General features: G+C 59.8%; 91 protein-coding genes (1 of these 91 running past the window's edge). 45 read left to right on the forward strand and 46 right to left on the reverse strand.

Annotated elements, in window-relative coordinates:
* Positions 1–293: 293 nt before the first annotated feature.
* Complete coding sequence (gene pyrF, locus ACN6NG_RS22415) at positions 294–995, reverse strand: orotidine-5'-phosphate decarboxylase (protein WP_059395257.1); 702 nt, start codon at positions 993–995, stop codon at positions 294–296.
* Between the two features lie 182 nt (positions 996–1,177).
* On the opposite strand from pyrF, the gene ACN6NG_RS22420 reads away from it, so the two are divergent.
* A complete protein-coding gene (locus ACN6NG_RS22420; protein WP_016500979.1) occupies positions 1,178–1,345 on the forward strand; it encodes a DUF2897 family protein in 168 nt (55 codons plus the stop codon).
* Positions 1,346–1,397: 52 nt separating this feature from the next.
* Here ACN6NG_RS22420 and ACN6NG_RS22425 read toward each other — a convergent pair whose 3' ends face one another.
* Positions 1,398–1,733 carry a ComEA family DNA-binding protein gene (locus ACN6NG_RS22425; protein WP_059395258.1) on the reverse strand — a complete coding sequence of 112 codons (336 nt, stop codon included), beginning with the start codon at positions 1,731–1,733 and terminating at the stop codon, positions 1,398–1,400.
* A gap of 428 nt (positions 1,734–2,161) precedes the next feature.
* On the opposite strand from ACN6NG_RS22425, the gene wecB reads away from it, so the two are divergent.
* Positions 2,162–3,292: a non-hydrolyzing UDP-N-acetylglucosamine 2-epimerase gene (gene wecB, locus ACN6NG_RS22430; protein WP_197899447.1), complete on the forward strand. Its 1,131-nt coding sequence runs from the start codon at positions 2,162–2,164 to the stop codon at positions 3,290–3,292.
* A gap of 100 nt (positions 3,293–3,392) precedes the next feature.
* On the opposite strand, the gene pgi is transcribed toward wecB, so the two are convergent.
* Positions 3,393–5,057 carry a glucose-6-phosphate isomerase gene (gene pgi / locus ACN6NG_RS22435; protein WP_474316267.1) on the reverse strand — a complete coding sequence of 555 codons (1,665 nt, stop codon included), beginning with the start codon at positions 5,055–5,057 and terminating at the stop codon, positions 3,393–3,395.
* Positions 5,058–5,345: 288 nt separating this feature from the next.
* Here pgi and ACN6NG_RS22440 point away from each other — a divergent pair, with 288 nt between their 5' ends.
* Positions 5,346–6,185, forward strand: a complete 840-nt coding sequence (locus ACN6NG_RS22440) for a lipopolysaccharide kinase InaA family protein (protein ID WP_059395261.1) — start codon at positions 5,346–5,348, stop codon at positions 6,183–6,185.
* Positions 6,186–6,287: 102 nt separating this feature from the next.
* On the opposite strand, the gene ACN6NG_RS22445 is transcribed toward ACN6NG_RS22440, so the two are convergent.
* From ACN6NG_RS22445 to ACN6NG_RS22490, 10 genes are all read right to left on the reverse strand, one after another.
* Positions 6,288–8,306, reverse strand: coding sequence for a polysaccharide biosynthesis protein (locus tag ACN6NG_RS22445; protein WP_353456485.1), 2,019 nt, complete (start codon positions 8,304–8,306; stop codon positions 6,288–6,290).
* A gap of 105 nt (positions 8,307–8,411) precedes the next feature.
* Positions 8,412–9,416 (reverse strand): MraY family glycosyltransferase, encoded by a 1,005-nt coding sequence (locus ACN6NG_RS22450; protein ID WP_474316271.1) that lies wholly within the window; start codon positions 9,414–9,416, stop codon positions 8,412–8,414.
* Positions 9,413–10,384, reverse strand: coding sequence for a UDP-glucose 4-epimerase family protein (locus tag ACN6NG_RS22455; RefSeq protein ID WP_474316273.1), 972 nt, complete (start codon positions 10,382–10,384; stop codon positions 9,413–9,415). Before ACN6NG_RS22455 ends, ACN6NG_RS22450 begins: the two co-directional genes overlap by 4 nt.
* Positions 10,385–10,462: 78 nt before the next feature.
* Positions 10,463–11,572: a glycosyltransferase family 4 protein gene (locus ACN6NG_RS22460; protein WP_197897918.1), complete on the reverse strand. Its 1,110-nt coding sequence runs from the start codon at positions 11,570–11,572 to the stop codon at positions 10,463–10,465.
* Complete coding sequence (locus ACN6NG_RS22465) at positions 11,569–12,711, reverse strand: glycosyltransferase family 4 protein (protein WP_059395266.1); 1,143 nt, start codon at positions 12,709–12,711, stop codon at positions 11,569–11,571. The genes ACN6NG_RS22460 and ACN6NG_RS22465 overlap by 4 nt, the downstream gene beginning before the upstream one ends.
* A complete protein-coding gene (locus ACN6NG_RS22470) occupies positions 12,708–13,604 on the reverse strand; it encodes a GDP-mannose 4,6-dehydratase (RefSeq protein ID WP_059395267.1) in 897 nt (298 codons plus the stop codon). The genes ACN6NG_RS22465 and ACN6NG_RS22470 overlap by 4 nt, the downstream gene beginning before the upstream one ends.
* On the reverse strand, positions 13,604–14,635 hold the full coding sequence (gene gmd, locus ACN6NG_RS22475; RefSeq protein ID WP_197863285.1) for a GDP-mannose 4,6-dehydratase: 1,032 nt from the start codon (positions 14,633–14,635) through the stop codon (positions 13,604–13,606). The genes ACN6NG_RS22470 and gmd overlap by 1 nt, the downstream gene beginning before the upstream one ends.
* A 367-nt stretch (positions 14,636–15,002) precedes the next feature.
* Positions 15,003–16,418: a TolC family outer membrane protein gene (locus tag ACN6NG_RS22480; RefSeq protein WP_474316277.1), complete on the reverse strand. Its 1,416-nt coding sequence runs from the start codon at positions 16,416–16,418 to the stop codon at positions 15,003–15,005.
* Complete coding sequence (locus ACN6NG_RS22485; protein WP_274138748.1) at positions 16,415–17,740, reverse strand: HlyD family type I secretion periplasmic adaptor subunit; 1,326 nt, start codon at positions 17,738–17,740, stop codon at positions 16,415–16,417. Before ACN6NG_RS22485 ends, ACN6NG_RS22480 begins: the two co-directional genes overlap by 4 nt.
* Before the next feature lie 12 nt (positions 17,741–17,752).
* On the reverse strand, positions 17,753–19,552 hold the full coding sequence (locus ACN6NG_RS22490; RefSeq protein WP_474316384.1) for a type I secretion system permease/ATPase: 1,800 nt from the start codon (positions 19,550–19,552) through the stop codon (positions 17,753–17,755).
* A gap of 597 nt (positions 19,553–20,149) precedes the next feature.
* On the opposite strand from ACN6NG_RS22490, the gene ACN6NG_RS22495 reads away from it, so the two are divergent.
* The 7 genes from ACN6NG_RS22495 to galE all read left to right on the forward strand — a co-directional run bounded on the left by ACN6NG_RS22495 (position 20,150) and on the right by galE (position 34,336).
* On the forward strand, positions 20,150–20,968 hold the full coding sequence (locus ACN6NG_RS22495) for a hypothetical protein (protein WP_474316386.1): 819 nt from the start codon (positions 20,150–20,152) through the stop codon (positions 20,966–20,968).
* Positions 20,969–20,985: 17 nt separating this feature from the next.
* Positions 20,986–22,413, forward strand: a complete 1,428-nt coding sequence (locus tag ACN6NG_RS22500) for a DUF4214 domain-containing protein (RefSeq protein ID WP_474316280.1) — start codon at positions 20,986–20,988, stop codon at positions 22,411–22,413.
* 144 nt (positions 22,414–22,557) lie between these two features.
* Positions 22,558–25,089, forward strand: a complete 2,532-nt coding sequence (locus ACN6NG_RS22505; RefSeq protein WP_474316282.1) for a glycosyltransferase family 2 protein — start codon at positions 22,558–22,560, stop codon at positions 25,087–25,089.
* Positions 25,089–27,485: a glycosyltransferase family 2 protein gene (locus tag ACN6NG_RS22510; protein ID WP_474316284.1), complete on the forward strand. Its 2,397-nt coding sequence runs from the start codon at positions 25,089–25,091 to the stop codon at positions 27,483–27,485. The genes ACN6NG_RS22505 and ACN6NG_RS22510 overlap by 1 nt, the downstream gene beginning before the upstream one ends.
* 63 nt (positions 27,486–27,548) lie before the next feature.
* Entirely contained in the window at positions 27,549–28,601 is a 1,053-nt protein-coding gene (locus ACN6NG_RS22515) for a hypothetical protein (RefSeq protein WP_474316287.1), read from the forward strand.
* Between the two features lie 84 nt (positions 28,602–28,685).
* Positions 28,686–33,350, forward strand: coding sequence for a glycosyltransferase (locus ACN6NG_RS22520; protein ID WP_474316289.1), 4,665 nt, complete (start codon positions 28,686–28,688; stop codon positions 33,348–33,350).
* On the forward strand, positions 33,350–34,336 hold the full coding sequence (gene galE, locus ACN6NG_RS22525; RefSeq protein ID WP_474316291.1) for a UDP-glucose 4-epimerase GalE: 987 nt from the start codon (positions 33,350–33,352) through the stop codon (positions 34,334–34,336). The genes ACN6NG_RS22520 and galE overlap by 1 nt, the downstream gene beginning before the upstream one ends.
* A 158-nt stretch (positions 34,337–34,494) precedes the next feature.
* Here the strand turns inward: galE and ACN6NG_RS22530 are convergent, their stop codons facing one another.
* A complete protein-coding gene (locus ACN6NG_RS22530) occupies positions 34,495–35,616 on the reverse strand; it encodes a polysaccharide pyruvyl transferase family protein (RefSeq protein WP_474316294.1) in 1,122 nt (373 codons plus the stop codon).
* Positions 35,617–36,286: 670 nt separating this feature from the next.
* Between ACN6NG_RS22530 and rfbB the strand changes: the two genes are divergently transcribed.
* The 9 genes from rfbB (at position 36,287) to ACN6NG_RS22575 (ending at position 48,683) form a co-directional block, all read left to right on the forward strand.
* Positions 36,287–37,387 (forward strand): dTDP-glucose 4,6-dehydratase, encoded by a 1,101-nt coding sequence (gene rfbB, locus ACN6NG_RS22535; protein WP_274138756.1) that lies wholly within the window; start codon positions 36,287–36,289, stop codon positions 37,385–37,387.
* A complete protein-coding gene (rfbD, locus tag ACN6NG_RS22540) occupies positions 37,384–38,286 on the forward strand; it encodes a dTDP-4-dehydrorhamnose reductase (RefSeq protein ID WP_474316298.1) in 903 nt (300 codons plus the stop codon). Before rfbB ends, rfbD begins: the two co-directional genes overlap by 4 nt.
* A gap of 11 nt (positions 38,287–38,297) precedes the next feature.
* A complete protein-coding gene (gene rfbA, locus ACN6NG_RS22545; RefSeq protein ID WP_474316301.1) occupies positions 38,298–39,179 on the forward strand; it encodes a glucose-1-phosphate thymidylyltransferase RfbA in 882 nt (293 codons plus the stop codon).
* Positions 39,179–39,727 (forward strand): dTDP-4-dehydrorhamnose 3,5-epimerase, encoded by a 549-nt coding sequence (gene rfbC, locus ACN6NG_RS22550; protein ID WP_274138759.1) that lies wholly within the window; start codon positions 39,179–39,181, stop codon positions 39,725–39,727. Before rfbA ends, rfbC begins: the two co-directional genes overlap by 1 nt.
* A 201-nt stretch (positions 39,728–39,928) precedes the next feature.
* A complete protein-coding gene (locus ACN6NG_RS22555; protein ID WP_474316303.1) occupies positions 39,929–41,041 on the forward strand; it encodes an acyltransferase family protein in 1,113 nt (370 codons plus the stop codon).
* Between the two features lie 481 nt (positions 41,042–41,522).
* On the forward strand, positions 41,523–42,317 hold the full coding sequence (locus ACN6NG_RS22560; protein ID WP_177010435.1) for an ABC transporter permease: 795 nt from the start codon (positions 41,523–41,525) through the stop codon (positions 42,315–42,317).
* Entirely contained in the window at positions 42,314–43,531 is a 1,218-nt protein-coding gene (locus ACN6NG_RS22565) for an ABC transporter ATP-binding protein (RefSeq protein WP_197863303.1), read from the forward strand. The genes ACN6NG_RS22560 and ACN6NG_RS22565 overlap by 4 nt, the downstream gene beginning before the upstream one ends.
* Complete coding sequence (locus ACN6NG_RS22570) at positions 43,528–44,961, forward strand: class I SAM-dependent methyltransferase (protein ID WP_197863304.1); 1,434 nt, start codon at positions 43,528–43,530, stop codon at positions 44,959–44,961. The genes ACN6NG_RS22565 and ACN6NG_RS22570 overlap by 4 nt, the downstream gene beginning before the upstream one ends.
* Positions 44,961–48,683 (forward strand): glycosyltransferase, encoded by a 3,723-nt coding sequence (locus tag ACN6NG_RS22575; protein ID WP_474316308.1) that lies wholly within the window; start codon positions 44,961–44,963, stop codon positions 48,681–48,683. The genes ACN6NG_RS22570 and ACN6NG_RS22575 overlap by 1 nt, the downstream gene beginning before the upstream one ends.
* Positions 48,684–48,734: 51 nt before the next feature.
* Here the strand turns inward: ACN6NG_RS22575 and ACN6NG_RS22580 are convergent, their stop codons facing one another.
* The 13 genes from ACN6NG_RS22580 to mtnA form a co-directional block, all read right to left on the reverse strand.
* Positions 48,735–49,781, reverse strand: coding sequence for an acyltransferase family protein (locus tag ACN6NG_RS22580; RefSeq protein WP_274138763.1), 1,047 nt, complete (start codon positions 49,779–49,781; stop codon positions 48,735–48,737).
* A gap of 190 nt (positions 49,782–49,971) precedes the next feature.
* Complete coding sequence (locus ACN6NG_RS22585) at positions 49,972–51,333, reverse strand: phosphohexomutase domain-containing protein (RefSeq protein WP_474316311.1); 1,362 nt, start codon at positions 51,331–51,333, stop codon at positions 49,972–49,974.
* Between the two features lie 130 nt (positions 51,334–51,463).
* Positions 51,464–52,906 carry a mannose-1-phosphate guanylyltransferase/mannose-6-phosphate isomerase gene (locus ACN6NG_RS22590; RefSeq protein WP_197863308.1) on the reverse strand — a complete coding sequence of 481 codons (1,443 nt, stop codon included), beginning with the start codon at positions 52,904–52,906 and terminating at the stop codon, positions 51,464–51,466.
* Positions 52,907–53,233: 327 nt separating this feature from the next.
* Positions 53,234–54,664 (reverse strand): MBL fold metallo-hydrolase RNA specificity domain-containing protein, encoded by a 1,431-nt coding sequence (locus tag ACN6NG_RS22595; RefSeq protein ID WP_474316313.1) that lies wholly within the window; start codon positions 54,662–54,664, stop codon positions 53,234–53,236.
* Between the two features lie 102 nt (positions 54,665–54,766).
* A complete protein-coding gene (locus tag ACN6NG_RS22600; protein WP_353456459.1) occupies positions 54,767–55,030 on the reverse strand; it encodes a lipopolysaccharide assembly protein LapA domain-containing protein in 264 nt (87 codons plus the stop codon).
* Positions 55,031–55,049: 19 nt separating this feature from the next.
* On the reverse strand, positions 55,050–55,346 hold the full coding sequence (gene ihfB, locus ACN6NG_RS22605; RefSeq protein WP_003252675.1) for an integration host factor subunit beta: 297 nt from the start codon (positions 55,344–55,346) through the stop codon (positions 55,050–55,052).
* A gap of 511 nt (positions 55,347–55,857) precedes the next feature.
* Positions 55,858–57,534, reverse strand: coding sequence for a 30S ribosomal protein S1 (rpsA, locus tag ACN6NG_RS22610; protein ID WP_003252673.1), 1,677 nt, complete (start codon positions 57,532–57,534; stop codon positions 55,858–55,860).
* Positions 57,535–57,658: 124 nt separating this feature from the next.
* Positions 57,659–58,345, reverse strand: coding sequence for a (d)CMP kinase (cmk, locus tag ACN6NG_RS22615; RefSeq protein WP_016501010.1), 687 nt, complete (start codon positions 58,343–58,345; stop codon positions 57,659–57,661).
* The gene (locus ACN6NG_RS22620) at positions 58,342–60,594 is read right to left on the reverse strand and encodes a bifunctional prephenate dehydrogenase/3-phosphoshikimate 1-carboxyvinyltransferase (protein WP_474316318.1); all 2,253 of its coding nucleotides are present in this window, start codon (positions 60,592–60,594) and stop codon (positions 58,342–58,344) included. The genes cmk and ACN6NG_RS22620 overlap by 4 nt, the downstream gene beginning before the upstream one ends.
* Positions 60,595–60,769: 175 nt before the next feature.
* Positions 60,770–61,864 carry a prephenate dehydratase gene (pheA, locus tag ACN6NG_RS22625; protein ID WP_353456458.1) on the reverse strand — a complete coding sequence of 365 codons (1,095 nt, stop codon included), beginning with the start codon at positions 61,862–61,864 and terminating at the stop codon, positions 60,770–60,772.
* Positions 61,864–62,949, reverse strand: a complete 1,086-nt coding sequence (gene serC / locus ACN6NG_RS22630; protein ID WP_059395297.1) for a 3-phosphoserine/phosphohydroxythreonine transaminase — start codon at positions 62,947–62,949, stop codon at positions 61,864–61,866. The genes pheA and serC overlap by 1 nt, the downstream gene beginning before the upstream one ends.
* Positions 62,950–63,177: 228 nt before the next feature.
* Positions 63,178–65,943 carry a DNA gyrase subunit A gene (gene gyrA / locus ACN6NG_RS22635; protein WP_059395298.1) on the reverse strand — a complete coding sequence of 922 codons (2,766 nt, stop codon included), beginning with the start codon at positions 65,941–65,943 and terminating at the stop codon, positions 63,178–63,180.
* 362 nt (positions 65,944–66,305) lie between these two features.
* On the reverse strand, positions 66,306–67,382 hold the full coding sequence (mtnA, locus tag ACN6NG_RS22640; RefSeq protein WP_016501015.1) for an S-methyl-5-thioribose-1-phosphate isomerase: 1,077 nt from the start codon (positions 67,380–67,382) through the stop codon (positions 66,306–66,308).
* A 110-nt stretch (positions 67,383–67,492) separates the two neighbouring features.
* On the opposite strand from mtnA, the gene ubiG reads away from it, so the two are divergent.
* The 3 genes from ubiG to ACN6NG_RS22655 are packed head-to-tail and all read left to right on the forward strand — an operon-like array spanning position 67,493 to position 69,627.
* Positions 67,493–68,191, forward strand: coding sequence for a bifunctional 2-polyprenyl-6-hydroxyphenol methylase/3-demethylubiquinol 3-O-methyltransferase UbiG (gene ubiG / locus ACN6NG_RS22645; RefSeq protein WP_016501016.1), 699 nt, complete (start codon positions 67,493–67,495; stop codon positions 68,189–68,191).
* 2 nt (positions 68,192–68,193) lie between these two features.
* On the forward strand, positions 68,194–68,865 hold the full coding sequence (gene mupP, locus ACN6NG_RS22650) for an N-acetylmuramic acid 6-phosphate phosphatase MupP (protein WP_016501017.1): 672 nt from the start codon (positions 68,194–68,196) through the stop codon (positions 68,863–68,865).
* A gap of 21 nt (positions 68,866–68,886) precedes the next feature.
* Positions 68,887–69,627, forward strand: a complete 741-nt coding sequence (locus ACN6NG_RS22655) for a YciK family oxidoreductase (RefSeq protein ID WP_059395299.1) — start codon at positions 68,887–68,889, stop codon at positions 69,625–69,627.
* Positions 69,628–69,751: 124 nt separating this feature from the next.
* On the opposite strand, the gene ACN6NG_RS22660 is transcribed toward ACN6NG_RS22655, so the two are convergent.
* The 7 genes from ACN6NG_RS22660 to ACN6NG_RS22690 all read right to left on the reverse strand — a co-directional run bounded on the left by ACN6NG_RS22660 (position 69,752) and on the right by ACN6NG_RS22690 (position 77,731).
* Entirely contained in the window at positions 69,752–70,537 is a 786-nt protein-coding gene (locus ACN6NG_RS22660; RefSeq protein ID WP_474316325.1) for a TenA family transcriptional regulator, read from the reverse strand.
* A 30-nt stretch (positions 70,538–70,567) separates the two neighbouring features.
* A complete protein-coding gene (locus ACN6NG_RS22665; RefSeq protein WP_474316327.1) occupies positions 70,568–73,024 on the reverse strand; it encodes an EAL domain-containing protein in 2,457 nt (818 codons plus the stop codon).
* A gap of 261 nt (positions 73,025–73,285) precedes the next feature.
* On the reverse strand, positions 73,286–75,118 hold the full coding sequence (locus tag ACN6NG_RS22670) for an ABC transporter ATP-binding protein (RefSeq protein WP_474316328.1): 1,833 nt from the start codon (positions 75,116–75,118) through the stop codon (positions 73,286–73,288).
* Positions 75,111–75,743, reverse strand: a complete 633-nt coding sequence (locus tag ACN6NG_RS22675) for a DsbA family protein (RefSeq protein ID WP_474316331.1) — start codon at positions 75,741–75,743, stop codon at positions 75,111–75,113. Before ACN6NG_RS22675 ends, ACN6NG_RS22670 begins: the two co-directional genes overlap by 8 nt.
* A gap of 3 nt (positions 75,744–75,746) precedes the next feature.
* A complete protein-coding gene (gene trhO, locus ACN6NG_RS22680; protein ID WP_474316334.1) occupies positions 75,747–76,679 on the reverse strand; it encodes an oxygen-dependent tRNA uridine(34) hydroxylase TrhO in 933 nt (310 codons plus the stop codon).
* Positions 76,680–76,899: 220 nt separating this feature from the next.
* Complete coding sequence (locus ACN6NG_RS22685; protein ID WP_132844560.1) at positions 76,900–77,196, reverse strand: BolA family protein; 297 nt, start codon at positions 77,194–77,196, stop codon at positions 76,900–76,902.
* A gap of 10 nt (positions 77,197–77,206) precedes the next feature.
* Positions 77,207–77,731, reverse strand: coding sequence for a DUF2059 domain-containing protein (locus tag ACN6NG_RS22690; protein WP_019473006.1), 525 nt, complete (start codon positions 77,729–77,731; stop codon positions 77,207–77,209).
* A 154-nt stretch (positions 77,732–77,885) separates the two neighbouring features.
* Between ACN6NG_RS22690 and ACN6NG_RS22695 the strand changes: the two genes are divergently transcribed.
* Entirely contained in the window at positions 77,886–79,280 is a 1,395-nt protein-coding gene (locus ACN6NG_RS22695; protein WP_059395304.1) for a class II fumarate hydratase, read from the forward strand.
* Between the two features lie 501 nt (positions 79,281–79,781).
* Here the strand turns inward: ACN6NG_RS22695 and ACN6NG_RS22700 are convergent.
* Both ACN6NG_RS22700 and pap read right to left on the reverse strand, forming a co-directional pair.
* Positions 79,782–80,744, reverse strand: a complete 963-nt coding sequence (locus ACN6NG_RS22700; RefSeq protein WP_474316338.1) for a DMT family transporter — start codon at positions 80,742–80,744, stop codon at positions 79,782–79,784.
* Positions 80,745–80,998: 254 nt separating this feature from the next.
* On the reverse strand, positions 80,999–82,492 hold the full coding sequence (gene pap / locus ACN6NG_RS22705; protein WP_474316340.1) for a polyphosphate:AMP phosphotransferase: 1,494 nt from the start codon (positions 82,490–82,492) through the stop codon (positions 80,999–81,001).
* A 136-nt stretch (positions 82,493–82,628) separates the two neighbouring features.
* Between pap and mnmC the strand changes: the two genes are divergently transcribed.
* The 5 genes from mnmC (at position 82,629) to ACN6NG_RS22730 (ending at position 89,979) form a co-directional block, all read left to right on the forward strand.
* Positions 82,629–84,593 (forward strand): bifunctional tRNA (5-methylaminomethyl-2-thiouridine)(34)-methyltransferase MnmC2/FAD-dependent 5-carboxymethylaminomethyl-2-thiouridine(34) oxidoreductase MnmC1, encoded by a 1,965-nt coding sequence (mnmC, locus tag ACN6NG_RS22710; protein ID WP_474316342.1) that lies wholly within the window; start codon positions 82,629–82,631, stop codon positions 84,591–84,593.
* A 229-nt stretch (positions 84,594–84,822) separates the two neighbouring features.
* Positions 84,823–86,610 (forward strand): N-acetylglutaminylglutamine amidotransferase, encoded by a 1,788-nt coding sequence (locus tag ACN6NG_RS22715; protein WP_474316344.1) that lies wholly within the window; start codon positions 84,823–84,825, stop codon positions 86,608–86,610.
* Between the two features lie 3 nt (positions 86,611–86,613).
* Positions 86,614–88,359 carry an N-acetylglutaminylglutamine synthetase gene (gene ngg, locus ACN6NG_RS22720; protein WP_353456450.1) on the forward strand — a complete coding sequence of 582 codons (1,746 nt, stop codon included), beginning with the start codon at positions 86,614–86,616 and terminating at the stop codon, positions 88,357–88,359.
* Between the two features lie 124 nt (positions 88,360–88,483).
* Positions 88,484–89,668, forward strand: a complete 1,185-nt coding sequence (locus ACN6NG_RS22725) for an osmoprotectant NAGGN system M42 family peptidase (RefSeq protein WP_003252630.1) — start codon at positions 88,484–88,486, stop codon at positions 89,666–89,668.
* 83 nt (positions 89,669–89,751) lie between these two features.
* The gene (locus ACN6NG_RS22730) at positions 89,752–89,979 is read left to right on the forward strand and encodes a YheU family protein (protein ID WP_059395309.1); all 228 of its coding nucleotides are present in this window, start codon (positions 89,752–89,754) and stop codon (positions 89,977–89,979) included.
* A 52-nt stretch (positions 89,980–90,031) separates the two neighbouring features.
* On the opposite strand, the gene csrA is transcribed toward ACN6NG_RS22730, so the two are convergent.
* On the reverse strand, positions 90,032–90,211 hold the full coding sequence (csrA, locus tag ACN6NG_RS22735) for a carbon storage regulator CsrA (protein ID WP_353456449.1): 180 nt from the start codon (positions 90,209–90,211) through the stop codon (positions 90,032–90,034).
* Positions 90,212–90,502: 291 nt separating this feature from the next.
* On the opposite strand from csrA, the gene ACN6NG_RS22740 reads away from it, so the two are divergent.
* Positions 90,503–90,655 (forward strand): DUF3309 family protein, encoded by a 153-nt coding sequence (locus tag ACN6NG_RS22740; protein WP_003252624.1) that lies wholly within the window; start codon positions 90,503–90,505, stop codon positions 90,653–90,655.
* Between the two features lie 158 nt (positions 90,656–90,813).
* On the opposite strand, the gene ACN6NG_RS22745 is transcribed toward ACN6NG_RS22740, so the two are convergent.
* The 5 genes from ACN6NG_RS22745 to ACN6NG_RS22765 all read right to left on the reverse strand — a co-directional run bounded on the left by ACN6NG_RS22745 (position 90,814) and on the right by ACN6NG_RS22765 (position 95,127).
* Positions 90,814–91,623 carry an SDR family oxidoreductase gene (locus ACN6NG_RS22745; protein ID WP_474316349.1) on the reverse strand — a complete coding sequence of 270 codons (810 nt, stop codon included), beginning with the start codon at positions 91,621–91,623 and terminating at the stop codon, positions 90,814–90,816.
* Between the two features lie 69 nt (positions 91,624–91,692).
* Complete coding sequence (locus ACN6NG_RS22750) at positions 91,693–91,830, reverse strand: hypothetical protein (RefSeq protein WP_474316351.1); 138 nt, start codon at positions 91,828–91,830, stop codon at positions 91,693–91,695.
* Positions 91,831–92,051: 221 nt separating this feature from the next.
* On the reverse strand, positions 92,052–93,716 hold the full coding sequence (locus ACN6NG_RS22755; protein ID WP_016485333.1) for a cation acetate symporter: 1,665 nt from the start codon (positions 93,714–93,716) through the stop codon (positions 92,052–92,054).
* Positions 93,713–94,024, reverse strand: a complete 312-nt coding sequence (locus ACN6NG_RS22760) for a DUF485 domain-containing protein (RefSeq protein ID WP_019473848.1) — start codon at positions 94,022–94,024, stop codon at positions 93,713–93,715. The genes ACN6NG_RS22755 and ACN6NG_RS22760 overlap by 4 nt, the downstream gene beginning before the upstream one ends.
* A gap of 242 nt (positions 94,025–94,266) precedes the next feature.
* On the reverse strand, positions 94,267–95,127 hold the full coding sequence (locus tag ACN6NG_RS22765; RefSeq protein WP_474316355.1) for a glycine betaine ABC transporter substrate-binding protein: 861 nt from the start codon (positions 95,125–95,127) through the stop codon (positions 94,267–94,269).
* 197 nt (positions 95,128–95,324) lie between these two features.
* Here ACN6NG_RS22765 and ACN6NG_RS22770 point away from each other — a divergent pair, with 197 nt between their 5' ends.
* A complete protein-coding gene (locus ACN6NG_RS22770) occupies positions 95,325–96,890 on the forward strand; it encodes a glycoside hydrolase family 17 protein (protein ID WP_474316357.1) in 1,566 nt (521 codons plus the stop codon).
* Between the two features lie 176 nt (positions 96,891–97,066).
* Here ACN6NG_RS22770 and ACN6NG_RS22775 read toward each other — a convergent pair whose 3' ends face one another.
* Positions 97,067–97,435, reverse strand: coding sequence for a hypothetical protein (locus ACN6NG_RS22775; RefSeq protein WP_474316360.1), 369 nt, complete (start codon positions 97,433–97,435; stop codon positions 97,067–97,069).
* Between the two features lie 190 nt (positions 97,436–97,625).
* On the opposite strand from ACN6NG_RS22775, the gene ACN6NG_RS22780 reads away from it, so the two are divergent.
* Both ACN6NG_RS22780 and ACN6NG_RS22785 read left to right on the forward strand, forming a co-directional pair.
* Positions 97,626–98,924 (forward strand): serine/threonine protein kinase, encoded by a 1,299-nt coding sequence (locus tag ACN6NG_RS22780; RefSeq protein ID WP_156859084.1) that lies wholly within the window; start codon positions 97,626–97,628, stop codon positions 98,922–98,924.
* A 73-nt stretch (positions 98,925–98,997) separates the two neighbouring features.
* Positions 98,998–99,744 carry an MlaA family lipoprotein gene (locus ACN6NG_RS22785; protein ID WP_434555311.1) on the forward strand — a complete coding sequence of 249 codons (747 nt, stop codon included), beginning with the start codon at positions 98,998–99,000 and terminating at the stop codon, positions 99,742–99,744.
* A 114-nt stretch (positions 99,745–99,858) separates the two neighbouring features.
* Here the strand turns inward: ACN6NG_RS22785 and ACN6NG_RS22790 are convergent, their stop codons facing one another.
* Together ACN6NG_RS22790 and ACN6NG_RS22795 are read right to left on the reverse strand one after the other, a co-directional pair.
* Positions 99,859–101,007 carry a patatin-like phospholipase family protein gene (locus ACN6NG_RS22790; RefSeq protein ID WP_353456444.1) on the reverse strand — a complete coding sequence of 383 codons (1,149 nt, stop codon included), beginning with the start codon at positions 101,005–101,007 and terminating at the stop codon, positions 99,859–99,861.
* Between the two features lie 143 nt (positions 101,008–101,150).
* A complete protein-coding gene (locus tag ACN6NG_RS22795; protein ID WP_353456443.1) occupies positions 101,151–102,086 on the reverse strand; it encodes a lipid A biosynthesis lauroyl acyltransferase in 936 nt (311 codons plus the stop codon).
* Positions 102,087–102,197: 111 nt separating this feature from the next.
* On the opposite strand from ACN6NG_RS22795, the gene minC reads away from it, so the two are divergent.
* From minC to ACN6NG_RS22830, 7 genes are all read left to right on the forward strand, one after another.
* A complete protein-coding gene (gene minC, locus ACN6NG_RS22800) occupies positions 102,198–102,959 on the forward strand; it encodes a septum site-determining protein MinC (protein ID WP_016501048.1) in 762 nt (253 codons plus the stop codon).
* A gap of 101 nt (positions 102,960–103,060) precedes the next feature.
* The gene (minD, locus tag ACN6NG_RS22805; protein WP_016501049.1) at positions 103,061–103,873 is read left to right on the forward strand and encodes a septum site-determining protein MinD; all 813 of its coding nucleotides are present in this window, start codon (positions 103,061–103,063) and stop codon (positions 103,871–103,873) included.
* Positions 103,874–103,876: 3 nt separating this feature from the next.
* A complete protein-coding gene (gene minE, locus ACN6NG_RS22810; RefSeq protein ID WP_003252572.1) occupies positions 103,877–104,131 on the forward strand; it encodes a cell division topological specificity factor MinE in 255 nt (84 codons plus the stop codon).
* Between the two features lie 151 nt (positions 104,132–104,282).
* Entirely contained in the window at positions 104,283–104,918 is a 636-nt protein-coding gene (locus ACN6NG_RS22815) for an RluA family pseudouridine synthase (protein ID WP_019472567.1), read from the forward strand.
* A 182-nt stretch (positions 104,919–105,100) separates the two neighbouring features.
* A complete protein-coding gene (locus ACN6NG_RS22820) occupies positions 105,101–106,390 on the forward strand; it encodes a M18 family aminopeptidase (RefSeq protein ID WP_353456442.1) in 1,290 nt (429 codons plus the stop codon).
* Positions 106,391–106,606: 216 nt separating this feature from the next.
* On the forward strand, positions 106,607–106,774 hold the full coding sequence (locus tag ACN6NG_RS22825) for a hypothetical protein (protein ID WP_016501052.1): 168 nt from the start codon (positions 106,607–106,609) through the stop codon (positions 106,772–106,774).
* Between the two features lie 44 nt (positions 106,775–106,818).
* The gene (locus tag ACN6NG_RS22830) at positions 106,819–108,972 is read left to right on the forward strand and encodes a mechanosensitive ion channel family protein (RefSeq protein ID WP_353456441.1); all 2,154 of its coding nucleotides are present in this window, start codon (positions 106,819–106,821) and stop codon (positions 108,970–108,972) included.
* A 117-nt stretch (positions 108,973–109,089) separates the two neighbouring features.
* Here the strand turns inward: ACN6NG_RS22830 and ACN6NG_RS22835 are convergent, their stop codons facing one another.
* A complete protein-coding gene (locus ACN6NG_RS22835; RefSeq protein ID WP_474316365.1) occupies positions 109,090–109,803 on the reverse strand; it encodes a UTRA domain-containing protein in 714 nt (237 codons plus the stop codon).
* Positions 109,804–110,131: 328 nt separating this feature from the next.
* Here ACN6NG_RS22835 and ACN6NG_RS22840 point away from each other — a divergent pair, with 328 nt between their 5' ends.
* The 6 genes from ACN6NG_RS22840 to ACN6NG_RS22865 all read left to right on the forward strand — a co-directional run.
* Positions 110,132–111,190 carry an ABC transporter substrate-binding protein gene (locus ACN6NG_RS22840; RefSeq protein ID WP_341797830.1) on the forward strand — a complete coding sequence of 353 codons (1,059 nt, stop codon included), beginning with the start codon at positions 110,132–110,134 and terminating at the stop codon, positions 111,188–111,190.
* Positions 111,191–111,347: 157 nt separating this feature from the next.
* Positions 111,348–112,154 carry an alkaline phosphatase family protein gene (locus ACN6NG_RS22845; RefSeq protein WP_353456439.1) on the forward strand — a complete coding sequence of 269 codons (807 nt, stop codon included), beginning with the start codon at positions 111,348–111,350 and terminating at the stop codon, positions 112,152–112,154.
* Positions 112,151–113,002, forward strand: a complete 852-nt coding sequence (locus ACN6NG_RS22850) for an ABC transporter permease (RefSeq protein ID WP_061203664.1) — start codon at positions 112,151–112,153, stop codon at positions 113,000–113,002. The genes ACN6NG_RS22845 and ACN6NG_RS22850 overlap by 4 nt, the downstream gene beginning before the upstream one ends.
* Positions 112,992–113,786 carry an ABC transporter permease gene (locus tag ACN6NG_RS22855; protein WP_474316370.1) on the forward strand — a complete coding sequence of 265 codons (795 nt, stop codon included), beginning with the start codon at positions 112,992–112,994 and terminating at the stop codon, positions 113,784–113,786. The genes ACN6NG_RS22850 and ACN6NG_RS22855 overlap by 11 nt, the downstream gene beginning before the upstream one ends.
* A gap of 1 nt (position 113,787) precedes the next feature.
* Entirely contained in the window at positions 113,788–114,777 is a 990-nt protein-coding gene (locus ACN6NG_RS22860; RefSeq protein WP_061203662.1) for an ABC transporter ATP-binding protein, read from the forward strand.
* Positions 114,778–114,791: 14 nt separating this feature from the next.
* On the forward strand, positions 114,792–115,343 hold the 5' portion of the coding sequence (locus tag ACN6NG_RS22865; RefSeq protein WP_258655596.1) for an HAD family hydrolase. 102 nt of this gene lie beyond the right edge of the window; 552 of the gene's 654 nt are visible here — the first part of the coding sequence; its start codon is at positions 114,792–114,794; its stop codon lies off the right edge, out of view.

The raw sequence follows: 115,343 nt of genomic DNA on the forward strand, positions 1-115,343 counted from the left end.
CGCTCCTACGTTTGTTTCGGGCCAGTAACGCCTGTGACAGGCGCGCGCGACCGCCTTGTCTGTACGACGCGACATTGAGCCAGGCGCCAAGGCATTCGCGCGAAAATCGCACAGGAATCATTGGCCCGAAACAAACGTAGGAGCGAGCGCAGCTCGCGATGCGCCGCGCGGGCGGCGCTCGATCTCAAAGGCAAAGAAAATGCCCTGCCGGACCCTTTCAGCCATCAAACCTCATCCAGCCCAAAAAAAAGGCCAGCACACGCGTGCTGGCCTTTTTCATTAACGCGGGCTATTTACCCACGAATTTCCGCAACCACAGCAGCCAGCGCCTGCGCCGGGTCTGCGGCCTGGCTGATCGGCCGGCCGATCACCAGGTAATCCGAACCCGCATCCAGCGCCTGGCGCGGGGTAAGGATACGGCGCTGGTCATCCTGCGCGCTGCCCGCAGGGCGAATGCCCGGGGTTACCAGCTGCAGCGACGGGTGCGCCGCCTTCAGCGCCGGGGCCTCCAGCGCCGAGCACACCAAACCGTCCATGCCCGCTTTCTGTGCCAGTGCCGCCAGGCGCAGCACCTGCTCTTGCGGGTCGACGTCCAGGCCAATGCCGGCCAGGTCTTCACGCTCCATGCTGGTCAGCACGGTCACGCCAATCAGCAATGGCTGCGGGCCGCTGCGCTTGTCCAGCACTTCACGGCAGGCGGCCATCATGCGCAGGCCACCGGAGCAGTGCACGTTCACCATCCACACACCCATCTCGGCGGCAGCCTTTACCGCCATGGCCGTGGTGTTGGGGATGTCGTGGAACTTGAGGTCCAGGAACACTTCGAAGCCCTTGGCACAAAGGGTTTCGACAATGCCCGAAGCGCTGCTGGTGAACAGCTCCTTGCCAACCTTCACCCGGCACAGCGCGGGGTCTAGCTGGTCAGCCAGCTTCAGGGCGGCCTCACGGGTAGGGAAATCCAGGGCGACGATCAGGGGCGTCTGGCAGGCGGACATGGGCAGGGTCTCTTGGCAAGTCGAAAACGGCGCGCATTGTAAACGAAGTGACGCAGGCTTTGGGGCCCACGGCTCACGGAATTGGCCCGGCGGCACCTGGCTTCTATAATTGAACCAACGGAACGGGTTGCTGCTCAAATTTCGTACAAGCACTGCCCACCACCTGTTTAAGGAGAACGACAATGCCCTGGTATGCCTGGCTGATCCTCATCATAGCCCTCGGCTCCATCGTCGGTGGGCTGATGATGCTGCGCGATACGGCAAAAAAATTGCCACTGACCGACGAGCAGTTGCGCAAAGTGCATGAGCGCAATGCCGAAGCAGATGCCAAGGATGCGCAAGACCGCTGACGCACCCGACGTTCAGTTGAGGGCCAGGGCGAAAAGCCCTAGCCCTCCCCTGCTACTCCACCATCAGCTTGTCCCGGTTCCGCTCCAGCAAGGCGTTCCCGATCCCCTTGATCTCCAGCAATTCATCCACCGAAGCAAACGGCCCATTGGCCTCACGGTAGGCCACGATCGCCTCGGCCTTGGCCTTCCCTATCCCGTTCAACTCCTTCTGCAACGTCAGCGCATCGGCGTTGTTCAGGTCTAGCCGCGGCGCCTGCTGGGCCTGGGCTTGAGCCACTATCGGCACCGGCTCGGCCACCGCCGTGGCGCTGGCCGGGGCAGCGCTGAGGGAAAAAGACAAACTGGCGAACAGCGGCAGCAGCAGGTACGACAGAACGTTATTGCGCATGGACAACACTCCTTGGGATAGTCATTTTCCAGCAGCCGATTTCCTTCAGCTGCGCAACAAACCCTAGTGCTAAACCCCGCAGCAAAATAGCCACCATCAGTGGCCAATGGTTACAAAAATCGTCTGGAACCGGCACAACGTCGCCTACCCACAAAAAGCAGCTTTGGCCTCCAAGGCTGGCTTCGTCCACGTTAAACAGGCAATCGCGCCAAAGCTGGTAGCAAGATCCTCTTGGTCAAAGACGCGGTGCCGATCAGTATCTGGCCATTTTCCTACAGCACCCGCAGTCCACGTCGCGCCGTGCAACCGCCCCGTCGCCGGCCCGCAAATCTCCTGTGTAAAGCTGGCACCCTGCCGACCTCCTGCTAGATTTGTTCAACAAAGGACAACCGGTTTGCTTAAAGGACCCGAGCAAGAGGACCACCGCCGTGCCTCTAAAGACCCTTACCGTATTCGGCACACGCCCAGAGGCCATCAAAATGGCCCCCTTGGCCCTTCAGCTTGCCCAGGATCCCCGCTTCGAGTCCCGCGTGTGCGTAACCGGCCAGCATCGGCAAATGCTTGACCAAGTGCTTGAGCTGTTCGGCATCAACCCCGACTACGACTTGAACATCATGAAACCCGGTCAGGACCTGACGGGCGTAACCACCGCAATCTTGCAGGGCATCAAACCCATACTGGCGGAGTTAAAACCCGACGTAGTGCTGGTGCACGGCGACACCGCCACCACCTTTGCCACAAGCCTGGCGGCGTACTATCAGCAAACCCCGATCGCCCACGTCGAGGCCGGCCTGCGCACCCATAACCTGTATTCACCGTGGCCTGAAGAAGGCAACCGGCGCCTGACCGGTGCGCTGGCCGCACTCCACTTCGCCCCTACCGCCACCGCGCACAAAAATTTGCTGCGCGAAGGCGTCGACCCGGCCAGCATTTTCATTACCGGCAATACAGTGATCGATGCCCTGCTGGAAGTAGTACGCAAGCTTGAGGAGCCAACACTGAGGGCCGAATTCGAGCACAGGTTTCAATACCTTGCGGCTGATCGGCGCACGGTATTGATAACCGGCCACCGGCGAGAGAACTTTGGTGATGGCTTTGATCGTATCTGCCAAGCCTTGGTGCAGACCGCGCGGCAGTTCCCTGAGGTGGACATGGTGTACCCGGTGCACCTTAACCCTAACGTACGTGAGCCGGTAAAACGGTTGCTCGCGGACGTGGGCAATATCCACCTGATCGAGCCCCTGGACTACCTGCCGTTCGTGTACCTGATGACCCGTGCGTACGTGATAGTCACCGACTCAGGCGGTATTCAGGAGGAAGCACCAGCGCTGGGCAAACCCGTGTTGGTAATGCGCGATACCACAGAGCGGCCAGAGGCGGTCGCGGCTGGCACCGTGAAACTGGTCGGCACGCAGGTTGACGCTATTGTCGGGGAGCTGGTCAAGTTGCTGACAGATGAGCGGGCCTACCGTCAAATGAGCGTGGCGCAGAACCCCTATGGCGATGGCAAGGCTTGCGACCGCATAGTTCAGGCGCTGGCCAGTTTTTGTAAGGCTTGACAGGCTCATAGAAAACCAACCGCGGTGGGCCGCAGTTAGCCCTTTCAGGCAGCAATGGGGACTACTGCGTAGCCCCATGCCGAGCGAGCTGCCTGACAGATCAGCCGCGATGCCTACCACGGAAGTAATCGATCAGGCCTTGCGTAGAGCCGTCTTCGGCGCTGTCTTCCAAGGTGCCGACCAAGCGCTGGTAAACGCCCTTGCCCAGCTCCTTGCCCAGCTCCACGCCCCACTGGTCGAAGGCGTTGATGCCCCAAACCACACTCTGTACGAACACCTTGTGTTCGTACATCGCTACCAGCGCGCCAAGGCGGCGCGGGCTGATGCGCTCCACCACCAAGGTGTTGCTCGGGCGGTTGCCCGGGATCACCTTGTGCGGGGCCAGTTTCTCGATGTCCGCTTCGCTCAGGCCTTTATCACGTAATTCGGCTTCGGCATCCTCACGGGTTTTACCCAACATCAGCGCCTGGCTTTGCGACAGGCAGTTGGCGTACAGCCACTGGTGGTGGTCGGCCACCGGGTTGAAGCTTACCACCGGTACGATGAAGTCGGCCGGAATCAGCTGGGTACCTTGGTGCAACAGCTGGTGGTAGGCGTGCTGACCGTTACAGCCGACGCCACCCCAGATCACTGGGCCAGTGCCTGTCTTCACCGGGGTGCCGTCCTGTAGCACGCTCTTGCCGTTGGACTCCATGTCCAGCTGCTGCAGGTGCTTGGTGATGTTGCGCAGATAGTGGTCGTACGGCAGGATCGCGTGGCTGCTCGCGCCCCAGAAGTTGCCATACCACACGCCCAGCAGGGCCAGCAGCACCGGCATGTTCTTGTCGAACGGCGCGGTCTGGAAGTGCTGGTCCATGGCGTAGGCGCCCGACAGCAGTTCCTTGAAATTGGCTGTGCCGATGGCCAGGGCGATTGGCAGGCCGATGGCCGACCACAGCGAATAGCGCCCACCCACCCAGTCCCACATCGGGAAGATGTTCTCTTCGCGAATACCAAAGGCCACGGCGGCGGCCTTGTTGCTGGAAACCGCGATGAAGTGGCGGTACAGCTCGGCTTCCGAGCCGCCCTGGGCCAGGTACCAGGTGCGCGCGGCCATGGCGTTTTTCAGGGTCTCGAGTGTGTTGAACGACTTCGACGAGACGATGAACAGGGTGGTTTCGGCGCGCAGGTTGGCCGACAGCTCGTGGAACTCGCTGCCGTCGATGTTGGCCAGGTAGTGGCAGCGTACGCCGCGCTGGGCATAGGGCAGCAGCGCTTCGGAAACCAGCTCGGGGCCAAGGAACGAGCCACCGATGCCGATGTTGACCACGTCGGTGATCGGCTTTTCGCTGTAACCGCGCCACTGGCCACCATGGATACGCCCGACCAGTTCTGTGATCTGGTTCAGCACCAAGTGCACCTGCGGCATGACGTCTACGCCATTGACGCTGAGCTTGTCGCCCACCGGCCGGCGCAGCGCGGTGTGCAGCACCGGGCGGCCTTCGGAGGCGTTGATGACTTCGCCGGCGAACATCGACTTGATGGCGTGCTGCAGGCCCACTTCGTTGGCCAGGTTCACCAGCAGATTGCGGCTTTGTTCGGTAATCAGGTTTTTCGAGTAGTCGAGGAACAGGCCGCAGCAGCTCAGGGAGAACTGGTCGAAGCGCTGGGCATCGGCGGCGAACGCTTCGCGCATGCTGAAGCCTTGCATGGCTTCACGATGCTCTTTCAGCGCCTGCCAAGCTGGTAAGCGCGTTACATCATGGGGGTTACGATAATACGACATTGCCACTCGTTTCCTTCAGGTACTTCATTCCTTGAATAGCCCCACTGCGGAGCCTAGGTAGCAGCAACCGTCGCGCCCAATCTGAAAGGCTGCTTGATTCCTGCGTGCCCATGTAAAGCAACCTCGCATTGTATGTGCCACTGATAGCCTGCACCAGCCACGGGAGAGCCTTCGTTGCAGCTATCTTTCGCCCGTCGTCCAAATTGTAAAAAAGTGTACGAAAAAGCACAGAGAACTGTATCATTGGATCCATTAAATAGTGGCACTTTGATTTCATAAGGACATGGCGTGGTTGGTGATCCCCAGATTTGGCAAAACGAATATCCCCATGTTGTGCGTTATCGCGATGCCACCCTGCATTTTCAAACCGCCCTTCCCCACCATACCCAACAAGCCATCGAGCAGCTGGTAGCGCTTACGCCAACCGCAAAACGCGTGAGTGCGCCGCTGCCGTGTAGCGCCAGCAAGCTTTTCGCCAAACGCGAAAAGCTCGACTCACTGAAAAAAAAGTGGCGTATGAAGCGCGGTAACCCGAAGCGCAACGGGATGTACGACTGGCCCATCGAAGAGCTGATCAATACGCGTGAAGCGGCCAAGCGAGGCGCCCGCGTTCCGGGGCTGATCGGTTATGGATACACAAGCTCCAAGCTTGGGCTGATGCAGGATTTTTTCCTCATTACCGAGTTGCTGCACGATCACGTCGACGGATTAAGCAGAACCCGCGCGGCACCCGAAACAGTGAGCGCCGTACTGGAGGCAACCTTCGAGCTGTTGCATGCCTTGCAACGCCGAGGCGTTACGCATATGGACCTGTGGGTTGCCAATGTCATGCTGCCCGAGCAGGGCAAAGCTCGCGCCATCGACCTGGAAAACTGCTTCTTCGGCCACACGGACTACCCGGATGAAACCTTGGGCTTCCAGTTTGGGTTTATCTACTTCCGGGAGATTTATCGGTACATCACCGAAGCGGACTATGACAGCGTGGTGGAGCAGGCGCTGGCCAGGTACTTCCCGAACGTGGGTCGCGCGGGTTTTGACCGCATTTATGCATTGGCCAAGCACCAGGAGGTGGGGCGCGTGGCGCGGCGTGACATCTTCAGCAACGGCGTGCTGGAAAGCCGATGGTAAAGCCTGGAGCCAGTTTGAGGTATGGCAGCTGGCTTGCTCTGGAGCCCTTCGGCTAATGGATCAGGGCCGTTATGCGGCCCATCGCCGGCAAGCCAGGCTGCGTTATCGCTCCAACGGGCCCTGGCGCCGCTGCAGATACACCCAATCCACGATTTCACCCTGGGGCGAGTAACCGCTGACCAGTTCTCGCAACAACTGACGCACTCGGGTGAAGTCATCCTCGGCAACCGCAGCCAGCAACTGGGTCAGCCGCTCACGCAGCAACTCCCACGCCAGGAAGTCTTCGTTAGCGACCATGATCATCGGGTGGGCTGTAGGTGATACGTCATCGCCGATAAGCAACTCTTCGTAAAGCTTCTCGCCGGGGCGCAGCCCGGTGAAGTCGATGGCAATGTCGCCCTGCGGGTTGCCCTGGCTGCGCACACTCAGCCCCGAGAGGTGGATCATTTTCTCGGCCAACTCGACAATACGTACCGGCTCACCCATATCCAGCACGAAGACATCGCCGCCCTGCCCCATGGCACCGGCCTGCACCACCAGTTGGGCGGCTTCGGGGATGGTCATGAAGTAACGGGTGATTTTCGGGTGAGTGACCGTCAACGGCCCACCGGCCTTGATCTGCTCATGAAACAGCGGAATCACCGATCCGGACGAGCCCAGAACGTTGCCGAAGCGCACCATGGTGAAGCGGGTCTTGTTCACCCGGGCAATCTTGCTGTCGTCGCCATACATCACCGGTGCCGCCTCGCGGCTCAGCGCCTGCAAGATAAGCTCGGACAAGCGCTTGGTGCTGCCCATGACATTGGTTGGCCGCACGGCCTTGTCGGTGGAAATGAGCACGAAGTTGGCCACGCCGGTCTGCAACGCTGCCTGGGCGGTGCACAGCGTGCCGTACACATTGTTGAGGATACCTTCGGCGATGTTGTGCTCGACCATGGGCACATGCTTGTAAGCTGCAGCGTGGTAGACCGTGTCGACGCGCCAGGTGGCCATCACATCAACCAGGTGCTGCTGATTGCGTACAGAACCCAGAATCGGCAACAGCCGCACCGACAGCGACTCCCGCGCCATGCGCTGTTCCAGCTCGCTCAAGATGCTGTAGAGGTTGAATTCACTGTGATCGTACAACAGTAAGGTGGTTGGCCCCAGGCCGATGATCTGGCGGCACAGTTCAGAGCCTATGGAACCTCCAGCCCCGGTAACCAGCACGGTTTGCTTGTAGATGCAGCGCTCGAGCAGCCCTTCCTGGGCGGGTACCGGGTCCCGCCCCAACAGGTCGGCGATGTCCACATCCTGAATGTCATCCACCTTCACCCGACCACTGGCCAGGTCGGCGAAGGCGGGCACGCTGCGGACGTGCAGGGGGTAGGGTTCGAGCAAGGCGAGGATGTCCCTGCGCCGGGCTCGCGAAGCTGATGGTAGCGCCAAGAGAATTTCCTGGGCGCCGGTTTCTTTGATCAGCTGGTCGAGGTGCTTGGGTTTGTACACCTGCAAGCCTGAAATCACACGGCTGGCAAGATCACTGTCATCGTCGATGAAGGCCACGGGGCGCATGACCCGGCCCATACGCAGGGCTGCCAACAGCTGGTTGCCCGCGGTACCTGCACCATAAATGGCGACCTTGATCAGGCCGTCGTCGCGGTTGGCGAACGGCATCTGATGAGACCCGGTAAACCAGTCCCCCAGGAAGTACTGGCGCATGATCAGGCGCAGGCCCCCGATGATGACCATGCTCAACCACCAGTAGTTGAAAATGATCGACCGCGGCACGACAACTTGATGGTTGCTGTACCAGTACACCACCACCGCCAGAATCAGTGACGACAGTGTCACAGCCTTGATGATGGTCACCAGCGCATCATTGCCGAAATAGCGCATGACCGCCCGGTACATGCCAAAGCGGATAAACAACGGAATGGCAACCACCGGGGCGGCGAGGAACAGCCAGCCATGCTCGACAATAGGGTTGTACATTTCATCGATGCCCAGGCGCACGATAAAAGACAGCCACAACGCAAACCAGATGAGCACAATGTCGGTGCACACTTGTACCAGGCGTTTTTCCCGCCGGGACAAGTTGACAAGGTACTCACGCACTTTTTGATTTTTAGCGTCGCTCATCCAGCTATCCTCTGCGCATCGGGGCTTCGATTGACTGACCAGAGCGCTTCTGAGCAGAACCGAAGGTTCAGCAGCGCGATACGACGCCTTCCTTGTTCGACCATCCTATTCCTTTTTCCCTGCCTGGTAGATCAGCGCCAACACTACAAGAGGCGCGTACGCCACCATCGTTCCCAGCGCACCATCGAGTTTCAACAGCACCACCGCGCTGGCCACAGGCAACAGCCAGCCAAGGTTGAGGGCCGCCACTGCCAGGCTGACCGGGCGGTGGCCGGCGTAGCGACGCGAGGCATACTGGTAGGCATGGCTGCGGTGCGCCTGGTAAACCTTGTCGCCCCGCAGCAGGCGGCGTGCGAGGGTGAACGTGGCGTCCACCACGAACACCCCCAAAAGTATTAACCACCCCCAGAATAATAGCGGGTTTATCCAGCCTGCCATTAATGCCAGCAGGCCCAGGACAATACCCAGGAAACCACTGCCGGCATCGCCCATGAAGATGCGTGCAGGAGGAAAGTTCCAAACCAGGAAGCCGGCCACCGTGGCCGCCAGCAACATTGGCAACACGGCCTCTTGGGCATGACCGGTCAGCCAGTACAGCAGGCTGCCCCCAAGGCATACGCAAATAGCCTCGATGCTGGCGATACCATCGATGCCGTCCATGAAATTGTACAGATTGAGCAACCACACCAAGTACAGCAGCCCGATGATGATACTGAGCCAGGCTGCAGACAACGGCACGCCAAAAATCGTAATCGGTGGCAAGCCGCCGATCCAGAAAAGCCCCCAGCCAGCCGCAATGAAATGCCCCAGCAAGCGCCAGCGCGCGGCGATGTGGCCATGGTCGTCCATGAAGCCGACCAGCGCTACCAGCCCCCCCGCACCCAGCAGACTGACGAGCACCGATGGCGTAACGTAACCCCACCCACCCAGAACTGACAGCGCTACGAGAAAGGTGATCACGAACGACAAGCCGCCACCACGAGGTGTCGCCAGGGTATGCGAGCTACGTTCATTGGGGATGTCCAACAAACTGCGGGACAATGCATAGCGCCGCAACATCGCTGTCATCAGCCACGCCAAAACGCCTGCAACCATTATCAACCCAATCATCGGCGATGGGCCCGGAGGAAAGATTGAGCGGTCATGTTGAGCCCTTGTTCCAAGGTATGAGGAGGTCGCCAGCCGAGCAACCGCCGGTTTTTTTCAATGTCCACTTGCAGCGAGCCGAGCAGACGCTGGGCGAGATCGCGCCGACCAAGCAGCAGCGCAGCGCCACGCAGCACACCCGATGGCACCGGTAGCAGCCGCGCCGGCCGACCCAGCGCGCGGCCCAGCGCACCCAAAAGCCGGGCCAGCGAAACGTCGTCGCCATCACTGGCCAGAAACGTCTGGTTGGCAGCCGCCGGATGGTCGAGGCAGGTCACCACAAGGTCGACAAGATTGGCCAGCGACACCAGGCTACGGCGGTTATCCACTGCGCCGAATGGCAAGGGCACCCCGAGCTGCACCCAGCGCATCATGCTCTGGAAGTTAGCTTTGACCCCAGGGCCATAGACCAGTACGGGGCGTATTATCACAACCTCCATGGCCGTGTTCGCAGCCAATTGGCGCAACCCTTGCTCTGCTTCGTACTTGGACAAGCCGTAAGCGTCCTTAGGTGCAGGCACATCATCGGCGCGTAGCGGCACGCCGGGCTGGCTTGCTTCGCCGTTGACCTTGATAGAGCTGATGAAGATAAACCGACGCACACCTGCTGCAGCGGCCTGCCGCGCCAGATTAAGGGTGCCATCGACGTTTACCCGGCGGAACTCGGCCAAGCTATCAGCGGCGTCTTCCTTCATGACGTGCACGCGGGCTGCGGCATGCACCACCAAATCGACACCGGCCAGCGCTGGCCCCCAAGGGGTGGTCGCATCCAGGTCCGCAACCGTAACGGCCTGCACACCGGCTACAGGCGCATGGCCAGTACCGCGCAAAGCCGCCCGGGTGGCAAAGTTGGCCATGGTAGCCAATCGGCTGCACAGTGCGCTGCCGACGAACCCATTGGCGCCTGTGACAAGTATTGTGCGTCTTTCCATGAAGTTCGATCTCGGTTCAAACAGGTGTTACCTGTATCGGGGCCGCTCAGGCTCCCTTTCGCGGCGCAACAGCCGTTGCTATAACAGGCTACGGTAGAGATCGGCATAAGCACCGGCCATGGCAGATGCGGTAAATACTTCCTCGTAACGTCGCAATGCATTAGCACCCATTGCCTGTGCCATGGCGGGGTCGTCCCACAGACGCTGCATGGCTTGCGACAGTGCACGGGCATCACGCGGCGGCACCACCAACCCGGTCTGGTCCGCCAGGTTGATGAACGTGGTACCCGAACCCATTTCACAGGAAATCAGCGGCTTGCCATACATTGCCGCTTCCAGTAGCGAAATACCGAACGATTCGGAGCGCAGGTGAGAGGGGAAGGCAAATGCGTAACACAACTCCAGCAACGCCGCTTTATCGTCATCTGCCAAGCCGCCCAGAAAATGTACATTGGCAAGCCCAAGCTCCGCTGCCTGCTGCTTGAGCTGCCCCTCAAGGAAGCCCCCGCCCAGGATCACCACCGGTAAGCGGTTTATGGCTGCAGCCTGCAGCAGGTAATCCAGCCCCTTGTAATAGCGCAGTGCACCTACAAACAGGAAGAACCGTTCGCCCAGACGCGCACGCCAGTAAGCCAGCTTTTCTGCGGTTGCCCGGGGATAGGTGGCGCGGTCAAGGCCGAAGGGGATGACTGCAAGCTTGTCCTTGAAGTGTGTCAGCACTGGGCTGTGCGCAGCATAGTTGGGCGAGGAAACGACAATACGGTCAACACTGGAAAGAAAACGGTTCATCAACGGCTGATACAGCTTGAGCAGCCATTTTTGCTTGATGATATCGGAGTGGTAACTGACGACCGTGGGCTTGTTCAGCCGCGCCAGAAAATGCACCAGGTCCATGTAGGGCCAAGGGAAGTGGTAGTGCACGATGTCAGCCTGGCCGGCCAGTTCGGCAAAGTCCTTCATTGCCGACAGCGAGAACCCCGTTGAGGCCACATGCAAGTCCAGCTTGGAGCGGTGCGTCAGGTGGCTGCCTACAGGCTCATTGCGTGCCGCACCTCGCGGGCTGAGGTAAAGCACCTCTGACTGAACACCAAGAGCCCGAGTGCCTTCCGCGATCTGGAAAATGACCTGCTCGATGCCCCCCATGGAGTCGGGGTAATACGTTTTGAAAAAATGCAGAACCTTGATCATCGCGCCCTGACCGACTTATAAACCTCGACGGTGGCCTGTGCGCAGCGTTCCCACGAAAAGCCACTGGCATGCAACAGCCCTTGCTGCACTGCAGCAGACCGCCACGCTTCATCCTCGAGGCCCTGGTGCAGCAACCCGGTCAGGCCTTCTACATCATCAGGCGCACACATCAACGCCGCCGAACCCGCTACCTCTGGCAGCGACGAGCTGTTGGAACATACCACCGGTACCCCCGAGCTCATGGCCTCGAGCACTGGCAGACCGAACCCTTCATAGTGCGACGGGAAGGTGAACAGCCGAGCGCCGGCAAACAGCAGCGGCAAGTCTTCACTGGCAACGAAACCGAGGTAGCGCGCCCAGCCTTCCTGCTGCGCCTGGGCAATACGGCTGTGGATCGCCTCGCTGCGCCAGCCATGGTAACCGCTGAGGATCAAGGGCCAACGCTGGCGCAACGCAAGCGGCAATCGGCCGTAGGCATTGAGCAGGTTCTCGATGTTCTTGCGCGGCTCGATGGTACCGACGAACAGGCTATAACCGCCTGGCTCCAGGCCATGGCGTGCAAGGGTTTCGCGTAATGCCTGGGGTGTGCGAGGGTGGAACTGCGCAGAGCTGGCCAACGGTACCGCATGAATGCGCTCCAGTGGCCAGCCGAAGTACTCCGCCAGCTCCTTGCGAGTATGGTGCGAAACCGTAATCAGGGCATCAGCACGCTCGAGGGTTAGCGTCAGCTCTTTTTGCAGGTAACGGGCCAGCTGTGGCGTATGGCAATGGGCCCAGGTAAAGGGTGACAGATCGTGGAAGGTCGCCACCCTGGGCCCTGCGAACGGCGGCAGGTAGAAATTGGTGCTGTGGTAGATGAAATCTTCGTGGCCGCGCAACGCGCGCTTGCGCAGCAACGGCATCAAGCGCCGGTAAGCTTCCACCGCCAGGGCGTTTTTCTGCACAAAACGCTTAAGGCCATGCACAGCGTCGGACTGGTCCGAAGGCTTGAGCAATTCGGGTACGAACCTGCGCCCGGCGAATAGCCGCAAGTCGCTGATTTCGTCGGCATGCTGCAGCCGTGACGCCAGTTCATAGGTATAGCGCCCGATACCGGTCAACGGGAAGCGAACCGATTCGACTGAAAGGATGAGCTTCATTGATCAGCAAGCATCCAACCCAGGGTTTCGTCCAGCGAAGGCGTTTGCCAACCCGGCACAAGCTCACGCAGCTTGCCATTGTTGCCACACAAGGTTTTCACCTCGTTGGCGCGGACAAAGGCCGGGTTAACTTGCACGTCCAGCTGATGCCCGGTAATGGCCGAACACTTGGCGATGACCTCGCGCAACGAATGCGTTTGCCCGGAGCTGACGTTGACTGTCTGCCCCAGCGGCCGTGCCTCTATCAAGCCGCGATAGGCCTGAACGACCGCGCGTACGTCGCTGAAATCGCGCCATACGTCCAGGTTGCCCAGTTCGATGGTGTCAGCCTTGCGACGGAAATGCGAAACGATTTTCGGCAGCAGGAAGTTGTCTGCCTGCCCAACACCGGTGTAATTGAAAGGACGCGTGATGACGATCGGCAACCGGTCAGCCCACAGCCGGGCCATGTATTCCATGGCGAGCTTGCTGACCGCGTAATCATTGGCCGGCGCAGGCAAGGCCTGCTCGTCCAGCATCCCTTCGGAAATGTTGCCATACACGTTGGCACTGCTGGCAATCAACACGCACTCAGGCGTTTTGCCACAGGCCGCGATGGCTTCGAGCAGGTTGCGAGTGCCTATCAGGTTGACCTGGTAGAACGCGTCGGCGGCACCATGCCCGACAAAAGCAATGGCAGCCAGATGCACAACTACATCCGGCTGCAGTTCGGCCAGCAACGCGCGCAGACCCGGCCCATCGGTCAGATCGGCCTGACGATAGTCGGGGGCCTGCAAAGGCTGGCTCCCAGTCCCGAAAACTTCATAGCCACTGGCCCGTAATTCGGCCGCCATATAGCGGCCGGTGAACCCGTGAATACCTGTAATCAGCGCGCGTTTACTGGCCATTTGCATCAGAACGAGAACCCTTTTTCGTTACGACGCAGGTCGGCTTCGACCATCATGCGGCACAGTTCTTCCAGGCTGGTTTTCGGCTCCCAGCCCAGAACGTCCTTGGCTTTGGCCGGGTTGCCGATCAGCAACTCCACTTCGGCCGGGCGGTAGAATTTCGGGTTGATGGAAACCAGTACCTTGCCGCTGGCTGCGCAGGTACCCTGCTCTGCCTCGTCCTTGCCGCTCCACTTGATTTCAATGCCGACAGCCTTGAACGCCATGGACACGAAGTCACGTACGGTTTCGGTGCGGTTGGTGGCCAGTACGAAGGTATCAGGCTCTTCAGCTTGCAGCATGCGCCACATGCCTTCGACGTACTCTTTGGCAAAGCCCCAATCGCGCTTGGCGTCGAGGTTGCCCAGCTCCAGCTTGTCCAGCAGGCCCAGTTTGATCTTGGCCACGGAGTCAGTGATCTTGCGGGTCACGAACTCACGGCCGCGCAGTGGCGACTCATGGTTGAACAGGATGCCGCTGGTGGCAAAAATGTTGTACGACTCACGGTAGTTGATGGTCATCCAGTGAGCGTACAGTTTGGCCACGCCGTAAGGGCTACGCGGGTAGAACGGGGTGGTCTCTACCTGCGGAATTTCCTGGACCTTGCCGAACATTTCCGAAGTGGACGCCTGATAGAAACGTGCCTTCGGGTTGACGATACGGATGGCCTCAAGCAGGTTCACAGCACCCAGGCCGGTGATTTCGGCGGTGGTCAGTGGCTGTTCGAACGATACGCCAACGAAGCTTTGCGCAGCGAGGTTGTATACCTCGGTGGCTTCGGTGGTTTGCAGCAGGCGAATGCTGGCCGACAGGTCGGTGAGGTCGTACTCGACCAGGTGCAGGTTAGGGTTGGTGTGAATCCCCAACTCCTCGATGCGCCAGAAGTTAACCGAGCTGGTACGACGATAGGTGCCATAGACTGTATAGCCCTTTTCCAGCAGCAGTTCCGCCAGGTAGGCGCCGTCTTGACCAGTGATCCCAGTAACGATTGCTTTCATGCGACTTAACCAACTCCGATAGTGCCGTGCGGGCATGTGTTAATAGGTTGTGATGCGGGCAGTTCCAGCCACGCATTTTCGGTTCCATGCCGAAGTATACATAGGTCGTACGCACTACTCGACTTACAAAGTACTGGCGCGACGCAAGCTGGCAGCTGCTGGGGCGCCTGGAACCGGCCAAAGCATGGCAGGCGCCACCGAACGGTTTGGCGCCAAGGAGGGAGAATAAGTGCCACGGCCCGAAGCCGCCACTACAAAGCGTGTAGGAAGATTCCGAACCGGACGGTTGTTGGGGTCCGCCTTGAGGGGCAGGCGGCGCTTGATATTTGCCCCACCCTCATACCCAAGACAAACACCCGCAGCCCGATCAGCTACGCGCATCCACCCGCGCAACCTCGCCACCCGGCAAGCTGGTTTCCGGCACGGGGCTTAGCCACACATTGACGTTATCCACACTTTCCTGCGTCAACTCCCCCGCCCAACGGTTGAGCAGGAACAGGTTGGTGATGAAGTCGTACTGTGTCTTCAGCAGGTCGCGCCGCGCCTTGAATTCATTCTGTACGGCAGTGAGCACGTCCACGGCATTGACCACACCGAAGGTGAACGCCTTCTGCGCTGCAATGCTGGACTGCTGCGCCGATGACAGTGCGTTGCGGTTAGCACGAATCTTCTCGACCGCAGCCTGTGCAGTCAGATAGGCGGTAGTGGTTTCCTTGACCACCTGACGCCGCACACCTTCCAGTTGCTCCTCGGCTGCCAGTTGATCATCGTAAAGCCCACGCACCCGAGCGGAGGTAGAGCCACCGCTGTAGATCGGGATTTTCACCCCCAGCGAAGCCACATAGCTATTACTGCGAGGCGTCTGGGTATTGTCATAACCTTGGTCGTTCTGCTGCGCACTGACACTCAATCCCACTTGCGGATAGTGCTCGCCCTTGCCTTCGCGCACCGCCGCATTGGCCGCCTCTGCCCCGCTCTGATACGACTTCAGCAAAGGGTTGGTTTCGATAGCCTGGGTTACCCAGCTCTGCAAAGGCCGGGTGGGCGCCTGCAACGTGACATCATTGCGCACCCGACTGAGCGGCTCGGTAACCGGTCGCCCAACAATCTCGGCCAAGGCCTCGCGACTCACTTGCACCTGATTACGTGCCTCCACTTCTTGCGCAAGCAAGAAGTCCACTCGCGCCTGCATGTCGAGCTTGTCGGTGATCTTGGCCATTTGCCGATCGAACATACTGCTGACGCGGTCGAGGTTTTTCTGGGTCGCCCGGCGCTCAGCTTGCACCAGCGTCAGCTCGTCGTCTGCGGCCAGCGCCACGAAGTAGCGCTTGGCGAGGTCAACCGTGGCCTCTGCCAAGGTATCTTCGGCTTCATGACCCTTCTGGTCTTTCACGCTCTTGGATTTCTGGTACCGCTCCCAGGCCGGCTTGTTATACAAGTACTGGGTGAGGCTAAGCGAGTAGGTTTCGGTGTTGTAGAGGTCACGGGTAGCCTCGTTCTTGCGCAGGATGCGGCTAGAGTTGGCATTGGCCGACACCTGGGGCAGCAAGCCGCCGAGTGCCGCCCGCTGCTGCTCGCCGGCAGAGCGCGCACGTGCGTAAGCGCCGAGGACCCGCGGGTCCTCCAGGCGCGCCTCACGGTACAGCCCCGACAGGTCCAACGCATAGGTGGACGCCGAAACACCTTTCGGCTGCTCACCTACAGCCGCCTTCCCTTCCACGGCCACCGCCTGCCAGGCGACCATGCACATCATTACTCCTGGTAGCAAACGCAGCACAATCATTCCTCGATCAGCGATTCAGCGAACATGTTGCGCGCCGGTTTCAACAGGTACTGCAGCATGGTGCGGTCGCCTGCATTGATGAGGACCTCGGCTGGCATGCCGGGTTGCAGCTTGCGGTTGCCGAGCTTTTTCATGCCGTCTTCAGTGACTTTGACGCGGACCAGATAGTACTGGTCGCCGGTGCGCTCTTCGACCAGACTATCCGCTGAAATGCGAGTGAGCTTGCCCTCGATGACCGGGGTAGTTGCCTGATTGAATGCAGAGAAGCGAACATCGGCAGTCTTGCCCAGCTCCAGACGGTCGATGTCCCGCGTGGCCACTTTGGCCTCAACCACAAGCTCGGACTGAGCCGGCACGATGTCCAGCAAGGGCGTGGCAGCGCTGACCACGCCACCAATAGTGTGCACTTTCATGTCTAGAACCATGCCACTTTCCGGCGCTCGGATTACCACCCGGGAAAGCCGGTCGCGCAGCGCTGCTTCCTTTTCTTGTAAATCGAACACCTGAGCCTGGACGTCGGACAACTCCTTGGCCACATCGGCATCAAACTTCTTCTTCAACTGCACTATTTGCAGTTCGGTCTCACCTATCTGCAGCTTGGTTTTAGTTATATTGGATTGATGGTCAGATACATCTGTCTTGAGCATGTCCAGCTTGCGCTCCTGCTCCAGCAAGCGCTGATTGTCGACAAAACCCTCAGCTAACAACTCTTTCAACTGCTTGATTTCACCAGAGTAGGATTTCTCGAGCCCTGACTTTGTGCGAATCATGTCATTCAAACCAGCAATCTGCTGCTGCATCTGCTGGATCCGCTCACGGTTGACCGAGATTTCGCCCTGCAACGAATCGTGGCGTGCCCTGAATACCTGCTGCTCACCTGCCAGCGCTTCTTGCGCTCGATCAGAATCGGTACCTTCCATCGTCACCGACGGGATCAACTCCAGGCCATCGCGCTCGGCGCGCAACCGCGCCTCCTTATAGCGCGCAACGATCAGTTGATTGCGGGTGGATTCATACTCGGCACTGAGCTGCGACTCATCCAGCACAATCAGCGGGTCACCCTTCTGCACCAGGTCACCATCGCGGGCATGCAGCTCTTTGACGATGCCGCCTTCAAGGTGCTGTACGGTTTTGCGGTAGTTCTGCACCGTTACCACGCCGCTGCCATGCACGGCGTTGCTCAAAGGCGCGAAAGCTGCCCAGGTACCGAAAATGCCAAAGGTGACAAAGACGATGGTCAACCCAATGCGGCGGATGCCGCGATCCGAGGTGGGCATGTCATCGAAATTGTGGTCGAAGGCTGTGATCGCTTTACTGCTCATCTAGAAATCCTTTCAAGCGCCAGTGCTGGTGGTGGCGGCAGGTACAACGGCCGTGGGCGCAGCCGGGGCGGTTGGCGTGTTTGCAGGCGGCTGAGCCGCAGCCGCCTGCGCGCCGCGCTGCTGAAGCTTGGCTTGCTGGGCTGCCAACTCAGCGATGACGCGGTCGCGCTCGCCATACAGCGAAATGGTGCCCCCGGCCATGACCAGAATGCGGTCCAGACGCGTAAGGATGTTGGGGCGGTGAGAAACGATGAACACGGTCGCGCCAGTCTCCTTGAGTTTTTGCAAGGCCACACCCAATGCACGCTCGCCCACATCGTCAAGGTTCGAGTTCGGCTCGTCGAGCACAATCAGGCGGGGATTGCCATAGACGGCACGCGCCAGGCCAATACGCTGGCGCTGGCCACCCGACAGGTTTACCCCGTCGCTGCCGATGACCGTGTCGTAGCCGTCCGGCAGCATGAGGATCATCTCATGCACACCCGCCATCTGGGCGGCATGGACGACTTTGCCGGCATCGACCTTGTCAAAACGTGCGATGTTTTCACTGATGCTGCCCTCGAACAGTTCGATGTCCTGCGGCAGGTAACCCACATACGGGCCAAGCGCCTGTTTGTCCCAGCTGGCGATATCAGCACCATCAAGGCGCACCACGCCATGCTGAGGCGGCCAGATGCCCATCAAAGCACGCACAAGCGTGGATTTGCCGGCTGCGCTTGGGCCGACGATACCAACGATGGAGCCTGCTGGAACTACAAAGCTTATATTCCGCAATACAGGGGATTTGGCGCCAGGCGGGGCGACAATCAGGTTTTCGACTTGGATATGACCTTCCGGGGCTGGCAGAGGCATACGTTCTGGCTCTTTATTAAGCTCGTCCATGACCTTATTAAGGCGGTCATATTGAACCTTGGCCGCGACAAACCCTTTCCAGCTACCGATCATCTGATCAATTGGAGCGAGTGCACGCCCCAATAGCAGCGAACCCGCCATCAGCAGGCCCGGATTGATTTCATGAGTGATGACCAAATACGCACCTATCGCAAGCATGATGGACTGCGACCAAGTACGAAACATTTTGGATATAGAACTAACGACCCCCCCCTTATCACTGGCCTGCGACTGCAACATCATCACTTTACGCTGGCGTTTGGCCCAGCGATTCATGAGCGTTTCCAGCATACCCATGGATTCGATGACTTCAGCATTGCGCAACGTCTTGGTGGTGATGACGTTAGAAGCTACGTTCTCTTTGTTCGCTGAAGCCAAAGCTTGACCCGTCACGCGATGGTTAACCACCGCCAAGCTGGCCAATACTGCACCGCATGCTAATGTCATCCACCCGAACCATGGGTGAAATAAGAACATGATGACGGTATAAACGGGAAACCATGGAGCATCAAAGAACGCAAATACGCCCGCACCGGTAAAAAACTGACGCAAGGAGGTAAGGTCGTTCAAAGACTGAGCAGTAGCATCCGTGCCGCCACTCTGCAGCGACCGTTTGAAGCTTGCACGGTACACATCCCTGCTTAACAGCACATCTAGTCGATTGCTGATACGCACCATGATCCGAGACCGAACCCATTCGAGAGAGCCCAGAGTCAGCAACAAAATTGTCAGAATCAGAGTCAGCATCAGCAACGTAGATGTGCTGCTAGACGGTACGACCCGCCCCGAAACCTGAATCATGTAAAAAGTAGGCACCAGCATCAGCGTGTTGACGAAGAAGCTGAAGAAACCGACCGAAAGGAAACTGCTTTTACAAGCCTTGAGAGCAGCTTGCAGATTATTTTCGGATTGTGTACTCATGGTATCCATACTGAGATAGGCGAAAACGGCGGGCAGTGTAACACCCGCATCGGGGCAACTGCGTGTCAGATTGTCCGGAAGCCTGCTCGTTCCCAGGCGAATGCCCTGAATCATGAATTTTTTTTGTGATCGGCCGCGCTTGAAATCGCCAGCATTCGGGCGTTCAGCCGCAAGTCGACAAACGGCATTAGCAAGAAAACAGCCTCCGAACCAACGTCAAAAAAAATCACAAGATGCAAGCATATCGCGTGCCAGATGGCGCAGATCACTGATTTTCCGGCATTTTTAAGTGAGCATTAGTCACCCTAGCGTTGTGATCAAGTACGTAAAACACTCGTGGCGGATCGCCATCAATGGCGCTAAGTTCCCATCCGATATGAATTTTTTTTTAGAATTCTTTGTTGACAACATTTCCCTCTGACGGCATCTTCGCCACTCGCAGGGAGCCACCACTGGCCGTTTTGTGCACGCACGGGGTTGAGCAAGTTAGCTACCGGTGTTTTTGTTTAAAAGGAGCTTAACTACACCATGTCTACGCCTTCGCAGACCCTCGACGGCCTGAAGATCAGTTCACGGGTAACGCTGCTCGAGCCGGGCATGTATATCTTCCGGTACGCCTCCCAGCCCCCCGCTGAAAAGCCGGTGTGCATTGCATTGCAGCAAGCACCACTGGGCAAAGGCTCCATCGACTTCTTCCCTGCCGAGGGCGTCAGCAAAAACATGCTGACCAAGCTGGGCGACACTATTGTCGCGCGGGTCAAAGGCGGCGTGACCACCGTGCTGATCACCGAATATCACATGTTCGACGACGTGATCGAGCCCGTCGACCTGCGCATCGACCGCATCGACACTTCACCTGCCATCATGCGTACGTACGCCGTGGTTGCCACTGCCGAACCTGCCCAGTCCATTGCTTCCAGCACCAAACCGCTGCCCATCACGCTTACAGCCCACTTGCAGAACGTGGGCGAGGTGGTATCCGGCGAGGGCTGGGTTGGCGCACCGGGCACTGACGACTTCATCGAATCCTTTGCCGTCGACTGGGCAGAAAAACCCGTCGGCGTCGACTTACTCTATACCTGCACGGTGGCCGGTTCCGGCCCCTGCCGCAATGTCTCCACTGGCACCTTTGTCGGTGCCCGCGCCCAGGGCCTCCCGCTACTGTGCGTAGGCTTCAGCCTGGTAGGCCCGCTGCGCAAACACTACGAATTGACAGGCCTTGTTGTGTTCGGCAATGCCGAGCCACAACGCCTGATCGCCAATCAGATGATGCATGGCCCCACCGGCAACGAGCCGTTGGTGGCGCTGCATATCGCCTTGACCCCCGTTACGAAGATGAACGCTGCCCGCCTTAAGTCTCCGTGGGAAAACTCTGCAACTCAGCAGAATACTATTGCAGCAGGCCAGATGGCCTGAAGTAACAGGAATACACAATGCAATACGATAATCCCGTATCGAGCAGCGACGTACAGGCTACCCTGACCGCCGAAAGCGCCAACCTCTCCGACTCCACTATCGCAGCCATCAACAGCCTGCTGAACCTGGATAACGTAGAGACCGTGGAAGTTGCTGGCATCACTGGCAGCACCGTTCAGCTGCCAGAGTCCGGCGCTGCAAGCATCGTTCAAGGCACCGTAGAAGGCGTTAAAGGCGACACCGTCGTTGTTGACCTGGCCGCTGCCGAAGCCGCTGGCGCCAGCGTTTACCACCTGCAGAGCGATGCCAACCTGGTCGTGAACCTGGCTGGTCAAGCTGCCGCAGGCGCCGCCGACGCACAACTGTTCGCTGCCCTGGCTGTAGACACCTCGGCCATCGACCTGGTTGTTACCACCGGCAACGGTGACGACGTAATCACCGTCCAAGGCGACCAGAACACCCTGATCGACGCTGGCGACGGCAACGACACCATCGTTACTGGCAACGGCAACAACACCGTTATCGCTGGCGCTGGCAACAACAACGTGACCACCGGTTCGGGCAATGACACCGTCATCCTGAGCGGCAGCAACCACGCTGATATCGTCAACACTGGCGAAGGCTACGACGTTGTCCAGCTGGACGGCTCGGCTGCTGACTACAACATCGCAGTCGGCAACAACTTCACCGTCAACCTGACCGGCAACCAGACTGCTGCCATCAGCAACGCTGAATTCCTGTCGTTCACCAACGGCGACACTGTGGCACTGGCTCACAGCGACGACGAAGCTGCTGCCCTGCGCCTGTTCCAAGGTATCCTGGGCCGCGATGCTGACCAGGACGGCGCCAAGTTCTTCGTTGACCAAGTCAACCAAGGCACCTCGCTGACCGACATCGCTAACCAGTTCCTGACCTCCGGCGAATTCGGTGGCGCAGCGAACGAAGCCAGCATCAACGAGCTGTACGCTTCCCTGCTGGGTCGTGCTGCTGACGAAGACGGCGCTGCACTGTTCCAGGAATTCCTGGCTAACGGTGGTTCGCTGGCCGACGCTGCTGCTCTGATCTCGGTTTCCGAAGAAGCGCAGAACCGCGACCAGTCGAACGGTGACTTCGTCCGCGACCTGTACACCAACGTATTGGGTCGTGCTGCTGATGAAGACGGCCTGAACACTTACGTGTCCGCGCTGTTCAACGGCACCAGCCGCGCCGATGTTGCCAAGTTCATCGTTGGCTCGGATGAGGCTGCTCAGAAGTCCACCAGCGAGTTCATCGACGCGCTGTATGGCTCGGCTCTGGGTCGCACTGCTGACGACGCTGGTAAAGCCTTCTGGACTGCCCAGCTGGATAGCGGCCTCACTCAAGCCGATGTTGCCCTGAGCATCATTGGTTCGCCTGAAGCTGCTGACCATATCGACAACGTCGTTGTACTGCACGGCCAAGTGTAACTAGCCCTGCTATAGCGCAGCATATGTCCGGTCTTAGGGCTGGGCGTATGCCAAAGGGGCGACTTTCGGGTCGCCCCTCTTTTTATTTTTTGTAGCCAAGCCAAGCTTATGTCCAGAATCCTTGACCATGGGCGAGAGACGCTCATGGACGTCTTCCATCGCCACCGTCAGGCCAACGAGCCCATGCTGGCGGCCGCCGCGCTCGACCGTGCGCTGCAAACCGCTGAATATCGGCCGGAGGCACTGGTATGGAAAGGCATCGCGGCCCTGCCGCAGAGGCCAGATCTGGCGTTTTTATTTTTTGCCAATGCCGCCAAGGCACTGCCAGAGCGAGCGGATATCCACGCCCTCGTCGGTCGCAGCCTGCTAGCGCAAAACCAGTTCGAATTCGCCACCCGCTACCTGACTAATGCCTGGAAAGCCCAGCCCAATGATCTCGGCTTGCGCTTGATGTTGTGGGAAGCACGTGGCCGGACGATAGCTCCAGCTGAATTGAAGCGCATGATCTTCGCCTACTTACCAGAGATCCAAAGTGGCAAAGAACTGGCGCAAGTACTGAAGTTACTTGCCGATCAAACCGATGCTCCGCGCTCCGTCGGCGTAGTGCGCTACCTGCCTGAGCTAAAGGAAATCCAGGGCTGGGCTGTCGACATGACCAACCTTGAGGCCCCCGCAGCGCTGGTAATTGAAGTCAACGGGATAAAGCTCAATGCAGTTGCTGGTGCTGCACACCCCCTGCTCCGCGCCGCTGGCCTACCTGACACTCACGGCGGCCTGCGGGTGAGCGTGCCAAACCCTACACCTATGGTGCATCTGCATTTCAGTAATGGCACCGCTCTGGTGGGGAGCCCGGTATATGCGATGCCGCTTTTCCAACCACCTGCCAGTATGAAGGTAAGCGGCGAAAAACAGCCAGTGGACGTGCTGATCCCCGTTTATGACGGTCTCAACGAAACCCTTGAATGCATCAACAGCGCGCTTGAGGCACGCAAATTTAACCGCACTGCACACCGCCTGGTAGTAATCGAAGACCGGACCCCTATTCCTGCGCTGGCCAAGGCCTTAAAGGTTTTAGCGGGTAAGGGGAAGATTACCCTGGTAAACAATGCCGTAAACCTTGGCTTCATCCGCACCATGAACCGCGCCATGGCCCTGAGCCCGACCAAGGACGTGGTCTGGTTGAACGCTGATACTCGTGTTCACGGGACCTGGCTTGACCGCCTCCGCCAAGTGGCCTACAGCGAAGCACGCATCGCTTCGGTAACCCCGTTTACCAACAACGGCGAACTGATGAGCTTCCCACAGAGCCAGATCAGCCATGCCATGCCCAGCGCGAAGGCCCAGGCCGAGCTAGATGAATTGGCCCGGCAAATCAATAGCCCGCCAATGGAGATCGAAACCGGCTGCGGCTTCTGCATGTACATCAAACGTGCCGCGCTGGACGAGGTAGGCTACCTGGACGAAGTTCGCTTAGCGCGTGGCTATGGCGAAGAAACCGATTGGTGCCTACGTGCCCGAGCACTAGACTGGCGCCACATGGGTGCGCCAAACGTATTCGTTGCACACCAAGGTGGCATTTCATTCGGTGCGGAGAAAAGTATGCGCGTTGCTCATAACAACGCCATTTTGCGCAAGCGTTACCCGGACGCATCTGTGCGTTACAAATCCTTCATCCTTCGCGACCCTATCAAGCCAGCCCGCGATGCGCTGCAACGCGCCCGCTTGGCTCAATTGGCCAGCCTGCCCAGTACTAGTCAGCAAGCGTACTGGCCGGCCTCGGCTGACACAGAGTCAGGACAGTCCAGCCTCCCATCAGCCCAACCCACAACGCTTACGCCGGACTCCAACACCCTGCATGTACACAGTGGTTCGCACTGCGAGACATCATTCAATCTCGCCTGGAGCCATGACCCCCACCGCACCAGAGTGACTCTCCAAGCACCTCTAGAGCCATTGCCTTTGCGCCTGGACTTTGAGATCCCACGCGAATTTGGCCAACTGATAGACACATTGCGACTACTGCCTATCAACAACGTCGTTTACGAGCATCTAGACCGCTGCCCGGTTGAACTGTGTGACCTGCCCCGCCAGCTAGACAAGCCATATCACATTATCTGCCGTGACAACCGTTTGCTAAGTGAGGCTGGCGATCGGGACTGGCAAAGATTCGCTTACCAAGCTGCTAGCGTCCAGCTCCCATGGCAAGCCCTGAAAGATGCCCACGTTAATAGCTATCCGAAAGCCAACTGGCTGTCGCCTGGGGTTAACAAGCATCCGCGCATGACAACCGACGCACCGCGTATTTTGATAATCGGCGACATGCTCGATAGCCCGACCATAGCGAGTCGCTGGATGGCGTTGGCCAGACAAATGATCCGCCAACAGATACCGGTTGTATTGCTGGCTACAGCGGATACACCCTCGCTCAAACACTTAAAATCAACCGGCGCAGTGTACCGACTGCCAGAGCTGCCAGGTTTCAGCGTCGCCGAGCGTGCGCATGCAGCGGGTTGCAGTGGCGTACTCAGTTTGGACGACACTCCTTGCGCCAGTTGGCAGGCGCCATTACTGGCAATCGACCTGAATGTCCCACTGTTCGCCGGCCCGAACCCAATAGCAGAAGAGGCCGGGGCTCATCCGCTGTCCTCACTTCCCTTCCCACTGAGCCAAGCCTGATGAACGATGATTTGCTAGGAAAGCCCCAGGCGGGCCCCCGCCCGGTCACCCGGCATGCCTACAAGGGCGCCATTCTGGGACTGCAAGGAGATGTCTTGCACGGCTGGGTAATCAATACCGCAGACCCTGAGCAGCGTCCCGTAGTAGAAGTATTCATCGACTTCGCCAGCGTAGCCTTGGCACGCGCCGATCAGTACGAACCGCTAGCTCCTGAGGGCGACCAGTTCCACGGTTTCAGCGTACAGCTGCGGCACAACTGGCTAAGCGAGGCTCGTACGATCTCGGTGCGCCTGGCCAACCAAGATTTTGCACTGGACGGCGACATCATGGTTCCGGTAGCACCCACCGATGAGGCTGCCTCCATAGCCTCCCAGGTATGGCATACCGGCGGCCTACGCGTTGCCGGATGGTCATGGGACCCGCAGGCTCCAAACCGCCACGTGGAAGTCATCGTGCGAGAAGGCAATCAGATCATCTGCTCTGCCACCAGTAACGTACACCACCAAGCGCTTGCCTACCGCGACACAAGCGACCATGGCTTCGCCATTGACCTGCCCTGGGAGCTTGCAGACGGCCGCCTGCACGTGCTGGATGTCCTCAACGACCTGGGTCAGCCGTTGGCTGGCAGCCCAATCCGGGTATGCTGTTGGCCTGAAGGCGTAGAAGGTTTACTGCGGGAACTAGACCCAACGCATGACGCCCCAACCATTGCGCTACTCACCGAAGTTGCCAAAGAACAGACTCGGCGCTTGCCGAAAAGCGCGAGTTGGGCACATTACCCCCAATGGTTTGAAACCTTCCATCGCCTTGAGGGCCGCGAGGGCGCTACACCAAACGGGAAGCCCGGGTTGTTGCTGATCACCGAAGGTGATGTGGCACTGGAACAAGTCAGCCTGGCCAGCTTGGGTGATGATTGTTCACTCCTGCATCATTTGGTTTCGGCAAACCCAGCTGATACCTATCAAGCACTGCGACAACTCATAGCTTCGGGCTGCGACAGCATCCTTCCGCTAAAGGCTGGCGATCGGCTAGCACCGGGGGCACTTCCACACTTCTGCGCTCTGTTGGGCAATGGAAGCGCTTGGGGCTTCTCCGACTGCGACCGTGATGATGAAGGTGGTGCGCGCAGCTTTCCTTGGTTGAAACCAGTGTGGGACATCGACTTGTTCATTGGTGCGGATATCTACACTCCGGGCGCGGTTTTTGGCGTAGACATCGTGGCTGAAGCACTCACCCTACTAGGGGCCACTGATGACAAGTCTGTTGTAACTTGGTACGACCTATCTGCAGGCATAGCACTGGCCACGCAAAATAGTGAAGCGATCGTCACGCATTTGCCTCGCATGTTATACCACCGTGCATCTAATGAGCCTGCAAGCCCAGAATTAGCTCCAGCTTGCCAGCAGCGTCATCAGGCAATAACTTGGCTGTGTGGGCAGTTGGCCACCGGCACATCAGTGAGCACCTTGGATGATTATCCCGCGTTGCTGCGTGCACACTGGCCGCTTCCTACAAAGCTCCCACTTGTCAGTTTGATCGTTCCAACACGTGATCAGTACGCATTACTCGCTACTTGCATTGAAGGGCTAATTAACCAGACTGATTATCCAGCGCTGGAAATAATCGTAGTGGATAACCAGTCCTCTGATCCAGCCACGCTAGACTACCTGGAAACCCTTGAAAGCCGCGGTATCACGGTGCTCCGGCACCCCTATCCTTTCAATTACTCAACGATCAATAACCGCGCAGCTCAGATAGCCCGTGGTGAGCTGATCGGGTTAGTCAACAACGACATCGAGATAATTGATAGCAACTGGCTGAAAGAAATGGTTTCACAACTGATGCGCCCGCGCGTGGGAGCCGTCGGTGCAAAACTGCTGTGGCCCAACCGTATGGTTCAGCACGGCGGCGTGGTGGTGGGTATCAATGGTTTAGCTGCGCACGCAGGAAACGCTTTACATGATACGGATGCTGGCTACCTTGCTCTCAACCAGATCAGTCGCAAGCAAAGCGCAGTAACTGCCGCATGTCTGCTGTTGAGGAAAAGCACATTTTCCGAGGTCGGAGGACTGGATGAGGAGAAATTCCCGGTCGCGTTCAATGACGTAGATATGTGTTTGAAAATCAGGTCATTGGGCTTATCCCTGCTCTGGACTCCTTTTGCAAAATTAATTCACGCAGAATCCGCCAGCCGCGGCAAAGATGTGAGCCCAGACAAACAAGCGCGAGCGATCAGGGAACAAGAATACTTCAAGCTCAAATGGTGCTCGAGTGGTCAAGTCGATCCTCATTACCATCCCGCCCTGAGCAGTGATTACCTCAGCGGGCCTTACGGTGGCTTGTCGATACCCTCGCGCAATTATCATCCGCGATGGCTTATAGATAAAATCACTTGATGAATACTCGTCATTGAATCACTTTATAGATTTCAAGTTTTTTTCAATTACAGAGCCGGAAAAATGACAGATAATTCCCAAGCTATTCTCGCGCAGCTTCATGGTTGCCAAGAGGAACTGGAAAAACTCATCACAGAAAGTTCTAAGATTTCAAGCACAAATTCCAGCCTGGAGAAAGCTATTAGCGTTCTAGCTGCTCGAGATCCTGGGTATTGGTATTTTGAGCGATGCCAAGTAGTTTCTGCGCCCGAGGATAATTCCTCAGATACGCAGTGGCTTATTGAGAACGTGATCATTGAAGGAAATTTTATTTCCCAAATTCGTTTCCATACCTGCACGGTGGACAACAAATTCGGCATCATGATCCATCATCCGTTCGATGATTTTTTGAAAAACCCCAAAGATAGAAATCCAGAGAATACGCTTGTCTGCATTCCCGAGCCGGGCAATATTTTCAGCGGCAACAATCGGATACTAACAAACCTTTCCTCTTCGTCGTGGAAGCTGTTGACGGGATTATTGGCCTGTATATCTCGAGAACTTGATGAAAGCGCGAAAATCATACTCGACCCCCAGATCGAGATAAGATCACTGAAAGCAAAAATTGTACAACTTAGCAAAACACTTCTCGCGTGGCCAGATTTTTTACGTTTCGACTCCGCAAAGCTTGGCAGTATTGTTCAGACCAACATTAAAAATCGCGTCGAGATACATCTGACCAACGCATCATACAACAAGATGATATGGAAACATGTTAATTACGGAATCGGCAGCATTGATCCAAGCGGTACCACGCTAGGCGAAAACCTTAGAATTGAATTCCCGGAGTCTTCAGTTCAATCACTGGAAAACTGGCACCCGGAGACTGTTGATAGCCGAGGCAAGCGCCTTGAGTTAAGATTTGCCCAACCTTTTGACATGGATACAAAGGTCTGGTCGTCTCTCTCCACTAATGACCATATACTTATCGTCGCACTTATTGCTTCATTCAGCAACCAACTTGAAGGACTGGTTGGCTCTGACGGGCTAACGTTAGAAGATACCGAAAAATGGGACCAACTAGGAAAGCACATCAAACGGATTCTTGGAAAACATCTCACTATGCAGAAGCCCTGAAAGCGATGTTCTCTAACTGAACGCTCGGCGCAGCCAATTTACGGCAGCTATTTCGTAAACCCAGCACTTACACGATGCATAAAAATGAATGACACAGCAAAAACTTCAGCACTCGCTTTAGGTAACAACGCACTCCGCGATGGTGACTTTTGCACAGCCTTGGCTTATTACCGAAAAGCGCTTTCCGAACTACCCCAAATGAAAGAAGCCATTGCGTTTAACATCGCACTGGCTGAAAAAGGGTCGCTGGGAGAAAGCCAGACCAACACGAAACAGCCTGAGCGAATTTCCCGCCCCCTAGCCAGGCCAACTGCTCAAGACTCTTGGAGCAAGATCCAAGGCCTGTTACGAGCTGCCAACCCTATCGATGAGCATTATCAAACCATCCTCAAAAGTGGCGCGTTTGACCATCAATATTACTTATCTCGATACCCAGATGTAGCCACGAGCAATATTGACCCTATAGCTCACTACTGTGCCTACGGCTGGCAAGAGTATCGTAATCCCAGCGAAAATTTCAACACTCATTACTATCTTGCAAAAAACCCAGACGTGGCAAATGCGGGCGTGAACCCATTTGTGCACTGGATTAAATACGGCAAACTGGAAGGAAGAAAGTCCAGAGTCATTGAGGTCAGTTCGAGTCTTTCCCTCGACCGGCACTCTCCGACAATGCTATTCGTAAGCCACGAAGCATCACAAACTGGTGCACCCGCTGTTCTGTTGTCTTTGATGCGCTGGGTAAAAGCTAACACGTCGATTAAATTTTCTATTTTGGTTGGTGCCAGCGGCCCTTGGGATCAGCGCTTCAAGGATATTGGCCCTTGTTTCTTCTTCGATGCAGAGCATCCTCTTGGCTTTGAAGAGGAACTTAAGGCATTCTGCGGCAGCGAAGTTTCCAGCATTTATGCTAACACCATTGCAGCAGGCACTTATGTAAAGCACCTCGACTTCCTGCATGCCGAACTTATCACACATGTGCATGAGATGGAGAATGTATTCGACGTCTTTGCTGATAGCTTCAAATACCTGAAAGAAAAGACGAACCAATTTATTGCTGTTTCTCAAGGATCCATAGACGCACTCAATAAGCGCCTTAGTCCGAATTCCAAGATACATTTCCTGAAGCCGTTTATTGAGAAGCGCACACAGTTCACAACCAGCTATCAACGCCCTTCCGACAAAATCGTCATATTTGGATGTGGGGCAGTTGAAAAGCGCAAAGGCTTTGATTTGTTCTGCGCCGTCGCAGCAGAGTTGCTCGCCAAAGGATTTTATAATTTTAAAATGCTTTGGGTCGGCTCTGCGGAAGGCAAAGATCTTTCGCCGAAAGATGAGATCCAAAAATATAATGTGGACGGCTACGTTGAGTGGCTGGGCTCGCTTGACAACGTACGGGACCACTTTGCAGGAGGACATATCTTCCTGTTGCCCTCGAGGGAGGATCCTTACCCATTAGTCTGTATGGAAGCAGCGGAATGCGGCATGCCCGTTGTATGCTTCGATTCAACAGCAGGCGGGATGCATTCATTTGTGGAAACTGATGCCGGGATTGTAGTGGACTACCTCGATGTCATCGCAATGGCAGATGCCGTTATACGCCTCGCTTCCGATGAACCGCTCCGCGAGAATATGGGGAATGCGGCGGCGAAAAAAGTGGCTGAGCGTCATTATGTAAGTGTAATTGCGCCGCAGATCATGAAGCTGGTCACCCACACCAGTGATACCGCGGATCGCCTTAGCAAACTAAAAAAATTTATTGATAACGCGAAAGTCGTATCTTTTGATATTTTCGATACCTTGGTAACGCGTAGAATCGGCAACCCAGCTGTAGCATTCGATCTAATGGAGCACCGACACACTGCAGCGGAACCAGCGTTACTCTCACTATTTTCGGAGCGGATGAATACCGCTGGAAAGGTTCTTGCATCCCGGCAGGGCAAAGTAGACGACATTACCGTCGATGAAATTTACAACTCCATGTCGTTCTTTACGGCTTCAGATATTGAGAAAGATACTGAAATATCCCTTTGTATCCCTCATCCGCTAGGCATTCAACTCTACAACTATGCCAGAAAGAAAAACAAGACGATTTTCATTGCTAGCGATATGTATCTCGACCAGCAGACCATTGAGAAAATCTTACGTAACTGCGGCATAAACAAATGGGATGAGTTCTTCCTCTCATCTTCGCTGGGCAAAAAGAAAGATACAGGCAAGCTATTTACTCACCTGCTAGTAAAAGCCGAAGCCCTCGGATATAAACCCAAGGATATCTGCCACATCGGAGACAACTGGGTTGGGGATGTACTGAAGCCGCGAGAACAGCATATTATTGCCAAGAGGTTCGCTCCCTTAAATGAGGTTGTGCTTCCGCTTGTACCTCTACCAAAAAATATTAGCGAAGGATTGTCACAGGCCGGTCGTATCTGGGAAAGTTTTTGCACCCAATCGAGCCGCATATGGCATAAAAAGAGCGTAAGAAGCACGGTTGATTTCTATACTAAGTTAGGCTTTGAACTGACAGGGCCTTTAGCGGCGATGATGGCCATGCATACGGCAGGCATTGCGCGCAATAATGATGTGAAGAAAATCGTATTTATGGCGCGCGATGGACGCATCATTAAAAAAGCTTTTGACACGCTCTATGCCGACGAGATCGCCAATAGCACTTTTGAGTCATTGTATTTACATCTTTCGCGCGCAACTGTTGTACCGGCGACATTTTCGCACCCCTTGACTTCCAACGATATCGCCTTCTTGACAGAAGGGTTACATCTGGGTCAAAAACCGGTTCAATACTTTATTGAAAAAGCAGGATTAGATCCGGCCGAGAGCATTGTTTGCAAGAAAGTATTCAGCCGCTTTGACTCGATGGACTTCATTCCGACGTGGAATGATCTCAGTGACCTCAGCGCACTTTTCAAGTCCCTTTCCGCTGAAATTCATGAGGCCACAAAACCACTGCGGGACAGCCTGCTTCAATACCTTAATCAGAATGGGCTGCTCGATGATGAGCATTTCATTGTTGTAGATGTCGGCTGGCTACTTAACATCCACTCACGGCTGGCAAAGTTCATCAGTGCGCAAAATAGCGCAACAAAAATCACAGGCTGTTACGTGGGATCGCGTGATCGCGCGGACAAGAGCCTTACCACCCACTCGCTTCTATTCCACGGTGGAGAACCGCGCAACTATGCACGCCTGATTGAAGACAACACCACATTATTTGAAGTTCTATTTTCAGCGCCTGAAGCTTCGGCGAAGGGACTAACACTGGATCCCGAAACAGGCAAGGTGCTTGCAGACTTCAAGCCTTTAGGCAATCCAGTACCGCCTGAAATACCCGTCGCCCAGAAACTCCATATGGGAGCGGAATCATTCTTCGAAATGCTGGCTGATGCACGCCGTGATTTCTTCCCTGAAGTGATCTCGAGAGACTATTTCTTCCATGTTTTCGAAGCGCTTGTCAGTACACATGATACGGTAGCCAAGGCCCATCTTGGCTCATTTGAGGTCCGTCTGGGTGGGCATCACGAGTTCATCGCGCACGAAAACCTCATCAAACATTCAAGTATGGACACGAATGTAGACTTTAAGGTCAATAACTATCCAGATGAATTTATACCGCTTCATTTCAATGCTCAAAAGCCCAAAAACTCTGCGCTTATCGTGACCTCTGCTGGGCTGTTCAATGGCTCAACACGTTATCGCGGAATGCATCTAGCTGAATCACTTAAACACATTAACATTTCTTCCACACTCGTCTATGCATCACTAAGTATCGACGCATTTAAAAGCCTTGCATCTAATGCGAAGTTCATTATTTTCCAGCGTTGTCTTGAGGACCAAGGAAATGTTGCAGCGTTCCTGGCAATGGCAAAAAGCCTAAACAAAATCTGTATTGGCGAAATGGATGATTTGGTATTCCCCGAGCATCTAGAGACGATTGGCTCCGTCAAAGGTGGCGAGTGGAATATCCAAGAAGCGCAATATGTTGCCGAAGGTTATGAGAAATTAATCAAGAAAATGGACTGCTGCATTGCGTCCACCCCAGCCCTCAAGACCTATATTGAGGAAAGCTATTCGAAGCCAACACTGCTGCTGCGCAATGCCATTACACCAGAGATGGTGAGACCACCCAAGTCTAAAGACTTCAAGCGCCTGAATCTTCTTTACGCATCTGGAACCTATTCGCATAAAGCTGACTTCATGATGGTGGAAGAATTACTTTTCCAGACATTACGTAGCCATCCGGAAGTTAAGCTATCAATCCTCGGCGCGGCCCAAGCTTCAGAGCGCATGCTTTCACTGGATAACGTTTCCAGTTATCCGCTTCTGCCATATGAGTCGATGCTCGACTTCATAGCTAAGCATGACATGCTTTTAGTTCCTCTCGAGGACTCCATCTTCAATAGGGCCAAGTCGAACGTAAAGTTCATTGAAGCTGCAGCGATGGGCGTTCCCGTCCTTGCCTCTGCGGTGGGAGAATTCTCCCAAAGCATCACCCATGGGAGCAATGGTTTCCTCGCTCACGACGTGAATGACTGGCGAACACTTCTCAATGAGATAATCCAAAAACCTAAGCAATTGAAAAATATTTCAAAAAACGCCAATCAAACTGTTAAAAAGTTTTATCTGACCACATCCGCCGAACATGTCCTGAATCAGTTCCTGGAGTTAGCTCAGGAGAACGATGCTGAAGCACATACGTCCACGATCGAACTCATTGATGGGGCAGCCAACTAATGAAGATCCTAGTCATAGGCGGGGCTGGCTATATCGGCTCAAACATGGTGCACCTCCTCGTCAACAGTGGCTTTGAAGTCGTTGTGCTGGACGATTTGAGCTGTGGCCACCGTGATGCAGTTCACAACGCTACTTTGATTGTTGGCTCCACTGAGGACAGTGACCTTTTAGATAGCATATTCTCACAGCACCAGATCAGCGCTGTTATGCATTTCGCCTCTTCGATACAGGTTGGCGAATCCGTAATTCGCCCTGATCTATACTATGTCAATAACTTGAGCAATACGATTATCTTGCTCAACGCTATGATGCGCGCCAACGTAAAGCATCTTATTTTTTCATCTACTGCTGCTGTTTACGGAGACCCGCATTACACCCCCATTGACGAAGGCCACCCCAAGCTTCCACTTAATCCGTACGGTCGTACTAAATGGATGGCTGAACAGGTCCTGCAAGACTTCGACCGTGCTTTCGGGCTCAGATATACTTCCTTGCGTTACTTCAATGCTGCCGGCGCTAACATTTCTGCTTCATTGGGGGAACGTCATGAGCCCGAGACCCATTTGATACCGCTTGTGTTGCAAGCGGCGTCAGGCAGGCGTAACAGCATCTCTGTTTTTGGCTCAGACTATGAAACCAGAGACGGTACTTGCGTTCGAGACTATATTCATGTTCAAGATCTGTGCCGCGCCCATCTACTTGCCTTGAAAAGGCTATGCACAGGCGCCCCTTCCGCACAATACAACCTTGGGAATGGGGAAGGCTTTACTGTTCAAGAAGTCATCAATAGCGCCAAGAGTGTGACTGGACGCAATATAGAGGTTCAGTACTTGCCGAGGCGAGAGGGTGATCCGGCAACGCTTGTTGCAGACTCCAAGCTTGCCAAAATGGAATTGGGTTGGACCCCCCAGCGCTCCGACCTGAATACAATCATTCAAGACGCCTGGGCATGGGAGCTTAGCCACCCTTGGGGTAGATCCTCTTAATTTTTAGTGTAACCTTCATTGACAGTAAAGCCCAGATCATGGGCTTTACTTCAATTTGAGGCTGCGCTTTGAATCACATTTCAAGAGAACATCTAAAACTCTTAGAAATTATTCAATCAAAAGCTCGGAAGTCTCCACCGCATTAGTATGCTCAGAGCTCAAAGCGTACAAGGCAAACCATTATTACGCATGAAGTTCTTATACTCTTCCGCTAGTTCGGCCCGATTCTTATCGAAAGCTTTACCATCGAAACGTGCATACCCGCGGATTTCGTTCAGCGTCACGCCATACTTAACGTCATTTGCCATAACATAAGGGATTTTACTTTTCTCGCACAGTTCACGGATGCGGGAATCGTAAGCGATACATACTGCAGGCACGCCTGCTTGAATCGCCAACATAACGCCGTGAATCCGTGCACCCACTACAAAATCAAATCTTCTCAGATATTCCATCCAAGCAGGAATATTGAAGAATGCGATGAAGTATTTGCGTATCCAATGTTCCAACTGCCCACCATCAAGATTCAATCTGAGGTAAGTACGCAGCTTATTCTTGAATTCGTTATCAGCATAGCTCATATCACCACGAGCAAACGCCACAAGCTCATCAGTTGCTTGGACAATGTAAGAACCATTGGTATCCTCCATGATCCGGACCAAGGAGGCTTCCAGTCGGCTCATTGCCACATGAGAAGGATGGCCGGCAGCGATTGCAACTTTTTTCGGCAACGCTTTATATCGTTCCTCTAGCAACTCACCCAAATTCTTGGTTTTGTTAATGAAAAGAGTAGGACACCCCAAGGATACGGCATTACCTTCAAATCCGTAATGCTCTAGCACCCGGAGAGTAAAATCTCCCCTAACGGTGATATTAGGATTTTTCGAAGGCGCGTGCGCGATAAGCTCTTCAATCCAGCGGATCGTGCCATCTGGCAACTGAGGAATTTCTTCGAAGTTTGCCTGGGACTGAGCCCCCAATCCAATTGCCACTAACTTAGCGTCAACTTTATTGATATTTTGCGCTAGCCCTCCCAAATTTGCATGCGTGCCTAACTGATTAGCGCATGGCAGTATCCCTAAATCCCCGAATCCATTTACAACCTGAGGATCAGAACTCCAAGGCGTTGCAGGCGGCACCATTCCAATCAATCGATTGATGGCGTAGTGGAATGCCAGGTTCCCCGTGTTCAATCCAACATTGTTGTACAGAGTCCTAGTATCAATTGCACTCGAGCCATCTATGCTTTCTTCAAGGCCGAATGTAAAAATCTGAGACATTACGCATCTTCCTCTGAGGCATGCTTACGGTTGCTGTACGTCGCTTCTGCCTGCTTCGGCAGCCAGGTAGGTGGATCTTACCAAACCACAGGCCCTGATAAAAACCGTTTGGCACTTTCCTAGATATTTTTTGATGCGCTGCTCACGAAAATGCCTGACCTCGTGCAGACAGGATGACAGTAGAGCCCATCCTTAGAGAAGAGCCCGGTCAAACAACCCGCTCAACTGCGAAACCTGGCACGGAGCCCCACCGCCTTGGCCATCATTCTGTCACTGGGTAAGCCTAGGGAAATGCAGCGTTTGCCTACCAGGATCGCCTCTACGTCGGACACGAGGGATTTGTGACACCCTTACGGCGAAGAGCCTCTAAATCCATATAACCTGTTAAAAATCTTTGTTCTTTTCACTTAAAAACAAGCACACCACAAAACTAAAAACACAAAAATACTATGATGATTTTTTGAAAATTATATATTATAACCCTCCTTTACACATACACTTTAACAATTATCCATATTACAAATCCAAGACAAATGTTAGACACTTCGCACACCAAGGTCAGCCCCCATTAACAATGACACTTCACCCTAAAAAGCCGCTCACAAGCCTGTAACGCTGCAAAAAGAAATGGTATTATTCATACCCCCCTTTCATCAAACAGAGAGACACTATGATTCTTGTCACAGGCGGTGCCGGATTCATCGGTTCCAACTTTGTTCATCAGTGGTGTGCAGCGCACTCTGAACCCGTCCTCAACCTCGATGCCCTGACCTACGCAGGCAACCTGGCCAACCTGCATTCGCTGGAAGGCAACCCTCAGCATTGCTTCGTCCAGGGCAATATTTGCGATGCAGCACTGCTGGCCAAACTGTTTGCCGAGCATCGCCCGCGCGCCGTGGTTCACTTCGCGGCCGAATCCCATGTAGACCGCTCAATCACCGGCCCCGAAGCATTTGTCGAGACCAACGTGATGGGCACATTCCGTTTGCTGGAAGCCGCCCGGGCGCATTGGAATAGCCTGGAGGGTGCAGAGAAAGAGGCATTCCGCTTCCTCCACGTTTCCACTGACGAAGTCTACGGCACACTTGGGCCAAACGACCCAGCCTTCACGGAGACCACCCCGTACGCGCCGAACAGCCCCTACTCGGCCAGCAAGGCGGCCAGCGACCACCTGGTACGTTCGTATTTCCATACCTACGGCATGCCGGTACTCACCACCAACTGCTCCAACAACTACGGGCCGTTCCACTTCCCGGAAAAACTCATCCCGTTGATGATCGTCAATGCCCTCGCAGGCAAGGCACTGCCTGTCTATGGCGACGGCCAGCAAATACGCGACTGGCTGTATGTAGAAGACCACTGCTCGGGTATCCGTCGCGTACTGGAAGCCGGCGCGTTCGGCGAGACGTACAACATTGGTGGCTGGAATGAAAAAGCCAACATCGACATCGTCCGCACCCTCTGCGGCTTGCTTGATGAATTGGCTCCGGCAGCGTCGCGCCAAGTAGTCAATCAGCAAACCGGCAAACCTGTCGAGCAATACGCAGAACTCATCACTTACGTTACCGACCGCCCAGGCCATGACCGCCGCTATGCCATCGACGCACGTAAGATCGAGCGTGAACTTGGCTGGAAACCTGCCGAAACCTTCGAAACCGGCATACGCAAGACAGTGGCTTGGTACCTGGCCAATCAGGAATGGGTAAAAGGTGTCATGGATGGCAGCTACCGTGACTGGGTAGCACAGCAATACGGGGCGGATAAAGCGTGAAAATCCTGCTGTTAGGGAAGAATGGACAAGTAGGCTGGGAACTGCAGCGCGCACTTGCTCCACTGGGTGAGGTCATCGCACTGGATCGCCAAGGTGCCGACGGCTTATGTGGCGATTTGTCCAACCTCAATGGCTTGGCGACAACGGTTCGCCAGGTGGCGCCGGATGTGATCGTCAATGCTGCTGCCTACACTGCGGTTGATAAAGCAGAGAGCGATCAAGCGCTCGCTGCACTGATCAACGCTGAAGCACCGAGTGTTCTGGCGCGTGAAGCAGCTGCGTTGGGCGCATGGCTGATTCATTATTCGACCGACTATGTTTTCGATGGCAGCGGCGAGCAACGCTGGCAAGAGTCGGCGGCCACTGGCCCACTGTCCGTATATGGTCGTACGAAGCTGGATGGCGAGCTTGGCATCCGGGCAAGTGGGGCACAGGCCGTAGTACTACGCACCAGCTGGGTGTATGCTGCGCGCGGGCACAATTTTGCCAAGACCATGCTGCGGCTGGCGAGTGAGCGTGAAGCGTTGAGCGTGGTTGCAGACCAATTCGGTGCGCCTACAGGTGCAGATCTGATAGCCGACGTTACCGCACATATCCTGCGACAAATTTTCAACGGGCAAGACAACCGTCACCTGGCCGGGACTTACCACTTGGCCGCGTCTGGTGAAACCAGCTGGCATGGTTTTGCTCAATTCGTGCTGGCGCATGCTGTTCGCAACGGGGTAGCGCTGAAAGTGACTGCTGACCAAGTTACTGCAATCAGTACCGAAGCTTATCCCGTGCCCGCTCCGCGTCCGCGCAACTCGCGTCTGGCACTGGAAAAGCTCGAGAACACGTTCAATTTCAAAATGCCGCTTTGGGAGCAAGGCGTGCAACGTATGCTGGACGAAATCCAGTAATAGGGACTCTCATGGCTCGTAAAGGAATTATTCTGGCTGGCGGTTCGGGTACACGCCTGCACCCAGCCACACTTTCGGTTTCCAAGCAGTTGCTGCCGGTGTATGACAAACCGATGATCTACTACCCGCTGAGCACCCTGCTGCTCGCGGGCATTAGAGACATCCTGATCATTTCCACACCCCAGGACACACCGCGCTTCGAACAGCTGCTGGGCGATGGAAGCCAGTGGGGCCTGAACCTGTCCTACGCTGTGCAACCAAGCCCTGACGGCTTGGCGCAGGCATTCACCATCGGCGCGAACTTCATCGGTAACGACCCCTCTGCGCTGGTACTTGGTGACAATATTTTCTACGGCCATGACTTCCAGGCTCTGCTGTTGAACGCCGACAAGCGTAAAGCCGGTGCTTCGGTGTTCGCGTATCATGTACATGACCCAGAGCGCTATGGCGTAGCGGAGTTTGACGACAACGGCCGCGTATTGTCGCTTGAAGAGAAGCCAGCTGCTCCTAAGTCAAGCTATGCCGTTACCGGTCTGTATTTCTATGACAACCAGGTAGTCGACCTCGCCCGCGATCTAAAGCCATCTGCGCGTGGCGAGCTGGAAATCACAGATCTCAACAATCTGTATCTGCAGCAACAGCAGTTGCAGGTTGAAATCATGGGCCGTGGCTACGCTTGGCTGGACACAGGCACGCACGACAGCCTGCTCGAGGCCAGCCAGTACATTGCGACCATGGAGCGCCGCCAAGGCTTGAAGGTTGCCTGCCCTGAGGAAATCTGCTTCCGCGCTGGCTGGATCAACGCTGAACAACTCGAGCGTTTGGCGCAACCGCTGCTTAAAAACGGCTATGGCAAGTATCTGCAAAACTTGCTGAAAGAGAAGGTGTTCTGATGCAGGCTATTCCGCTGGACATTCCCGAAGTCGTCCTGTTTACCCCCAAGGTATTCGGCGACGAACGTGGCTTCTTCTACGAAAGCTTCAACGCCCGTGTTTTCAGCGAAGTCACCGGCCTGCAGCCCGACTTCGTACAAGACAACCACTCACGCTCGGTAAAAGGCGTGCTGCGTGGCCTGCACTACCAGCTGGCACCTCACGCCCAGGGCAAGCTGGTGCGTGTGGTGCAGGGCGAGGTCTTCGATGTTGCGGTGGATATCCGTCGCTCATCCCCTACCTTCGGTAAATGGGTGGGGGCGGTGCTGTCAGCAGAGAACAAGAACCAGCTGTGGATCCCGCCAGGGTTCGCACACGGGTTCGTCACGCTGAGCGAAACCGCAGAATTCCTCTACAAGACAACCGATTTCTACTCGCCTCAGTGTGAACGCTGCATTGCCTGGGATGATCCGACAGTTGCCATCGAATGGCCCATCGACTTCGCTCCAAGCCTGTCTGGCAAGGACAAGCTTGGCGTCCCACTGGCTGAGGCCGAGCTGTTCGATTGATAGTCCCGGCGGGGCTGCAGAGCGTTAGCGCAACCTCGCCGCACCCATCATTGCTGAAGCATCGCGAGCCACCAACGCTTGGCGTGCAAGCCCGGAGCCTGCGCGCAAGATCCGCAGCCAGCCTTAAGTTCGCGCTTGTATTGACAGAGTCTTGCACCGAGTGCCAGCATTTCATTTTTTTGTCCGACAGCGACTACTCAAATGCCTGCTGCATCCAAACCGGCCGAACGGCTCTACACGCTGGATACCTTGCGTGGTATCGCCGCGCTCAGTGTCGTGTTCTGGCATTGGCAACACTTTTTCTACGTGGGCGATAGCCCGGCAGGCTTCGAGGTTTCACGCCAACCCTTCTTCGCCACGCTTGCGCCGCTCTACCAATACGGCGGCCTGGCTGTACAGTTATTTTTCTCCATTTCTGGGTTTGTGTTCTTCTGGCTGTTCGCCCAAGGCGTAGCGACTGGACGGATCAGCTTGCGCAATTTCGCCGTAGACCGCTTCAGCCGTCTTTACCCGTTGCACTTGCTGACATTGGGAGGGGTTGCCGCACTGCAATGGGTGTATTCAGCAAGCCACAGCAGTTATTTTGTCTACCCCTTCAACGATGCCTACCATGCACTGCTCAACCTGCTGCTTGCGCCAGCCTGGGGGCTTGAAAAAGGTTGGTCATTCAACGCCCCTGTCTGGTCGGTATCGGTCGAAGTGTTGCTGTACGCCTTGTTCTTTGTCATCTGTCTGGCCGGCCGTTGGCGTTGGCCACTTGCCGCCTTGGCTTGCGCCGCGGGCCTTATGCTATACCCCGGCAGCTATAAGGTCGGCAGTGGGCTGCTGTGCTTCTTCATCGGGGGGCTCGCCTATGGCGTTATGTGCCAACTACGACGCTGGTTTGGCAGCGGCCTCACGCTGCTTGCATGCTGCATCGTCGCGTTGGGCGCCTGGGCTGCGCAAATAGGGTACTACGACGCGCTAAACGCCTACCTGGTGATGTGCCTGTGCTTTCCGGCTACGCTGGCTGCGCTGGCGGCTGCCGGCCTGCACTGGCCTGGGCTGTTGCGCAGCACTGGGTGGGTCGGTGATATCAGCTATTCCTCTTACCTCCTGCACTTCCCATTGCAAATCGTGTTTGCGCTTGTGCTTGATCGACTGGGTTTCAACCGAGAAATCTTCTACCAGCCCTGGCTGATGTTGTCGTTCTTTGTCGTGCTCATTCCCATGAGCCTTGCCTGCCATCGATGGGTCGAGCGCCCAGCCCAACGTTTCCTGCGCAACAGTCGCTTGGCAAAGGCACGCCAACCTGGCGTCCACACAGCTGCCTGACGCTGCAGTGCACAGGCGCTCGTTTTAACTGAGATGAACAGCCTGGCTCCGCAATGGGGCGAACAACGAACCCCATGCACAACGGGATGGTACCTGCCAGGCCAACCTTGCCCGACGAGGCTGCATTCTCTGGTATCCTCAAGGCTTTTATTGCCTGGCAGCCTGGGGTTGCGGTGTCTGCTTCCTTGCCTGATCGCCTTGCTACAAGCCGAGGTCCATGCATACGCCCGCCGGGTAGCCTCGGCAGGCGATTTTGGCCTTTAGTCTGTCGGCCACATCGCAAGCCTCTCAAGACGCTTGCACATGACCCGAATCCGAATCAGATAAGGAAGGTGGCTACAGTCTTTGACGGAAAAACGGGTCAATCTGCCAGGCAACATTCAGCACTGCTTTTCAACTGACACCTAGCAACATCCGGTCAGTAAAGAACCAACGCACTGAAAAAGCGTCTCATGACGCTCCAGTACCTTAAGGAGATCACATGTTTGGATTATTGAGAGGGCTATTCAGCTACCGAAGCTTTATCGCCACCTCGATCCGCAACGAGTTTGTTTCTCGGTTTTCGCGGAGTAGCCTTGGCGGGCTTTGGATGATTATCAACCCGTTGGCGAACGTGCTGATCTATGCACTGATCCTGTCAAACGTGCTGGCTGCAAAGCTGCCAGGCATTGATAACAAATACGCCTATGCGCTTTATCTCATGGCAGGCACGCTGGCCTGGAGCCTGTTCTCCGAAATCATCAATCGATGCCTGACGCTCTTCATCGAAAACGGCAACCTCATGAAAAAAATGAAGTTCCCGAGAATCACACTGCCCTTCATCGTATTGGGCTCTGCCCTGCTCAACAATTTCCTGCTGCTGCTTTCTGTCCTGGCGGTGTTCATATGCCTCGGCCATTGGCCCACCTGGCAGATGCTGTGGGCTGTTCCACTGATTCTGACAGTGGCGGCCTTGGCGATGGGGCTGGGTCTTGTACTGGGTGTGTTGAACGTTTTTGTGCGGGATATTGGCCAGGTGGTGCCGATTGTGCTTCAAATCCTGTTCTGGTTCACACCCATTGTTTACCCCATCAATATCATTCCCGAGAATCTGAAATCACTGCTCGCCTACAACCCCATGCTGCCACTGGTAAGTGCGTATCATGACGTATTTGTCTATGGCCTTTCTCCCAACTTCCTGGCTTTGGCCAGCACGGTAGCCCTCACTTTGGTTTTGCTGGCGCTGGGTCTTTATATTTTCCGCCGCGCGGCGCCTGAAATGGTGGATGCACTATGACTTTGCTAAGTGCTAAAGATTTGGGTAAAGCCTACCGTACCTATAGAAGTGAATGGCAACGCATCGCACGCTGGTTAGGCATCCGGATCAATCCTCGCGAAGAACACTGGGTGCTCCAGCACATCAATTTCGTCATCAACGCAGGTGAGGCAATCGGCATCGTTGGCCAGAATGGCGCTGGCAAATCAACGCTACTCAAAATGCTCACTGGCACGCTGCAACCCACCACGGGGGAGGTGCAGGTGAACGGGCGCATCGCGGCGATTCTGGAGCTGGGCATGGGCTTCAACCCAGAATTGACCGGCCGCCAGAACGTCTATCACGCCGCTGGCCTGATGGGGTTCAATGCCCAGGAAATTGAAGCATTCATGCCAGATGTCGAGAAGTTCGCTGAAGTCGGCGAGTATTTCGATCAGGCAGTGCGGACTTACTCAAGTGGCATGCAAATGCGGGTGGCCTTTGCAGTAGCGACAGCCCGTCGCCCGGAGATACTGATCGTAGATGAGGCCCTCTCGGTCGGCGACAGTTACTTCCAGCACAAGAGCTTTGACAGAATCCGCGAATTCCAGGAGCAAGGCACCACGCTACTGATCGTGTCTCATGATCGCAGCTCCATTCAGGCATTGTGCGACCGAGTACTCCTGATAGAAGGCGGCACCGTGATCAAGGACGGCGCCCCCGAAGAAGTGATGGATTTCTACAACGCCATCATTGCCGAAAAAGAGAACGCGACCGTTCAAGTCCACACGCTGGCCGATGGTACCGTGCAGACGCGCTCGGGTTCGGGTGAGGCTACCATCGATAGCCTTGCGCTTTACAACGAGGCCGACGCGCCAATCGAATTTGTCAGCGTCGGCCAATCGGTCAGTTTGAAAATCAGAGTCAAGGTGAACCAGGCAATCCCGGAACTGGTGGTCGGCTACATGATCAAGGACCGCCTGGGTCAGCCAATTTACGGCACCAATACTCACCATCTTGATAAAAAAATGGGGGCATTGGAGGCGAATACTGAACTGGAATATACGTTCAAATTCGAGGCCAACATTGGCGTAGGCTCTTACTCGATCGCTGTCGCGCTTCATACAGCGGACACACACCTCAATGCCAACTACGAATGGCGGGATCTCGCACTCGTGTTTAATGTTATCAATTCAGACAAGGTACCCTTTGTAGGCTCAGCCTGGATTCAACCCACTGTGGAGTGTGTCCAATGAGCCAGTTTTATCGCGCTTTCGAGGACGAGCACCGCGGTTCGCATGAGACCATCAAGCAGCGTTTACAGGTTTATCTGCCGTTCATCACACCGCTGTTGAAGCTGTACCCAGAGGCCCACGCACTGGACGTAGGCTGTGGCCGTGGTGAGTGGCTGGAAACGTTAATCGAAAATGGTTTCAAAGCCACTGGCGTCGATCTGGACGAAGGGATGCTGGAGGCCTGTCAGGCCCGCGCACTGCCAGCAAAAAAAGCAGAAGCTCTCTCCTACCTGCAATCATTGCCGAGCGACAGCCTCACCGTATTGAGCGGCTTTCACATCGTTGAACATATTCCGTTTGACGCGCTGAAGGCTTTGGTCAGCGAGGCCAACCGGGTACTGAAGCCTGGCGGGCTGTTGATTCTCGAAACGCCAAACGCCGAAAACCTGATTGTCGGTACCCAGAATTTTTACCTGGACCCCACTCACGAGCGCCCAATCCCGCACATGCTGCTGGAGTTTCTGGCGAAGTTCAGCGGTTTCTGGCGCACCAAGCTATTACGTCTGCAAGAAAGCCCCAGGTTGATCGACGCGCCTTCGCTGACATTGATGGAAGTGCTCGGCGGTGCCAGCCCCGACTATGCGATCGTCGCCCAGAAGGCCGCCGGCCAGCTAGACATTTCAGCGTTCAACGCAGTGTTCGAAGGCAGCTACGGCTTGAGCTTGGCCGATCTGGCTCAGCGCTATGAAGCCACTCTGTTTAACAGGGCCGAGGAGCAGCGTCAGCTGCTGGACCACAACAACGCACGCGTCAGCGCTGTGGAGCGCGAAAACGCAGCGCTGCAGACCCAGGTGCACGACCTCAAGGTCTCTGTGCTGAACTTGAGGCTGGATGAGCTCAAGCTTGCCAACGACACGCTACAGCGCTCGTTGGACGAGGCATTGAAAAACGCTCACCACTGGCACACGGAGGCAGAGGTTCGTCAGCAGCACGTAGTAGCGCTCAGTGACGCCAATGCTTACAAGGATCAGACCGTCAGCGCGCTGACTGAACACCTCCAGAAACTGAAGACAAGCACCTCGTGGCGGGTTACAGCCCCCATGCGCCAAGGCGTGATCGTAACGAGAAAGCTGATTTTCTCGCCAACAAAAACATCGAAGCAGCTCATACGAGCGGGCCTCAAGGGGGTTCTGAGCCGGCCAACCTTGCGCAGGTTCATCAAAAAGGTTCTGGCGCGCTCCCCGTCGACCTACGCACACTTGCAAAAACTGGCGGCACGCCTGCGATCTGAGTCTGCCCTGGCCTCCCAGACGGTGCAGTACACAGAACCTTATGCCAGCACAACGTCCGCCCCGGGCGATGCCCCGGCAGCTCCGGCTGATTTCACGGAAAACGCCAAGGCCATCTACTTGCGATTGAACAGCAACGAACCACGTAAGGATATGAATTGATGCGCGTAGTCATTGACCTTCAAGGCGCCCAAGCTGAAAACAGAAATCGGGGCATCGGGCGTTACGCGCTTTCGTTCACCAAGGCTTTTATTAAAAACCGTGGCGATATAGAAGTTATCGTCGTGCTCAACGGCCTGTTTGGCGACTCGATCGACGCCATTCGCGATGAGCTGCATGGCCTTCTGCCTGACAGCCACATTCGGGTTTGGGCGCCCAGCAGTAACGTCAGCGCACTGACGAATGATCACCGATGGCGCACGCAAGCTTCCGAGCGGGTGAGAGAAGCGTTCATAGGCGAGCTGCGCCCAGACCTGGTATTGGTCACCAGCCTGTTCGAAGGGCTGGTGGACGATGCCGTCACCAGCATCAAGACGCTGAGCTCAGCCCCACCAACAGCGGCCATCGTTTATGACCTGATTCCGCATATCAATCCAGAAACCTATTTGAGCTCGCCTACGGTCCGTCAATGGTACGAAACAAAGCTGAAGCAGCTTCGCCGCGCGGACCTGGTGCTGGCCATTTCAAATTCTTCACGTTCAGAGGTGATTGATCACCTAGGCTTCCTGCCCAGCCAGGTGGTCAATATTTCGACAGCGATCGACACCGATCACTTCCGCCCAACACTTGTCGACGCACAAGGTGCAGCACTTAAAAGCCGCCTTGGTATTACCCGCGAGTTCGTGATGTACACAGGCGGCATCGACCCTCGGAAAAACATTGAAGGGCTGATCAGCGCCTACGCCAAACTCAGCGCACCTCTGCGCCGCGAGCACCAGTTGGTAATCGTGTGCAATATTCGCCCCGAAGACCACTCGCGCCTTGAGGGCCTTGCTACTTCCAATGGCCTGAAAAAAGGCGATGTCTGCTTCACCGGCTTTGTTAGTGAAGAGGACCTGCTTGCGCTGTATAACCTGTGCAAGCTTTTCGTGTTCCCGTCCTTGCATGAAGGCTTCGGCCTCCCCGCACTGGAAGCCATGGCGTGTGGCAAACCGGTAATCGCATCGAATACCTCCAGCCTGCCAGAAGTCGTGGGGAATGCTGAAGCGCTCTTCGACCCGTACCAACTGTCGTCCATCACGACAAAGATGGAAGCCATTCTCGGGGATGATGCGCTGAGGGCCAGGCTGTCAAGTTTTGCAGTTGAGCAGGCGCGCAAATTCAGCTGGGACCGGACAGCAACGTCCGCAGTACAAGCGATTCAGAAGTGGGTAGGCGAATTCGGTACCCAGCCCAAATCCGTCCGTTCGACAAAGCGCCCGCGCCTTGCATATGTGTCACCCCTTCCACCTGGCCGGAGCGGCATCAGCGACTACAGCGCCGAGTTGCTTCCTGAGCTCGCTCAGTATTATGAGATTGATGCCATTGTCGCTCAGGAGTCGGTCACAACGTTCGACGCCGGCGTCAACTATGCCATCCGCTCGGTCGCCTGGTTTGAAGAACATGCGCATCGGTTCGACCGCGTCATCTATCACTTTGGCAATTCCACATTCCATGAACACATGTTCCGGTTACTGGATAAAATCCCTGGAACCGTAGTGCTGCACGATTTCTTCTTATCAGGCGTTGTAGCGGACATCGAGATTCATCAAGGGCAGCCAGGGTTCTGGACGCGCGCGCTGTACCAAAGCCATGGGTATAACGCAGTCCAGGAGCGTATCAATGGCCTGGACAGTGCCGATGCCGTCTGGAAATACCCGTGCAATCTACGCGTGCTCCAGAAAGCCGAGGGGATCATTGTTCACTCAAACTATTCGATCCGTTTGGCGCAAGAATGGTACGGTGAGTGCGCGGGCCGCAACTGGAAAGAAATTCCGCTACTGCGCACACCGCGGTTCCCTGACGCGCGCAAGCGCGTTGCTGCTCGGGACAAGCTCGGGTTTGCCGAGAATGATTTCGTCGTATGCAGCTTTGGCCTGCTGGGCCCTTCCAAACTGAATAATCGCCTGCTTGACGCCTGGCTTGAGTCCGAGTTGTCGAGGGATGAAAATTGCCACCTGGTCTATGTCGGGCAGAACAATGAAGGTCTCTACGGTGAAAGCCTGCTGAAGAAGATCAATGCCAGCCACTGCCGCAACCGCATCAAGATTACCGGATGGGCGGACGCTGACATGTTCAAAGCCTATCTGGAAATCGCAGATGCCGCAGTGCAGTTGCGATCCTTGTCGCGCGGTGAAACATCGGCAGCGGTGCTCGATTGCCTGAATTACGGTATCGCGACGATTGTCAATGCGAACGGCAGCATGTCGGACATCCCGGACGCCAGCATTTTCAAACTGCCAGACTCGTTCGAAGACGCTGCGCTGTCCGAAGCACTGAATACGTTGCGCAATGACGCGAACACTCGTGAGCAGGTGGGTGCAGAGGCTAAACGACTGATCCATACCAACCACGCCCCACGAGCCTGTGCAGCCCTTTACCGTGACGCTATCGAAGCCTTCCACGAGGAAGCGTCCCACTCCATAGCAGGCGTTGTCAGCGCAATTGCGGAGCTGGACAAAGCCAACTTCAAATTTGAAGACTCCATGGCCCTTGCCCAGTCCATTGATCGCAGCCTCACTCCGCCAATGTCTCAGCCTCAGTTGCTAATCGACATTTCAGAACTGGTTAATCGAGATGCCAAAAGCGGCATTCAGCGCGTCGTCCGCAGCATCCTCGAAATATGGCTTACGACACCGCCTGCCGGCTATCGCGTCGAGCCGGTCTATGCAACGGATGACAGCGCGGGTTATCGATATGCTCGGCACTTCACCCTGGGCTTCCTGAACTGCCCTAATCACCTGCTCCAGGATGAGGCGGTGGTGCTGCGCAGTGGCGATCGTTTCCTTGGTCTGGATTTGCAGCCCGCCATCGTGCCAAAACAGCACCAGGCGCTCGCAGACATGAAGCGCCGCGGGGTAAATGTGCAGTTCGTGGTTTATGACCTGCTGCTGAAGAAACTGTCTCATTGCTTCCCCGAAGGTGCAGCGGATGCGCTGGACAGATGGCTGGAAGTGGTATCGCAATCCGACGGCGTCGTTTGCATTTCCAAAGCCGTCGCAGATGAAATGGGGGAATGGGTTGCCGAGCATCGCAAACCTGGCAAGCGCCCATTCGATATATCGTGGTTCCACCTGGGTGCCGATATTTCAACACCGACGCAACCTGGGGCTCACAGCGCGATACCAAAGCCGGTGCTCTCGCAACTGCAGGCCCGCCCTTCGTTCTTGATGGTCGGCACTGTTGAGCCAAGAAAAGGGCACGCGCAAGTACTCGACGCATTTGAGTTGCTTTGGGCCAACCAGAAGGATGCCAATCTGCTTATCGTTGGCAAGCAAGGCTGGATGGTCGAGTCGCTTGTGCAACGCCTGAAGAACCACCCTGAGAACGGTAAACGTCTGTTCTGGTTCGAAGGCATCGATGACGATTACCTTTGCAGCCTCTATGCACAAGCCGATGCTTTGATAGCCGCATCGCTTGGCGAAGGGTTTGGCTTGCCACTCATTGAAGCGGCGCAGTATGGGCTACCGCTGATCGTCAGGGATATCCCGGTATTCCGGGAGGTGGCAGGCAACCATGCGTTCTACTTCGAAGGGGAACGGCCAAAGGATCTTTGCGAAAGCCTCACCACTTGGCTGGACCTTCATCGTGATGCCCAGCACCCACAATCCAATGGGATGCCGTGGATTACCTGGGAGCAGAGCGCACAACAACTGTTTGCCGCCATACAGGCGACCGTGAAGTAGCTGTAAACTGGCGTCCCTCTTCACCCTGAGAAGGGGGACGCCATTGCTGCATCAAGCCAAAACTTTGGAATCGGCAGCAGAGAAGTATCTCTTCTTCATATCAAGTGCAGGCTTTTCTACGAAGTGCCATGATGCGGCACCCGCAAGCACAGATAGCACTAACGACAGAACCGTGAACACATAGACATCCGTGATGGATGGGAAAACGCTAGCCAACACCTGCTGGATGACAAAGCCGTACACGTATATCCCGTACGAATAATCAAACCTGTTCAAAAAGCTCATTTTCTTTGCAAGCACGCAGATCGAAATCAAGCAATATGGCCAAAGCACCAGGTAGAAGCCTGCAGAGAAGTGCCAGTCACCACCATTATTAAAGAACGACCAGATGATTACAGCAATGGCTGGAATCGTTATAAACCAGGACATATAGACCTTGTCCTTAAGATGCGCCAGGAGCGCGCCATACAGGAAAAGATAGCCTAACTCGTTCAAGAACAGCTTGGACACGGTAAAGACATAACTGTCACGCATGAACGTGTCATGCAAGTGCAGCGTCAGCATGACCAGCATGGCCAGCAGGATGAACCGCCAGTTGAAGGATCTTGACCAGGCCAGCACCATGATCCCGACATAACACAGCACTTCCAACGGCAATGTCCAAAGGCACCCATTCACCACCTGCACGGCGTTTTCAGTAAAGACGCCAGGTATGAAAGGATGCAAATCAAATAAGGTTGCATTACGAAGGTACTGCCAGGTTTCCGCTTGAGTGATGTACTCGGAATAGCTAGGTGCCAACAACCCCAGCACCAGCAGGGTCACCAGCACCGAAACGAACAACCCAGGAAATATACGGGTCACTCGGTTAGTGAAGAACGTGAAAAGGCTCTGCCCTCTTAACATCGAAAGGGTCACTAAATACCCAGAAATAACAAAAAACGCATCAACGCCGATTTTGCTGAAGCCTATAAGTCCATTTCGCTCAAAAATATCGCCATGATCCAAACCGAGCACGACATACGTATGAGTAATGATTACTAATGATGCGGCGATAAGCCTCACCATAGTAAAGCCATTTCTCTTGTCAGCAATCACGTTTTCCCCTCCAATGGAAGCTTTAAAAATACCCGCCCTGAGCCACGTCATAGCAACGTGACCCTCAACGTTCAGGCGGTAATCTTATACGCAATCCAGGTGCGTCAGCCAACCGACGGCCGACGCAGGGTGACGTGAAGTGCACATGAGGCCTCGGTAACCCTCCGACCTCATGCCTCAACGAAGCTGCTTACCCTTGAATCAGCTTGGCGATTTCTGCCACACGCTCTGCAACCAGGGCCTCATCCGCGCGGCTTTCAACGTTCAAGCGCAGCAGCGGCTCAGTGTTCGAACCACGCAAACTGAAGCGCCACTGCTCAAACTGGACACTGATTCCGTCTGTGCGGTCTACCGTTGGATTATGCGGCAGGTAATGGGCAAGGATTTTATCGATGGTGCCTTTGACATCCGCTACTTCGTAGTTGATTTCACCACTGCACGGGAACGCCGCAATGCGCTCGTCCACCAGCTGTGCCAGGCTTTTGCCGGACAGGCTCATCAATTGGGCCACCAACAACCATGGGATATTTCCGCTGTCGCAGTAGGCAAAATCTCGGAAGTAGTGATGGGCACTCATTTCGCCGCCGTAGACGGCGTCTTCGGCACGCATGCGCTCCTTGATGAAGGCATGACCGGTTTTGCTCTGGATAGCCACCCCCCCGGCAGCCTCAACCTGTTCGATCGTGTTCCAGGTCAGGCGCGGGTCATGGATGATTTTGCTGCCCGGGTGTTTTGCCAACAGCATTTCAGCCAACAGCCCAACCACGTAGTAGCCTTCGATGAAGCGCCCCTGGTTGTCGAAGAAGAAGCAGCGGTCAAAATCGCCGTCGAAGGCAATGCCCATGTCTGCGCCCGTATCAAGCACAGCTTGGCGGGTCAGGTCACGGTTTTCTGGCAGCAATGGGTTGGGGATGCCATTGGGGAAGTTGCCGTCGGGTTCACCATTGATGATGATGAGTTCCAAGGGCAGGCGCGCCTTGAGCAGTTCCAGCACCGGGCCAACAGCACCATTGCCTGGGTCAGCCAGCACTTTCAATGGCTTAAGCTGGGCCGGTTCGATGTAAGTGAGCAGGTGGTCAATGTAGGCGGTTTTATCGAGTGCCTCCCGAACGCTGCCGGCGGTAGTGGCAGCAGTCCCCAAGTCACCCGCTTCGACTCGCATGCGGATGTCGTTGAGGCCCGTGTCACCACTGATTGGCCGCGACTGCTCGCGCACCAGTTTCATACCGTTGTAGCCTTTCGGATTATGGCTGGCCGTTACCATGATGCCACCGTCCGCCCGGTAGTGGCTGGTGGCAAAATACACCTCTTCGGTACCGCAAAGGCCGATGTCGATCACATCAGCACCGCCTTCGGTCAGGCCCTTCATCAGGGCCAGGGACAGGCCGGGGCTTTCGAGGCGCATGTCACGGCCGACCACATAACTACGCCCGCCCAGCTCTGCCACCAGGGCACGGCCAATTCGATAGGCAATGTCGTCATTGAGGTCCGCCGGTACCTGGCCGCGGATGTCATAGGCTTTGAAGCAGCGGGTCTGGATAGGTGGGTGCATACAGCTCACTTGTATACGGCGACGCTTGCGCGAACGCCAATCAGAAAGGGGGTAGTCGGCGAAAGGCTTGCCGAATGGAGTCAGCCCCGCGCCTGGCTCAGGCGCTTGGGGCTAACTGGAGCGCCAGAACTCAGGCGTCGCAACGACCGTAATTGTCCTCGAAGCGGACGATGTCGTCTTCGCCGAGGTAGTCGCCGCTTTGAACTTCGATCAGCACCAGGTCGATTACACCTGGATTCTGCAGGCGGTGTTTGTGGCCAGCACGAATGAAGGTGGATTCGTTGGTGTTGAGCATCAGCTCCTGGTCGTCGTTGACCACGACAGCCATTCCGCTGACGACGATCCAGTGCTCACTGCGGTGGTGGTGCATCTGCAGCGACAGCGACGCCTTGGGCTTGACCACGATACGCTTGATCTTGAAGCGGTCGCCGTCCTCCAGAGTGGTGTAGGTGCCCCACGGGCGGTGGACCGTACGGTGCAGCAAGTGGGCAGAGTGGCCATCGCTCTTGAGGCGCTTGACGATATGCTTGACGTCCTGAGCATGGTCTTTATGGGCAATCAGCAACGCATCCGGGGTATCTACCACCAGCAAGTCCTGCACGCCTACCAACGCAGCCAAGCGGTCCTCTGTGCTCACGTAGTTATTGCGCGAATCATGAGCCATTACTTCGCCTTCGAAGCGGTTGCCCTGATCGTCGGCGGGCGTCAGCTCGCTGACCGCGTTCCAGGAACCGATATCGCTCCAACCGATATCGCAGGGAATAGTTGCCACTTTCTGCGAGCGCTCCATCAAGGCGTAGTCGATGGAAATATCCGGCACCTCGGCGAAACGTTCGGCATCGAGCGCAAGGCAGCTATAGCCTTTTGAAGTTGAACGGCGCGAAGACTCAAGCGTACGCTCTACAGCCTCGAGCACATCGGGAGCGTGTGCCTTGAACTGTTCGAGTACAGTACCCACCTGGAAGCAGAACATACCGGCGTTCCAGTAATAGTTACCGGCCGCAACGTAGGATTCGGCTGTTTTGGCGTCTGGTTTTTCGACGAAACGCTCGACTTTGAGCCCGCCCTCAAGCAAACCGCCAGATGCTGCTTCGATGTAGCCGAACCCGGTTTCAGGGTATTGCGGCCTGATGCCGAATGTAACAAGCCAACCCTGCTCAGCCAACTGAACGGCCTTCGCAACCGAGTCGGCAAAAGCGGCTTCGTTCTGAATCAGGTGGTCGGCGGCCAGCACGAGCATGTACGCCTGCGGGCCACGGGACTCCAGAAGCTGCAGTGCCGCAGCCGCTACCGCAGCGGCGGTATTGCGGCCGAAGGGCTCGAGGATGTAGCCCTGGCTCAGGTTATGTTTGTTGATGGAGCGATATTCGTCCTCGGTCTTGAACAGTAGTTCGCGGTTGGTCACTGTGAGGACTTCAACCACACCGTTCAGATCGGCGGCGCGCAGGAAGGTTTTCTGGATGAGGTTCTGCCCGTCTGGCAGGGTCATGAACGGCTTCGGATGAGCCTCACGCGATACAGGCCACAGACGGCTACCAACGCCACCGGATAGAATTACCGGGATCAATTCCATATTCGAGTCCTTAACGGCAACTTGAAGTTTCAAACCTCAGGAAACCTACATGTGTCTTATATATCTGACAGCCGCCGCGTTCGGATGCAGCGGCAATAAATGTACGCGCCCAGCGAGATGATTCCTGGCCATCCATAGGCTCAAGACGCAAACTCAGGCTCGTAGAATAACAGAGATTTTTTCACGTAGCTTGTGCTGGAGACGGATGAGACCGCACCACCGACCGTCAGCTCCAGGCCGGTTTCGGCGCAGCTCCAATGACCTCCAAACCTTGACAATACGGATGAGACAACGGTACGCGTCAAGGTTCAACGGTAACCCCAATAATTAGGGAATAAGTACTTCCCAGTCGGGATTACGCTTGACCAGACGCGACCTGAGCGCCTCCTGCAATGCCACTTTCGCACGCTGATGGCCGTGTACTAACGCTACACGTCCAGGCACATCCGGTATCCCCTGTACGAACTCTACCAGCCCCGCCTGGTCCGCATGCCCCGAATACCCACTCAACGTGACCACCTTCGCACGGACCTCGTACAGGCTTCCATCCAGATCAATCTGCACAAACCCTTGCGCCCCTTCACTGGCCTGTATCACCGCCCCCGGCGTACCCTTGGCCTGATAGCCGACGAACATCACCTCATGCCGCGCATCCCCGAGCATGGCCTTGAGATAATTGACGATGCGCCCACCCGAGCACATGCCATTGCCAGCTATCACGATCGCCGGTCGCCCGGTGCTTTTGAGGTAATTGACCACCTGCTGATGCCGGGCATGGGTATCCACGCTGATCAACTGGCTGAAATCCAGCGGGTCCCGCCCTTCGGCAAGCCGCGCCCTTGCTTCGGCATTCCAGTAGTCGTGCAGCTCCCGGTACACGCTGGTGATGCGCTGAGCCAGGGGCGAGTCGAGGATGATAGGCAATTGCGACCAGTCGAGCGGGTCGCCATCAGGCCCGGGGCCAGCGCCGCCCAACAACGCCTTGCGATGAAGGATGTCTTCGAGCTCGTATAACAGCTCCTGGGTGCGCCCCAGGCTAAAAGCCGGGATGAGGATGGTGCCTTTGTCAGCCAGGGCGCGATCGATGGCGGCTTCCAGCCGTTGCCTACGGTCGCCGGCATGGGCATGCAGGCGGTCGCCATAGGTACTTTCCAGCACGAGCACATCAGCTCGCTCCGGCGGCTGCACCGGGCGCAGCAATGGGTTGCCACACGCACCCAGGTCGCCGGAAAACACATAGCGGCTATTGGCCTGCCCATGCTGCATGTCGCACTCGACGTAAGCCGAACCCAGCAGATGCCCGGCGCGCTGCAGGCGAATACGACAAACCAGGCCAGGGCGCTCAAGCACCGCGTGCCACTGCTCGAAAGGCAGCGGCACGATCAGGTCACGGATGAAATCGATGTACCGCGCCACCTGCGCAGGCTCGCTGCTGATGCTCAGCTTGTAGGCATCTTCCAGTACAAGGGGCAGCAGCCGCGCAGAGGGCTCACTGCAAATGATGGGGCCGCGATAGCCGGCAGCCAGCAGTGCAGGAATGCGACCAACGTGGTCGAGATGAACATGGGTAATAACCAGGGCCTGGATGCCCTGGATATCGAAGCCGAGCGCAGCGCTTTGCGCACCCGGCGCAGCTTCGCCCCCCTGCTCAAGCCCGCAATCGATCAGCACACTGGCGGACGGACCAAGGTGCAACTGATGACAAGACCCGGTGACGCCGCGGGTAGCACCGTGATGGGAAAGGCTGGGATATTCCATGCTGCGCACACTCGCCGGGGCCGAAAATGAAGTGGGCTATTACTCCATGAAGGCCGATGCGTGCATAGGTGATACTTTCCTCAGCAGGCGTAGGAAGTTTCCTTAGTGGCTGCTGAGTGCCGCCTGACGGGCAGACTCTCTGATCTTGCGCTTGCTGCGTTGCACGCCGTAGGCACCCAGTAACGGCCCGACTGCCAGGCCAATAACCAGGGCGGCCAATACCAGCACAGCAACCGGCATTTCCGGCGCAGCCCAACCGAACAGGACCAACGCCACGGCCTGCTGGTTCTCCAGCACGAAGAACAGCACCACAGCCGCCAACAGCAGCACGAACACCGCCGCCAGGGCGCGCTTGAGGTTACGCATCAGAATGCTCCTTGATTGATCAGGCTTCAGCCTCGTCTTCTTCGTTGACCCGGTCTCGCAGCTCTTTGCCAGGTTTGAAGTGCGGCACAAACTTGCCCTCGAGGCTGACCGATTGGCCGGTCTTCGGGTTACGGCCCACGCGCGGGGCGCGATAATGCAGCGAGAAGCTCCCAAAACCGCGGATCTCGATGCGATCGCCAGTGGCGAGGCATTGTGACATCTGCTCAAGCATGGTCTTGATGGCCAGCTCCACATCCTTGGACGAGAGCAGCCCCTGATGGGTGACAATACGTTCGATCAGCTCCGACTTCGTCATATTTTTCCCTTCGTTATCAAGCAGCTAGATCATTGCTTAACCAGTTTGTAGCACGCTGGGAGGGATTTGAACAGGGTGGTTCTTGACTTAATAAAAAAATTCAAGATTGAAGTTTTGCAAGAATGGTCTAGAGGGTGGGGGTTGACGGGGCCTAACGAGGAATTTGCGCTGGTGCAACAATCGAGCGCCGCCCGCGCGGCGCATCGCGAGCTCTGCTCGCTCCTACGTTTGTTTCGGGCCAATCATTCGTGTGGGATTTGTGCGCGAACGCCTTGGCGCATGGCGCGATATCGCGTCGTACAAACAAGGCGGTCGCGCGCGCCTGTCACAGGCGTTACTGGCCCGAAACAAACGTAGGAGCGAGCGCAGCTCGCGATGCGCCGCGCGGGCGGCGCTCGATCTCACTGGCGACACAACCCTTACGGCAAACACCCCCCACTACCCCACCAATAAAAAACGCAAAAAAAAAGGGCGACCCGAGGGTCGCCCTTTTTTACCGATCAAACAGAACTCAGTTCTGCTTGGCCATTGCTTCGCGCAGCAGCGCAGCCATGGTGGTGTCGGCAGCCGCTTCCGGAGCGTTTTTCAGGCTCTGGATGGCTTCACGCTCTTCAGCGTCGTCTTTCGATTTGATCGACAGGCTGATAACGCGGGACTTGCGGTCAACGCTGATGATCTTGGCTTCGATCTCTTCGCCTTCCTTCAGAACGTTACGCGCGTCTTCAACGCGGTCACGGCTGATTTCGGAAGCTTTCAGAGTGGCTTCGATGTCGTCGGCCAGGGTGACGATGGCGCCTTTGGCGTCAACTTCTTTCACGATGCCCTTGACGATAGCGCCCTTGTCATTGACAGCAACGAAGTTGGAGAACGGATCGTCTTCCAGCTGCTTGATGCCCAGGGAGATGCGCTCGCGCTCTGGGTCGACCGACAGGATGACGGTTTCCAGCTCGTCGCCCTTCTTGAAACGACGTACGGCTTCTTCGCCGGTTTCGTTCCAGGAGATGTCGGACAGGTGAACCAGGCCGTCGATACCGCCGTCCAGGCCGATGAAGATACCGAAGTCGGTGATCGACTTGATGGTACCGGTGATCTTGTCACCCTTGTTGAACTGGCCGGAGAAGTCTTCCCATGGGTTGGACTTGCACTGCTTGATGCCCAGGGAGATACGACGACGCTCTTCGTCGATGTCCAGAACCATAACTTCCACTTCGTCGCCAACCTGAACGACTTTCGACGGGTGGATGTTCTTGTTGGTCCAGTCCATTTCGGAAACGTGTACCAGACCTTCAACGCCTTCTTCCAGCTCAGCGAAGCAGCCGTAGTCGGTCAGGTTGGTAACGCGAGCTTGTACGCGAGTACCTTCTGGGTAACGGGCAGTGATAGCTACCCACGGATCTTCGCCCATCTGCTTCAGACCCAGCGAAACGCGGTTGCGCTCGCGGTCGAACTTCAGAACGCGTACGTCGACTTCGTCGCCAACGTTAACGATTTCCGAAGGGTGCTTGATGCGCTTCCAGGCCATGTCGGTGATGTGCAGCAGGCCGTCGATACCGCCCAGGTCCACGAATGCGCCGTAGTCGGTGAGGTTCTTGACGATACCTTTGACTTGTTGGCCTTCCTGCAGGGTTTCCAGCAGGGCTTCGCGCTCGGCGCTGTTCTCGGCTTCCAGCACGCTGCGACGCGAAACAACAACGTTGTTGCGCTTCTGGTCCAGCTTGATGACCTTGAATTCCAGCTCTTTGCCTTCGAGGTGGGTGGTGTCGCGCACAGGGCGGACATCAACCAGGGAGCCCGGCAGGAACGCACGGATGCCGTTAACGTCGACAGTGAAGCCGCCTTTAACCTTACCGTTGATAACGCCCTTGACCACTTCTTCGGCGGCGAAAGCTGCTTCCAGAACAATCCAGCACTCGGCGCGCTTGGCTTTTTCACGGGACAGTTTGGTTTCGCCAAAGCCGTCTTCGACCGCGTCCAGCGCAACGTGAACTTCGTCACCGACCTTGATGGTCAGCTCGCCAGCTTCGTTGTAGAACTGCTCGAGCGGGATGACGCCCTCGGACTTCAGGCCAGCGTGTACGGTAACCCAGTCGCCGTCGATGTCGACAACGATACCGGTGATGATGGCACCCGGCTGAAGATTGAGGGTTTTCAGGCTTTCTTCAAAGAGTTCTGCAAAGCTTTCGCTCATTTTAATTCCTGTAGATTCGGGCGAAACAAACGCCCATAACCACATTCCAGACAATGTGGGTTCGTTTTAAGTAAAGGAAAGCCGGCAGGACGTTGACTGGTGCCCCTGCCTGTTTTCCTGGCGATCAGGCGAGGTCGCGCAGGGCGATCTCGCTTCTGATACGTTGCAACACCTGCTCGATGGACAACTCGGTAGAGTCCAACTGAATGGCATCGGCCGCTGGCTTCAGCGGGGCCACTGCACGTTGGGTGTCGCGCTCATCACGCGCACGAATCTCATCCAGCAGACTCGACAGACTAACATCTTCACCCTTGCCCTTCAACTGCAGGTAACGGCGACGTGCACGCTCTTCTGCGCTGGCGGTCAGAAACACCTTCAACGGCGCGTCAGGGAATACCACGGTACCCATGTCGCGACCGTCGGCGATCAACCCCGGCACATCGCGAAATTCGCGCTGACGCACCAGCAGGGCATCACGCACTGCCGGCAGCGAGGCCACCATCGACGCGCCGGCGCCGACGGTTTCGGTGCGGATGACATTGCTGACGTCCTCACCCTCAAGGATGATCTGTTGCAGCTTACCGGGCTGGGCAGCGATGAACTGCACATCCAGATGGGCGGCAAGCCTGGTCAGCAGCTCTTCGTTGGTGAGGTCGACGCCATGATTGCTGGCGTTGAACGCCAGCAAGCGGTACAGCGCGCCGGAGTCCAGCAGTTTCCAGCCCAGCTCGCGGGCCAGCAGGCCGGCGACCGTGCCCTTGCCCGAGCCGCTCGGCCCGTCGATGGTGATGACCGGTGCCAGCGAATTCACGACTTGCCCTCTTCAGCCACGCGGATACCCACTTCGGCGCACAGCGCCAGGAAGTTGGGGAACGAGGTGGCGACGTTGGCACAGTCGTGGATGCGAATTGGCGCGCTGGCGCGCAGCGAGGCGACGCTGAAGGCCATGGCAATACGGTGGTCACCGTGGCCATGCACTTCGCCGCCGCCCAACTGGCCGCCGTCGATGATGATGCCGTCCGGGGTTGGTTCGCACTTGATGCCCAGGGTGATCAGGCCATCGGCCATCACCTGGATACGGTCGGACTCCTTCACCCGCAGCTCTTCGGCGCCACGCAGCACGGTACGCCCTTCGGCGCAGGCGGCAGCCACGAACAGGACCGGGAATTCGTCGATGGCCAGCGGCACGAGCTCTTCAGGGATGTCGATACCTTTCAGCCTAGCACCGCGCACGCGCAGGTCGGCCACTGGCTCGCCGCCAACTTCACGCTGGTTTTCCAGGGTGATGTCGCCACCCATCAAGCGCAGGATGTCGATTACACCGGTGCGGGTCGGGTTGATGCCAACGTGCTCCAGCACCAGCTCGGAACCTTCGGCAATGGAGGCCGCCACCAGGAAGAAGGCTGCCGAGGAAATGTCGGCCGGCACTTCAATGCGGGTAGCGGTCAGCTTGCCGCCGGACTGCAGCGAGGCCACCGGGCCGTTCGACTCGACCGCATAGCCAAAGCCGCGCAGCATGCGTTCGGTGTGGTCACGGGTAGGCGCAGGCTCGGTAACGGTGGTCTTGCCTTCAGCGTACAGGCCGGCCAGCAGCAGGCAGGATTTGACCTGGGCGCTGGCCATCGGCAGCGTGTAGGTCAGCCCTTTGAGCTTGTGGCCACCGCGAATGGTCAGCGGCGGACGGCCTTCCGGGCCGGTTTCGACCACGGCACCCATTTCACGCAGCGGGTTGGCCACACGGTTCATCGGGCGCTTGGACAGCGAAGCGTCGCCGGTCATGGTCACGTCGAACGACTGGCCGGCCAGCAGGCCCGACAGCAGGCGCATCGAGGTACCCGAGTTGCCCACGTACAGCGGCCCGGGCGGCGGCTTGAGGCCGTGCAGGCCAACACCATGAATGGTCACGCGACCGTGGTTGGGGCCTTCGATGACCACACCCATGTCGCGGAATGCCTGCAGGGTCGCCAGTGCGTCCTCACCTTCGAGGAAGCCTTCGACTTCGGTGGTGCCTTCGGCCAGCGAGCCGAGCATGATCGAGCGGTGGGAAATCGACTTGTCGCCCGGTACGCGGATCCGCCCGTTCAGGCGGCCACCCGGTTGGGCCAGGAAAATCAGATCGTTGGCGTTCATAGCGTCCACATAGGCCCGGCGGGCCAGGATTTTACTGAAATGCTCGCGGGCAACACGCGCACGGGTGAATACACCCAGCAACTGGTGCCCGTCCCCTTCTGCGATCGCGTCGCGCAAGGCGTCGAGATCGCTGCGATATGTATCGAGTGTGCGCAGGACAGCGTCGCGGTTGGCGAGGAAGATGTCGTGCCACATGGTCGGGTCGCTGCCGGCGATTCTTGTGAAATCGCGGAAGCCTCCCGCAGCGTACCGGAAGATCTCGAGGTTTTCATTGCGCTTGGCCAGCGAATCGACCAAACCAAAGGCCAGCAGGTGCGGCAAGTGGCTGGTGGCTGCCAGCACTTCGTCATGACGTTCGACCGACATGTGCTCCACATCGGCACCCAGCGCACGCCACAGGCGGTCGACCAGGGCCAGCGCGGCCGGGTCGGTTTCGGCCAGCGGCGTGAGGATCACCTTGTGCCGACGGAACAGGGTGGCGTTGGAGGCCTCTACCCCGCTCTGCTCGGAACCCGCGATCGGGTGGCCGGGGACGAAGCGCGGCAGGCGCTGACCGCTCTCGTTTACAAAAACAGAACGCGCCTCACGGACGACATTACCCTTGGCACTGCCGACATCGGTAATGATCGCATCGCCCAGATCGAGCCGGGCCAGCAGGGCCAGGACTTTTTCCATGGCCAGGATCGGCACGGCCAACTGGATGACATCGGCACCGACACAGGCTGCGGCGAGGTCTTCTTCGCAGCGGTCGACCACGCCCAGGGCCACGGCCTGCTTGCGCGAAGGGGCGCCCAGGTCGACACCGACCACTTCGCGGCATAGGCCGCTTTCACGCAGGCCCTTGGCGAACGAGCCACCGATCAGGCCGAGACCGACCACGACCAGGCGGTTGATGATCGGCTCAGGTTTGGTTTTTGCTGCTTTTACCACTGGTGCGAACCCTGTTCTGAAATCTGGACAGCCTGTGAGACTGCAGGGGCTGCCTTGCAGCCCATCGCCGGCAAGCCAGCTCCTACAGGGACCGCGCAAATCTGGAGACTGCCGCTGTACCTGTGGGAGCTGGCTTGCCGGCGATGGGCCGCGCAGCGGCCCCGGCAATCTTCGATCAAAGCACCGCCTTCGGGTAGGAGCCCAGCACCTTCAGCGCCACAGCCTCCTGGCTGATCTGCTCGAGCACCGCCTTGATCAACGGGTCGCGGTGGTGGCCAACGAAGTCGATGAAGAACACGTAGGTCCACTTGCCACTGCGCGACGGGCGGGTCTCGATGCGGGTCAGGTCGATGCCGTTCTGGTGGAACGGCACCAGCAACTCGTGCAAGGCACCTGGCTTGTTGCTCATCGAGACAATGATCGAGGTCTTGTCGTCGCCGGTCGGCGGCACTTCCTGGCTGCCGATCATCAAAAAGCGCGTGGAGTTGTCCGGGCGGTCTTCGATCTTTTCTGCCAGGCGGGTCAAACCATAAAGGTTGGCCGCCATGTCGCCGGCAATCGCCGCCGAGTTCCACTCGCCCTTGACTCGCTTGGCCGCCTCGGCATTGCTCGAAACCGCCACGCGCTCCACGTTCGGGTAGTGCGCGTCCAGCCACTTGCGGCACTGGGCCAGCGACTGGGCGTGGGAGTAGATGCGCGTGATGCTGTCGGTCTTGGTGCTCTCACCTACCAGCAGGTGATGGTGGATTCGCAGCTCGACTTCGCCGCAAATGACCATGTCGTGCTCAAGGAAGCTGTCCAAGGTGTGACTGACAGCGCCTTCGGTGGAGTTTTCCACCGGCACCACGCCAAAGTTGACGGCACCGGCCGCCACTTCGCGGAACACTTCATCGATGGCCGCCATCGGCCGGCTGATCACCGCGTGGCCGAAGTGCTTCATGGCCGCAGCCTGGGTGAAGGTACCCTCAGGGCCGAGGTAGGCGATTTTCAGCGGCTGTTCAAGGGCCAGGCACGACGACATGATTTCGCGGAACAACCGCGCCATCTCTTCGTTGCCCAGCGGGCCCTTGTTGCGTTCCATGACGCGCTTGAGCACAGCAGCTTCGCGCTCAGGGCGGTAGAACACCGGCTTCTCGCCTTCTTTCAGCGAGGCGGTCTTGACCCGGGCGACTTCTTCAGCGCAACGGGCACGGTCGCTGATCAGCTCGAGAATCTTCTCGTCGAGGCTGTCGATGCGTACACGCAGCGCCTTGAGTTCCTGTTCGGACATCAGCCGTGCTCCTTCTCGAATTCGGCCATGTAGCCCACCAAGGCTTCTACAGCCTCAAGGCCCAGGGCGTTGTAGATGGAAGCGCGCATGCCGCCCACCGAACGGTGGCCCTTGAGGTTGAGCAGGCCGCGGGCATCGGCGCCGGCGAGGAAGGCCTTGTCCAGGCGCTCGTCAGCCAGGCGGAACGGCACGTTCATCCACGAACGGGCGTTGACGCTGATCGGGTTGGTGTAGAAATCGCTGTTGTCGATGAAGCCGTACAGGCGCTCTTTCTTGGCGCGGTTGCGCTGCTCCATGGCGTCGACGCCACCCTGCTCTTTCAGCCACTCGAAGACCAGGCCCGAGAGGTACCAGGAGTAAGTGGCCGGGGTGTTGTACATCGAGCCGTTGTCAGCCGAAACCTTGTAGTCGAGCATGGTCGGGCAGCTGCTGCGGGCATGGCCCAGCAGGTCTTCGCGCACGATGACCACCACCAGGCCGCTTGGGCCGATGTTTTTCTGCGCGCCGGCGTAGATCAGGCCGAACTGCGACACGTCGATGGGGCGCGAGAGAATGTCGGAGGACATGTCGACCACCAGCGGCACATCGCCAGTCTGCGGCACCCAGTCAAACTGCAGGCCACCGATGGTCTCGTTGGACGCATAGTGCACGTAGGCAGCGTTCTTGGTCAGGTTCCAGTCGTTCTGGCCCGGGATATTCAGGTAGTCGTAGGGCTTGGCACTGGCGGCGACGTTGATGTTACCGAAGCGGCGCGCTTCCTCGATGGCCTTTTTCGACCAGATACCGGTTTCGATGTAGTCGGCAGTGCCGCTTTCCGGCAGCAGGTTCAGCGGAATCTCGGCGAACTGCTGGCTGGCGCCGCCCTGCAGGAACAGCACCTTGTAGTTGGAGGGGACGGACAGCAGGTCACGCAGGTCCTGCTCGGCCTTTTCGGCGATGGCCACGTAGTCGTCGCTGCGATGGCTCATTTCCATCACCGACAAGCCCTTGCCGCGCCAGTCCAGCATCTCTGCCTGGGCGCGCTGCAAGACAGCATCAGGAAGCGCGGCAGGGCCTGCGCAGAAGTTAAAGGCTCGTTTGCTCACATCCACTCTCGCTCTGCCAAATAGAACAAAATCTTGATTCGATGCTACCGGGAACCCTGTGGGAACGGGTTCACCCGCGAACACCGGCGCAGCCGGTGCCATCTACCGTGTCGCCTTCTTCGCGGGTGAACCCGCTCCCACAGGGTATTGCACCGCCCTCGAGGACGTTGCCACGTCTAATCAGTCAAACGGGGCGACCTTGGTCGCCCCGTTCGGGTTTACGCTTGCTTACTCCTGCGGGGCCTCTTCGGCACCCGCAGCGTCTTCATTGTCTGGCGCTTCAGCCTCGACGCCCTCCTCGTCCGTCTCGATCACATCATCGAGTTCGTCCTCGGACGGCTCCTGGATACGCTCCAGGCCCACCAGCGTTTCGTCAGCCGCCAGCTTGATCAGCGTAACACCCTGGGTGTTACGGCTCAGGCTGGACACCTCGCCAACCCGGGTACGCACCAGCGTGCCCTGGTCGGAAATCAGCATGATCTCCTCGCCTTCCTGCACCTGGATAGCACCGACCAGCAGACCGTTGCGCCCCTTGGTCCCCATGGCGATCACGCCCTGACCACCACGGCCGCGACGCGGGAACTTGGACAGCGGGGTGCGCTTGCCGAAGCCACGCTCGGAGGCAGTGAGGATCTGCGCGCCGGACTCCGGGATCAGCATCGAAATGATCTGCTGGCCTTTGCCCAGTTTCATGCCGCGCACACCGCGGGCCGTACGGCCCATTTCACGCACGACGCTTTCGGCGAAGCGGATGACCTTGCCGGCGTCGGAGAACATCATGACTTCCTTGGCGCCGTCGGTGATGGCCGCCGCGATCAGGGTGTCGCCTTCCTTCAGCTTCAAGGCGATCAGGCCGTTGGAGCGCGGACGGGCAAACTGCACCAGCGGGGTCTTCTTGACGGTACCGGAGGCGGTGGCCATGAAGATGTAAGCGCCAGTCGGCTCTGCCACCCATTCTGCGGTGTCGCCGTCTTCTTCGTCGACTTCCTCGGCCTCTACCAGCTCACCCTCGAGCACGGTGTCATCAGCGTCTTCCAGTTCTTCGTCGAGGTCGGCGTTCTGCTGCAGCGCTTCGAGGTCGATCTGCAGCATGGCGGTGATGCGCTCACCCTCCTCCAGCGGCAGCAGGTTGACCAGCGGGCGACCACGGGCAGCGCGGGAGGCTTCGGGGATTTCGTAGGTCTTCTTCCAGTACACCTTGCCCTTGCTGGAGAACAGCAACAGGGTGGCATGGCTGTTGGCAACCAACAGGTGCTCGATGTAGTCCTCGTCCTTCACGCCGGTTGCCGACTTGCCTTTGCCGCCACGGCGCTGGGCCTGGTAAGCGGACAATGGCTGGGTCTTGGCATAACCACCGTGGGAGATGGTAACCACGCGCTCTTCTTCCGGGATCATGTCGCCGTAGTTGAGGTCGTGGCTGGCATTCAGGATTTCGGTGCGGCGCACATCGCCGTACTCGGCACGTATGGCTTCCAGCTCTTCGCGGATCACTTCCATCAGGCGCTCGGCGCTGCTGAGGATGCGGATCAGCTCGCCGATCTGCTCGAGGATTTCCTGGTACTCGGCCAGCAGCTTCTCGTGCTCCAGGCCGGTCAGGCGGTGCAGGCGCAGGTCGAGAATGGCCTGGGCCTGCTCCGGCGACAGGAAGTACTTGCCCTCATGCAGGCCGTACTGCTCAGGCAGGTCTTCAGGGCGGCAGGAATCGGCGCCGGCGCGCTCGACCATGACCTGCACGGCACTGGATTCCCACGGCGTGGAAACCAGGGCTTCCTTGGCCTCGGACGGGGTCGGCGAAGCCTTGATCAGGGCGATGACCGGGTCGATGTTGGACAGCGCAACCGCCTGGCCTTCAAGGATGTGGCCACGCTCACGGGCCTTGCGCAACTCGAATACGGTGCGGCGGGTCACCACTTCACGGCGGTGACGGACGAACGCTTCGAGCAGGTCCTTGAGGTTGAGCAGGCGCGGACGACCGTCGATCAGGGCGACCACGTTGATGCCAAACACGCTCTGCAGCTGGGTTTGCTGGTAGAGGTTGTTAAGCACCACCTCCGGCACCTCGCCGCGACGCAGCTCGATGACGATGCGCATACCGTCCTTGTCGGACTCGTCGCGCAGCTCGGTGATGCCTTCGATCTTCTTCTCTTTAACCAGCTCGGCGATCTTTTCGATCAGGCGCGCTTTGTTCAGCTGGTACGGCAGCTCGGTGACGACGATCTGCTGACGGCCGCCCACCTTGTCGATGTCTTCGATTTCGGAGCGGGCGCGCATGTAGATGCGGCCACGACCGGTGCGATAGGCCTCGATGATGCCTTGGCGACCGTTGATGATGCCGGCAGTCGGGAAGTCTGGCCCAGGGATGAACTGCATCAGTTCATCGATGGTGACTTCCGGATTGTCGATCAGCGCCAGGCAGCCGTCGATGACTTCACCGAGGTTGTGTGGCGGAATGTTGGTCGCCATGCCCACGGCGATACCGCTGGAACCGTTGACCAGCAGGTTGGGAATACGGGTCGGCATGACCGCCGGGATCTGCTCGGTGCCGTCGTAGTTGGGCACCCAGTCGACGGTTTCCTTGTGCAGGTCGGCCAGCAGCTCGTGCGCCAGCTTGGTCATGCGCACTTCGGTGTATCGCATGGCTGCGGCGTTGTCGCCGTCCACCGAACCGAAGTTGCCCTGGCCGTCGACCAGCAGGTAACGCAGCGAGAACGGCTGGGCCATACGCACGATGGTGTCGTAGACCGCAGTGTCGCCGTGCGGGTGGTACTTACCGATCACGTCACCGACCACACGGGCGGATTTCTTGTACGGCTTGTTCCAGTCGTTGCCCAGTTCGCTCATCGCATAGAGAACGCGACGATGCACGGGCTTCAAGCCGTCACGCGCATCGGGCAGCGCTCGCCCGACAATCACGCTCATCGCGTAGTCGAGGTAAGACTGTCTCAGTTCGTCTTCGATATTGACCGGGAGGATTTCTTTGGCCAGTTCGCCCATGAGAAGCCTGATTCCTTTTTCTGGTGAAACTTCGCAGCTCCATCAAGGGCCGAACGAAGCTCGCCGCCGCAGCGTAGAAGCGTGCGACGACTTACGACAAATCAATGAGTTGTGCCATGGATCTGCGCAATGAAGGCCGCCGTGATGGGCGGTCTTGGAAACTGCCGGATGTTATCACAAAGGCGGGGGCGGTGGGGAGATCTGAACGGCAGTACACGGTCATTGTGGGAGCGGCCTTGTGTCGCGAAAGGGCTGCGCAGCAGCCCCGGCAATTTTTGCTTCTTCGCCGACATCCCGGGGCCGCTTTGCGGCCCTATCGCGACGCAAGGCCGCTCCCACAAAGTACGCGTTCTACCGAGGTATCAGTGCAGACGCTTGCGGCAAATCAACTGGGCCAGTTTGGCGGTATCCGGGCGCTCGACAACGCCCCGCTCGGTCACGATAACGTCAATCAGGTCGGCCGGGGTCACGTCGAACACCGGGTTGAATACCTGCACATCCCGTACCGCCGGGGCACCGCCAAAGTCCAGCCACTCGTCGGCGTCACGCTCTTCCAGCGGGATATCCTCGCCGGTGGCCAGGTTCAGGTCGATGCTGGTACTCGGCGCCACCACCATGAAGCGCACACCATGGTGCATGGCGCTGACCGCCAACTGGTAGGTGCCAATCTTGCTGGCCACGTCGCCATTGGCAGCGATGCAGTCCGCGCCCACCACCACCCAGGTGATGCCCTTGGTCTTCATCAGATGCGCCAGCGCCGAATCGGCGCACAGGGTCACCGGAATTCCCTCGTTGGCCAGCTCCCAGGCCGTCAGGCGCGAGCCTTGCAGCCAAGGGCGAGTTTCGCCGGCATACACCCGCTCCACCATGCCCTCCAGGTAGCCGGCGCGGATAACCCCCAGCGCAGTGCCGAAACCGCCACTGGCCAGGGCACCGGCATTGCCGTAGGTAAGCAGCGTCTGGGCATTGCCCTGATGACGGCGGATCAGCTCGATGCCTTGCTGGGCCATGGTCAGGTTGGCTTCACGGTCGCTTTCGTGGACGGCAACGGCTTCTGCCTCCAGCGCTGCCAGCACGTCTTCATCCGGGCGTAGACGCAGCAGGCGCTCACGCATGCGGTTCAGCGCCCAGAACAGGTTGGCCGCCGTGGGGCGTGCTTCGGCAAGGGTGAGAAAGTCCTCTTCAAGGTCCATTTCCCAGTCGCCACCTTCTGCCAGCCGCTCTTCCAGGGCCAGTACCAGGCCGTAGGCGGCAGCAATGCCGATGGCCGAGGCGCCGCGCACTGCCATGTCGCGGATTGCCGCCGCCACCTGCGCGACATTGTCGCAGGCCAGCCAGCGTTCTTCCGACGGCAGCAGGCGCTGGTCGAGCAGGTGCAAGATGCCGCCCTGCCAGCGGATCCCGGTCACCTTCTCCGCCGCCAAAAGTCGCTCGCGCATCGCCTCTCCCCGTGGTTCGCATGTCAAAAGCCGGCGATTATAGCGAGCCTGGGGGCCGAGCGCTCGGGTATACTCCGGCGCAATTTTGCGAAGTTTCAGAGGACTGTTCAATGAGCAACGTCGACCGCGCCGAAATCGCCAAGTTCGAAGCGCTGGCCCACCGCTGGTGGGACCGCGAAAGCGAGTTCAAGCCGCTGCACGAAATCAACCCGCTGCGCGTCAACTGGATCGACGAGCGGGCCAACCTGGCCGGCAAGAAAGTGCTGGACGTAGGCTGCGGCGGCGGCATCCTCAGCGAAGCCATGGCCCTGCGCGGCGCCACGGTGACCGGTATCGACATGGGCGAGGCACCCCTGGCCGTGGCCCAGCTGCACCAGCTGGAGTCGGGCGTACAGGTGGAATACCGGCAGATCACCGCCGAAGCCCTGGCCGAAGAAATGCCTGAACAGTTCGACGTGGTCACCTGCCTGGAAATGCTCGAGCACGTGCCCGACCCATCCTCGGTGATTCGCGCCTGCTACCGCATGGTCAAGCCTGGCGGCCAGGTGTTCTTCTCCACCATCAACCGCAACCCCAAGGCCTACCTGCTGGCCATCGTCGGCGCCGAGTACATCCTGAAGATGCTGCCGCGCGGCACCCATGACTTCAAGAAGTTCATCCGCCCATCCGAACTGGGCGCCTGGAGCCGCGATGCCGGCCTGCAGGTGAAGGACATCATCGGCCTCACCTACAACCCGCTGACCAAGCACTACAAGCTCAACAGCGACGTCGACGTCAACTACATGATCCAGACCCTGCGCGAGGAATGAGCATGCGTTTGCGAGCAGTACTCTTCGACATGGACGGCACCTTGCTCGACACGGCGCCGGACTTTATCGCCATCTGCCAGGCCATGCTCGCCGAGCGCGGCCTGCCGGCCATTGACGACAACCTGATCCGTGGCGTGATCTCTGGTGGCGCCCGCGCCATGGTTGCCACCACGTTTGCCATGGACCCGGAAGCCGAAGGCTTCGAGGCCCTGCGCCTGGAGTTTCTGGAGCGCTACCAGCGCGACTGCGCGGTACACAGCAAGCTGTTCGACGGCATGGCCGAGCTGCTGGCCGACATCGAGAAAGGCAACCTGCTGTGGGGCGTGGTCACCAACAAGCCGGTGCGCTTCGCCGAGCCGATCATGCAGCGGCTGGGCCTGGCCGAGCGCTCGGCACTGCTGATCTGCCCGGACCACGTGAAAAACAGCAAGCCAGACCCCGAGCCACTGACCCTGGCCTGCACGACGCTGGGCCTGGACCCTGCCACTGTGCTGTTCGTCGGCGACGATCTGCGCGACATCGAGTCTGGCCGCGACGCCGGCACCCGCACGGCAGCGGTGCGCTACGGCTATATTCATCCAGAGGACAACCCCAACAACTGGGGTGCCGACGTGGTGGTGGACCACCCGCTGGAACTGCGCAAAGTGATCGACAGCGCGCTGTGTGGCTGCTGAACTAGAGACAGGGAATACACAATGTTCGACTACACCGCCCGTCCCGACCTGCTGCAAGGCCGGGTCATCCTGGTTACCGGCGCCGGCCGCGGCATTGGTGCTGCGGCCGCCAAGGCTTACGCGGCAGTGGGCGCCACCGTGCTACTGCTGGGCAAGACCGAAGCCAACCTGAACGAGGTCTACGACGAGATCGAAGCCGCCGGGCACCCCCAACCGGTGGTCATCCCGTTCAACCTGGAAACCGCCCTGCCCCACCAGTACGACGAGCTGGCAGTGATGATCGAAGACCAGTTCGGCCGCCTGGACGGCCTGCTGAACAACGCCTCGATCATTGGCCCGCGCACGCCGCTGGAGCAGTTGTCGGGCGACAACTTCATGCGCGTGATGCACATCAACGTCGATGCCACCTTCATGCTCACCAGCACCCTGCTGCCACTGCTGAAACTGTCGGAAGACGCCTCCGTGGTGTTCACCAGCAGCAGCGTCGGGCGCAAAGGCCGGGCTTACTGGGGCGCTTATGGCGTGTCGAAGTTCGCCACCGAGGGCCTGATGCAGACCCTGGCCGACGAACTGGAAGGCGTGGCACCCGTGCGCTCCAACAGCATCAACCCGGGCGCCACGCGCACGGCGATGCGGGCCCAGGCCTACCCCAGCGAAAACCCGCAGAACAACCCGCTGCCTGAAGAGATCATGCCGGTGTACCTGTACCTGATGGGGCCCGACAGCAAGGCAGTGAACGGGCAGGCGCTCAACGCCCAATAAGCCTTTTGCCTGTACTGGCCCTATCGCCGGCAAGCCAGCTCCCACAGGGATTGCACATTGCCCTGGCCTGTGGTGATCCTGTGGGAGCTGGCTTGCCGGCGATAGGGCCGGTACAGGCGGATGATCAGCCCGCCGCCAACGCCGGGCGCAAACGGCCTTGCTGGCGCCCTTCCAGCTGCATGCACCGCTCCAGGAACAGGTACATGCAGTCATAACTCTTGCAAATAGCCCTGCGCAACTCGGTACGCAGCCCCAGGGTCGGGTTCTCGCCGGCCAGGGTACAGATGATTTCCAGCGCCTCCCACGGGTGCGCATCGTCATACTGGGCATGCATCTTCAGCCATTTCATCGCCCGCTTGCGCTGGTCTTCCGGGAAGCCCTGGGCGTAGGTATCGGTCGAGCACACCACCGCCGACCATTCCCCGGTCGCACCTTCGATGGCGTAGTTGGTCGCCGCCATGGAAATGGCCAGGTTCTCGGTGACACACACGCGCCAGCACCAGTCGTTCAGGCCGTTCAGCTCGGGGGGCACTTCCTGGGCCTGCAGCTCATGCAGGTGCACACCATGGGCCTGGCACCAGTTCACCCAGTAGTCGGCATGGTTGAGCTCAACCCGGATATTGCGCATCAGCCAGCGCCGCGCCATGTCTTCGCCCTGATGGCGGCCATAGCGGGTCTTGGTCAGGTTATGGGCCATGTACAGCGAGAACTGCTCCACCACCGGCCAGCCGCCGATCAGGTACTGACGAATGGTCGACTGCTTGAGCTGGCCGTCGCGCAGGCGCGCGTAGAACTCATGCTCCACCACCCGGCGCTTGCTCTCGCGGCAGTCTTCAATCAGTTGCTGGGCCCATTGGGGATAGCTGGCGGGGTCCATCAAAGGCCCGATACGAACGAATGCATCAATCACTTTCAGCTCCTTGATCCTTGTGATTTCTCGCTAGCGAAACGTGCCAGGCGCCCGCTGCAACAGAGGCCGGGCGGCGATCCGTTGGCGCTGCAGACTGTCACAGGTGAACACCTGGGGGCGTTCGATCAGGTAACCCTGGGCGTAATCCACGCCGATTTCCTGCAGGGCCTGCTCGATCAAGGGTGTTTCGACGAACTCGGCTATGGTGCGTTTGCCCATGACATGGCCGATGTGGTTGATGACCTCTACCATGGCCCGGTTGACCGGGTCATCGAGCATGTCCTTGACGAAACTGCCGTCGATCTTCAGGTAATCCACGGGTAAATGCTTGAGGTAGGCGAACGACGACATGCCGGCGCAGAAGTCATCGAGCGAGAAGCGACAGCCCAGCCCCTTCAGCTCGTTGATGAAGCGAATGGCACTGCCCAGGTTGGCAATCGCGCTGGTTTCGGTAATTTCGAAACAGATCATCCGCGGCGGAATGGCGTACTCGACAAACAACCGCTGCAGGTAATCGAGGAACTTGTCATCGCCGATGCTCGACCCCGACAGGTTGATCGCGCAGATCGACAGCGGCCCTTCGCGGCCTTCGTCCAGGCATTGGCGCACAACCTGGAACACATTGCGCACCACCCAGCGGTCCAGCGCAGTCATCAGGCCGTAGCGCTCGGCCGCGGGGATGAAGCTGCTGGGCAGGATGGTGCGGCCACTTTCGTCGTGCAGGCGCAGCAGGATTTCGATGTGGCCTGGGCCTTCGAAGGTTTTCAGCGGGGCAATTTCCTGTGCGTACAGGCAGAAGCGGTTTTCTTCCAGCGCCACATGCAAGCGCTGGATCCAGGCCATTTCGCCAAAACGCATGGACAGCTCGCTGTCGTCGGCGTGGTACACCTGCACGCGGTTGCGCCCCTTCTCCTTGGCCATGTAGCAGGCCATGTCGGCAGCACGCAGCGAGGTTTCCAGGGTGCCTGGGGTTTGGGCGATGTGCACCAGGCCGATACTGACCGTGGTGACGAACGGCCGCCCCTTCCACACGAAGTGCAGGCTCTGCACCATCTGGCGCAACTGCTCGGCGATGCGCTCGGCCTGGTCTGGCGGGCAGCTTTCCAGCAGCACGCCAAACTCGTCGCCACCCAGCCGCGCCAGCGTGTCACCTTCGCGCAGGCCAGATTGCAGCACGGCGCAGATGTGCCGCAGCAATTCGTCACCCGCGGCATGGCCGCAGGTGTCGTTCACCAGCTTGAACTGGTCGAGGTCCAGGAACATCAGCGAATGCCGCCCGGCCTGGCGCGCAAGGCCATTCAGCGCCTGTTCCAGGCGGTATTCGAACTCACGGCGGTTGGCCAGGCCGGTCAGGGCGTCATGGGTGGCCTGCCAGGACAGGTTGGCGATGTACTGGCGCTCCTGGGTCATGTCATGCAGCACCAGCACGATGCCACTGAGCTGGCCGTCACTGACGATCGGCGAGCCCACCAGGTTGATCGACACGGTGCTGCCGTCCAGGCGCTGGATCAGCCGGGCATGCTCGGCACCACCCTTGAGGCTGCCGCTAAGCACCTGCTCGACCAGGCTGCGGCCATCTTCCTCGGCCTGCTCGTCCACCAGGCTGAACAACGCCGACAGCGGCAGGCCCTGGGCCTGGCCAGACTGCCAGTGGGTGAGTTGCTCGGCGGCCGGGTTCATGTAGCCGATGCAGCCATCCACGTCGGCAGTAATGACCGCATCGCCAATGGCCTGCAAGGTGGTCTGTGCCCGTTCTTTCTCTGCCTGCAGGGCGGTGGCGAAGGCCTGACGCTGGGCCAGCAGCTTGCTGGAGCGGCGCCAGGCAATGGTAATGAGGAACATCGCTGTCAGCAGGTTGGTGATCAGCAGCACCCGCAGCAACATGCGCGAGCCTTCGCCCAACGCATCGCTGAACGCTTTGGCAGCGGGCGTGACCCCTTCGTTGATGGTGACGATGCGCGCCTTCCAGGCATTGACGGCCTGGGCGTCGACCGGGCCACTGGCAAAGCTCTGGCGCATCTCGCCGGCGAGCACATCCAGCTTGGCCAGGTAGTCGTCGCCGATATCCCAGTAGTCGATGGCTGTCTGCATGTAGCCGATGTTGCGGAAGTTACGGTAGAACCAGATGATCCGCTCGACATCGTCGGGGTGGTTGCCGCCTTGCAGAACGGCCTGGCGAGCAGCCGCCAGGTCGGGGCTGGGCTGGTCGAGCACCTCGCGCAACTGGTGGTCGCCCTGGGGCACGGTAATGGCCTGGCGATAGCGCTGATAGGTACTCTCGTCGCGGGTGTCGGCGTACAGGTTCAGGTAATAGATGGCGTCTTTCTGCGCCTTCGACCACAGGCTTTCGCCCGCGACATAGGCGCGCACGGCCGAGAGCGTATAAAGGCTGAGGCTGCCCAGCGCCACCTGAAAGACCACAACGGCGATGAAGGGCCAGGTGATGCCGAGCAACTTCGGCGCTTCGAGTGTGCGATGTCCCTTCATGGAGTCCCTGTCACAGAGCAGATAAGGCGCAAATCGACCCAGACAAGCACAGCGTAGGCCATCTGCCATCAACGTGACGGGGTTTTTTATGACAGGGAATCGCAGGATTTGCACGCACGCTGTGGGAGCGGCCTTGCGTCGCGAAAGGGCCGCGACGCGGCCCCCGGATTTCAAGGTTGATGCTGAAATTGCCGGGGCTGCTTTGCAGCCCTTTCGCGACACAAGGCCGCTCCCACAGCGACGGCACAAGGCACCTGAAATTCAGCTTTGCTGCAAGTGCCCATAAAGCTTGGCGTACAACCCACCCTCGGCAATCAGCTGCTGGTGGTCGCCATCTTCGGCTACATGCCCGCCATCGAACACCAGCACCCGGTCGGCCTGCTTCACCGCCGACAGCCGGTGGGCGATGATCAGCGTGGTGCGGCCGCTGAGGAAGCGCGCCAGGGCCAGGTGCAGGTTGTACTCGGTGGCGGCGTCCAGGGCCGAGGTGGCTTCGTCGAGGATGACCACCTTGGGCTCGGCCAGCACCATGCGGGCGATGGCCAGGCGCTGCCGCTGCCCGCCAGACAAGCGCACGCCGGAGCGCCCCACCACACTGTCCAGGCCCTGCGGCAAGGCGGCGATGGTGGCGTCCAGCTGGGCGATGCGCAGCGCCTGCCAGCAGGCGTCGTCACTGCTGTCGCGGCCCATGGTCAGGTTGGCACGTACGGTGTCATTGAACAGCGACGGGTGCTGCAGCACCACCGCGACGTTTTCGCGCAGGGTTTCCAGGCCGATTTCCTGCAGGCTGGCACCGCCAAAGCGGATGGTCCCGGCCTGGGCGCTGTAAAGGCCCAGCAGCAGTTGCACCAGGGTGCTCTTGCCGCCACCACTGGCGCCGACAATCGCCACCTTTTCGCCCGGAGCGATAGACAGGTCGAGGTTTTCCAGCACCGGCTCGTCGGCATAGGCAAAGCGCAAGTCGCGCACTTCGATGCCCACCGTCTCACGGCCGGCGAACGGGTCACTGGCGGCCGGGTACTGCGGTTCGTCATCGCGCGCCAGCAGCTCGTTGAGGCGGCTCAGCGCACCGCCGGCGGCGTAGTAGGCATATTGCAGGTTGAGCAGTTGCTCCACCGGCCCGATCATGAACCACAGGTAGCTGAACACCGCCAGCATCTGGCCGATCGACAAATCGGAGAACAGTACGGTCAGCATGGCTGCGGCGCGGAAGATATCGATGCCGAACTGGAACAACAAGCCACTGGCACGGCCACTGGCATCGCTTTTCCACTGCGAATCCACGGCGTAGTCACGCACTTCACGGGCGCGCAGGCCCAAACGGCCAAGGAAGTAGCCCTGGCGGTTGCTGGCACGGATTTCCTGGATGGCATCGAGGGTTTCCGTCAGCGCCTGGGTAAAGCGCGCGGTGCTGTCGTTCTCAAGCTTTTTCAGGTGTTTGACGCGTTTGCCCAGCTGCACGGTGAAATAGATCACCAGCGGGTTGAACAGCAAGATCAGCAAGGCCAGCTGCCAGTGCATCCAGATCAGGATCGCCGCTGTGCCGGTCAGGGTCAGCATGGCCACCAGGAAGCGGCTGAGGGTTTCGCCCACGAACTTGTCGAGGGTGTCCAGGTCGGTGACCAGGTGGGTGGTTACCGTGCCACTGCCAAGGCTTTCGTATTCCTTCAGCGAAATACGCTTGAGCCGCTCGATCAGGCGGATGCGCAGGCGGTAGACGATATCCTTGGCCAACCCGGCAAACAGCTTGGCCTGGATCACGTTGAACGCCAGGGCAGCCAGGCGCAGGCACAGGGTAAGCGCCAGCATCAGCCCGATATAGCCGGCTGCCACCTGCCAGTTGGAGGGCAGCAGGTGGTTCATCCACTTCAGCGCAGCATCGCCATGACCGAGCAGTACTTCGTCCACCAACAGGGGCAGCAGCAACGGGATGGGCACGCTGCAGCAAGCCGCTAGCACGGCGATGAGGTTGGCAGACCAGAGGTTCTTCTTGTGATGCAGGGCCAGGCGGCGGATTTCCGCCCAGCTCAGTCGATCGCCCGCAGCGTGAGGCTTGCCCGGCACCGGGTCGGGTGACCCAGGCACATCAAGCACAGGCGGCCTGCTGCAGCCAGCGGCCGAGCAAGGGTTGCAGGCGGCCCAGCGGCTGGTAGCCGTTGGTCAGCAGGGCCAGTTGGCCATTGCGCTCGGCCAGCAGGGTCGGAAAGCCGGCAATACCCAGGTCCTGGGCCCAGCTGAAATCGGCTGCGGTGGCGGCGCGGGTATCGGCGCGGGCGAAGGTGTCGGCAAACACGGTGCGGTCGAAGCCGCACTGCGAGGCCAGCTCGACCAGCTGCGGCGCCGTGGTCACGTCCACGCCCTGCTCGTAGAACGAACGCTGGATCAGCGCCAGCAGCGGCCAGACGCGTTCGGCGTCCAGCTCACGGGCAGTGACCAGGGCGCGGCAGGCCGGCTCGGTGTCGTAGACGAAGCCCTCAGGCATGGCCCCTTCGAAACGAAATGGCTGGCCGGTCGCGTCGGCCACCGCCTGCCAGTGTTCGAGGATGTACTTGCGGGTGGAGCTGTCCAGGGCGCTGCCGCCGGTGCGCAGCCCGCCCGGCACCACGCGGGTGACAACGCCCGCCTCACGCGCCTGGGCGATCAGGGCGGCGGCTACCGGCGCGAAACCCCAGCACCAGGAGCACATCGGGTCCATCACATAAATCAGGCGTGCAGACATGCATCAGGCCTCGGCTTTGTAGTTGTAACCGATCGGGTGCGGCAGGTTGCGGGCCTTGGCCAGCTCGATCTGCTTCTGCCGGTCGATGGCACTGCGCCGGGTCTTCTCGCTCAGGGTGTCCCAGCAATGCGGGCAGCTGACACCTGGCGAATAGTGCTCGGACGCGCGCTCCTCTGCATTGATCGGGTGGCGGCAGGCGTGGCACTGGTCGTACTCGCCTTCGCTCAGGTCATGGCGCACCGTGACGCGGTTGTCGAAGACGAAGCAGTCGCCGTCCCACAGGCTTTCTTCCTGAGGCACTTCCTCGAAGTACTTCAGCACGCCACCCTTAAGATGATAGACCGCCTCGAAGCCTTCACCGAGCATGTAGCTGGAGGCTTTTTCGCAACGAATGCCGCCGGTGCAGAACATGGCCACTTTCTTGTGCTTGCTGGGGTCGAAGTTGGCCTTGATGTACTCCGGGAACTCGCGGAAGGTTTCGGTCTTCGGGTCCATCGCGCCCTTGAAGGTGCCGATGGCCACTTCGTAGTCGTTGCGGGTATCGATCAGCAGCACTTCCGGGTCGCTGATCAGCGCGTTCCAGTCCTTGGGCTCGACATAGGTGCCGACCGCCTGGTTCGGGTCCACGCCCGGCACGCCGAGGGTGACGATCTCTTTCTTGAGCTTGACCTTTGTGCGGTAGAACGGCTGCTCGTCGCAGTACGACTCTTTATGGTCGACATCGGCCAGGCGCGGGTCGTTGCGCAGCCAGGCCAGCAGGCCGTCGATGCCTTCGCGGGTGGCCGACACGGTGCCGTTGATGCCTTCGTGGGCCAGCAGCAGGGTGCCTTTGACGTCATTGTCGAGCATGACCTTGAGCAGCGGCTCGCGCAGCTCGACGTAGTCTTGCAGGGTGACGAACTTGTACAGCGCCGCGACGACGATAGGTTGTGACATGAAGCGGGTTCTCCAGGTGGTTGCCCTCGTAAGGGGCGGACCGGGTTTGACAAAAAGCAGGGGGCGCTTTGCGCCCCATTCGCGGCACAAGGCCGCTCCTACAGGGAAATACACAACCCAACGGGCGGTGCAATCCCTGTAGGAGCGGCCTTGTGCCGCGAATGGGCCGCACAGCGGCCCCCTTGGATGGTACGGATTCTACCAGAACGACAAAAAGGTTTCAGTGCCCGCCGCCGGCACATACCGGCGAGGCCGGAGCAGCGCCGACCTTGGCCCATTCTTCGGCGGTGTAGGTATGAATGGCCAGGGCATGGATCTGCCCCATCAGCTCACCCATGGTGGCGTACACCTTCTGGTGGCGCTTGACGCTGTTCAACCCGGCAAACTGCTCGCTGACGATCACTGCCTTGTAGTGGGTCTCCTGACCACGACTGTGCATGTGGCTTTCGTCGAGCACTTGCAGGTGCTGCGGCGCCAGGGCGCCCAGCTGTTGTTCAATGCGCTGTTGCATGGTCATTGCGGCGTGCTCACTTCTTGGCAGGGACGGCAGCCTTGCCAGCATTAGGGTCCAGTTCCTTGGTCATGTCTTCCAGCAGCTTGTTCACCACCGGCACTGCTGGCTCAAGGCTCTGCTGGGTCAGCTGGGCCGACTGCTGGGTAACCTTGGGCATTTCACGCAGGACTTTCTTGCCCAGCGGCGATTCATAGAACTTGACCAGGTCTTTCAGCTCTTGCTCGGTGAAGGTCTGGGTGTACAGGTCGACCATCTTGGGCTTCAGCTTGTTCCAGCCGATGGCGCTGTCCAGCGCGGCGTTGGCTTTGGCCTGGTAGCTTGCCAGCACTGGCTGTTTGGCGGCCGGGGCCTTGGTTTGAGCGAAGCGCTGGGCGAACATCTGTTGGACCTGCATGTACACCGGGGTGCCCAGCTTGTCGGCGTTGGCCAGGGTCAGGAATTTCTCGGCAGCAGCGTTGTGGCTGGCGGTGGCAGCGAGCACCTGGCCGCTGGCGCAAGCCAGGGCAACGGCGGCACAAAGGACACGGAGACGGGTCATTGCATTTCCTTCAAGAAGAGGGAGGCGGGTACCTCAGAGTAGAGCATTCTGCGCCGTGGTGGCGATGTGCTCAAGTGGCACGACGAGCGACGGAACCGCTCGGTCGAATCAGGGCCTAAACTGCGATTTCGAACTACACAGGAGTGAGTACAGAATGAGCCGTATCGAGACAGACAGCCTGGGCCCGGTCGAAGTTCCTGATGGCGCCTACTGGGGTGCGCAAACCCAGCGTTCGCTGATCAACTTCGCCATTGGCAAGGAACGCATGCCCCTCGCGGTGCTGCACGCCCTGGCGCTGATCAAGAAAGCCGCGGCACGCGTCAACGACCGCAACGGCGACCTGCCGGCCGACATCGCCCGGCTGATCGAACAAGCCGCCGACGAAGTGCTTGATGGCCAGCACGACGACCAGTTCCCGTTGGTCGTGTGGCAGACCGGCAGCGGCACGCAAAGCAACATGAACGTCAACGAAGTGATCGCCGGGCGCGCCAACGAACTGGCCGGCAAAGGCCGTGGCGGCAAAGCGCCAGTGCACCCCAACGACCACGTCAACCGCTCGCAGAGCTCCAACGACTGCTTCCCCACAGCCATGCACATCGCTGCGGCGCAGGCGGTGCACGAGCAGCTGCTGCCGGCAGTCGCCGAACTGTCGTCGGGGCTTGCCGAGCTGTCGGCCCGCCACCAAAAGCTGGTGAAGACCGGCCGCACGCACATGATGGACGCCACGCCGATCACTTTCGGCCAGGAGGTGTCCGCCTTCGTCGCCCAGCTCGACTATGCCCAGCGCGCCATCCGCGCCACCCTGCCGGCGGTATGCGAACTGGCCCAGGGCGGCACCGCGGTTGGCACCGGGCTCAATGCCCCGAATGGTTTTGCCGAAGCCATCGCTGCCGAGTTGGCGGCGGAGTCCGGCCTGCCGTTTGTGACGGCACCAAACAAGTTCGCGGCGCTGGCCGGCCATGAACCGCTGACCAGCCTGGCAGGCGCCTTGAAAACCCTGGCAGTGGCGCTGATGAAAATCGCCAACGATTTGCGCCTGCTGGGCTCCGGCCCACGCGCAGGCTTTGCCGAAGTGCGCCTGCCGGCCAACGAACCGGGCAGTTCGATCATGCCCGGCAAGGTTAACCCTACCCAGTGCGAAGCGCTGTCGATGCTGGCTTGCCAGGTGCTGGGCAACGATGCCGCCATCGGTTTTGCCGCTAGCCAGGGGCATCTGCAACTGAACGTGTTCAAGCCGGTGATCATCCACAACCTGTTGCAGTCGATCGAACTGCTGGCCGATGGCTGCCGCAACTTCCAGTTGCACTGCGTGGCGGGCATCGAGCCCGATGCCGAGCAAATGGCCGCGCACCTGGAGCGGGGCTTGATGCTGGTGACGGCGTTGAACCCGCATATCGGCTATGACAAGGCGGCGGAAATTGCCAAGAAGGCTTACAGCGAAGGCAAGACCTTGCGCGAGGCTGCATTGGAGCTGAAGTACCTGACCAATGAGCAGTTCGACCAATGGGTGCGGCCAGAGAACATGCTGGCACCGGGTGGCAAGGGCTGAGCTCTTTATTGCCTGCCCCGGCCCTATCGCCGGCAAGCCAGCTCCCACAGGGATCGCACAACATTCACGCCTGTGGTGATCCTGTGGGAAGCTAACTTCCACAGGGGCCCCACATCTTTCAAGCTTGTGGTGATCCTGTGGGAAGCCAACTTCCACAGGGACCCCACATCTTTCAAGCCTGTGGTGATCCTGTGGGAAGCCAACTTCCACAGGGACCCCACATCTTTCAAGCCTGTGGTGATCCTGTGGGAAGCCAACTTCCACAGGGACCCCACATCTTTCACGCCTGTGGTGATCCTGTGGGAAGCCAACTTCCACAGGGACCCCACATCTTTCACGCCTGTGGTGATCCTGTGGGAAGCCAACTTCCACAGGGGCCCCACATCTTTCAAGCCTGTGGTGATCCTGTGGGAAGCCAACTTCCACAAGGGCCCCACATCTTTCAGGCCTGTGGTGAGCCTGTGGGAGCTGGCTTGCCGGCGATAGGGCCGGAGCAAGCGATCAATGAACCTGGGCCAACCGCGCACGCCTCGCGCGCCAACTGGCCACCAGCGATGGCCCCAGGGCTACCAGCGCCGAGCCGGACACCACGGTCACCGCCCCTACATAACCCAGGGCATTGATGTCCTCGGCGTGCACATACTCCGGCCACACCAGTGCCGCGAGTGCCACCGCAACAAAGGTCACCAGCGGTGTCAACGCCAGGGTGGCACTCACCCGCGACGCCTCCCAGTGCGCCAGCGCCTCGGCAAATGCGCCGTAAGCCACCAGGGTATTCAGGCAGCAGGCCAGCAGCAGCCAGCCCTGCACCGGGGTCAGTTGCAACGCCTCCAGCGGGTGTACCCAAGGCGTGAGCAGCGCAGCACAACTGAGATAGATCACCATCATCACCTGCTGTGAATGCCACACGGTCAGCAGTTGCTTCTGGCTGAGGGCGTAGAACACCCAGATGCTGGTGGCCAGCAGAATGGTCAGCACGCCGGTGGTGTAGGTGCCCAATGAAGTCAGCAGCTCTTCGAGGCGCTCGTTGAAGAACAGGCCAAAACCCGCCAGCAGAATCACCAGGCCCACGCCCTGCCCCAGGCTGAAGCGCTCGCGGAACACGAACACGCTGGCCACCAGCAACAGCACCGGGCCGACCTGTACCACCAGTTGCGCGCTACCAGGGCTGAGCAGGTTGAGGCCGATCAGGTACAGCACGTAGTTGCCCATCAAGCCCAGCACGGCCACCACTACCAGGCCTTTGCCCCTGGGTGCCAGCCGGGTGAACGACGGCAGGCGTCGCTTGGCTGCCAGCCAGGCGAACAGCAGGCCACCGGAAACCAGCAGGCGGTACCAGGTGACTGTGATCGGGTCGACCACTTGCAGTACCTGCTTGAGCTTGATCGGCAAGATGCCCCAGAGCAAGGCAGTCAGAAGTGCCAGGAACAGGCCATAGCTCCAGCGGCCGGAAGTGGTGTGCATAGCGTCCTCGTTCAAGCCCGTGGTGGGGGTGACTGAATTCTACGGGCTTGGAGGGCAGTGACGGAGAAGAGTGCCGAGAAAAGAATTCATCAGGTCATTCTTGTGGGGCATGGCTTGGCAGGTGTGCAGCCTGTTCTGGCCTCTTCGCGGGTGAACCCGCTCCCACAGGATGATCACAGGATTGGCCATTGTGCAGTCCCTGTGGGAGCGGGTTCACCCGCGAAGAGGCCAGAACAGGCAACCAAAACCCCTGGCTATTTTTTGTGCTTGGCAAACGCCGCCTCAAGCGCCTGGTTGATGGTGCGCAGCACCTTCACCCGCGCCCAGCGCTTGTCGTTGGCCTCCACCAGCGTCCAGGGTGCAATCTCGCTGCTGGTGCGGTCGACCATGTCGCCCACCGCCTGGACATAGTCGTCCCACTTGTCGCGGTTGCGCCAGTCGTCCTCGGTGATCTTGTAGCGCTTGAACGGGATCTGCTCACGCTCCTGAAAACGCTCCAGCTGGGTCTGCTGGTCGATCGCCAGCCAGAACTTCACCACCACCACACCGGCGTTCACCAACTGCTCTTCAAAGTCGTTGATCTCGCTGTAGGCACGCATCCAGTCGGCCGGGCTGCAAAAACCTTCCACCCGCTCCACCAGCACCCGGCCATACCAGGAGCGGTCGAAGATGGTGAACTTGCCGCGTGCCGGGATATGCCGCCAAAACCGCCACAAGTAGGGTTGCGCGCGCTCTTCCTCGGTGGGCGCGGCAATCGGCACGATGCGGTACTGGCGCGGGTCCAGCGCCGCGGCCACGCGGCGGATGGCACTGCCCTTGCCGGCAGCATCGTTGCCTTCGAACACCGCCACCAGGGCGTGCCGGCGCATGCGCTTGTCGCGCAGCAGCCCGGCCAGGCGGGCCTGTTCGGTGACCAACTGCTCCTGATAGTCAGCCTTGTCCAGGCGCAACGTCATGTCCAGGGCGCCGAGCAGGCTGCGGTCGTCGATGCTGCGGCCCAGCGGGGCGACATTGCCCTGGTGCTTGCCCTTGGGGTTGTTGGCCAGCGCGGCCTGCAGGCTGTCCAGCAGGATGCGCCCCACCGCCAGGCTGCGGTAGTTCGGGTCTACCCCTTCGACGATGTGCCACGGCGCATAGTCGCGGCTGGTGCGGCGCAGCACGCGCTCGCCAAAGCGCACGAAACGGTCGTAGGTTTGCGACTGCTGCCAGTCCAGCGGGCTGATCTTCCAGCTGTGCAGCGGGTCGTCCTTGAGCGACTTCAGCCGTGCCTTCATCTGCTTCTTGGACAGGTGGAACCAGAACTTGATGATCAGCGCACCTTCATCGCACAGCATCTGCTCCAGGCGCTCGGCGCCCATGATCGCCTGATCGAGCACGGCATCCTTGAACACCCCGTGCACCCGCCCCTGCAGCATCTGGCTATACCAGTTGCCAAAGAACACGCCCATCCGCCCCTTGGGTGGCAAAGCCCGCCAGTAACGCCAGGCGGGCGGCCGGGCCAGCTCTTCGTCGGTCTGCTGGTCGAAGGTGAGCACATCGATCATGCGCGGGTCCATCCACTCGTTGAGCAGCTTTACCGTCTCACCCTTGCCAGCGCCTTCGATGCCGTTGATCAGCACGATCACCGGGAAGCGCGCCTGCTGCTTGAGTTCGTACTGGGCTTCGAGCAGGGCCTCGCGCAAAGCGGGCACCTCGGCGTCGTAAGCCTCCTTGTCGATGCTGTGGCCGATTTCGGCGGATTCGAACATGCACTGGCTCCTTCAATGGATAAGCAAGACTAGCGGATTTCATTTATGCCTGTACTGACCTGTTCGCGCGTGAACGCGCTCCCACAGGTAACCCGGATGGCATAAAATCCCGCCATCCGCTGCAACCGAGCCAACCATGTCCACCCTCCTCCAGCACGCCCAGATCGACTGGGACGACCAGGGCCGCCCCCACTCGCGGCAATATGACGACGTCTATTTCGCGGTCAACGAAGGCATCGAAGAAACCAAACACGTATTCCTCGGCCAGACCCGCCTGGCCGAGCGCTTTGCCAACCTGACGCCGCACAGCTGCATGGTGATTGGCGAAACCGGCTTTGGCACCGGCATGAATTTTTTCTGCGCCTGGCAACTGTTTGACCAGCACGCCCACAGCGACGCGCGCCTGCACTTCGTCAGTGTCGAAAAATACCCCCTCGGCCACGCTGACATGGCCCGCGCAGTACGCCTGTGGCCTGAACTTGCCGCCTACACCGAGCCCCTGCTGGAACAATATGTGGCGGTGCACCCGGGCTTTCAGCAGTTCACCTTCGCCAATGGCCGGGTCACCCTGACCCTGCTGATCGGCGACGTGCTCGAGCAGCTGCCACAGCTCGACGCGCAGATCGATGTGTGGTTCCTCGATGGCTTCGCCCCCGCCAAGAACCCCGACATGTGGACACCAGAGCTGTTCGCGCAGCTGGCGCGGCTATCGCACCCGGGCACTGTGCTGGGCACCTTCACCACCACCGGCTGGGTGCGCCGCAGCCTGGTCGAAGCCGGCTTCGCCATGAAGAAGGTGCCAGGCATCGGCAAGAAGTGGGAGGTGATGAGCGGCGCCTACGTCGGCCCCCTGCCAGCCCCCGGCGCACCTTGGTACGCGCGCCCCGCCCCTTCACAGGGGCCACGCGAGGCACTGGTGATCGGTGCCGGGCTGGCCGGCAGCACAACCGCTGCCAGCCTGGCCCGGCGTGGCTGGCAGGTCACCGTGCTGGAGCGCCACGAAGCGCCGGCCCAGGAAGCTTCGGGCAATCCGCAGGGGGTGCTGTACCTCAAGCTGTCCGCCCATGGCACCGCACTTTCACAGATGATCCTGTCCGGTTTCGGCTACACCCGGCGCCAGCTTGAACGCCTGCAGCGTGGCCGCGACTGGGATGCCTGCGGCGTGCTGCAACTGGCCTTCGACAACAAGGAAGCTGAGCGCCAAGGCAAGCTGGCTGCCGCTTTCGACTCCAACCTGCTGCACGCGTTGGAACGTACAGAAGCTGAAGCCGTCGCCGGGGTGGCCTTGCCGGCCGGCGGGTTGTTCTACCCCGAAGGCGGCTGGGTGCACCCACCTGCGTTGTGCCAGCAACAGCTGCAGCACTCAGGGATTCGGCTGGTCACCCATCAGGAAGTGCTGGAGCTGCGCAAGGTCGACCAGCAGTGGCAGGCCTGGGCGGGTGACCGCCTGATTGCCTGCGCGCCCGTGGTGATTCTGGCCGGTGCCGCCGAAGTAAGGCGTTTCGAGCCTTGCGCGCAACTGCCGCTCAAGCGTATCCGGGGGCAGATTACCCGCTTGCCCGCCACCGCCAGCAGCCGGGCGCTGCGCACCGTGGTGTGTGCGGAGGGCTACGTGGCGCCGCCGCGCGGTGATGAACATACCCTGGGCGCAAGCTTTGATTTCCACAGCGAAGACTTGGCGCCGACGCTGGCCGAGCACCAGGGCAACCTGGCGTTGCTGGACGAGATTTCCGTCGATCTGGTCCAGCGATTGGGCACGGTAGAGTTAGCCCCTGAGCAGTTGCAGGGGCGCGCGGCATTCCGTTGCACCAGCCCGGATTACCTGCCGATCGTGGGGCCGGTAGCTGATGTGCAGGCGTTTGCCGAGGCCTATGCGGTGTTGGGCCGGGATGCGCGGCAAGTGCCGGATGTAGCCTGCCCTTGGCTGGATGGGTTGTATGTGAACAGCGGGCATGGGTCGCGCGGGTTGATCACGGCGCCGCTCAGTGGCGAGCTGGTGGCGGCCTGGGTGTGTGGTGAACCGCTGCCGTTGCCGCGAGCAGTGGCAGAGGCGTGTCATCCGAACCGGTTTGCCTTGCGTAAGCTGATTCGGGGGAAGTAATCGGCCGGGGGCTGCTGCGCAGCCAATCGCCGGCAAGCCAGCTCCCACAGGGACCGCGCAAGGCATCAGGCCTGACGTGACCCGTGGGAGCTGGCTTGCCGGCGATTGGGCCGCACAGCGGCCCCATATAACAAATCGTTCTAAAACTCTCAAAAAGCACATCGGTCAGTTCCTTAAGGTGCCCTAATCCTGGGCACCCCCTCCCCAACGGAAAAACCGGTAAGGACTTATGTGCGGATTAGCAGGAGAGTTGCGTTTCACCCCCATCGACCAGGCCCCTCGCCCAGCCGACCTGGCTGCGGTAGAGCGCATAACGCATCACCTCGCGCCTCGCGGCCCGGATGCGTGGGGCTTCCATAGCCAAGGCCCTATTGCCCTCGGCCACCGGCGCCTGAAAATCATGGACTTGTCCGACGGCTCGGCGCAGCCGATGGTCGACAACACCTTGGGCCTGTCACTGGCGTTCAACGGTGCCATCTACAACTTCCCCGAACTGCGCCAGGAGCTGCAAGACCTGGGCTACAGCTTCTGGTCCGACGGCGACACCGAGGTGCTGCTCAAGGGCTACCACGCCTGGGGCGCGGCCTTGCTGCCCAAGCTCAACGGCATGTTCGCCCTGGCCATCTGGGAGCGCGACAACCAGCGCCTGTTCCTGGCCCGCGACCGCCTGGGCGTAAAGCCCCTGTACCTGTCGCGCAACAGCGAGCGCCTGCGTTTTGCCTCGACCCTGCCAGCGCTGCTCAAGGGCGGCGACATCGACCCGATGCTCGACCCGGTGGCGCTCAACCATTACCTGAACTTCCATGCCGTGGTGCCGGCACCACGTACCCTGCTGGCCAACGTGCAAAAGCTGGAGCCTGGCACCTGGATGCGCATCGACCGCCATGGCGAGGTCGAGCGCCAGACCTGGTGGCAGCTGAAATACGGTGCCAACCCGGATGAGCGTGAGCTGGACCTGGAAGGCTGGACCACCCGCGTGCTCGACGCCACCCGCGACGCCGTGGCCATCCGCCAACGCGCGGCCGTCGACGTCGGTGTGCTGCTGTCCGGTGGTGTCGACTCCAGCCTGCTGGTCGGTCTGCTGCGCGAAGCGGGTGTGGACGACCTGTCGACCTTCTCCATCGGTTTTGAAGATGCAGGTGGCGAACGTGGCGACGAGTTCCAGTATTCCGACCTGATCGCCAAGCACTACGGCACCCGCCACCACCAGCTGCGCATCGCCGAAAACGAGATCATCGACCAGCTGCCAGCGGCATTCCGCGCCATGAGCGAGCCAATGGTCAGCCACGACTGCATCGCCTTCTACCTGTTGTCGCGGGAAGTGGCCAAGCACTGCAAGGGCGTGCAAAGCGGCCAGGGCGCCGACGAGCTGTTCGCCGGGTACCACTGGTACCCGCAGGTGGACGGCGCCGATGACGCCTTTGCGGCTTACCGCGATGCATTCTTCGACCGCAGCCACGCCGAGTACCGCGACACCGTGCAGGCGCCCTGGGCGCTTGAAACCGACGCGGCCGGCGACTTCGTGCGCGAGCACTTCGCCCGCCCCGGTGCCCGCGACGCGGTGGACAAAGCCCTGCGCCTGGACAGCACGGTGATGTTGGTTGATGACCCGGTCAAGCGAGTGGACAACATGACCATGGCCTGGGGCCTGGAGGCACGTACGCCATTCCTCGACTACCGCCTGGTGGAGCTGTCGGCGCGTATTCCGGCGCGCTTCAAGCTGCCCGATGGCGGCAAGCAGGTGCTCAAGCAGGCGGCGCGACGGGTGATCCCGCATGAGGTGATCGACCGCAAGAAGGGCTACTTCCCGGTGCCGGGCCTCAAGCACCTGGAAGGCGCCACCCTGGGCTGGGTGCGTGAGCTACTGACCGACCCCAGCCAGGACCGTGGGCTGTTCAACCCGGCCATGCTCGACCGCCTGCTGAGCAACCCGCACGGCCAGCTCACTCCGCTGCGCGGCTCCAAGCTGTGGCAGCTGGCGGCGCTGAACCTGTGGCTGAGCGAACAAGGAATCTGACCGATGAAAGCCCATGAAATCGCATACGGTCAGCGCCTGCTGCGCGGCCAGGCGCCGTCCTATGAGCGCCTGCAGGCGCGCCTGGCCGGCGACGGCAGCCAGCCCCACGACCAGCCGCGTGCCGTGCACTGCGGCTGGGGCCGGCTGCTGATCGGCCATACCTACCCCGACCCGGCCAGCCTGGCCGAGGCGCTGCTGGACGAAAGCCCCGGCGAGCGCGACATCGCCCTGTACGTGGCCGCGCCGCAGCAGTTGCTGGCCCAGGCCCCGCAGCAACTGTTCCTCGACCCGTCCGACACCCTGCGTCTGTGGTTTACCGACTACCGGCCAGCGCAGCGGGTGTTCCGCGGTTTCCGCGTGCGCCGGGCGCAGAACCCCGCCGACTGGCAGGCGATCAACACCCTGTACCAGGCGCGCGGCATGCTGCCGGTCGACGCCGAACTGCTTACGCCCCGGCACTTGGGCGGACCGGTGTACTGGCTGGCTGAGGACGAAGACAGCGGCGCGGTGATCGGCAGCGTCATGGGCCTGAACCATGCCAAGGCGTTCGACGACCCGGAACATGGCAGCAGCCTGTGGTGCCTGGCAGTCGACCCGCACTGCACCCGCCCCGGCGTGGGCGAGGTGCTGGTGCGCCACCTGATCGAGCACTTCATGAGCCGTGGCCTGGCTTACCTCGACCTGTCGGTGCTGCACGACAACCGCCAGGCCAAGCGCCTGTATGAAAAGCTGGGTTTTCGCAACCTGCCCACCTTTGCGGTCAAGCGCAAGAACGGCATCAACGAGCAGTTGTTTCTTGGCCCCGGGCCGCAAGCGGACCTCAACCCCTACGCACGCATCATCGTCGACGAGGCGCTGCGCCGCGGCATTGAAGTCCAAGTGGATGACGCCGCCGCCGGCCTGTTCACCTTAAGCCTGGGCGGGCGGCGTATTCGCTGCCGTGAATCGCTCAGCGACCTGACCAGTGCCGTGACCATGACTTTGTGCCAGGACAAGCGCCTGACCCAGCACGCTCTGGGCAATGCCGGGCTGCAGGTGCCGGCGCAGCAGCTGGCGGGTAATGCCGACGACAACCTGGCGTTTCTCGACGAGCATGGCGCGGTGGTGGTCAAGCCGGTCGACGGCGAGCAAGGCCAGGGCGTGGCGGTTAACCTGACCTGCATCGACGACATCACCCGCGCCGTGGCGCACGCTCGCCAGTTCGACAGCCGCGTGCTGCTGGAAAGCTTCCATGCCGGGCTGGACCTGCGCATCGTGGTGATCGGCTACGAAGTGGTGGCCGCTGCCATCCGCCACCCGGCACAGGTGCTGGGCGATGGCAAACACAGCGTCCGCCAGTTGATCGAAGCCCAGAGCCGTCGGCGCCAGGCTGCCACCGGCGGCGAAAGCCGCATTCCGCTTGACGACGAAACCGAGCGCACCCTGCGCGCCGCGGGGTTTGGCTATGACGATGTGTTGCCTGCCAGCCAGCGCCTGGCCGTGCGACGCACCGCCAACCTGCACACCGGTGGCACCCTGGAGGATGTGACCGAACGCCTGCACCCGGTGCTGGCGGACGCTGCCGTGCGCGCTGCACGGGCGCTGGAAATTCCTGTGGTCGGGCTGGACTTCATGGTGCGCGATGCCGGGCAGCCGGAGTACGTGATCATCGAAGCCAACGAACGTGCCGGCCTGGCCAACCATGAACCCCAGCCAACGGCCGAGCGCTTTATCGACCTGCTGTTTCCGCATAGCCGGCCGTTGGCGTAACCGCTGATGGCCTCTTCGCGGGCGCGCCCGCTCCCACAGGCCCGGCACAGTTCCTGAGGCTTGTGGGGTGCCTGTGGGCGCGGGCGTGCCCGCGAAGAAGTCAACGCAACTCTAAGGAGTACTCATGTCCGAACGACTCCCCGAACCCGATCTCGACTACCTCAAACGTGTGCTGCTGGAGATGCTGGCCATCCCCAGCCCCACCGGTTTCACCGATACCATCGTGCGCTACGTGGCCGAACGCCTGGACGAGTTGGGCATACCCTTCGAGCTGACCCGCCGCGGCACCATTCGCGCCACCCTCAAGGGCCGCCAGACATCCCCCGACCGCGCCGTGTCGGCCCACCTGGACACCATCGGCGCCAGCGTGCGCCAGTTGCAGGACAACGGCCGCCTGGCGCTGGCACCGGTGGGTTGCTGGTCTAGCCGCTTTGCCGAAGGTAGCCGGGTCAGTGTATTCACCGATACCGGCGTGTTCCGTGGCAGCGTGCTACCGCTGATGGCCAGCGGGCATGCCTTCAATACCGCCATCGATCAGATGCCGGTAAGCTGGGAGCATGTGGAAGTGCGGCTGGATGCCTACTGCGCCACCCGCGCCGACTGTGAGGCACTGGGGATCAGCATTGGTGACTTCGTCGCCTTCGACCCATTGCCAGAGTTCACCGAAAGCGGCCATATCAGCGCCCGTCACCTGGACGACAAGGCCGGTGTAGCGGCATTGCTGGCGGCACTGAAGGCTGTGGTGGAAAGCGGTCGCCAGCCGCTGATCGACTGCCACCCGCTGTTCACCATCACCGAGGAAACCGGCTCGGGCGCAGCCGGCGCCCTGCCTTGGGATGTCAGCGAGTTCGTCGGCATCGACATCGCCCCGGTGGCACCTGGCCAGGCGTCCAGCGAGCATGCGGTAAGCGTAGCCATGCAGGACTCGTCCGGGCCTTACGACTACCACCTGTCCCGGCATTTGCTGAAGCTGGCCGGCGACCACGACTTGCCGGTGCGCCGTGACCTGTTCCGCTATTACTTCAGCGATGCCCATTCGGCGGTGACGGCGGGGCATGACATCCGCACCGCACTAGTGGCATTTGGTTGCGACGCCACCCATGGCTACGAACGCACGCACATCGACAGCCTTGCGGCGTTGAGCCGGTTGCTGTCGGCGTACTTGTTGAGCCCGCCAGTGTTTGCCAGCGACTCGCAGCCGGCCAATGCCTCGCTGGAAAGGTTCAGCCACCAGTTGGAGCACGATGCACAGATGGAAAGCGACACGCGGGTGCCTGCGGTGGACAGCCTGGTCGGCAATAAAGGGTGATGGCCTTGGGGGCTGCTTGGCAGCCCCCCAATTCCCGAACGTTTCGCGTAGCATTGCCACACTTACTTCAGAAACGACCCACCATGCTGATCCCCTACGACCAACTGCAAGCCGAAACCCTGACCCTGCTGATCGAGGACTTCGTCACCCGCGATGGCACCGACAACGGCGACGATACCCCGCTGGAGACGCGCGTACTGCGGGTACGCCAGGCGTTGGCGAAGGGCCAGGCATTCATCCTGTTCGACCTGGAAAGCCAGCAATGCCAGTTGCTCGCCAAGCATGACGTGCCCCGCGAGCTGCTCGACTAGCAGGCCCGGCCCCCTTCGCGGGCAAGACTGAGCAGGGATGCTGAAGGCAACATCAGGCCTCGCCTCGCTTAGCCTCCTTGATACGCTTGTAGACCTCGGCCCGGTGCACCTGCACCGAGCGCGGGGCGTCCACGCCAAAACGCACCACGCCCTCCCGGACATCCACCACCATTATGCGGATGTTATCGCCAATCACGATGATTTCCCCCACTTCACGCCCGATTACCAACATGTTCCGATCCTCTTGCCAAAGGGAAAACCGGAGACTGCCTGCCAGGCATTCGGCTACTCAATAGTTCCGCTACAATTCAGAAGAGCCCTACATTTCACGGTAACTTCCCCTACAGACTGCTCCTCGCGAACAGGACTTGGCGCGCACTTTCACCGGCCTATCGGCATTGTGCTGCGAAGCGGCCGGAACAAGCGGTACACCGATGGAATCTTTCGCAAGCGGCGCCGGTCCGATTTAACAAGAGGCCTGCAGTACGAGGCCCTTGCCCCTCAACCACGCAAGGACTCCACCATGACCACGATCCTTATCATCATCCTGATTCTGCTGCTGATCGGTGGCTTACCGGTCTTCCCCCACTCGCGTAGCTGGGGCTATGGCCCGTCCGGCATTATCGGCGTGGTATTGGTGATTCTGCTGGTCTTACTGTTGCTCGGGATGATATGACCCGATGCGGACAGCCACTTCAGACGACCGTTGAAATGAAAACGCCCCGACAGTCGGGGCGTTCTTGAGTGCTGCGGTTTAGCGCATCAGCTGCCAGTGTCTTGTCGGGCGCAGGCTTGCACCACCCTGCCCCGGTCAGTGCTTCTACAGCCCCTTCATCATCGCGTAGGGGCCTTTGCGCGCATTTTCACCGCCATATCGGCCATCTCGTCATACAGCCGCTCAGGCGCCTGGCATTTCAGCTGCCAGGCCTGGCGCCCGGCCTCGTGGGGCAGAATCAGGAACTCGCCCGCGGCGACCTGCTGGTGAATGTACCCGGCAATGTCGGCGGCGGTGATCGGCGACCCCTCCAGCAGCTTGCCCACCTGCGCCTTCATCGCCGGGTTCGGCCCGCGAAACGAGTCCAGCAGGTTGGTCTGGAAGAACGACGGGCACACCACGTGCACCGACACCTCCAGCTGGCGTAACTCCACCAGCAGGCTTTCCGAAAGCGCCAGCACGCCAGCCTTGGCGACGTTGTAGTTGCTCATGCCAGGGCCCTGCATCAGTGCGGCCATCGATGCAACGTTGATGATTCGGCCCTTGCTACGCTCCAGCAGCGGCAAAAAGGCCTTGCAGCCCTTGACCACGCCCATCAGGTTGACCGCGATCTGCCAGTCCCAGTCTTCCAGGGACAGTTCAGCAAAAAATCCGCCAGACGCAACGCCAGCGTTGTTGACGATCACGTCGATGCCCCCGAACTGCTCGGTGCATGCCTGGGCCAGGGCAGTGAGCTGGCTGTAATCACGCACATCGCAGCGCTGGATGAAGCCTTCGCCGCCGGCGGCACGGGCCAGCTCCAGGGTTTCGCGCAGGCCGTTTTCGTTGACATCGGCCAGCGCCAGGCGCCAGCCCTCGCGCGCCCAGCGCAGGGCGATCTCGCGACCGAGGCCGGACCCGGCGCCGGTGATCATGATGCGGTTATGCATGGTGGCTGGCCTTGTTCTGGCAGGTAGTGCAGCGAGTCTAATCAAGGCCTGGAGGGCTGGCAGGGTTCATCAGGGTAGTGAATGGGCAGACATGACTGTGTGGACGGTACCGCCTTCGCGCCGCGGGGCATGCTCCGCGAGGTAGCTGGCAAGCCAGCGGTCCAGGCGCAGCATGGCCAGAGGGAGGGCAAACAGCATACGTTTCACGATCAAATCTCCTTGAGGGAATCACTGGCTGACGGGCGACTGCCCGATCAGTGGTGGCGATTATTCGTGAACGCTGGCGATTGGAAGTTAGGACCGTTCCGAGCGGATTTAGGACATTTCCCAACAGGTGCAGTTTGCCAGTATTGCCGGGAGCAACCCCAGAATGCATAACGCCCCGGCTAGCGGGGCGTTATGCATTTCAGCGCGTTATTGCTACTGCATCAGTGGGAAACCGCCCCGCTGGCACCCAGGCCAGTCTGCGAACGCACGAACTGCGGGTAGAACAGTGCACGCTCGTCGTCGGCAGCCTTGGACTTGTCGGTGACCGAGAAGAACCAGATGCTGACGAAGGCGATGGCCATGGAGAACAGCGCCGGGTACTCGTACGGGTAGATCGGCTTCTCGTGGCCGAGGATCTGCACCCAGATGGTCGGGCCGAGGATCATCAGCGTTACCGCACTTACCAAGCCCAGCCAGCCGCCAATCATGGCGCCCCGGGTGGTCAGTTTCTTCCAGTACATGGAAAGCAGCAGCACCGGGAAGTTGCAGCTGGCAGCGATGGAGAACGCCAGGCCGACCATGAAGGCGATGTTCTGCTTCTCGAACAGGATACCCAGGCCGATCGCCAGCACGCCCAGGGCGATGGTGGTGATCTTCGACACGCGGATCTCGTCCTTGTCGTTGGCCTTGCCCTTGCGCCATACGCTGGCGTACAGGTCGTGGGACACCGCCGAGGCACCGGCCAGGGTCAGGCCGGCAACCACTGCCAGGATGGTGGCGAATGCCACTGCCGAAATGAAACCGAGGAAGATGCTGCCACCCACGGCATCGGCCAGGTGCACCGCTGCCATGTTGTTGCCGCCCAACAGGGCGCCGGCGGCGTCCTTGAAGTCCGGGTTGGTGCTGACCAGCAGGATCGCGCCAAAGCCGATGATGAAGGTCAGGATGTAGAAGTAGCCGATGAAGCCGGTGGCGTAGAGCACGCTTTTGCGCGCTTCCTTGGCATCACTGACGGTGAAGAAGCGCATCAGGATGTGTGGCAGGCCGGCGGTACCGAACATCAGTGCCAGGCCCAGCGAGAAGGCCGAGATCGGGTCCTTGACCAGGCCGCCTGGGCTCATGATCGCCTCGCCCTTGCTGTGCACCTTGATCGCTTCGGAGAACAGGGTGTTGAAGTCGAAGCCTACGTGCTTCATCACCATCAGCGCCATGAAGCTGGCACCGGACAGCAGCAGCACGGCCTTGATGATCTGTACCCAGGTGGTGGCCAGCATGCCGCCGAACAGCACATACAGGCACATCAGGATACCCACCAGGATCACCGCAACGTGGTAGTCCAGGCCGAACAGCAGTTCAATCAGCTTGCCGGCACCGACCATTTGCGCGATCAGGTAGAACGCCACCACCACCAGCGAACCGGAGGCCGACAGGGTACGGATTTCCTTCTGCCCGAGGCGATACGAGGCCACGTCGGCAAAGGTGTACTTGCCCAGGTTACGCAGGCGTTCGGCGATCAGGAAGAGGATGATCGGCCAGCCAACCAAAAAGCCGATCGAGTAGATCAGGCCGTCGTAGCCAGAGGTGAACACCAGTGCGGAAATACCCAGGAAGGAGGCAGCCGACATGTAGTCGCCAGCGATCGCCAGGCCATTCTGGAAGCCGGTGATCTTGCCACCGGCAGCGTAGTAGTCCGCCGCCGACTTGTTGCGTTTGGAGGCCCAGTAGGTGATACCGAGGGTGAAGGCGACAAAAGCCACGAACATGGCGATCGCGGCAACGTTCAGCGGCTGTTTCTGCACCTCGCCGGTCAGGGCATCGGCTGCCCACACGGCGGGTGCGAAGGCTCCGCAGGCCAGTACGGCCAGGGCTTTGGCGTGGCGAATCATTGTTGCGCCTCCTTGAGGATGGCCTTGTTCAGCTCATCGAATTCGCCGTTGGCGCGGCGTACGTAGATGGCGGTCAGGACAAATGCCGAAACGATCAGGCCGACGCCCAGGGGAATGCCCCAGGTAATCGACGACTCAGGGCTGAGCTTGGCACCCAGCAGATGAGGACCGTAGGCGATCAGGAGGATGAAGCCGCAATACAGGCCGAGCATGATCGCCGAGAGAATCCAGGCGAACCGTTCGCGTTTGGTGACCAGCTCCTTGAAACGGGGGCTGTTTTGTATCGAGAGGTAAATGCTGTCGTTCATTGTTTTTGTCCTAGCAGCACAGGTAGGGGATAAAACCCACACCCTTACTTTATGCGGCTGTTGGACGGCAACCAGACGACCTTAGTCTTAGATGCAACGGTGTTTTACCGATTGCGTAACAAAGTTAGGGCCCATTCGCGGGCTCGCCCGCTCCCACAGGGGCATCACAAGGCCTGAGGGCAGTGATATCCCTGTGGGAGCGGGCGAGCCCGCGAACAAGCTGAACTGGCCCTTGAGAGTGATTACTTGCCAGTCCACTCCTTCACACGATCAGGGTGCTTGGCTACCCAATCCTTGGCCGCCGCTTCCGGCTTGGCCCCTTCCTGGATCGCCAGCATCACCTCGCCAATCTCGTCCTTGGACTGCCAGCTGAACTTTTTCAGGAACTCCGCCACTTCCGGTGCCTTGGTGGCCAGTTCCTTGCTGCCGATGCTGTTCACGGTTTCCGCCGCGCCATACACCCCTTTCGGGTCTTCGAGGAACTTGAGCTTCCACTTGGCGAACATCCAGTGCGGGACCCAGCCGGTCACTGCAATCGACTGCTGCTTGGCGTAGGCACGGCCCAGCTCCGCCGTCATCGCCGCGCCCGAACTGGCCTGCAACTTGTAGCCGGTCAGGTCGTAGTCCTTGATCGCCTGGTCGGTCTTGAGCATCACGCCGGAGCCTGCGTCGATGCCGACAATCTTCTGCTTGAAGGTGGTATCGGTCTTGAGGTCGGCGATGCTGGCCGCCTTCACGTACTCGGGCACGATCAGGCCGATCTTGGCGTCCTTGAAGTTGGCGCCGTAGTCGACCACGTTGTCCTTGTTCTTGGCCCAGTACTCACCATGCGTCACCGGCAACCAGGCCGACAACATGGCATCGAGCTTGCCGGTTGCCACACCCTGCCACATGATCCCCGTGGCCACGGCCTGCAACTTCACGTCGTAGCCGAGCTTTTGCTTGATCACTTCGGCGGCCACGTTGGTGGTGGCCACACTGTCGGCCCAACCATCCACGTAACCTATGCTTACTTCTTTGGCCATTGCCTGTGCAGCGCTCATGGCCATTACCAGGGCGGTGCCCACACCCAGTAAACGTCGCATTTTTTTCAAAGTTGCCATCAAAGCATCCCCTCGTCAGGTCTTGGAGATTGCATCATCTTCCTGCAACACAGGTCGACCTGATCCAGCTGCGACCTGCACCCGCCCCATATGCGACAGCACTGTGCCATTAGCGTCATCGGCCTACACCCGCCTGCGCGATCCTTGCATGCCAAAGCTTTGGCGCCGGGCTACTATCTACCCTTTTGCGCCTGACGATGGACCGCCCGATGCCCAGTTCTGCCCGCCTGTTGCTGCCGCTGTACCTGCTTGCCTACCTGCTGGCCCTGCTCGGGCTCGCCGGGCTCTGGTACGGGCTTGGCAAGCCGGTGCACCTGCCCGATGCGGCCAGCCCGACGCACAAGTTGCAATGCGCGTCCTACACGCCGTTCGACAAGGACCAGTCGCCCTACGACCAACCATTTCGCCTGCGCCCGGCACGCATGGACGCCGACCTGGCCTTGCTGGCTGAGCGTTTCCAGTGCATCCGCACCTATTCCGTGACCGGCCTTGAGGCAATCCCGGCGCTGGCGCGCAAGCATGGGCTGAAAGTGATGCTGGGCGCCTGGGTCAACGCTCACCCGGCCGACACCGACAGGGAAATCGACCTGCTGATCGCCACCGCCAACGCCAACCCCGACGTGGTCAGCGCGGTGATCGTGGGCAACGAGACGTTGCTGCGCAAGGAAGTCACCGGCGCGCACCTGGCCAAGCTGATCGCCCGGGTGAAAAGCCAGGTGAAGGTACCGGTGACCTACGCGGATGTGTGGGAGTTCTGGCTGCAGCACCCGCAGGTAGCACCCGCGGTGGACTTTTTGACCATCCACCTGCTGCCCTACTGGGAAGACGATCCGCGCGGCATCGACGATGCACTGGCCCACGTGGCCGATGTGCGCCGGGTGTTCGGCACACGCTTTGCGCCCAAGGACATCGTGATTGGCGAAACCGGCTGGCCCAGCGAAGGCCGCCAACGCGAAACCGCAATACCCAGCCGGGTCAACGAGGCACGCTTTATTCGCGGCTTCGTGGCCATGGCCGAAAGCAACGGCTGGCACTACAACCTGATCGAAGCGTTCGACCAGCCGTGGAAACGCGCCAATGAAGGGGCAGTAGGCGGTTACTGGGGGCTTTACGATGCCGACCGGCAGGACAAGGGCGTGCTGGAAGGGCCGGTGAGCAACCTGCATGACTGGCCGCAATGGCTGCTGGCCAGTGCACTGTTGATGGCGGCCATGTTGTTGCTGGCCGGGCGCCCTGCTACGCCGATGGCGGCCTTGCTGTTGCCATTGCTGGCCGCGTTTGGCGCAGGTTGCCTAGGGATGTGGGGCGAACTGATGCGCACCCATGCACGCTTTGCCGGGGAGTGGTTGTGGGCCGTTGCGCTGGCCGGGCTGAACCTGCTGGTGCTGGCCCATGCGCTGCTGGCGTTGGCGCAGCGGGCCGGCTGGCGCGAGCGCTTGTTCGCCTGGCTGCAGGCGCGGGCGGGCTGGCTGTTGCTGGCGGCGGGCTTTGCCGCGGCGGTGAGCATGCTGGCGATGGTGTTCGACCCGCGCTACCGCAGCTTCCCCAGCGCCGCGCTGGCCTTGCCGGCGCTGGTGTATGTGCTGTGGCCGGTGCGGGCACGGCGGGCGGAGGTGGCGTTGCTGGCGTTCATTGTCGGGGCCGGGGTGGCGCCGCAGTTGTTCGTGGAAGGGCTGGAAAACCAGCAGGCCTGGGGTTGGGCGGTGGTGAGTGTGCTCATGACAGCCGCATTGTGGCGCAGCTTGCGGGTGCGCCAGGCTTGATGCCCGGGGGCCGCTTCGCGCCCCATCGCCGGCAAGCCAGCTCCCACAGGCGTTGTGCAGCCTTCGGGACCTGCGCGGTCCCTGTGGGAGCTGGCACAGGCGTTGTGCAGCCTTCGGGACCTGCGCAGTCCCTGTGGGAGCTGGCTTGCCGGCGATGGGGCGCGAAGCGGCCCCTGTCAGCCTTGCTGCGGTCTCCTGACCAGGCGCAACCCCGCCAGCACCAGCGCAAACACGGCAATGCTGGCGGTATACAGCACCAGCGCCGGTACCGCTAACACCAATGCCAACACCGCCAGCCACCAGCCCGCGCGCGCGGGCACGAACTGCGCCAGCAGCGCCAGGCCCAGCCCGCTCCAGGCCAGCACCTGGTGGTGAATGCCCAACCCCAGCAATGACCGCACCTCACACTGCCAATACGCCGCAGGCACCGTGCACAGCCCAACCCACTGGCCATCCTCCATCAGCCCATAGCGCACGCCATAGCTGGCAGCGAGCCACAGCCCCAGAAACAGCACCAGCAGCGCAGCCGGCAGCGAACGAGACATCCTGTTCTCCAATAGCGGTAATCGAAAGCATCCATGATCGCTTATGCCCGGTTGTAAGGCAAAATCCCAACCCTGCAGCTATGTTGCAGATAACAAGCACACCAAAGGCCACCGCGACTGGCAACTTTGCCCGGTTGGCTGTGGTCCTAGCCTGCACACTGCTCGACCTTGCGTTCTTTTGGGGGATTACATGCTTCGATCTTTGCGCCTCGCTGCCGTGCTCGGTAGCCTGCTCATGGCGGTGGCCGCTTCAGCGCGGGATATCGACGCTGCCAGCTACGGCTACCCCTTGACCAACCCGTTCGAGGCGACCATCGCCACCACGCCGCCGGACCAGCGCCCGACCCTGCCCAGCGACGATGACATCGACCAGTCGGACTACAGCCTCAACCTGCGCCCGGAGCGTGAGTTCACCTTGCCCGACAATTTCTGGGCGGTGAAAAAGCTCAAGTACCGCCTGGCCCGCCAGGATCACGAAGCGCCGCTGATCTTCATCATCGCCGGCACCGGTGCGCCGTACAGCAGCAGCATCAATGAATACCTGAAGAAGCTGTTCTACCAGGGCGGCTTCCACGTTGTGCAACTGTCATCGCCCACCAGCTACGACTTCATAAGTGCTGCCTCGCGCTTTGCCACCCCCGGCGTCAGCCAGGAAGACGCCGAAGACATGTACCGGGTGATGCAGGCCGTGCGTGCCCAGCACCCGCGCCTGCCAGTCAGTGAGTTCTACCTCACCGGCTACAGCCTGGGTGCGCTCGACGCTGCTTTCGTCAGCCACTTGGACGAAACCCGCCGCAGCTTCAACTTCAAGCGTGTGCTGCTGCTGAACCCACCGGTCAACCTGTACACCTCGATCAACAACCTCGACAAACTGGTGCAAACCCAGGTCAAGGGCATCGACCGCAGCACTACGTTCTACGAGCTGATGCTGACCAAGCTGACCCGCTACTTCCAGGACAAGGGCTACATCGACCTCAACGACGCCCTTCTGTATGACTTCCAGCAGTCCAGACAGCACCTGTCCAACGAACAGATGGCCATGCTGATCGGCACTTCGTTCCGTTTCTCGGCAGCCGACATTGCCTTCACTTCCGACCTGATCAACCGCCGCGGCCTGATCATTCCGCCGAAGTTTCCGATTACCGAGGGCAGCAGCCTCACGCCGTTCTTCAAGCGTGCCCTGCAGTGTGATTTCGACTGCTACATGACCGAACAGGTGATCCCGATGTGGCGCGCCCGCACCGACGGCAACAGCATTCTGCAGCTGGTCAACCAGGTGAGCCTGTACGCCCTGGAAGACTACCTGCGCGGCAGTGACAAGATCGCGGTGATGCACAACGCCGACGACGTCATTCTCGGCCCGGGCGACATCGGCTTCCTGCGCAAGGTATTTGGTGACCGGCTGACCCTCTACCCCCATGGCGGCCATTGCGGCAACCTCAACTACCGCGTCAACAGTGACGCCATGCTGGAGTTCTTCCGTGGTTAACAAACTCCTCTTCGCCACTGCCCTGCTTGCCGCCGGCCACACCCTGGCCGCCGAAACCGCCCCCCGGGCCAGCGTGATCGAGGCCGACCCGCAAGTGATCGGTACCGCGCCGCTGGTGCCTGAATCCGATGGCTTCATCGACCCGCTGCGCGAGCTGAAATTCAACCCGGGGCTGGACCAGCGCGAGTTCGAGCGCTCAACCCTGGAAGCGCTGAACGTGTACGACCCGCTGGAGTCGATCAACCGGCGCGTCTATCACTTCAACTACCGGCTGGACCAATGGGTGCTGCTGCCGCTGGTGAGTGGTTACCAGTATGTAACCCCGCGCTTCGTGCGCACGGGGGTAAGCAACTTCTTCAACAACCTGGGCGATGTGCCAAACCTGTTCAACAGCGTGCTGCAGCTCAAGGCCAAGCGTTCGGCCGAGATCACGGCGCGGCTGATGTTCAACACCCTGATCGGGGTGGGTGGGCTATGGGACCCGGCGACCAGCATGGGCCTGCCGCGCCAGAGCGAAGACTTTGGCCAGACCCTGGGCTTCTATGGCGTACCGGAGGGGCCGTACCTGATGCTGCCGGTGCTGGGGCCTTCGAACCTGCGCGACACCACCGGGCTGGTGGTGGACTATGCGGGCGAGCAGGCGGTCAATTACCTGAACGTGGCCGAAACCAGCACCGACCACCCGGAAATCTTCGCCCTGCGCGTGGTGGACAAGCGCTATACCACCAACTTCCGCTATGGCCAGCTGAACTCACCGTTCGAGTACGAGAAGGTGCGGTACGTGTATACCCAAGCGCGCAAGTTGCAGATAGCTGAGTAAACCTGCTTCGGCCCAATCGCCGGCAAGCCGGCTGTCACAGGTCCGCACAATGCCCAAGGTTGTGGTGATCCTGTGGGGGCTGGCTTGCCGGCGGTGAGGCAGGTACAGGCAACATCAAATTCCCAGGAACTGGCACAGCTCCCGCTTCTTGGCCAGGGCATCCTTGCGCCCCAGTTCGATCAGTTCACTGCAATAACTGGCCTCGAACAGCAGATAGCTCAATACCCCCGCCCCGCTGGTGCGCGTCGCCCCCGGCCCGCGCAGAAACAGGCGCAACGCCGCCGGCAGCTCGCGCCGGTGCCGGGCGGCGATCTCGTCCAACGGCTGACTGGGCGCTACCACCAGTACCTCGATCGGCGCCAACCCCAGGCGGCGGGCATCCAGGTGCGCCGGCAACAGCCGGCTCAAGTGGTTGAGCCGCTGCAGCAGTTCGATGTCGTCTTCCAGGCTATCGATGAACGTGCTGTTGAGCATGTGCCCACCGATCTGCGCCAGGCTCGGCTGCTGCCCGCTGAACACACGCTGAGTGGGCAACGGTGGCGCTGGCCGCTGCGGGTTGCCGCTGACCCCGACCACCAGAACCCGGCTGGCACCCAGGTGCAACGCCGGGCTGATCGGCGCCGACTGGCGCACCGCGCCATCGCCGTAGAATTCGTCTCCCAGCTGCACCGGGGCAAACAGCAGCGGGATGGCCGCACTGGCCAGCAGATGGTCGATGGTCAATGGCGTGGGCACGCCGATGCGGCGGTGGCGCAGCCAGGCTTCAATGGTGCCGCGCCCCTGGTAGAAGGTGACCGCCTGGCCGGACTCGTAGCCAAAGGCGGTGACTGCCACCGCGTGTAACTGCTCGGCGGCCAGGGAATGGGTGATGCCATCCAGATTCAGGTGTGCCTTCAGCAGGCTGCGCAACGGGCTGCTGTCCAGCAGCGCCACCGGCGCCTGGCCGCCCAGCCCGAGCAGGCTGTGGCCGACGAAACGGCTAGCCTGACGGACGACCCCGGGCCAGTCACTGCGGATGACCAGGTGGCTGCGAAAGTTCTGCCAGAAGGCGGTAAGCCGCTGCACGGCGTCGTTGAAGTGAGTGGCGCCGCTGGCCAGGGTGACGGCATTGATGGCACCGGCAGAGGTGCCGACGATGACCGGGAACGGATTGTGTGCGCCAGCGGGCAGCAGCTCGGCGATGCCGGCCAATACGCCGACCTGATAGGCGGCGCGGGCGCCGCCGCCAGAAAGGATAAGACCGGTTACCGGGGTTGGGGCCATCGCTTCCTTCCTGGATCAGCTGTTTTCAGGCCCGGCCTCTTCGCGGGCTTGCCCGCTCCCACAGGTCCGCACAATGCCAGGGCCTGTAGCGAGCCTGTGGGAGCGGGCAAGCCCGCGAAAGGGCCGGCACAGGTAAAGTCAGTTCAGCGCTTTTTCTTGTCGTACAGCCGCGGCGCACCCTCGGGCCGCGACTTGAACCGGCGGTGCGCCCACAGGTACTGCTCGGGGCACTCGCGCAACACACTCTCGACCCACTGGTTGATGCGCAGGCAGTCGGCCTCTTCGCTTTCGCCGGGGAAGTCCGCCAACGGCGGGTGGATGACCAGACGATAGCCGCTGCCATCCTCCAGGCGCTTCTGGGTGAATGGAATCACCTGTGCCTTGCCCAGCCGGGCGAACTTGGTGGTGGCGGTTACCGTCGCGGCCGGGATGCCGAACAGCGGCACGAAAATGCTCTGCTTGGCGCCGTAGTCCTGGTCCGGTGCATACCAGATCGCCCGGCCCGAACGCAGCAGCTTGAGCATGCCACGCACATCCTCGCGCTCCACCGCCAGCGAGTCGAGGTTATGCCGCTCGCGGCCGCTGCGCTGGATGAAGTCGAACAGCGCGTTGCCGTGCTCGCGGTACATGCCGTCGATGGTGTGCTGCTGGCCCAGCAGGGCGGCGCCGATTTCCAGGGTGGTAAAGTGCACAGCCATGAGGATGGCGCCCTGCCCCGCCTGCTGGGCGGCCTGCAGGTGCTCCAGCCCCTCGATATGGGCCAGGCGCGCCAGCCTGGCCTTGGGCCACCACCAGCTCATGGCCATTTCGAAGAAGGCGATACCGGTGGAGGCGAAGTTGGCCTTGAGCAAACGCCGCCGTTCGTCGACCGACAGCTCCGGGAAGCACAGCTCGAGGTTGCGCGCGGCAATGCGCCGACGTTCGCCGGCAAAGCAGTACATCACGGCCCCCAGCGCGGCACCGGCTTTCAACAGGACCCGGTACGGCAACTGGACCACCAGCCACAGCAGGCCCAGGCCCAGCCACAGGCCCCAGAACTTTGGGTGAAGGAAATAGGGACGAAAACGCGGGCGTTCCATTGAAGCTTCCGGAAAGACAAAGGCTGCGCATTCTACAACGGATCAGCGTATGTTGCGGGCAACCGGTGTTCTCGTTATAAATCAGGGCACTTTTTTCGCAACAAGCCGTCTATGCAGACCATGAGCCCAAACCACACATCCGACACCGCCTCCGTGTTCCAGCTCAAGGGCAGCATGCTCGCCATCACAGTGCTGGAGCTGGCGCGCAATGACCTTGAAGCCCTCGACCGCCAGCTGGCGGCCAAAGTTGCCCAGGCACCGAACTTCTTCAGCAATACGCCACTGGTGCTGGCGCTGGACAAACTGCCGGCCGGCGAAGGGGCAATCGACCTGCCAGGCTTGATGCGCATCTGCCGCCACCATGGCCTGCGTACCCTGGCCATCCGCGCCAACCGCATCGAGGACATCGCCGCCGCCATCGCCATCGACCTGCCGGTGCTACCGCCGTCCGGCGCCCGCGAGCGGCCGCTGGAGCCCGAGCCCGAGGTAGTCAGAAAGCCCGAGCCGGCGCCCGCCCCACCACCGGCCCCCGAGCCCGAGGTGCGGCCGACCCGGATCATTACTGCGCCGGTGCGCGGCGGCCAGCAGATCTATGCTCAGGGTGGCGATCTGATCGTTACCGCCTCGGTCAGCCCGGGTGCGGAACTTCTGGCCGATGGCAACATCCATGTGTACGGCGCCATGCGCGGCCGGGCCCTGGCCGGCATCAAAGGCAATACCAAGGCGCGGATCTTCTGCCAGCAGATGACCGCCGAAATGGTCTCCATCGCCGGCCAGTACAAGGTTTGCGAAGACCTGCGCCGCGACCCCCTGTGGGGCACAGGTGTGCAAGTCAGCCTGTCCGGTGATGTGTTGAACATCACCCGTCTTTAACGGATACTTGCCGTCATTTTCAGAGCAACTTTTTTAACTGTTGCCGTTTATTTGCTTTTTGCCGGGACACGTGTCCCGACTTATTTTAGGGGTGAAACACCTTGGCCAAGATTCTCGTGGTTACTTCCGGCAAGGGGGGTGTGGGCAAGACCACCACCAGCGCCGCCATTGGTACCGGCCTCGCACTGCGTGGCCACAAGACCGTCATCGTCGACTTCGACGTGGGCCTGCGTAACCTCGACCTGATCATGGGCTGCGAGCGCCGCGTGGTGTACGACTTCGTCAACGTGGTCAACGAAGAAGCCAACCTGCAGCAGGCCCTGATCAAGGACAAGCGCCTCGAGAACCTGTATGTACTTGCCGCCAGCCAGACCCGCGATAAAGACGCGCTGACCCTGGAAGGCGTCGAGAAGGTGCTGATGGCGTTGAAAGAAGATTTCGAATACGTCATCTGCGACTCCCCGGCCGGTATCGAGAAAGGTGCGCACCTGGCGATGTACTTCGCCGACGAAGCCATCGTGGTAACCAACCCTGAGGTTTCTTCGGTACGTGACTCGGACCGCATGCTGGGCATTCTGTCGAGCAAATCGCGCCGCTCCGAAAACGGCGAGGAGCCGATCAAGGAACACCTGCTGATCACTCGCTATAACCCAGAGCGCGTCGTCAACGGCGAAATGCTGAGCATCGACGACGTCACCGACATCCTGGCGATCAAGCTCAAGGGCGTAATCCCTGAGTCCCAGGCTGTGCTCAAGGCCTCCAACCAAGGTATCCCGGTCATCCTCGACGACCAGAGCGATGCTGGCCAGGCGTACAGCGACACCGTCGACCGCCTGCTGGGGAAAGACAAACCCCTGCGTTTTGTTGAAGTGCCGAAGCAAGGATTCTTCGCGCGCCTGTTTGGAGGCAAGTAAACCATGAACCTTTTTGACTTCTTTCGTGGCAGACAGAAACAGACCAGCGCGTCGGTAGCGAAAGAGCGTCTACAGATCATCGTGGCGCACGAGCGCGGCCAACGCAGCGAGCCGGACTACCTGCCGGCGCTGCAGAAAGAACTGCTGGAAGTGATCCGCAAGTATGTGAACATCGGCAACGATGACGTGCATATCGAGCTGGAAAACCAGGGCAGCTGCTCGATTCTGGAGCTGAACATTACCCTGCCGGATCGCTGATCTGGCTGAAAGCCGGGGCTGCTTTGCAGCCCATTCGCGGCACAAGGCCGCTCCTGCAAGGGATCGCGTTCCCCTGTAGGAGCGGCCTTGTGCCGCGAATGGGCGGCAGAGCGGCCCCGCTTTTTTCTCCCGATTTAACAGAGAACACGCAATGCCGCTGTCCAATATCCAGATCCTGCACGAAGACGCCGCCATCCTGGTGATCAACAAACCGACCCTGCTGCTGTCGGTGCCTGGCCGCGCCGAGGACAACAAGGACTGCCTGATCACCCGCCTGCAGGAAAACGGCTACCCTGACGCGCTGATCGTGCACCGTCTGGACTGGGAAACCTCCGGCATCATCCTGCTGGCCCGCGATGCCGACAGCCACCGGGAGCTGTCGCGCCAGTTCCACGACCGCGAAACCGAAAAGGCCTACACCGCACTGTGCTGGGGCCAACCGGCACTGGACAGCGGCAGCATCGACCTGCCACTGCGCTACGACCCGCCAACCAAGCCACGGCATGTGGTGGACCATGAGCAGGGCAAACATGCGCTGACGTTCTGGCGTATCGTCGAGCGCTGCGGCGACCACTGCCGGGTAGAACTGACGCCGATCACCGGGCGCTCGCACCAGTTGCGCGTGCACATGCTGTCGATCGGCCACCCGCTGCTGGGTGACCGGCTGTATGCCAACCCCGAAGCGCTGGCGGCGCACGAGCGGCTTTGCCTGCATGCATCCATGCTGAGCTTTACCCACCCGGTGTCCGGCGAGCGGTTGAAGTTCGAGTGCCCTGCGCCCTTCTAAGCCGCACCTCATCCCCCTGTAGGAGCAGCCTTGCGCTGCGAAGAGGCCGGTGCGAACAACCTCTATCTGTGTTGTTGGGACTGGCCTCTTCGCAGCACAAGGCTGCTCCTACAGGGTGTAATGCAGACACAAATTGTCGACATTGTGCGTTAAACTCGCGCCACTGCTGTCTGGAGTGAGCTATGCGCGACGAACTGAATTCTGGCCTTATCGATTTCCTCAAGGCCTCCCCCACGCCCTTCCATGCCACCGCCAGCCTGGCCCAGCGCCTGGAAGCTGCCGGCTACCAGCGCTTGGACGAGCGTGACAGCTGGGCCACTGTGCTTGGCGGCCGCTACTACGTCACCCGTAACGACTCGTCGATCATCGCCATCAAACTGGGCAAGCAGGCACCGTTGCTGAACGGTATCCGCATGGTCGGCGCCCACACCGACAGCCCGTGCCTGCGCGTCAAGCCGCAGCCGGAGCTGCAGCGCCAGGGCTTCCTGCAACTGGGCGTGGAAGTGTATGGCGGCGCCCTGCTGGCGCCTTGGTTCGACCGCGACCTATCGCTGGCCGGCCGCGTCACCTACCGCCGTGACGGCAAGGTCGAAAGCCAGCTGATCGACTTCAAGCTGCCAATCGCGATCATCCCCAACCTGGCCATCCACCTGAACCGCACCGCCAATGAAGGCTGGGCGATCAACCCGCAGAACGAGCTGCCGCCCATCCTGGCCCAGGTCGCGGGTGACGAACGCATCGACTTCCGCGCCCTGCTTACCGAGCAGCTGGCTCGCGAGCACGAGCTGATCGCCGACGTGGTGCTGGATTACGAACTGAGCTTCTACGACACCCAGGACGCCGCGCTGGTCGGCCTGAACGGCGACTTCATCGCCGGGGCCCGCCTGGACAACCTGCTGTCGTGCTACGCCGGCCTGCAAGCCCTGCTGGCCGCCGACAGCGACGAAACCAGCGTGCTGGTGTGCAACGACCACGAGGAAGTCGGCAGCAGCTCCGCCTGCGGCGCCGACGGCCCGATGCTGGAGCAGACCCTGCAGCGCCTGCTGCCCGATGGCGACGCTTACGTGCGCACCATCCAGCGCTCGCTGATGGTGTCGGCCGACAACGCCCACGGCGTGCACCCCAACTACGCCGACAGGCACGACGGCAACCACGGGCCCAAGCTCAACGCCGGGCCGGTGATCAAGGTGAACAACAACCAGCGCTACGCCACCAACAGCGAAACCGCCGGTTTCTTCCGCCACCTGTGCATGGCCGAAGAAGTGCCGGTGCAAAGCTTTGTGGTGCGCAGCGACATGGGCTGTGGCTCGACCATCGGGCCGATTACAGCCAGCCACCTGGGCGTGCGCACGGTGGATATCGGTTTGCCGACCTTTGCCATGCACTCCATTCGTGAACTGTGCGGCAGCCACGACCTTGCACACCTGGTGAAGGTGCTGACTGCCTTCTACCGTAGCCGCGAACTGCCCTGAGCAGTTGAGCCCCATACCGCACTTGTAGGAGCAGCCTTGTGCTGCGAAGAGGCCAGTACAACCCATGCATCTTTACTGGGTGAACCGGCCTCTTCGCAGCACAAGGCTGCTCCTACATAAAGCGGTGTGACCTGATCGAATGCTCAAGGTCAATTCCGCTTCGCTCGCTAACCGCTATGCTTGTTACATGGCCCCACTGCAAAAGGATTGCTGTCCATGTCCCCGTTTCTGTCACTGTTCGTGCCGGTGTTCCTGTTCCTGATGCTGCTGACCATCGGCTTCAGCATGCGCGAGCGCAATATCGGTGTGCTGATGATGTGGATCGGCACCTTGGGCATCTTCGGCCTCACCTGCTGGAAGATCCTCGAGAAACTGCCGACATAAACCTCTACACTCGGTCAATCGTTTGACCTGAGGTAGATTTGCCCGTGCCTGCCCTCCTGCGTTACCTGTTCCTTCTCCTGCTGCTGTTCATCACTCCGGTACAGGCAGCGGGCCTGCCCGGCCTGCTGGGCGGCAGTGCGCCCGCGCAACCGGAGGCCACCGAGCCGCTGGGCAAGTCGCTGGACGAAGTGATCAAAAACCTGGAAAACGACCAGCAGCGGGCCAAGCTGCTGGCCGACCTGAAAAAGCTGCGCGACGCCACCAAACAATCACAACCCAGCGTGGAACAGGGTGTGCTCGGCCTGATCGGCGGCGCCCTGCACGACTTCGAAAAACAGTTCAGCGGCGAGGCCAGCCCTTTCCACCGCTGGTCTACGGAAATCGAACAAGCCCAGGCCGAACTGACCGAACTGGTGGTGCCGGTGCACCAGTGGCCGGCGATCCTGTTCGGCTTTGCCGCCGTCATTGCCGTGTGGAGCGTGCTGGCCTACGCCTTTAACTGGGTCGGCCACCGGATACGCCTGCGCTTTGGCCTGAGCGAAGAACTGCCCCAACACCCGCGTACCTGGGACCTGGTGCGCTTTGCCCTGCGCAAGCTCGGCCCGTGGTTGGTGGCGCTGGTGTTCACCGTGTACCTGAGCTTTGTGCTGCCGCCGTCGCTGGGTAAGTCGCTGGCCATGGTTCTGGCCTACGCGCTGGTCGTCGGCACTTGCTTCTCGGCCATCTGCGTAATCGCCTTCTCGCTGCTCGACGGCCCGCACCGCCACCGCGCCCTGCACATTTTGCGGCACCAGGCATTCCGCCCGCTGTGGCTGATCGGCAGCTTCGCAGCGTTTGGCGAGGCCATGAGCGACCCGCGCATGCTGGTCGCACTGGGGACCCACCTGGCCCATGCCTTGGCGACCCTGGCCAACGTCATCGCCGCGCTGTGCACCGGGCTGTTCATTCTGCGCTTCCGCCGCCCGATCGCCCACCTGATCCGCAACCAGCCGCTGGCGCGACGCCTGACCCGCCGCACCCTCAGCGACACCATCGAGATCCTCGGCAGCTTCTGGTTCATCCCGGCGTTGATCCTGGTGGCCATTTCGCTGTTCGCCACCTTCGTCTCGGCCGGCGACACCAGCACCGCCCTGCGTCAGTCGCTGATGTGTACCGTGCTGGTGGTGGTGTGCATGGTGCTCAACGGGCTGGTACGCCGCCACGCCGCCAACCCCAAACGCGCCAACAAGCGGCAGGCCGTGTACGCCGAACGCCTGCGCAACTTCGGCTACCTGCTGGTGCACCTGTTCATCTGGCTGGTGTTCATCGAACTGGGCCTGCGGGTGTGGGGCCTGTCGATGATCAGCTTCGCCGAGGGCGACGGCCACGAAGTCAGCCTGCGCCTGATGGGCCTGGCCGGCACGCTGATCGTCGCCTGGCTGGTGTGGATCCTTGCCGACACCGCCGTGCACCACGCCCTGGTGCGCTCGCGCCGGGGCCTGGCCAACGCCCGCGCACAAACCATGATGCCGTTGATCCGCAACGTGCTGTTCGTGGTGATCTTCATCATTGCGGTGATCGTCGCCCTGGCCAACATGGGCATGAACGTCACCCCGCTGCTGGCCGGTGCCGGTGTGATCGGCCTGGCCATCGGCTTTGGCGCGCAATCGCTGGTGGCCGACCTGATCACCGGGTTGTTCATCATCATCGAAGACTCGCTGGCCATCGACGACTACGTGGATGTGGGCGGGCACCTGGGCACGGTGGAGGGGCTGACCATCCGTACCGTACGCCTGCGGGACATCGACGGCATCGTGCACACCATCCCGTTCAGCGAGATCAAGAGCATCAAGAACTACTCGCGGGAGTTCGGCTACGCCATCTTCCGTGTGGCCGTCCCGCACAACATGAACATCGACCAGGCGATCACGCTGGTTCGCGAGGTGGGGCAGAAGCTGCGCAATGACCCATTGATGCGCCGCAACATCTGGTCACCGCTGGAGCTGCAGGGGGTGGAGAGTTTCGAGTCGGGGTCGGCGATCTTGCGGGCCCGGTTCAAGACCGCGCCGATCAAACAGTGGGAAGTGTCGCGGGCGTTCAACCTGGCGCTGAAGCGGCAGCTGGATGAGGCCGGGCTGGACCTGGCGACGCCGCGGTTGTCGGTACAGGTGGTGACCGCCGGGGGTGGTGGCATGACGGAGGCAGGTTCATCCCGTTAGGGCCCTATCGCCGGCAAGCCAGCTCCTACAGGTACTGCACAGGGCGTGAAGCCAATGCAATCAAGGTGGGAGCTGGCTTGCCGGCGATGGGCTGCAAGGCAGCCCCGGAATCCAGGATCAACCGGCCTGTGCACGAATGCGGATGGCATCGTGCCGCCAATACTCCAGGTCGCAGTCGATCAGGTGCCCATGCTGGTCGCTGTTGACCCGGGTGATGTGCAACCCCGGGCTGCCCACCGACACCTTCAATGCCGCCGCGGCCTCCACCGGCAACGCCGTCGGCAGGATCTCGAAGCACACCTGCCCATACCGGATGCCATACACCCGTCCATAAATCTCGGTCAGCGACTGCGCCAGGTCCTGTTCGAGAATGTCCGGAAAGTACCGGGGGTTGAGGTAATGCTCGGCATACAGCACCGCCCGCCCGTCAATCCGCCGTAACCGGCAGATACGCACCACACTGGACAACGCCGGTAACAGCAAGCGCGCGCAGATGGCCGCCGAGGCCGGTTGCAGCCGTGCCGAGAGCAGTTCGGTAGTGGCCACACGGCCCTGGTCACGCACCATGGCATGGAAGTGACTGCGCTCGATCAGGTCGTAGGTCAGCCGCTGGGGCGCGACGAACCAGCCGCGGCGCTCTTCGCGGTAGATCAGGCCTTGGGCCTCCAGCTGCGCCAGCGCCTCGCGCAGGGTGATGCGCGTGGTGTCGAACACCTCGCTAAGCTTGCGCTCGGCCGGCAGCTTGCTGCCCGGCGCCAGCAGGCCGTGCTCGATCTGCTCCTGCAAGGCATGGCAGATGGCTGTTACCGCACGCGGTGGCATCGGCTGCATCAAAGGTTACCTATCTGGACTAGTCCAGCCCCAGAACAGGGCACTTGGAGATTAGTGCAAGCCTAGGCAGGGCTGATGAACATCCTGTGACAAGGCTGCCGAGGAGGCACTGCCAGAATCGGGCCAGCCCCGCAAAACCGGGGGTTAACCATGGTCTACGCTGTATTGCCAGGGGCCCATAGCCACCTGCACGGGCCCCTCCCTACATCAAATTGTCACGCAAGCGGCCTACCTTGGCTCAAGGTTTGCTGACCTAGACCAAAGGTTCCAGGCAACGGCTTCACTCATAACAACGATCGGTTAAAGGCACCCACCCAAGGAGCTACGGATGAAAAAGTTGTTCATGGCGTCACTGCTCGGTTCGGCCATCGCGTTCTGTACCTCGGCCATGGCCGAGGACCTCAAGGCCCTGGAAGATGCCGCCCGCAAGGAAGGCACCGTCAACAGCGTGGGCATGCCCGATGCCTGGGCCAACTGGAAAGGCACCTGGGAAGACCTTGCCAGCAAGTACGGCCTCAAGCACAGCGACACCGACATGAGCTCGGCCCAGGAAATCGCCAAGTTCGAAGCCGAGAAGGACAACGCCAGCGCCGACATCGGCGATGTGGGCGCCGCCTTCGGCCCGATCGCCGTGACCAAGGGCGTGAGCCAGCCGTACAAACCAAGCACCTGGGATCAGGTGCCGGAGTGGGCCAAGGACAAGGACGGCCACTGGGCGCTGGCCTATACCGGCACCATTGCCTTCATCATCAACAAGGACCTGGTCAAGGAAGAGGAACGGCCAAAAACCTGGCATGACCTGGAAAAAGGCAAGTACAAGGTCGCCATTGGCGACGTCGGCACTGCCGCCCAGGCCGCCAACGGGGTGCTCGCCGCCGCCATCGCCTACAAGGGCGACGAAAGCAACGTGGCGCCGGGCCTGCAACTGTTCACCAAACTGGCCCAGCAGAAGCGCCTGTCGCTGGCCAACCCGACCATCCAGACCCTGGAGAAGGGCGAGGTGGAAGTGGGCGTGGTGTGGGACTTCAACGGCCTGAGCTACCGCGAACAGATCGACCCCAAGCGCTTTGAAGTGCTGATCCCGTCGGATGGCTCGGTGATCTCCGGCTATACCACGGTCATCAACAAGTACGCCAAGCACCCCAACGCGGCCAAACTGACCCGTGAATACATCTTCAGCGATGCCGGGCAGATCAACCTGGCCAAGGGGCATGCCCGGCCGATCCGTGCCGAGCACCTGAAGCTGCCGGCAGATGTGCAGGCCAAGTTGCTGCCTAACGAGCAGTACGGTGCCGCCCAGCCGATCAAGAATGCCGAAGCCTGGGAAGCCACCTCGAAGAAACTGCCGCAGATGTGGCAGGAGCAAGTGATCATCGAGATGGAATAAGGCAGGACCATCCCGGGGCTGCTGTGCAGCCCATCGCGACGCAAGGCCGCTCCCACAGGGCCGGCGTCGCCCCAGAGGTTTTCGCTGTCCCTGTGGGAGCGGCCTTGTGTCGCGAAAGGAGGGCGAAGCCCTCCCCGGTTCCTTTGCGGAGTATTGAATGAGCCACAACGTCATCCTGGTCCTGCTAGACGGCCTCAACTATCAGGTTGCGCACCACGCCATGGGCCACCTGCATGCCTATGTCGAGGCCGACCGCGCCGCGCTGTACCGCGTGGAATGCGAGCTGCCGTCGCTGTCACGGCCGTTGTACGAATGCATCCTCACCGGCGTGCCGCCCATCGACAGCGGCATCGTGCACAACAACGTCAACCGCCTGTCTAACCAGCGCAGCGTGTTTCACTACGCCCGCGAAGCCAACCTGGGCACCGCAGCGGCGGCCTATCACTGGATGAGTGAGCTGTACAACCGCTCGCCTTTCGACCCGCAGCGCGACCGCCATACCCACGCGCCGAAGCTGCCGATCCAGCATGGGCTGTTCTACTGGGACGACCGTTACCCCGATTCGCACCTGCTGGCCGATGGCGAATACCTGCGCCGCCGCCATGCCCCCAACTTCCTGCTGGTGCACCCGATGAGCATCGACGATGTCGGCCACCGCCACGGCCTGGACAGCAGCCAGTACCGCAACGCCGCGCGCAGCGCCGATATCTTGCTGGCCGACTACCTGCCAGGCTGGCTCGAAGAGGGCTATCAGGTGCTGGTCACCGCCGACCACGGCATGAACAACGACCGCTCGCACAACGGTTTGCTGGCCGAGGAGCGCGAAGTGCCATTATTCGTCTTTGGCGACGCGTTCAGCCTGGACCCGGCGGCCAAGCCGTTGCAGACCGAGCTGTGCGGCACCATGTGCGAGCTGCTTGGCGCTGCCCACGACAAGACCGTGTGCCGGGAGCTGCTGAAGTGACTGCACCCAAGCGCAGCGGCGCCCGTGGCCGCTACCTGGCCCTGCTCTGCCTGCTGCCGTTTGCCGTGTTCTTTGTCGTCTTCCAGATTGCCCCGCTGGCCTGGGTAGCGATCAACAGCGTGCAATCGGAAGCGGGCTGGGGCGTCGAAAATTTCAGCAAGGTATTCAGCTCGAAGTTCTACCTGCAGGCCCTGCAACGCAGCCTGGAAATCAGCTTCTGGTCGAGCCTGTTCGGCATCGTCATCGCCACCCTTGGCGCTTATTCGCTGCGCCAGGTGGACTCGAAACTGCGCGACTTCGTCAGCGCCTTCGCCAACATGACCAGCAACTTTGCCGGGGTGCCGCTGGCCTTCGCCTTCATCATCCTGCTCGGTTTCAACGGCGCGCTGACGCTGCTGCTGAAGCAGATCGGCCTGCTGGAAGACTTCAGCATCTACTCCAAAAGCGGGCTGATCCTGGTGTATACCTACTTCCAGATCCCGCTGGGCGTGTTGCTGCTCTACCCGGCCTTCGACGCCCTGCGTGAAGACTGGCGCGAGTCGGCCGCGCTGCTGGGTGCCAATCACTGGCAATACTGGCGGCACATCGGCTTGCCGGTGCTGACCCCGGCACTGCTGGGCACCTTCGTCATTCTGCTGGCCAATGCCCTGGGCGCCTACGCCACCGTGTATGCGTTGACCACCGGCAATTTCAACGTACTGCCGATCCGCATCGCTGGCCTGGTGGCCGGCGACATCAGCCTCGACCCGAACCTGGCCAGCGCCCTGGCGATGGTGCTGGTGGGGCTGATGACGCTGGTCACGGTGGTGCATCAATGGCTACTGAAACGGAGCTACCATGCGCGCTGACGCCCGTTCCGGCGGCTGGTACCACCGCATCGTGGTCTACCTGCTGTTCCTGATCCTGCTGCTGCCACTGGCCGGCACCCTGCTCTATTCGCTGGCCACCAGCTGGTCGGCCAGCCTGCTGCCCAGCGGCCTGACCCTGAAATGGTACGTGGCGTTGTGGAGCGAGCCGCGCTTCCTGGCTGCCTTCGGCCAGTCGCTGCTGGTGTGCATGGGTGCGCTGCTGCTGTCGGTGGTGCTGATCCTGCCGCTGCTGTTCGTGGTGCACTACCACTTCCCGCGGCTCGACGCGTTGATGAACATCCTCATCCTGTTGCCGTTCGCGGTGCCGCCGGTGGTGTCGTCGGTGGGGCTGCTGCAGCTGTATGGCAGCGGGCCGATGGCCATGGTCGGCACGCCCTGGATCCTGATCGGCTGCTACTTCACCATCACCCTGCCGTTCATGTACCGGGCCATTACCAACAACCTGCAGGCCATCAACCTGCGCGACCTGATGGACGCCGCCCAGTTGCTCGGCGCCAGCACCTGGCAGGCCGCGCTGCTGGTGGTGCTGCCAAACCTGCGCAAGGGCCTGATGGTGGCACTGCTGCTGTCGTTCTCGTTCCTGTTCGGCGAGTTCGTGTTCGCCAACCTGCTGGTCGGCACCCGCTACGAGACCCTGCAGGTGTACCTGAACAACATGCGCAACAGCAGCGGCCACTTCAACAGCGCACTGGTGATCTCGTACTTCGCCTTTGTGCTGGTACTGACATGGGTCGCCAACCGCCTGAACAAGGACAAGACCTGACATGAGCTTCGTCAGCGTACAGAAACTGCAGAAAAGCTACGCCGGCAGCCCGGTATTCGAGAACATCGACTGCCACATCGAACGCGGCGAGTTCGTTACCCTGCTAGGCCCGTCCGGCTGCGGCAAGTCCACCCTGCTGCGCTGCATCGCCGGGCTTACTCCGGTAGACAGCGGGCAGATACTCCTCGACGGCCACGACATCGTGCCGCTCAGCCCGCAAAAGCGAGGGATTGGCATGGTGTTCCAAAGCTACGCGCTGTTCCCCAACATGACCGTGGAACAGAACGTAGCCTTTGGCCTGCGCATGCAGAAGGTCAAGGCCGACGAAAGCCAGGCCCGGGTGCGCGAGGTGCTGGCGCTGGTGGAGCTCGGCAACTTCGCCGGGCGCTACCCGCACCAGCTGTCTGGCGGCCAGTGCCAGCGCGTGGCCCTGGCCCGTTCGCTGGTTACCCGCCCGCGCCTGCTGCTGCTTGACGAGCCATTGTCGGCACTGGATGCGCGTATTCGCAAACACCTGCGCGAGCAGATTCGTGCCATCCAGCGTGAACTTGGGCTGACCACCATCTTCGTCACCCACGACCAGGAAGAAGCGCTGACCATGTCCGACCGCATCTTCCTGATGAACCAGGGGCGTATCGTGCAGAGCGGCGATGCCGAAACCCTCTACACAGCGCCTGTGGACCTGTTTGCCGCCGGCTTTATCGGCAACTACAACCTGCTCGACGCCGACAGCGCCAGCCGCCTGCTGCAACGCCCGGTGGCCAGCCGCCTGGCGATCCGCCCGGAGTCGATCACCCTGGGCGTGAATGGCGAACTGGACGCAGAAGTACGCAGCCACAGCCTGCTGGGCAATGTAATTCGCTACCGCGTGAACGTGCGCGAGGTGGAACTGGTAGTCGACGTGCTCAACCGCTCGCCAGCCGACCTGCACGCGGACGGAAAACGCGTTAGCTTGTCCATCGACCCGACAGCGCTGCGGGAAGTGGCTTAAGGAGATTCAACACAATGGCACTGGCAATTTTCGATCTGGACGAAACCCTGATCCACGGGGACTGTGCGTCGCTGTGGAGCGAGCAGATGGCCCGGCTGGGCTGGGTCGACGGCAAGGAATTCCTGCGCCGCGACCATGAACTGATGGAGGCCTACGGCAAGGGCCACCTGCAGATGGAGGACTACATGGCCTTCAGCCTGGAGCCGATTGCCGGGCGTACCCTGGAGGAGGTAGAACACTTGGTTGAGCCGTGGGTCGAAGAGGTGATCGAACCGATCATCTACGGCGATGCCTGCCGCTGCATTGCCGAGCACCGCAAGCGCGGGGACCGCATTCTGATCATTTCCGCTTCGGGAACGCACCTGGTCGGGCCGATTGCGGCACGGCTGGGGGTGGATGAGTACCTGGCGATCGAGCTGGAGGCGGTGAACGGGGTGTATACGGGCAAGACTCACGGGGTACTCACCTACCGCGAAGGCAAGATCACCCGGTTGCTGGAGTGGCTGGACCAGGAACAGGAAAACCTTGAGGGAGCGAGTTTCTATTCCGATTCACGCAATGACCTG

The sequence above is a fragment of the Pseudomonas sp. TSO6 genome (assembly GCF_056098905.1).

Coding starts and splice junctions, on each gene's coding strand:
- ACN6NG_RS22520 (WP_474316289.1), top strand. CDS start 28,686: ATGAATGACACAGCAAAAACTTCAGCACTCGCTTTAGGTAACAACGCA.
- ACN6NG_RS22505 (WP_474316282.1), top strand. CDS start 22,558: ATGGACGTCTTCCATCGCCACCGTCAGGCCAACGAGCCCATGCTGGCG.
- ACN6NG_RS22730 (WP_059395309.1), top strand. CDS start 89,752: ATGCTGATCCCCTACGACCAACTGCAAGCCGAAACCCTGACCCTGCTG.
- ubiG (WP_016501016.1), top strand. CDS start 67,493: ATGAGCAACGTCGACCGCGCCGAAATCGCCAAGTTCGAAGCGCTGGCC.
- ACN6NG_RS22470 (WP_059395267.1), bottom strand. CDS start 13,604: ATGCAAATGGCCAGTAAACGCGCGCTGATTACAGGTATTCACGGGTTC.
- ACN6NG_RS22450 (WP_474316271.1), bottom strand. CDS start 9,416: ATGATTGGGTTGATAATGGTTGCAGGCGTTTTGGCGTGGCTGATGACA.
- ngg (WP_353456450.1), top strand. CDS start 86,614: ATGAAAGCCCATGAAATCGCATACGGTCAGCGCCTGCTGCGCGGCCAG.
- ACN6NG_RS22760 (WP_019473848.1), bottom strand. CDS start 94,024: ATGAACGACAGCATTTACCTCTCGATACAAAACAGCCCCCGTTTCAAG.
- ACN6NG_RS22690 (WP_019473006.1), bottom strand. CDS start 77,731: ATGACCCGTCTCCGTGTCCTTTGTGCCGCCGTTGCCCTGGCTTGCGCC.
- ACN6NG_RS22510 (WP_474316284.1), top strand. CDS start 25,089: ATGAACGATGATTTGCTAGGAAAGCCCCAGGCGGGCCCCCGCCCGGTC.
- ACN6NG_RS22715 (WP_474316344.1), top strand. CDS start 84,823: ATGTGCGGATTAGCAGGAGAGTTGCGTTTCACCCCCATCGACCAGGCC.
- ACN6NG_RS22565 (WP_197863303.1), top strand. CDS start 42,314: ATGACTTTGCTAAGTGCTAAAGATTTGGGTAAAGCCTACCGTACCTAT.
- ACN6NG_RS22685 (WP_132844560.1), bottom strand. CDS start 77,196: ATGACCATGCAACAGCGCATTGAACAACAGCTGGGCGCCCTGGCGCCG.
- ACN6NG_RS22790 (WP_353456444.1), bottom strand. CDS start 101,007: ATGGCCCCAACCCCGGTAACCGGTCTTATCCTTTCTGGCGGCGGCGCC.
- ACN6NG_RS22840 (WP_341797830.1), top strand. CDS start 110,132: ATGAAAAAGTTGTTCATGGCGTCACTGCTCGGTTCGGCCATCGCGTTC.
- ACN6NG_RS22485 (WP_274138748.1), bottom strand. CDS start 17,740: ATGAGCAGTAAAGCGATCACAGCCTTCGACCACAATTTCGATGACATG.
- ACN6NG_RS22765 (WP_474316355.1), bottom strand. CDS start 95,127: ATGGCAACTTTGAAAAAAATGCGACGTTTACTGGGTGTGGGCACCGCC.
- ACN6NG_RS22845 (WP_353456439.1), top strand. CDS start 111,348: ATGAGCCACAACGTCATCCTGGTCCTGCTAGACGGCCTCAACTATCAG.
- ACN6NG_RS22780 (WP_156859084.1), top strand. CDS start 97,626: ATGCTTCGATCTTTGCGCCTCGCTGCCGTGCTCGGTAGCCTGCTCATG.
- pgi (WP_474316267.1), bottom strand. CDS start 5,057: ATGTCGTATTATCGTAACCCCCATGATGTAACGCGCTTACCAGCTTGG.
- rfbB (WP_274138756.1), top strand. CDS start 36,287: ATGATTCTTGTCACAGGCGGTGCCGGATTCATCGGTTCCAACTTTGTT.
- pap (WP_474316340.1), bottom strand. CDS start 82,492: ATGTTCGAATCCGCCGAAATCGGCCACAGCATCGACAAGGAGGCTTAC.
- pyrF (WP_059395257.1), bottom strand. CDS start 995: ATGTCCGCCTGCCAGACGCCCCTGATCGTCGCCCTGGATTTCCCTACC.
- ACN6NG_RS22770 (WP_474316357.1), top strand. CDS start 95,325: ATGGACCGCCCGATGCCCAGTTCTGCCCGCCTGTTGCTGCCGCTGTAC.
- ACN6NG_RS22825 (WP_016501052.1), top strand. CDS start 106,607: ATGTCCCCGTTTCTGTCACTGTTCGTGCCGGTGTTCCTGTTCCTGATG.
- ACN6NG_RS22815 (WP_019472567.1), top strand. CDS start 104,283: ATGCCGCTGTCCAATATCCAGATCCTGCACGAAGACGCCGCCATCCTG.
- trhO (WP_474316334.1), bottom strand. CDS start 76,679: ATGTCACAACCTATCGTCGTCGCGGCGCTGTACAAGTTCGTCACCCTG.
- gyrA (WP_059395298.1), bottom strand. CDS start 65,943: ATGGGCGAACTGGCCAAAGAAATCCTCCCGGTCAATATCGAAGACGAA.
- ACN6NG_RS22590 (WP_197863308.1), bottom strand. CDS start 52,906: ATGGAATTGATCCCGGTAATTCTATCCGGTGGCGTTGGTAGCCGTCTG.
- ihfB (WP_003252675.1), bottom strand. CDS start 55,346: ATGACGAAGTCGGAGCTGATCGAACGTATTGTCACCCATCAGGGGCTG.
- ACN6NG_RS22745 (WP_474316349.1), bottom strand. CDS start 91,623: ATGCATAACCGCATCATGATCACCGGCGCCGGGTCCGGCCTCGGTCGC.
- ACN6NG_RS22495 (WP_474316386.1), top strand. CDS start 20,150: ATGTATATCTTCCGGTACGCCTCCCAGCCCCCCGCTGAAAAGCCGGTG.
- ACN6NG_RS22665 (WP_474316327.1), bottom strand. CDS start 73,024: ATGAAGGGACATCGCACACTCGAAGCGCCGAAGTTGCTCGGCATCACC.
- ACN6NG_RS22835 (WP_474316365.1), bottom strand. CDS start 109,803: ATGCAGCCGATGCCACCGCGTGCGGTAACAGCCATCTGCCATGCCTTG.
- gmd (WP_197863285.1), bottom strand. CDS start 14,635: ATGAAAGCAATCGTTACTGGGATCACTGGTCAAGACGGCGCCTACCTG.
- ACN6NG_RS22425 (WP_059395258.1), bottom strand. CDS start 1,733: ATGCGCAATAACGTTCTGTCGTACCTGCTGCTGCCGCTGTTCGCCAGT.
- ACN6NG_RS22775 (WP_474316360.1), bottom strand. CDS start 97,435: ATGTCTCGTTCGCTGCCGGCTGCGCTGCTGGTGCTGTTTCTGGGGCTG.
- ACN6NG_RS22695 (WP_059395304.1), top strand. CDS start 77,886: ATGAGCCGTATCGAGACAGACAGCCTGGGCCCGGTCGAAGTTCCTGAT.
- minE (WP_003252572.1), top strand. CDS start 103,877: ATGAACCTTTTTGACTTCTTTCGTGGCAGACAGAAACAGACCAGCGCG.
- ACN6NG_RS22595 (WP_474316313.1), bottom strand. CDS start 54,664: ATGGAATATCCCAGCCTTTCCCATCACGGTGCTACCCGCGGCGTCACC.
- ACN6NG_RS22445 (WP_353456485.1), bottom strand. CDS start 8,306: ATGAGCGACGCTAAAAATCAAAAAGTGCGTGAGTACCTTGTCAACTTG.
- ACN6NG_RS22855 (WP_474316370.1), top strand. CDS start 112,992: ATGCGCGCTGACGCCCGTTCCGGCGGCTGGTACCACCGCATCGTGGTC.
- mupP (WP_016501017.1), top strand. CDS start 68,194: ATGCGTTTGCGAGCAGTACTCTTCGACATGGACGGCACCTTGCTCGAC.
- ACN6NG_RS22585 (WP_474316311.1), bottom strand. CDS start 51,333: ATGCACCCACCTATCCAGACCCGCTGCTTCAAAGCCTATGACATCCGC.
- ACN6NG_RS22420 (WP_016500979.1), top strand. CDS start 1,178: ATGCCCTGGTATGCCTGGCTGATCCTCATCATAGCCCTCGGCTCCATC.
- ACN6NG_RS22515 (WP_474316287.1), top strand. CDS start 27,549: ATGACAGATAATTCCCAAGCTATTCTCGCGCAGCTTCATGGTTGCCAA.
- minC (WP_016501048.1), top strand. CDS start 102,198: ATGCAGACCATGAGCCCAAACCACACATCCGACACCGCCTCCGTGTTC.
- ACN6NG_RS22530 (WP_474316294.1), bottom strand. CDS start 35,616: ATGTCTCAGATTTTTACATTCGGCCTTGAAGAAAGCATAGATGGCTCG.
- ACN6NG_RS22455 (WP_474316273.1), bottom strand. CDS start 10,384: ATGGAAAGACGCACAATACTTGTCACAGGCGCCAATGGGTTCGTCGGC.
- ACN6NG_RS22655 (WP_059395299.1), top strand. CDS start 68,887: ATGTTCGACTACACCGCCCGTCCCGACCTGCTGCAAGGCCGGGTCATC.
- galE (WP_474316291.1), top strand. CDS start 33,350: ATGAAGATCCTAGTCATAGGCGGGGCTGGCTATATCGGCTCAAACATG.
- ACN6NG_RS22740 (WP_003252624.1), top strand. CDS start 90,503: ATGACCACGATCCTTATCATCATCCTGATTCTGCTGCTGATCGGTGGC.
- ACN6NG_RS22460 (WP_197897918.1), bottom strand. CDS start 11,572: ATGATCAAGGTTCTGCATTTTTTCAAAACGTATTACCCCGACTCCATG.
- ACN6NG_RS22795 (WP_353456443.1), bottom strand. CDS start 102,086: ATGGAACGCCCGCGTTTTCGTCCCTATTTCCTTCACCCAAAGTTCTGG.
- ACN6NG_RS22725 (WP_003252630.1), top strand. CDS start 88,484: ATGTCCGAACGACTCCCCGAACCCGATCTCGACTACCTCAAACGTGTG.
- ACN6NG_RS22675 (WP_474316331.1), bottom strand. CDS start 75,743: ATGTCTGCACGCCTGATTTATGTGATGGACCCGATGTGCTCCTGGTGC.
- ACN6NG_RS22465 (WP_059395266.1), bottom strand. CDS start 12,711: ATGAAGCTCATCCTTTCAGTCGAATCGGTTCGCTTCCCGTTGACCGGT.
- rfbC (WP_274138759.1), top strand. CDS start 39,179: ATGCAGGCTATTCCGCTGGACATTCCCGAAGTCGTCCTGTTTACCCCC.
- ACN6NG_RS22560 (WP_177010435.1), top strand. CDS start 41,523: ATGTTTGGATTATTGAGAGGGCTATTCAGCTACCGAAGCTTTATCGCC.
- rpsA (WP_003252673.1), bottom strand. CDS start 57,534: ATGAGCGAAAGCTTTGCAGAACTCTTTGAAGAAAGCCTGAAAACCCTC.
- ACN6NG_RS22570 (WP_197863304.1), top strand. CDS start 43,528: ATGAGCCAGTTTTATCGCGCTTTCGAGGACGAGCACCGCGGTTCGCAT.
- pheA (WP_353456458.1), bottom strand. CDS start 61,864: ATGTCCGAACAGGAACTCAAGGCGCTGCGTGTACGCATCGACAGCCTC.
- ACN6NG_RS22860 (WP_061203662.1), top strand. CDS start 113,788: ATGAGCTTCGTCAGCGTACAGAAACTGCAGAAAAGCTACGCCGGCAGC.
- ACN6NG_RS22575 (WP_474316308.1), top strand. CDS start 44,961: ATGCGCGTAGTCATTGACCTTCAAGGCGCCCAAGCTGAAAACAGAAAT.
- ACN6NG_RS22600 (WP_353456459.1), bottom strand. CDS start 55,030: ATGCGTAACCTCAAGCGCGCCCTGGCGGCGGTGTTCGTGCTGCTGTTG.
- ACN6NG_RS22490 (WP_474316384.1), bottom strand. CDS start 19,552: ATGAGTACACAATCCGAAAATAATCTGCAAGCTGCTCTCAAGGCTTGT.
- ACN6NG_RS22820 (WP_353456442.1), top strand. CDS start 105,101: ATGCGCGACGAACTGAATTCTGGCCTTATCGATTTCCTCAAGGCCTCC.
- ACN6NG_RS22700 (WP_474316338.1), bottom strand. CDS start 80,744: ATGCACACCACTTCCGGCCGCTGGAGCTATGGCCTGTTCCTGGCACTT.
- mnmC (WP_474316342.1), top strand. CDS start 82,629: ATGTCCACCCTCCTCCAGCACGCCCAGATCGACTGGGACGACCAGGGC.
- mtnA (WP_016501015.1), bottom strand. CDS start 67,382: ATGCGCGAGCGACTTTTGGCGGCGGAGAAGGTGACCGGGATCCGCTGG.
- ACN6NG_RS22500 (WP_474316280.1), top strand. CDS start 20,986: ATGCAATACGATAATCCCGTATCGAGCAGCGACGTACAGGCTACCCTG.
- csrA (WP_353456449.1), bottom strand. CDS start 90,211: ATGTTGGTAATCGGGCGTGAAGTGGGGGAAATCATCGTGATTGGCGAT.
- ACN6NG_RS22555 (WP_474316303.1), top strand. CDS start 39,929: ATGCCTGCTGCATCCAAACCGGCCGAACGGCTCTACACGCTGGATACC.
- ACN6NG_RS22480 (WP_474316277.1), bottom strand. CDS start 16,418: ATGATTGTGCTGCGTTTGCTACCAGGAGTAATGATGTGCATGGTCGCC.
- ACN6NG_RS22755 (WP_016485333.1), bottom strand. CDS start 93,716: ATGATTCGCCACGCCAAAGCCCTGGCCGTACTGGCCTGCGGAGCCTTC.
- rfbA (WP_474316301.1), top strand. CDS start 38,298: ATGGCTCGTAAAGGAATTATTCTGGCTGGCGGTTCGGGTACACGCCTG.